The 115343-nt window shown below is 62.0% G+C and carries 99 protein-coding genes, 1 tRNA gene and 3 pseudogenes (2 of these 103 running past the window's edge); 53 read left to right on the top strand and 50 right to left on the bottom strand.

Features of this window, described 5'->3' with window-relative positions:
• From M1E05_RS19570 to M1E05_RS19600, 7 genes are all read right to left on the bottom strand, one after another.
• On the bottom strand, nt 1-1056 hold the 5' portion of the coding sequence (locus tag M1E05_RS19570) for an alpha-galactosidase (protein ID WP_461163949.1). It extends 210 nt beyond the left edge of the window; only the first 1056 of its 1266 coding nucleotides appear in the window; the start codon lies at nt 1054-1056; its stop codon lies beyond the left edge, outside the window.
• 107 nt (nt 1057-1163) lie between these two features.
• Nucleotides 1164-1733 (bottom strand): cysteine hydrolase family protein, encoded by a 570-nt coding sequence (locus M1E05_RS19575; protein WP_458112939.1) that lies wholly within the window; start codon nt 1731-1733, stop codon nt 1164-1166.
• Nucleotides 1734-1745: 12 nt separating this feature from the next.
• The gene (locus M1E05_RS19580; RefSeq protein WP_458112938.1) at nt 1746-2183 is read right to left on the bottom strand and encodes an SRPBCC family protein; all 438 of its coding nucleotides are present in this window, start codon (nt 2181-2183) and stop codon (nt 1746-1748) included.
• A gap of 23 nt (nt 2184-2206) precedes the next feature.
• Nucleotides 2207-3211, bottom strand: coding sequence for a LacI family DNA-binding transcriptional regulator (locus M1E05_RS19585; protein WP_458112937.1), 1005 nt, complete (start codon nt 3209-3211; stop codon nt 2207-2209).
• A gap of 121 nt (nt 3212-3332) precedes the next feature.
• A complete protein-coding gene (locus tag M1E05_RS19590) occupies nt 3333-3659 on the bottom strand; it encodes a hypothetical protein (protein WP_461163950.1) in 327 nt (108 codons plus the stop codon).
• Between the two features lie 331 nt (nt 3660-3990).
• Nucleotides 3991-4701 carry an NUDIX domain-containing protein gene (locus tag M1E05_RS19595; RefSeq protein WP_461163951.1) on the bottom strand — a complete coding sequence of 237 codons (711 nt, stop codon included), beginning with the start codon at nt 4699-4701 and terminating at the stop codon, nt 3991-3993.
• Nucleotides 4698-5090 (bottom strand): DUF4406 domain-containing protein, encoded by a 393-nt coding sequence (locus M1E05_RS19600; protein WP_461163952.1) that lies wholly within the window; start codon nt 5088-5090, stop codon nt 4698-4700. The genes M1E05_RS19595 and M1E05_RS19600 overlap by 4 nt, the downstream gene beginning before the upstream one ends.
• 47 nt (nt 5091-5137) lie before the next feature.
• Here M1E05_RS19600 and M1E05_RS19605 point away from each other — a divergent pair, with 47 nt between their 5' ends.
• Entirely contained in the window at nt 5138-5899 is a 762-nt protein-coding gene (locus M1E05_RS19605; RefSeq protein WP_461163953.1) for a DeoR/GlpR family DNA-binding transcription regulator, read from the top strand.
• Between the two features lie 268 nt (nt 5900-6167).
• Here M1E05_RS19605 and M1E05_RS19610 read toward each other — a convergent pair whose 3' ends face one another.
• Together M1E05_RS19610 and M1E05_RS19615 are read right to left on the bottom strand one after the other, a co-directional pair.
• Nucleotides 6168-6374: a hypothetical protein gene (locus M1E05_RS19610; RefSeq protein ID WP_461163954.1), complete on the bottom strand. Its 207-nt coding sequence runs from the start codon at nt 6372-6374 to the stop codon at nt 6168-6170.
• 296 nt (nt 6375-6670) lie between these two features.
• Nucleotides 6671-6838, bottom strand: coding sequence for a hypothetical protein (locus M1E05_RS19615; RefSeq protein ID WP_461163955.1), 168 nt, complete (start codon nt 6836-6838; stop codon nt 6671-6673).
• A gap of 114 nt (nt 6839-6952) precedes the next feature.
• Between M1E05_RS19615 and M1E05_RS19620 the strand changes: the two genes are divergently transcribed.
• Nucleotides 6953-7936 carry a family 43 glycosylhydrolase gene (locus M1E05_RS19620; RefSeq protein ID WP_461163956.1) on the top strand — a complete coding sequence of 328 codons (984 nt, stop codon included), beginning with the start codon at nt 6953-6955 and terminating at the stop codon, nt 7934-7936.
• Between the two features lie 25 nt (nt 7937-7961).
• Here the strand turns inward: M1E05_RS19620 and arfA are convergent, their stop codons facing one another.
• The 7 genes from arfA to M1E05_RS19655 all read right to left on the bottom strand — a co-directional run bounded on the left by arfA (nt 7962) and on the right by M1E05_RS19655 (nt 18953).
• Nucleotides 7962-9497, bottom strand: a complete 1536-nt coding sequence (gene arfA / locus M1E05_RS19625) for an arabinosylfuranosidase ArfA (RefSeq protein WP_461163957.1) — start codon at nt 9495-9497, stop codon at nt 7962-7964.
• 483 nt (nt 9498-9980) lie between these two features.
• Nucleotides 9981-10922: a hypothetical protein gene (locus M1E05_RS19630; protein WP_461163958.1), complete on the bottom strand. Its 942-nt coding sequence runs from the start codon at nt 10920-10922 to the stop codon at nt 9981-9983.
• Between the two features lie 137 nt (nt 10923-11059).
• Nucleotides 11060-12151: an alpha/beta hydrolase gene (locus tag M1E05_RS19635; RefSeq protein WP_461163959.1), complete on the bottom strand. Its 1092-nt coding sequence runs from the start codon at nt 12149-12151 to the stop codon at nt 11060-11062.
• A gap of 131 nt (nt 12152-12282) precedes the next feature.
• Entirely contained in the window at nt 12283-13803 is a 1521-nt protein-coding gene (gene araA / locus M1E05_RS19640; RefSeq protein ID WP_461163960.1) for an L-arabinose isomerase, read from the bottom strand.
• 24 nt (nt 13804-13827) lie between these two features.
• Nucleotides 13828-14523: an L-ribulose-5-phosphate 4-epimerase gene (locus tag M1E05_RS19645; RefSeq protein WP_458112926.1), complete on the bottom strand. Its 696-nt coding sequence runs from the start codon at nt 14521-14523 to the stop codon at nt 13828-13830.
• On the bottom strand, nt 14520-16295 hold the full coding sequence (araB, locus tag M1E05_RS19650; protein ID WP_461163961.1) for a ribulokinase: 1776 nt from the start codon (nt 16293-16295) through the stop codon (nt 14520-14522). Before araB ends, M1E05_RS19645 begins: the two co-directional genes overlap by 4 nt.
• A 159-nt stretch (nt 16296-16454) precedes the next feature.
• The gene (locus tag M1E05_RS19655) at nt 16455-18953 is read right to left on the bottom strand and encodes an alpha-L-arabinofuranosidase C-terminal domain-containing protein (RefSeq protein WP_461163962.1); all 2499 of its coding nucleotides are present in this window, start codon (nt 18951-18953) and stop codon (nt 16455-16457) included.
• Between the two features lie 338 nt (nt 18954-19291).
• On the opposite strand from M1E05_RS19655, the gene M1E05_RS19660 reads away from it, so the two are divergent.
• The 13 genes from M1E05_RS19660 (at nt 19292) to M1E05_RS19720 (ending at nt 33227) form a co-directional block, all read left to right on the top strand.
• Entirely contained in the window at nt 19292-20272 is a 981-nt protein-coding gene (locus M1E05_RS19660; RefSeq protein ID WP_458112923.1) for an ABC transporter substrate-binding protein, read from the top strand.
• Between the two features lie 101 nt (nt 20273-20373).
• Nucleotides 20374-21900 carry a sugar ABC transporter ATP-binding protein gene (locus M1E05_RS19665; RefSeq protein ID WP_461163963.1) on the top strand — a complete coding sequence of 509 codons (1527 nt, stop codon included), beginning with the start codon at nt 20374-20376 and terminating at the stop codon, nt 21898-21900.
• The gene (locus M1E05_RS19670) at nt 21897-22928 is read left to right on the top strand and encodes an ABC transporter permease (RefSeq protein WP_461163964.1); all 1032 of its coding nucleotides are present in this window, start codon (nt 21897-21899) and stop codon (nt 22926-22928) included. Before M1E05_RS19665 ends, M1E05_RS19670 begins: the two co-directional genes overlap by 4 nt.
• Nucleotides 22928-23944 carry a galactofuranose ABC transporter, permease protein YjfF gene (yjfF, locus tag M1E05_RS19675; protein WP_458112920.1) on the top strand — a complete coding sequence of 339 codons (1017 nt, stop codon included), beginning with the start codon at nt 22928-22930 and terminating at the stop codon, nt 23942-23944. The genes M1E05_RS19670 and yjfF overlap by 1 nt, the downstream gene beginning before the upstream one ends.
• Nucleotides 23945-24050: 106 nt before the next feature.
• Nucleotides 24051-24203, top strand: a complete 153-nt coding sequence (locus M1E05_RS19680) for a hypothetical protein (RefSeq protein WP_461163965.1) — start codon at nt 24051-24053, stop codon at nt 24201-24203.
• A gap of 38 nt (nt 24204-24241) precedes the next feature.
• Nucleotides 24242-25507, top strand: a complete 1266-nt coding sequence (locus tag M1E05_RS19685; protein ID WP_461163966.1) for a family 43 glycosylhydrolase — start codon at nt 24242-24244, stop codon at nt 25505-25507.
• A gap of 309 nt (nt 25508-25816) precedes the next feature.
• The gene (locus tag M1E05_RS19690; RefSeq protein WP_461163967.1) at nt 25817-26836 is read left to right on the top strand and encodes an SIS domain-containing protein; all 1020 of its coding nucleotides are present in this window, start codon (nt 25817-25819) and stop codon (nt 26834-26836) included.
• A gap of 87 nt (nt 26837-26923) precedes the next feature.
• Nucleotides 26924-27802, top strand: coding sequence for a PfkB family carbohydrate kinase (locus tag M1E05_RS19695; RefSeq protein WP_461163968.1), 879 nt, complete (start codon nt 26924-26926; stop codon nt 27800-27802).
• Nucleotides 27803-27863: 61 nt separating this feature from the next.
• The gene (locus tag M1E05_RS19700; RefSeq protein ID WP_458112916.1) at nt 27864-28961 is read left to right on the top strand and encodes a LacI family DNA-binding transcriptional regulator; all 1098 of its coding nucleotides are present in this window, start codon (nt 27864-27866) and stop codon (nt 28959-28961) included.
• Nucleotides 28962-29203: 242 nt separating this feature from the next.
• Complete coding sequence (locus tag M1E05_RS19705) at nt 29204-30520, top strand: ABC transporter substrate-binding protein (RefSeq protein WP_458112915.1); 1317 nt, start codon at nt 29204-29206, stop codon at nt 30518-30520.
• Nucleotides 30521-30531: 11 nt separating this feature from the next.
• Nucleotides 30532-31503, top strand: coding sequence for a carbohydrate ABC transporter permease (locus tag M1E05_RS19710; RefSeq protein WP_458112914.1), 972 nt, complete (start codon nt 30532-30534; stop codon nt 31501-31503).
• The gene (locus M1E05_RS19715; protein ID WP_461163969.1) at nt 31497-32333 is read left to right on the top strand and encodes a carbohydrate ABC transporter permease; all 837 of its coding nucleotides are present in this window, start codon (nt 31497-31499) and stop codon (nt 32331-32333) included. Before M1E05_RS19710 ends, M1E05_RS19715 begins: the two co-directional genes overlap by 7 nt.
• 111 nt (nt 32334-32444) lie before the next feature.
• Nucleotides 32445-33227 (top strand): sugar phosphate isomerase/epimerase family protein, encoded by a 783-nt coding sequence (locus M1E05_RS19720; protein WP_461163970.1) that lies wholly within the window; start codon nt 32445-32447, stop codon nt 33225-33227.
• 116 nt (nt 33228-33343) lie between these two features.
• On the opposite strand, the gene M1E05_RS19725 is transcribed toward M1E05_RS19720, so the two are convergent.
• The 3 genes from M1E05_RS19725 to M1E05_RS19735 all read right to left on the bottom strand — a co-directional run bounded on the left by M1E05_RS19725 (nt 33344) and on the right by M1E05_RS19735 (nt 34889).
• Nucleotides 33344-34372 (bottom strand): LacI family DNA-binding transcriptional regulator, encoded by a 1029-nt coding sequence (locus M1E05_RS19725; protein ID WP_458112911.1) that lies wholly within the window; start codon nt 34370-34372, stop codon nt 33344-33346.
• A 91-nt stretch (nt 34373-34463) separates the two neighbouring features.
• A complete protein-coding gene (locus tag M1E05_RS19730) occupies nt 34464-34697 on the bottom strand; it encodes a hypothetical protein (RefSeq protein WP_461165298.1) in 234 nt (77 codons plus the stop codon).
• A gap of 119 nt (nt 34698-34816) precedes the next feature.
• Nucleotides 34817-34889, bottom strand: a tRNA-Lys gene (locus tag M1E05_RS19735).
• A 277-nt stretch (nt 34890-35166) separates the two neighbouring features.
• On the opposite strand from M1E05_RS19735, the gene M1E05_RS19740 reads away from it, so the two are divergent.
• From M1E05_RS19740 to M1E05_RS19760, 5 genes are all read left to right on the top strand, one after another.
• A complete protein-coding gene (locus M1E05_RS19740) occupies nt 35167-35826 on the top strand; it encodes a hypothetical protein (protein WP_461163971.1) in 660 nt (219 codons plus the stop codon).
• Nucleotides 35827-36108: 282 nt separating this feature from the next.
• Nucleotides 36109-36726 carry a DUF47 domain-containing protein gene (locus tag M1E05_RS19745; RefSeq protein ID WP_458112908.1) on the top strand — a complete coding sequence of 206 codons (618 nt, stop codon included), beginning with the start codon at nt 36109-36111 and terminating at the stop codon, nt 36724-36726.
• A gap of 1 nt (nt 36727) precedes the next feature.
• On the top strand, nt 36728-37744 hold the full coding sequence (locus M1E05_RS19750) for an inorganic phosphate transporter (RefSeq protein WP_458112907.1): 1017 nt from the start codon (nt 36728-36730) through the stop codon (nt 37742-37744).
• 453 nt (nt 37745-38197) lie between these two features.
• Entirely contained in the window at nt 38198-40798 is a 2601-nt protein-coding gene (locus M1E05_RS19755) for a LamG-like jellyroll fold domain-containing protein (RefSeq protein ID WP_461163972.1), read from the top strand.
• Nucleotides 40799-40820: 22 nt separating this feature from the next.
• Nucleotides 40821-42287, top strand: coding sequence for a family 43 glycosylhydrolase (locus M1E05_RS19760; protein ID WP_461163973.1), 1467 nt, complete (start codon nt 40821-40823; stop codon nt 42285-42287).
• Nucleotides 42288-42403: 116 nt separating this feature from the next.
• Here the strand turns inward: M1E05_RS19760 and pstB (M1E05_RS19765) are convergent.
• Nucleotides 42404-42598: pseudogene (gene pstB / locus M1E05_RS19765) on the bottom strand (phosphate ABC transporter ATP-binding protein); the annotation flags it as partial.
• Nucleotides 42599-42645: 47 nt separating this feature from the next.
• Between pstB (M1E05_RS19765) and M1E05_RS19770 the strand changes: the two are divergent.
• The 7 genes from M1E05_RS19770 (at nt 42646) to M1E05_RS19800 (ending at nt 51156) form a co-directional block, all read left to right on the top strand.
• The gene (locus M1E05_RS19770; protein ID WP_461163974.1) at nt 42646-44034 is read left to right on the top strand and encodes a LacI family DNA-binding transcriptional regulator; all 1389 of its coding nucleotides are present in this window, start codon (nt 42646-42648) and stop codon (nt 44032-44034) included.
• A gap of 134 nt (nt 44035-44168) precedes the next feature.
• A complete protein-coding gene (locus M1E05_RS19775) occupies nt 44169-45164 on the top strand; it encodes a LacI family DNA-binding transcriptional regulator (RefSeq protein ID WP_458112903.1) in 996 nt (331 codons plus the stop codon).
• 86 nt (nt 45165-45250) lie between these two features.
• Nucleotides 45251-46555: an ABC transporter substrate-binding protein gene (locus M1E05_RS19780; protein ID WP_461163975.1), complete on the top strand. Its 1305-nt coding sequence runs from the start codon at nt 45251-45253 to the stop codon at nt 46553-46555.
• Complete coding sequence (locus tag M1E05_RS19785) at nt 46552-47508, top strand: carbohydrate ABC transporter permease (protein ID WP_309108486.1); 957 nt, start codon at nt 46552-46554, stop codon at nt 47506-47508. Before M1E05_RS19780 ends, M1E05_RS19785 begins: the two co-directional genes overlap by 4 nt.
• Nucleotides 47501-48382 (top strand): carbohydrate ABC transporter permease, encoded by an 882-nt coding sequence (locus M1E05_RS19790; protein ID WP_461163976.1) that lies wholly within the window; start codon nt 47501-47503, stop codon nt 48380-48382. Before M1E05_RS19785 ends, M1E05_RS19790 begins: the two co-directional genes overlap by 8 nt.
• Before the next feature lie 32 nt (nt 48383-48414).
• On the top strand, nt 48415-49779 hold the full coding sequence (locus M1E05_RS19795) for a glycoside hydrolase family 172 protein (RefSeq protein ID WP_461163977.1): 1365 nt from the start codon (nt 48415-48417) through the stop codon (nt 49777-49779).
• A 24-nt stretch (nt 49780-49803) separates the two neighbouring features.
• On the top strand, nt 49804-51156 hold the full coding sequence (locus M1E05_RS19800; protein ID WP_461163978.1) for a glycoside hydrolase family 32 protein: 1353 nt from the start codon (nt 49804-49806) through the stop codon (nt 51154-51156).
• Nucleotides 51157-51171: 15 nt separating this feature from the next.
• Here the strand turns inward: M1E05_RS19800 and pstB (M1E05_RS19805) are convergent, their stop codons facing one another.
• The 5 genes from pstB (M1E05_RS19805) to M1E05_RS19825 form a co-directional block, all read right to left on the bottom strand.
• Nucleotides 51172-51951 carry a phosphate ABC transporter ATP-binding protein PstB gene (pstB, locus tag M1E05_RS19805; RefSeq protein ID WP_309108482.1) on the bottom strand — a complete coding sequence of 260 codons (780 nt, stop codon included), beginning with the start codon at nt 51949-51951 and terminating at the stop codon, nt 51172-51174.
• Between the two features lie 58 nt (nt 51952-52009).
• Nucleotides 52010-53125: a phosphate ABC transporter permease PstA gene (gene pstA / locus M1E05_RS19810; protein ID WP_458112897.1), complete on the bottom strand. Its 1116-nt coding sequence runs from the start codon at nt 53123-53125 to the stop codon at nt 52010-52012.
• Nucleotides 53126-54058, bottom strand: coding sequence for a phosphate ABC transporter permease subunit PstC (gene pstC, locus M1E05_RS19815; RefSeq protein WP_458112896.1), 933 nt, complete (start codon nt 54056-54058; stop codon nt 53126-53128).
• A gap of 204 nt (nt 54059-54262) precedes the next feature.
• Entirely contained in the window at nt 54263-55381 is a 1119-nt protein-coding gene (gene pstS, locus M1E05_RS19820) for a phosphate ABC transporter substrate-binding protein PstS (RefSeq protein ID WP_458112895.1), read from the bottom strand.
• A gap of 257 nt (nt 55382-55638) precedes the next feature.
• Nucleotides 55639-57660 carry a S8 family serine peptidase gene (locus M1E05_RS19825; protein ID WP_461163979.1) on the bottom strand — a complete coding sequence of 674 codons (2022 nt, stop codon included), beginning with the start codon at nt 57658-57660 and terminating at the stop codon, nt 55639-55641.
• Between the two features lie 271 nt (nt 57661-57931).
• Between M1E05_RS19825 and M1E05_RS19830 the strand changes: the two genes are divergently transcribed.
• From M1E05_RS19830 to M1E05_RS19845, 4 genes are all read left to right on the top strand, one after another.
• On the top strand, nt 57932-59845 hold the full coding sequence (locus tag M1E05_RS19830; protein WP_461163980.1) for an amylosucrase: 1914 nt from the start codon (nt 57932-57934) through the stop codon (nt 59843-59845).
• Nucleotides 59846-59920: 75 nt separating this feature from the next.
• A complete protein-coding gene (gene ppk2 / locus M1E05_RS19835) occupies nt 59921-60814 on the top strand; it encodes a polyphosphate kinase 2 (protein ID WP_461163981.1) in 894 nt (297 codons plus the stop codon).
• A 4-nt stretch (nt 60815-60818) separates the two neighbouring features.
• On the top strand, nt 60819-64769 hold the full coding sequence (locus M1E05_RS19840; protein ID WP_461163982.1) for a Pls/PosA family non-ribosomal peptide synthetase: 3951 nt from the start codon (nt 60819-60821) through the stop codon (nt 64767-64769).
• On the top strand, nt 64766-66163 hold the full coding sequence (locus M1E05_RS19845; RefSeq protein ID WP_461163983.1) for a M1 family metallopeptidase: 1398 nt from the start codon (nt 64766-64768) through the stop codon (nt 66161-66163). The genes M1E05_RS19840 and M1E05_RS19845 overlap by 4 nt, the downstream gene beginning before the upstream one ends.
• Before the next feature lie 19 nt (nt 66164-66182).
• Here the strand turns inward: M1E05_RS19845 and M1E05_RS19850 are convergent, their stop codons facing one another.
• From M1E05_RS19850 to M1E05_RS19860, 3 genes are all read right to left on the bottom strand, one after another.
• Nucleotides 66183-66863 (bottom strand): 4'-phosphopantetheinyl transferase family protein, encoded by a 681-nt coding sequence (locus M1E05_RS19850; RefSeq protein ID WP_461163984.1) that lies wholly within the window; start codon nt 66861-66863, stop codon nt 66183-66185.
• Nucleotides 66864-67037: 174 nt separating this feature from the next.
• Nucleotides 67038-68939, bottom strand: a complete 1902-nt coding sequence (locus M1E05_RS19855; protein WP_461163985.1) for an RICIN domain-containing protein — start codon at nt 68937-68939, stop codon at nt 67038-67040.
• 362 nt (nt 68940-69301) lie between these two features.
• Nucleotides 69302-70159, bottom strand: coding sequence for an SDR family oxidoreductase (locus M1E05_RS19860; protein ID WP_458112887.1), 858 nt, complete (start codon nt 70157-70159; stop codon nt 69302-69304).
• 125 nt (nt 70160-70284) lie between these two features.
• Between M1E05_RS19860 and M1E05_RS19865 the strand changes: the two genes are divergently transcribed.
• The 3 genes from M1E05_RS19865 to M1E05_RS19875 all read left to right on the top strand — a co-directional run bounded on the left by M1E05_RS19865 (nt 70285) and on the right by M1E05_RS19875 (nt 72747).
• Nucleotides 70285-70689, top strand: a complete 405-nt coding sequence (locus M1E05_RS19865) for a winged helix-turn-helix transcriptional regulator (protein WP_458112886.1) — start codon at nt 70285-70287, stop codon at nt 70687-70689.
• Nucleotides 70690-70805: 116 nt separating this feature from the next.
• Nucleotides 70806-71423, top strand: a complete 618-nt coding sequence (locus M1E05_RS19870; protein WP_461163986.1) for a DUF6919 domain-containing protein — start codon at nt 70806-70808, stop codon at nt 71421-71423.
• Nucleotides 71424-71589: 166 nt separating this feature from the next.
• The gene (locus M1E05_RS19875) at nt 71590-72747 is read left to right on the top strand and encodes an ABC transporter substrate-binding protein (RefSeq protein WP_461163987.1); all 1158 of its coding nucleotides are present in this window, start codon (nt 71590-71592) and stop codon (nt 72745-72747) included.
• A gap of 142 nt (nt 72748-72889) precedes the next feature.
• Here M1E05_RS19875 and M1E05_RS19880 read toward each other — a convergent pair whose 3' ends face one another.
• Nucleotides 72890-73375, bottom strand: coding sequence for a hypothetical protein (locus M1E05_RS19880; RefSeq protein WP_461163988.1), 486 nt, complete (start codon nt 73373-73375; stop codon nt 72890-72892).
• Nucleotides 73376-73550: 175 nt separating this feature from the next.
• On the opposite strand from M1E05_RS19880, the gene M1E05_RS19885 reads away from it, so the two are divergent.
• The 4 genes from M1E05_RS19885 (at nt 73551) to M1E05_RS19900 (ending at nt 76519) form a co-directional block, all read left to right on the top strand.
• A complete protein-coding gene (locus M1E05_RS19885) occupies nt 73551-74981 on the top strand; it encodes a TrkH family potassium uptake protein (RefSeq protein WP_461163989.1) in 1431 nt (476 codons plus the stop codon).
• Nucleotides 74974-75666 (top strand): potassium channel family protein, encoded by a 693-nt coding sequence (locus tag M1E05_RS19890; protein ID WP_461163990.1) that lies wholly within the window; start codon nt 74974-74976, stop codon nt 75664-75666. Before M1E05_RS19885 ends, M1E05_RS19890 begins: the two co-directional genes overlap by 8 nt.
• Before the next feature lie 109 nt (nt 75667-75775).
• On the top strand, nt 75776-75931 hold the full coding sequence (locus tag M1E05_RS19895; RefSeq protein WP_461163991.1) for a hypothetical protein: 156 nt from the start codon (nt 75776-75778) through the stop codon (nt 75929-75931).
• Nucleotides 75932-76315: 384 nt separating this feature from the next.
• Complete coding sequence (locus M1E05_RS19900; protein ID WP_247043898.1) at nt 76316-76519, top strand: cold-shock protein; 204 nt, start codon at nt 76316-76318, stop codon at nt 76517-76519.
• A gap of 58 nt (nt 76520-76577) precedes the next feature.
• Here M1E05_RS19900 and M1E05_RS19905 read toward each other — a convergent pair whose 3' ends face one another.
• Nucleotides 76578-78647: a hypothetical protein gene (locus M1E05_RS19905; protein ID WP_461163992.1), complete on the bottom strand. Its 2070-nt coding sequence runs from the start codon at nt 78645-78647 to the stop codon at nt 76578-76580.
• A gap of 446 nt (nt 78648-79093) precedes the next feature.
• On the opposite strand from M1E05_RS19905, the gene M1E05_RS19910 reads away from it, so the two are divergent.
• The gene (locus tag M1E05_RS19910) at nt 79094-79798 is read left to right on the top strand and encodes a GntR family transcriptional regulator (RefSeq protein WP_461163993.1); all 705 of its coding nucleotides are present in this window, start codon (nt 79094-79096) and stop codon (nt 79796-79798) included.
• Nucleotides 79799-79848: 50 nt separating this feature from the next.
• Nucleotides 79849-81336 carry an NAD-dependent succinate-semialdehyde dehydrogenase gene (locus tag M1E05_RS19915; protein ID WP_461163994.1) on the top strand — a complete coding sequence of 496 codons (1488 nt, stop codon included), beginning with the start codon at nt 79849-79851 and terminating at the stop codon, nt 81334-81336.
• Nucleotides 81337-81491: 155 nt separating this feature from the next.
• On the opposite strand, the gene M1E05_RS19920 is transcribed toward M1E05_RS19915, so the two are convergent.
• The 4 genes from M1E05_RS19920 to M1E05_RS19935 all read right to left on the bottom strand — a co-directional run bounded on the left by M1E05_RS19920 (nt 81492) and on the right by M1E05_RS19935 (nt 83376).
• On the bottom strand, nt 81492-82043 hold the full coding sequence (locus M1E05_RS19920) for a YdeI/OmpD-associated family protein (protein WP_461163995.1): 552 nt from the start codon (nt 82041-82043) through the stop codon (nt 81492-81494).
• Nucleotide 82044: 1 nt separating this feature from the next.
• A complete protein-coding gene (locus tag M1E05_RS19925; RefSeq protein ID WP_458112875.1) occupies nt 82045-82185 on the bottom strand; it encodes a VOC family protein in 141 nt (46 codons plus the stop codon).
• A 115-nt stretch (nt 82186-82300) separates the two neighbouring features.
• Entirely contained in the window at nt 82301-83164 is an 864-nt protein-coding gene (locus M1E05_RS19930) for an AEC family transporter (protein ID WP_461163996.1), read from the bottom strand.
• Nucleotides 83165-83223: 59 nt separating this feature from the next.
• Entirely contained in the window at nt 83224-83376 is a 153-nt protein-coding gene (locus tag M1E05_RS19935; RefSeq protein WP_458112873.1) for a hypothetical protein, read from the bottom strand.
• Nucleotides 83377-83428: 52 nt separating this feature from the next.
• Here M1E05_RS19935 and M1E05_RS19940 point away from each other — a divergent pair, with 52 nt between their 5' ends.
• Entirely contained in the window at nt 83429-83983 is a 555-nt protein-coding gene (locus M1E05_RS19940) for a CGNR zinc finger domain-containing protein (protein ID WP_461163997.1), read from the top strand.
• A gap of 58 nt (nt 83984-84041) precedes the next feature.
• Here the strand turns inward: M1E05_RS19940 and M1E05_RS19945 are convergent, their stop codons facing one another.
• The 3 genes and pseudogenes from M1E05_RS19945 to M1E05_RS19955 form a co-directional block, all read right to left on the bottom strand.
• On the bottom strand, nt 84042-84314 hold the full coding sequence (locus M1E05_RS19945; RefSeq protein WP_461165299.1) for a RidA family protein: 273 nt from the start codon (nt 84312-84314) through the stop codon (nt 84042-84044).
• Nucleotides 84306-84497: pseudogene (locus M1E05_RS19950) on the bottom strand (alanine racemase); the annotation flags it as partial. The gene M1E05_RS19945 and the pseudogene M1E05_RS19950, both read right to left, overlap by 9 nt.
• Nucleotides 84498-84645: 148 nt before the next feature.
• Entirely contained in the window at nt 84646-85362 is a 717-nt protein-coding gene (locus M1E05_RS19955; RefSeq protein ID WP_461163998.1) for an SDR family oxidoreductase, read from the bottom strand.
• A 657-nt stretch (nt 85363-86019) separates the two neighbouring features.
• Between M1E05_RS19955 and M1E05_RS19960 the strand changes: the two genes are divergently transcribed.
• From M1E05_RS19960 to M1E05_RS19985, 6 genes are read left to right on the top strand one after another with little or no spacing between them, the layout of a single operon-like run.
• Nucleotides 86020-87492, top strand: coding sequence for a fumarylacetoacetate hydrolase family protein (locus M1E05_RS19960; RefSeq protein WP_461163999.1), 1473 nt, complete (start codon nt 86020-86022; stop codon nt 87490-87492).
• The gene (locus tag M1E05_RS19965; protein ID WP_461164000.1) at nt 87492-88196 is read left to right on the top strand and encodes a GntR family transcriptional regulator; all 705 of its coding nucleotides are present in this window, start codon (nt 87492-87494) and stop codon (nt 88194-88196) included. The genes M1E05_RS19960 and M1E05_RS19965 overlap by 1 nt, the downstream gene beginning before the upstream one ends.
• A 49-nt stretch (nt 88197-88245) precedes the next feature.
• A complete protein-coding gene (hpaE, locus tag M1E05_RS19970; protein WP_461164001.1) occupies nt 88246-89787 on the top strand; it encodes a 5-carboxymethyl-2-hydroxymuconate semialdehyde dehydrogenase in 1542 nt (513 codons plus the stop codon).
• Nucleotides 89788-89833: 46 nt separating this feature from the next.
• Nucleotides 89834-90931, top strand: coding sequence for a 3,4-dihydroxyphenylacetate 2,3-dioxygenase (gene hpaD, locus M1E05_RS19975; RefSeq protein WP_461164002.1), 1098 nt, complete (start codon nt 89834-89836; stop codon nt 90929-90931).
• A 1-nt stretch (nt 90932) separates the two neighbouring features.
• Nucleotides 90933-91718 (top strand): 2-oxo-hept-4-ene-1,7-dioate hydratase, encoded by a 786-nt coding sequence (hpaH, locus tag M1E05_RS19980; protein WP_461164003.1) that lies wholly within the window; start codon nt 90933-90935, stop codon nt 91716-91718.
• Complete coding sequence (locus M1E05_RS19985) at nt 91703-92524, top strand: aldolase/citrate lyase family protein (protein WP_461164004.1); 822 nt, start codon at nt 91703-91705, stop codon at nt 92522-92524. Before hpaH ends, M1E05_RS19985 begins: the two co-directional genes overlap by 16 nt.
• 37 nt (nt 92525-92561) lie before the next feature.
• On the opposite strand, the gene M1E05_RS19990 is transcribed toward M1E05_RS19985, so the two are convergent.
• Entirely contained in the window at nt 92562-93503 is a 942-nt protein-coding gene (locus M1E05_RS19990; protein WP_461164005.1) for a proline dehydrogenase family protein, read from the bottom strand.
• 108 nt (nt 93504-93611) lie between these two features.
• Between M1E05_RS19990 and M1E05_RS19995 the strand changes: the two are divergent.
• Nucleotides 93612-93770 (top strand): annotated as a pseudogene (locus M1E05_RS19995) (FAD-binding protein); the annotation flags it as partial.
• Nucleotides 93771-93944: 174 nt separating this feature from the next.
• A complete protein-coding gene (locus M1E05_RS20000) occupies nt 93945-95081 on the top strand; it encodes an FUSC family protein (RefSeq protein ID WP_458112863.1) in 1137 nt (378 codons plus the stop codon).
• 13 nt (nt 95082-95094) lie between these two features.
• On the opposite strand, the gene M1E05_RS20005 is transcribed toward M1E05_RS20000, so the two are convergent.
• A complete protein-coding gene (locus M1E05_RS20005; protein WP_461165300.1) occupies nt 95095-96333 on the bottom strand; it encodes an MFS transporter in 1239 nt (412 codons plus the stop codon).
• A 245-nt stretch (nt 96334-96578) separates the two neighbouring features.
• Here M1E05_RS20005 and radA point away from each other — a divergent pair, with 245 nt between their 5' ends.
• Nucleotides 96579-97952, top strand: coding sequence for a DNA repair protein RadA (gene radA, locus M1E05_RS20010; RefSeq protein WP_461164006.1), 1374 nt, complete (start codon nt 96579-96581; stop codon nt 97950-97952).
• Here the strand turns inward: radA and M1E05_RS20015 are convergent.
• The 3 genes from M1E05_RS20015 to M1E05_RS20025 form a co-directional block, all read right to left on the bottom strand.
• Nucleotides 97945-99366: a GH1 family beta-glucosidase gene (locus M1E05_RS20015; RefSeq protein WP_461164007.1), complete on the bottom strand. Its 1422-nt coding sequence runs from the start codon at nt 99364-99366 to the stop codon at nt 97945-97947. The two genes, radA and M1E05_RS20015, sit on opposite strands and share 8 nt — an antisense overlap.
• Before the next feature lie 130 nt (nt 99367-99496).
• Nucleotides 99497-100681: a fatty acid desaturase family protein gene (locus M1E05_RS20020; RefSeq protein WP_461164008.1), complete on the bottom strand. Its 1185-nt coding sequence runs from the start codon at nt 100679-100681 to the stop codon at nt 99497-99499.
• A 13-nt stretch (nt 100682-100694) separates the two neighbouring features.
• Nucleotides 100695-101801 carry a ferredoxin reductase gene (locus M1E05_RS20025; RefSeq protein WP_458112858.1) on the bottom strand — a complete coding sequence of 369 codons (1107 nt, stop codon included), beginning with the start codon at nt 101799-101801 and terminating at the stop codon, nt 100695-100697.
• Between the two features lie 99 nt (nt 101802-101900).
• Here M1E05_RS20025 and M1E05_RS20030 point away from each other — a divergent pair, with 99 nt between their 5' ends.
• Nucleotides 101901-103103, top strand: a complete 1203-nt coding sequence (locus M1E05_RS20030; RefSeq protein WP_461164009.1) for a PucR family transcriptional regulator — start codon at nt 101901-101903, stop codon at nt 103101-103103.
• A gap of 34 nt (nt 103104-103137) precedes the next feature.
• On the opposite strand, the gene M1E05_RS20035 is transcribed toward M1E05_RS20030, so the two are convergent.
• Entirely contained in the window at nt 103138-103536 is a 399-nt protein-coding gene (locus tag M1E05_RS20035) for an Hpt domain-containing protein (RefSeq protein WP_458112856.1), read from the bottom strand.
• 147 nt (nt 103537-103683) lie between these two features.
• Between M1E05_RS20035 and M1E05_RS20040 the strand changes: the two genes are divergently transcribed.
• Entirely contained in the window at nt 103684-104145 is a 462-nt protein-coding gene (locus M1E05_RS20040) for a hypothetical protein (protein ID WP_461164010.1), read from the top strand.
• A 9-nt stretch (nt 104146-104154) separates the two neighbouring features.
• Here M1E05_RS20040 and M1E05_RS20045 read toward each other — a convergent pair whose 3' ends face one another.
• From M1E05_RS20045 to M1E05_RS20075, 7 genes are all read right to left on the bottom strand, one after another.
• Complete coding sequence (locus M1E05_RS20045; RefSeq protein WP_461164011.1) at nt 104155-105753, bottom strand: glycoside hydrolase family 32 protein; 1599 nt, start codon at nt 105751-105753, stop codon at nt 104155-104157.
• Nucleotides 105750-106820 carry an ATP-binding cassette domain-containing protein gene (locus M1E05_RS20050; protein WP_461164012.1) on the bottom strand — a complete coding sequence of 357 codons (1071 nt, stop codon included), beginning with the start codon at nt 106818-106820 and terminating at the stop codon, nt 105750-105752. Before M1E05_RS20050 ends, M1E05_RS20045 begins: the two co-directional genes overlap by 4 nt.
• Nucleotides 106817-107779: an ABC transporter ATP-binding protein gene (locus tag M1E05_RS20055; RefSeq protein WP_461164013.1), complete on the bottom strand. Its 963-nt coding sequence runs from the start codon at nt 107777-107779 to the stop codon at nt 106817-106819. The genes M1E05_RS20050 and M1E05_RS20055 overlap by 4 nt, the downstream gene beginning before the upstream one ends.
• A complete protein-coding gene (locus M1E05_RS20060; RefSeq protein WP_458112851.1) occupies nt 107776-108702 on the bottom strand; it encodes an ABC transporter permease in 927 nt (308 codons plus the stop codon). Before M1E05_RS20060 ends, M1E05_RS20055 begins: the two co-directional genes overlap by 4 nt.
• A 10-nt stretch (nt 108703-108712) precedes the next feature.
• Nucleotides 108713-109690: an ABC transporter permease gene (locus M1E05_RS20065; RefSeq protein WP_461164014.1), complete on the bottom strand. Its 978-nt coding sequence runs from the start codon at nt 109688-109690 to the stop codon at nt 108713-108715.
• Nucleotides 109691-109942: 252 nt separating this feature from the next.
• Nucleotides 109943-111619, bottom strand: a complete 1677-nt coding sequence (locus tag M1E05_RS20070; protein ID WP_458112849.1) for an ABC transporter substrate-binding protein — start codon at nt 111617-111619, stop codon at nt 109943-109945.
• Between the two features lie 78 nt (nt 111620-111697).
• The gene (locus M1E05_RS20075; protein WP_461164015.1) at nt 111698-112768 is read right to left on the bottom strand and encodes a LacI family DNA-binding transcriptional regulator; all 1071 of its coding nucleotides are present in this window, start codon (nt 112766-112768) and stop codon (nt 111698-111700) included.
• A gap of 299 nt (nt 112769-113067) precedes the next feature.
• On the opposite strand from M1E05_RS20075, the gene M1E05_RS20080 reads away from it, so the two are divergent.
• Nucleotides 113068-115343: the 5' portion of a GH32 C-terminal domain-containing protein gene (locus M1E05_RS20080; protein WP_461164016.1), read on the top strand. Its footprint extends 319 nt past the window's final position; only the first 2276 of its 2595 coding nucleotides appear in the window; its start codon is at nt 113068-113070; the stop codon falls past the right edge of the window.

The following is a 115343-nucleotide window of genomic DNA, read 5'->3' on the forward strand; positions in this document are numbered from 1 at the left end:
AAACCGGTCCTCCGACGTCGTGCTTTCCGCTGCCCAGATCACCAGGTTCCCCTCGCGGAGGAGCTCACGGTTTCCGGTGCTGGCCTTCAGGATTTCAAGCGCATCCCGGTTGGTCAGCAGACCGAGCGTTTCCGGCGGGGAGCTTGGAAGGTCGCAACCCAGCATCAGGGGCGAGCGGGACATGCACCAGAGCGTCATCATGGTGCGCTGTTCGTCCAGGGTGAGCCTGGTGACCCTTTCGGGGCCGCGTTCGGCACGCAAGGCGATCCGGCCTACCGGCAGCATGTCGGCGTCGGCCCACGCTCCTGCTCTCTGATGGGGCGCCCAACGTGCCATGCGCCCAAACTGCGCCTCGACGTCGTCCCAGTTGTCCCAGAGATCGTCGGAAACACGCCACATCTGCGAGTTTTCACGGAGGTGCTCAAGGTGCGCCAGGGACAGGGCGCGGCCCGGCGAAAGGCTGAGGATCATCTCCCGGCCCGAATTCCGGATGGCCTGCTGGTAGGACCGGATCTCTGCCGCCAGGTAGGGACCCACCATGTCATCGGCTTTGATGAAGTCCACACCCCAGGCTGCGAAAAGCGCCAACTGGGAATCGTAATAGGCCTGGGCGCCGGGATGGTTGTGGTTCAGGCCGTAGTTGTCGGTGTTCCAGTCGCAGACAGAATCGAGGTCTGCCACCTGGTCTGCGGTGAAGCCCGTGCCGGCTACAGGCAGTTTGTCCCGGACCGCTTGCCGGGGGATGCCCCGCATGATGTGGAGGCCGAACTTGAGGCCAAGGGCATGGATTTTCGCGGCCAGCGGAGCGAATCCCCTTCCCTCCGCCGCTGAGGGGAAGCGGTTGACGGCAGGCATTTGCCGGCCCGCGTGGTCCAGGACCAGGGCCGCGCCATCGTTGTAACCACCCGCTTTTGCCGCCGGCTCATACCACTGGATATCGACGACGACTGTGTCCCAGCCGTAGGGGGCCAGATGGGCGGCCATGTACTCCGCGTTGGCCAGGACTTCATCCTCAGTGACCGTGGTCCCGTAGCAATCCCAGCTATTCCAGCCCATGGGAGGCGTATGCGCTAACAACATTCCTACAACGTTATAGAGCGTCTCCTGGAAACGGAAGAGCCCGTAAGATTTTGTTACTCGGTCTCTGGTTGCGGTGAGCTGATCTAGCCGTGGTTAGTCAGCCTCTTCCTCAGCAGTTCCTTGATTTGGGGCGGAGTCAGAACCGCCTGACGGTAGCCCTTGGACAGGATGGATAAAACCGCTTCTGCTGCCTCCTGATCCTCAGAACCGATGGCTTCACGGGCATAAGCCACACGGATATTGTTGGCGAAGGCGTCAGCTGCCGTCTGGGCGATGCAGTTGTGGGTGGAGACACCGCCGAGAATGATCTGGTCAACGCCCCAGTTCCGCAGGCGAAGTAACACATCGGTGCCCATAAAGGCGCTGTCCCTGGTCTTTGCCAGGCAGGGCAGGTCTTCAGTCCTCAGTCCCGGCACGAAATCGGCCTGCCCGGTGCCTCGGAAAATGAAGCCCTGGTCGTCGTCGAGCATGCTGAGGGTCCATGTTGACTTGTCCCGCTCATGCTCAGTCTTCACCAACAGCACCTTGCCGCCTGCTTCTTCAACGACGTCGATGAGGTCATTGCAGGCAGCCACCAACTCATCCTGCTGGGCTGCCAGGTCCGGATTCTCGAAAAAGGCGTTCTGCATATCGATGATGAGGGCCGCGATCATGGTCCACTCCTTTCAGTTGGACTCGAGCACTTCCTTTAGTTTCCGGAGGTCCTTCCGCATTGCCCGGCGCATCATCGGAGCCATAACGGCACCAGCGAGCTTGGAAAATCCGGCGGGGCTGCCGGTATTTCGCAGGACCATTCTGGTGGACGTTGTCCCCTCGGGAGTCCAGGCGTAGGTGGTCTGCATCGGGAACGGGCCTTGGGCGGTGCGCATCACAAGGCGTTGCCCGGGGAGGAGCTCAATGATTTCGTAGACGTAGTCCAACGTCCGGCCAAGGAAGCGGGCACTAAAGGCAAGCTTCGAGCCGACAGCCATGGGTGGTTGTGTCTGCCACTTGACGCTTTTGATGTTGGAATACCACTGCGGGGCGTTATCGGGGTTTCCCGCATACTCGGCAACATGGTCTTGCGGCCTGTTGATGACGGTCTCCACCTGGACATCCACCATTGCCCTTGTCCTTCCTCGCAGCCTTAAGGAGCTGAGTCCCGGATCCTGAGCTCGAAACCCGCTTCCAGCTGGAGTCCTTCGGCTTCCGGCGCCGTTCCTTCAATCCGGTCTATCAGCAACCCTACGGAGCGCTCTGCGATTTCGTCCATGCCCGGGGCCACCGTGGTGAGGGAGGGAGAGGCAAAACGGGCCTCGTCAATGTCGTCAAAGCCAGCAATGGCTACTTCTTCCGGCACTTTCACCCCCTGCATCAGTAACTCATGCAAGGCCCCCAGTGCCACGGTGTCGTTGAGCCCGAACACGGCATCAAACTGGACTCCGCTGTCCAGTAGCTGGCGGACGGCGGAAGCCCCGGCGTCCCGCCGCCACTGGCACAACACAGCCAGGTCGGGATCGAACTCCAGCCCGGCAGCCATGAGGGCCTGGCGGTAGCCCACCATGCGCAAACCCGAACTGCCGGTGGTGTCTTCCGGAGCAGCACCGAGAACAGCCACCCGACGCCGCCCGGACGCCAGGAGGTGGGAGGTGAGAGCCTGCGCGGCTTCAGTGTTCTTCATGGTGACAAGATCAAAGCGGGGGTCTGCAATATGCTCCCCCAGCAGCACCAAAGGCTTGTCGCCTTGGGCAGCCGCGACGTCGTCGGGCCCCAGCGCCAGGGGTGTGAACAGGAGGCCGTCGGTCAGCTGGCGAAACTGGCCCTGCAGCGCGGCAAGTTCATTCTCCCTAGTCGCCGCCGACTGTTCCACGAGCACCCGGTATCCCCTTGCTGAAGCTACTTTCATGAGGTGGGAGGCCAACTCGGCGTAGTACGGGGAGGAGAGATCGGAGAGCACCAGCCCCAGCATGCGCGTCTTACCGGAGCGGAGGCTGCGTGCCGTGAGGTTGGCTTCGTAGCCCAGCGCGGCGATTGCGTCCAGCACCTTCTGCTTGGTGGCGGGCCGGATGAACTCGTAGTCATTGAGCACATTGGACACCGTTTTGAGGGAGACGCCGGCTGCTCGCGCGACGTCGTTCATAGTGACAGCCATAGCTGGGTCCTTCGTCCGGCAACTCTTCCAGTTACATCGTTGCAGAAATATCCATTACTCGTGGTCTCCAGGGAAGGAAGATGTTCACTCACTCACCAATGCACTGGAACACGGAGTGACGTCAAAGCGATGACAGGACTACGTAGGTGACGATAACTGCGCCAAAAATGACAGGCAGGCCGGCTACAAAGAGCCCGCCGAGGGCCCACCCCTCGTCGCCTCGTTTAATCACCCAGATAGCAAGGATGCACGTGAACACCAGAAGCAAGAAGGACAATACGGTTAGCATAAAGGCGCTGTCGACTGCGGGGGACCGTGGGGCAGTGCAGGAAAACAGGCAGACGGAATCAAAAAAGAGCTTGATCCCCCATGCAAAGCCCACCACGCCTACGACTGCAGTGGTGAAAACCGCCGGACCTGAATATTTGCTCCCCATACCCGTGATCATGCGTGAGTTTGAGAAAAAGTCCAAACAATGGATTAATACCGACGCCAATTGCCTGCGTATGCCCGACTGGGCCCCTCTTCAACTCTGGAATCCGCAGCGGACGCGTAGTGAGCTTTCAGCTCATCCATATGCTTCGGGGTCCTGAGGAGACCTCCACTAATGCTGGTTGCCCGGAAACGCGATGTTTGCTGCCGGAACAGGAGCTCAAGTGCAGCCTTGAAGTTACGCACCACCAATGACATCACAACGATGGCAGGACTATTTTGGCGGTCCACCGGTGGCCGCGACTCCCCAAACCATGACGCCAGAACAGACAGGAACAGGGTCATGGTCAAAGCACTGTTACGGCGGGTGAATTCATCTCAAAGAGGTGGGTCATGGCTGCCCACTGGAGAAGAATGACGGTCTTGCCGTCGACGATCCTGCCATCGGATGTCATAGCAAGTGCTTCATCGAAGGGAATCTCGAGTACTTCGATGTCTTCACCTTCTTCCTGCAGACCGCCTCCGGGCGTTGTCCGGTCGGAGGGGCTGTAGGCTGCGGCGTAGAAATGGACGGATTCCGTGACGGAACCGGGGCTCATATAGAGGTCGAAAACATGTTGCAATTCCCCCAGCGTGACTCCGAGCTCTTCGCTGGCTTCCCGTCGGATCGCAACTTCGGGGGCATCGTCATCAAGAAGGCCCGCGGCCGTTTCGATGAGCATGCCGTCACGGTGCCCGTTGACGTAGGCCGGGAACCGAAACTGCCGGGTCAACAGAACCGTTCTCTGAAAAGGATCGTAGACCAGAATTGTGGCACCGTTGCCCCGGTCGTAGGTTTCCCGCTCTTCCATGACCTGTCGCCCGTCGCGCCGGCGGTAAGCGAAGGTAGTCCGGCGCAGAACGTGCCACCCGTCTGACGTTACTTCGACCCCAGTGATCCTGACGTCCGGGTTGCGATCCAAGCCGACACCCGCACGGTCCAAGCCTGTACGGCCACGGCTGTCCGGGACGTCCACTCCGGGCTGTCCAAGAGCAGGATACCCGCGATGCGGTCTCACTGAATGGTGTCCGTCTGCGTCAGGGCGGCGCCGGGGATCTCGTCCAGGCTGTAGTAAACAGGTATGCCTCGGTCTCGGGCAATCGCAACGTCCTGGTCGGCTCCTCGCGACTCGCCGGCCAGCCTGAGGACCGCATCACATCGCTGGAGAAGGCGTTCAGCTGTCGGATACATCACCTGACCAGCAATCGGATCCGAGAGATCCTCCACGCCCGCACTCCCCAGAACGGGGAGCGCCACCCACTCTCCGATCATGGGTAAATGTCCAGCTTTGAAGATCGGCCACGCAACCTGTTCAAGGCGGGAAAGGTTGCGGCGCAGCAGGTCGGGGTCATCCCGCGTCCCGGAACGGTAGGGGCCAGCAATCAATATCATCAGGGATTTGGTCATGCACACTAGAATAGTGCAAAAACATGCATGAATCGGAAGGAACGTGAATGCTCGCCGCTGAACGTCAGTCAATCCTCCTCAGTCGCCTTGCCGAACAGGGGAAGCTGATAGCCAAGGACATCGCTGCTGAGTTAGGTCTGTCCGATGACACTGTCCGCCGTGATCTCAGAGAACTTGCCGCCGCAGGGATGTGCCAACGGGTATACGGAGGAGCCCTGCCCGTTTCGCCGGCGGCTGCGGACTACACCGCTCGCATCGGTGTTCAGCCGGACAGCAAAGATCGGGTCGCCCGCTGTGCTGCCCGCCTCATCGATCAGGGCAGTACTGTCATCCTCGACGGCGGCACAACCACGCTCGCCGTCGTCCGGGCACTAACGCCTTCCCTTAACTGCACGATCATCACGCACAGCCCCACTATCGCCGCAGCACTTCTGCCATTCACGGGAATCGAGATCTTCCTCCTCGGAGGTCGTCTGTTCAAACATTCGGCGGTGACCTGCGGTGCCGCCGCAATGGAAGCAGCACAGGCGATCTCCGCTGACCTGTTCCTTCTCGGGGTGACAGGCGTGCACTCCTCAGAAGGGTTGACCACGGGGGACGTTGAGGAAGCGGCCATGAAGCGGGCCCTGGCTGGGCGGGCAGCCGATACCTACGTTCTTGCCAGCGCAGAAAAGATCGGCGTCGCCTCCCGCTACCAAGTCCTGCCCCTGACCGACATTGCAGGCATCATCACCGACCGACCAGAAAACGATCCGACTCTCAGCGCGCTCCGAAGGAGCGGTACCACCCTTATCGATGCCAACACCTGATCTCTGCAGCGGCATATCCGATACACAAAACGACGGAGGGCCCGTTCGGGACGTACTCAATCCCGCAAGACGCCGGTACTGACCCGCCCGATCATCCTTGCGAGGGGGTTTGGACAGACTGAGAAGACAGCGGATTTTTGGTCCGCCGCTTCAGCCCTGAAGCGACCGATGGCGACCCCCACATAACTGCAGGCTGCCTAAAGCGTATGGCGCCCCCGCATGTCAACAGTCGCGAGCCGCTTCGGGAGACGAATTTCAGGCCTAGAAACTAGTTCTCTCCTGCCAGCACGGCACAGACGTCTGCCAAAACCTTGCCGTCGAGGGAATAGGCGATGAACGTGTTGGTGTCGGCGTCGAAGGTAAAGGTCTGGTGTCCGGCGACACTGTAAGCCTCATCAGGGAGTAACCCGATCAGGTATCGGCCATTGATGGTGATGTGGAAGTCGTTGGCCGCTTGATCGTACGTCTCAATCAAAGCGTACCGGGACCGTTGCGTGAATGTTTGGCCAGACTCTGCATTTATCCAGACGCCGGTGCCGACTGTGTGTTCCGAGAATCGGTCACCGGGAAGGAATTTTTCGAAGCCCTTTACCGTGATATCCCGTGGGGACCATGACTCTGCTCATCCCTCTCCGGCTTGGCCTGCGGGCCAATGAAGCCGCCGCGATATGTCGCCCTAGAACGCCATTCGCAACGAGGCGGCAACAGGCCTACCGACAGCGGGCAAAGACCACTCATTTGCCGTCGAAACCGCCCCTCTGCTCCCCCGCTTCAGTCTGATTCGGGACCAAGGTCCAGTTCTTCTTCGTCGCCGTCCCGGACGGCTTGGTTTGCGATCAGGTCCATGCGGTCAGCGGCCGTCAGAGTGTCATCTCCTTGGATCTCTGCAACGTCTTTGCTGTCGATCGCCTCGGCCGATTCAGGCTTGGATTCGGACATCCTCGTCTCCCTCGTGGTCCATCAACGCTACCTGGATGGCCAGAATAGCCCTGTCAACCCAGCCAGTCCAGTGGTCCCTTCCCTCGGTTTCTCCAACGTTGTAAACTCGTCGTCATGATCCCTGAATCCCCACTGTTCCGCTGCCCCGTATTCGACGGCGCCGCCGACCCCACAGTCATCCATAAGCGCGGCACTCAGGAGTGGTGGATGTTTTACACCGCACGCCGGGCAACACTTGCGGCCGGAGGATGCGAATGGATTACGGGCACCCGTATCGGCATCGCAGTCTCCTTGGATGGTGGATCCTCTTGGGAGTACCGCGGCGTGGTGGAAGGTCTGGATCCGGAGGGTTCTCCCGGCCTCAACACGCATTGGGCGCCGGAGGTTGTCTGGCACGAGGACAGGTACCACATGTTCCTCACGTGGGGTGCAGGAGCACCCGGAACCTGGGCTGAACAGACAGAACGCCGCGTGGTTCACTTCACCAGCGATGACCTTGAGCAGTGGGACTTCACCGAAACGATCGACGTCGGTTCAGAGAACGTGATCGATGCCGCCTTCGCCGTGGTGGGGGACGGCCAACCACGCCTGTGGTTCAAGGATGAAGTGGACGGCGCCACCACCTGGTCAGCCGTCTGTAACGATGCAACACGCCTCACCGGCTGGCGGTCTGAAGGTCAGGTAATTGGCCGTCCCGCCCACGAAGGGCCCAACGTATTCCGGCTGGGAGGGTGGTACTGGATGGTGGTAGACGAATGGCGCGGCCAGGCGGTGCACCGCTCTGCGGACGGTCTGGCGTGGGAGCGGCAGGAGGCCAACAACGGACTCATCCTCGACGCTCCGGCGAGCGGCGCCGATGACGCCACGTACGGCCGGCATGCCGATGTTGTCACCCAGGGCGACCACGCCTACATTTTCTACTTCACCCACCCAGAGTGGCAGGACACCGAGATGGCCAACGGGCTGCTGGACCCTGCCGAGGCCCTGCGGGAGCAGCGCACCAGCATCCACGCTGCACGTCTTTACGTAGAGGAGGGAGTCCTGGTCTGTACACGAGACCTGGACTCCCCCATCAACTTGGACCCTGCCCTTATCTAGGCGATGGCCTGACTCCTAGTCGCCCCTAGGCGTTCACGGCAAGGCGGATCATGGTCCAGGACACCGCCGGAAGCTCGGCGGTGAGCCGCCCGCCGTCGAGCTTTGCCGAGGTGTTTTCGGTGGGCAGGACCGACGTCGAGTCGTCAGCAGTGGCCTGCCAGTACGGGTCCTTGTTCGAGTAGGTCACAGCCTCGACCACCCGCACGTTGCCGAGTCCAGCCACAGCAGCGTCCAACGTGAGCGCGTCCGTCACCGATCGGTTGACGGCGAACACCACTGCCTCGCCCGTCTCGGAGTCGAAGGTGGCCACCGCGGAGAGTGCGTCGAAGTTCTCGGTTTTTCCGGCATTAAGCGACGGCGATTCCAGGGCAAGCTTCAGCACGGTACCGGCGGCATGGCGGGATGTGAGCGCGAAGGGGTGGAACGTGGTCTGCTTCCAGGCACGACCACCCGGTTCCGTCATGATCGGGGCAATAACGTTCACCAACTGGGCCAGGCTGGCCGAGTGCACGCGGTCAGTGTTCCGGAGCAGGGTGATCAGGAGATCACCGACGACGACGGCGTCCGCCACAGTGTAGCGGTCCTCCAGCAGCACGGGTGCAACGGGCCAGTCCTTGCCGCTCGGGGCCTTGGATTCAGCCCGGCTCCCGTGCCAGACATTCCACTCATCAAAGGAGATGTTCACCTGCTTGGAGGACTTCTTCACTGACTTCACGTGGTCAATGTGGGACACGGTGTCGCGGATGAAGTATTCCATCTTGTGGCCCGCGGCAAGGTGCTCCTGCAGGTCGCCGAAATCTTCGAAGTATTGGTGGGCGGAGACGAGGTCCACCAGGTCATAGGTCTCCGTCAGGACAATACGCTCCCATTCGCCGAAGCTGTCCATCCCCGGTGAAGAACTGCCGCAGGCCACGAGCTCCAGGTCAGGTTCGATCATCCGCATACCGCGGGCAGTGTCAGCAGCGAGGCGTCCGTACTCCAAGGCGTTCTTGTGACCGATCTGCCAGGGGCCGTCCATTTCGTTGCCAAGGCACCACATCTTGATGCCGTAGCCGGTCTCCGCACCGTTGGCCCTGCGCTGGTCCGAGAACGCTGTGCCGCCGTCGATATTGCAGTATTCGAGAAGGTCCAGGGCCTCCTGGGTGCCACGGGTTCCCAAATTCACGGCCATCATGGGTTCGACGCCTGCCTTCGCCGTCCATTTGGCGAACTCGTCCACGCCCACGTGGTTCGGATCCGTGGAGTGCCAAGCGAGGTCAAGACGGACCGGCCGCTTTTCCACCGGCCCCACGCCGTCTTCCCAGCGGTACCCGGAGACGAAGTTTCCGCCCGGGTAGCGGATGGTGGAAACTCCGAGCTCGCGCGTGAGCTCAAGGACGTCGGTGCGGAAGCCGTCCTCGTCCGCGGAGGGATGGCCGGGCTCAAAGATGCCCGTATATACACAGCGGCCCAGGTGCTCCACAAAGGAGCCGAAAGTCCTCCTGCGGACCGGCCCGACGGTGAAGGCGGGGTCGATGGTGACCTGTGCCGTGGCTGTTTCAGTATTGCCCGTATTGCTCAAGGGAAGGATCCTCGCTCTAGTTTCTACAACGTTATAGAACATTGTTGAAGGTTGAGCGTGATTCGTCAAGGGTCAGGGGTATCAGCCCTGGGAATTCCTCATCAGGATTGAAGCCGCCGCCGCGCCCCCCAGCAGCGCGGCGACAGCAGGCACCGGATAGAGAGAGGCCAAGCTTCTCCAGGCCTTGTACCGGGTGTCTGACCGGACTAACCCGCCCGGCCAGACACCCCGTGTCTAAGCCGACTAACTACTGGAAGCTAGTCGGTCGGGACCAAAGGGTCCGGCCAGTTGCCGACGGCGCCCCGCACCGCATGCGGCCACCAACCGATCCGCCCTCTGACGGAGGATCGCTCCCGGGCTTTGGCCCGGGCACAGTCCAGTTGGGTGCAAACAGACATGAGATTCTCCTGACTGAAGTTTCATTCCGGACGCTGACAGCGTCCGGAGTCTTCGTCTGCCTGGAAATGGGCAGAGTTAACCCGTTCAGTCGGGGGTGGACCCGGGATCAAAGGGTGGAGCGACGGGCGGAAGCTCCTGGAGGCTGGGCATTCCGGCAAAGTGAGATGCCAAGGGAACTGCCCAGAACGCTGCCACGTCCGCCCAGGCTTGGACTCCGCCTCCGGCAGATCCGGTAGATGCGGAGCCTGGACCGGCAGCAAGGGCAGCCTGGAGGTGACGTTCTCCGGGGACAGGTGCCTCCGGTACCGGCACTGATCCACCGGAGTCTCCCATAACGGCCAGCGTGTGTAAGGCAGGCTGGATCAAAAGCGCTTGCCCGGTTCTGGTTCCATCCGGGATTTGGGTAGCGGAGGTGCCACTCTGGGATGACGGCGTCAGCACGTTTGCGGCAACCGCTTCGACAGCGGGCTGAGCCGCCGGCACCTCACTGCTTTGGCTGTCATTTGGAGCCTCTTGACCCGGTAAAAGAACGCCCGGAACCCAGGGAAGAGGTTCAGGCAAAACGGGAGGCACCATGTCAGGCCCAGGCAAGGGAGCGGCCGGGATAACGTCCGCTAAGCCGCCCACGATTTCCCCAACTTCCGTGACCACCGGCTGGACGGGATCTACCGCCGAGCCAACGACGTCCACCACGTCAGCCAGTCCGGCGTCGACGGTTGGGATGGTGTTGGCGACGGCATCGCTCACGGGAGCCGTCACCGGGGACGCTGTGCCGATGACGGCGTCTGCCACCGGAAGCAGCGTGCTGGTAGGAGGTTGGATTGGGGCAGGAAGTGGTGCTGCGCCCGTGGAGGCATCCTCGAGAGTGGTGGTGCCGGCCTGCGTCAGCTGAGGCACGAGGTCAGGGTCCGGCAGGGCGGCGTTCGCGGTTCCAGCGCCCCAGATCAGCCAGGCGAGGGCAGCGAAGGCGGCAAATAAAAGAGGGCGCAGGACACTTCGGCGACGTTGATTTAGCGCGAGGTCCATACTTCACCCCCACCTGCACAATGGAAGATCAGAATACGCCCGCCCGAAGAACCGCGTCTAGACCAACGCGCTGCCTTTCAGAACATGGCTTACCCCGCCGCGCGGCGCGTGCGGGCACGGTGAGGCGACGGGTGACCCTAAGGTCGGGTGTGCTTGGCCAGGAAATCGAACGTCTGGTCCCGCGCATCCTGGGCGGCTTTGTAGTCCAGGTGGAACTGGTACTCATGCGGAAGCGCCGGTTCGTGGTCGGCAGGAAAGAACAGCTCTGTCACTGGCACCCCTGCAGATTTCAGCCGGTTGCTGTAGGGGATGGATTGAAGCCATGTCAGGCCATCCCCGTTCCCGCCGCTGATGAACGTGGGTGGGAAATCGCCGGTGACGAACTCCACCGTTGACATGGTGCTGCCCGCATAGGTGTCAGACCAGTCCTTGGTACCCGTGTACCCCCAGAGCGATATTTTGAAGCCCCAGGCCGCAATTCCGTTGAGATCCGCCATGGCCTGAAGATCATAAACACCGCAGTGCAGGATGGTGGCGGCCAGCTGCTTCTTGTCCAGTGCGGGTTCGATCCCAAGCAGGTTGGCATAGGCGGGATTGACGGTAAGCGTGGTGAGCTGGCTGGCCAGTTGCGCACCGGCGGAATCCCCCGCGAGCACAATCTTGTTCGGATCCACCTTGAGTTCGGCAGCGTGCTCCGTGATGTACCCGAGTGCCCTGTTGAGGTCCTCCACCGCAGCAGGGTAGGTGGTTTCCGGGGCTATCGGATAGTCGAGGCTGATGGTGGTGTATCCCTTGGCGGCAAGGATCCGAAGATAGGGCTCCACATCGGTTTTGTTTCCTGAGATCCACGCTCCGCCATGGATCCAGACGACGGCGGGCAACGGTCCGGCGGCGCTCTCGGGAGTAAACGCGTCCAGGGTGCCGCCGTCCATATAGGCAACATCCCTGCTTTCTGCCATCGGAGTGTCAGGAACGTAGGGAAGCATCTCTTCGATGGTGGACTTCGCTCCGCCCTCGAACACGCTGCGGATAAGGAGTGCGGACGGCCAAGGAGTGATGGACAGCGCAATCAGTGCCACGAGGACCACCACTATGACGACGTCAAGAATTTGGAACTTTCTCCGCCTGACCTTTGGGTCCTTGGCGCTCTTCTGCTCGAAATCAGCCAACGGAGCGTCCACCACATTTCGGCGCTCAGTGGTGACGGCAGTCGGTTCTAAAGGTCCCATTGCACGCTCTCCCCCAGTCAGGCGTTCAGGATCAGTTCAGAGCTTCAGGATAGGGCAGGCGACCCGACTTAAGCAGGAGCGAGGCGTGGCAGATATCCGCCACGCCCCGCTCCAGGGAGGTAAGAGTGCTGCTAGAGCCCACCGGCCAGCTTGTAGTAGGCGGCGTTCCAGTTCAGTTCTTTCTTAAACTGTTTGATGGTGGTGTTTTCATCGATGGTCAGCAGTTCCGTCTGGGCAATCTCGGCGAAGTCCTCGAACACATCCATCCCGACGGCGGTGGAAAGCACCGTATGGTGCGCCGCTCCGGCAGTGAGCCAGGCCGCGGCAGACGTGGCGAAGTCCGGCTTGGGCGACCACAGCGCCCGGGCAACCGGGAGGTTGGGCAGGGGCTGGTCGAGGTCCACGACGTCCACGGCGTTGGCAACCAGCCGGAAACGATCGCGCATGTCGGACAGGGCCACCACAACTCCGGGGCCGGCGTCGGTGTCAAAGACCATCCGAACGGGGTCTTCCTTGCCGCCGATACCCAACGGGTGGATCTCGACGCGCGGCTTGGTGGCGGTCAGCGACGGGCAGACCTCGAGCATGTGTGCCCCGAGGATCTTTTCCTGTCCCGGCGTGAGGTGGTATGTGTAGTCCTCCATGAGCGAGGCACCGCCGGGCAGCCCCGCACCCATGACCTTGGCCGCGCGGACCAGGATGGCTGTCTTCCAGTCACCCTCGGCACCAAAACCGTAACCGTCGGCCATAAGCCGCTGCACAGCCATGCCCGGGAGCTGCCGAAGCTCGCCGAGGTCCTCGAAGGAGGTGGTGAACGCGGCCGAACCATTGGCTTCCAGAAAGCTGCGCAGGCCGAGCTCGATCCGTGCGCTGTAGCGCAGCGACTCGTGCCGGGCGCCACCGGCCTTCAGCTCCTCAGCCACCTCATAGAGGTCCTCATACTCGGCGACGAGCTTGTCGACGTCGGAGTCCGCGGCACCGTGCACTGCGTGGGCGAGTTCGTTCACGGACCAGGTGTTGACCGAAACACCGAACCGGAGTTCGGCTTCGGTCTTGTCGCCCTCGGTGACCGCGACGTTGCGCATATTGTCACCAAAGCGGGTCAGTTTCAGGGCGCGGACGGCGGCCCACCCGGCGGAGGCCCGCTGCCAGACGCCGACCTGGCGCGTGACCTCGGGGTTGGACACGTGGCCCACAACAGTCTTGCGCGGGATGCCGAGACGGGACTGGATGTAGCCGAATTCGCGGTCGCCGTGGGCGGCCTGATTCAGGTTCATGAAGTCAAAGTCGATGTCCGCCCAGGGCAGCTCGACGTTGGCCTGGGTGTGCAGGTGCAGAAGCGGTTTGCGGAGCAGGTCCAGGCCCTGGATCCACATCTTGGCTGGCGAGAACGTGTGCATCCAGGCGGTGACGCCGATGACCTGATCGGCGGAGTTGGCTTCCAGCGCGGTGCGCCGGATGGCGTCCGAGTCGGTCAGGACGGGCTTCCAGACCACCTTGACCGGAACGGAGGATGAGGCGTTGAGCTGGTTGGCGATCTCCTGCGACTGCGCTGCGACCTGCTTCAGAACGTCCTCGCCGTAAAGGTGCTGGCTGCCGGTCAGGAACCAGACTTCATACTGCTCGAGCGAGGTGTTGTTGGCGTTGTTCATGATGTCTCCTGAAAAAGTGGGGGCCTACTGGCCGTAAACGTTCTGGTAGCGGGCGTAGAGGGATTCGATGGCTGCTTCATCGATGGGCAGCGGTTCGCCCAGCTGCCGGGAAATATGGACGGTGCGTGCCACTTCTTCGCACATGACAGCCGCTTTGACGGCGGATTTGGCGTCCTTGCCGATGGTGAAAGGCCCGTGGTTCTGCATGAGGACCGCCGGGGAATGGGAGTCCTTGAGGGTGTCCACAATGCCTTGGCCGATGGAATCGTCACCGATGAGAGCGAACGGTCCCACGGGGATGGAACCACCGAACTCGTCACTCATCATCGTCAGGACGCAGGGGATTGCCTCACCCCGCGCGGCCCAGGCCGTGGCGTAGGTGGAGTGGGTGTGCACCACGCCCCCTACTTCGGGCATGTGCCGGTAGACGTATGCATGCGCGGCAGTGTCCGACGACGGCGCGAGGGCCGGGTTGCCCCACTCGCCTTCCGCCGGGTCACCGTTCACGGGGGCCCCAAACAGATCCGTGACCACCATGGATTCGGGGGTCAGATCATCGTAGGAGACACCGGAGGGTTTGATGACCATCAGGTCATGGCCCGGGACTCGCGCCGAAACGTTGCCTGCGGTCCACACCACCAGTTCATACCGGGTCAGCTCCGCATGCAGGGCACAGACCTCGGCGCGGAGCCGGCCGATAGTTTCCAGGAGGGTACTCATGCGTTCACCTTCTCATCCCGCTCGGCTGCGTCGGATTCGCTTGCTTCAGTGGAGGGACCGCCCAGGCCGGGTTTGGCTGCCCGCTGGATTGCCTTGAGCCGGTGCATCACGTCGTTTGCGCCGCGGCCGAAGTAGTCGTGCAGGGTGCGGTATTCCTGGAACAGGGCTTCGTAGGCCGCCACGTTCTCGGGGATGGGCACATAGACTTCTCCGGGCTCGGACCCCATGGCGGCCGCTGCCTCCCGGATGTCCGGATAAGCGCCGGCTGCCACAGCGGCGTGGATGGCCGATCCAAGGGCAGGTCCCTGGGTGGAACCGATGGTGGAGAGCTGCAGCCCGGTGGCATCCGCATAGATCTGCATCAGGAGCTTGTTCTTCAGCAGCCCGCCGGCCACGATGAATTCCTTGACCGGAACTCCTGAATCGCGGAACGCATCCACGATGGTGCGGGTGCCAAAGGCCGTAGCCTCCAACAGGGCACGGTACGTGTCCTCCGGCTTGGTGGCAAGGGTCTGGCCAACCACCACGCCCGAGAGTTCGTGGTCCACCAGCACCGAGCGGTTACCGCTGTGCCAGTCCAGGGCAATAAGGCCGTGCTCGCCGATGGCCTGGCGGGAGGCCAGTTCGGTCAGGTACTCATGGATGCCCAGACCCGCGGCGGCTGCTGCCTCATGGTACGCCGGGGGAACACCGTTCTTGGTGAACCAGCCGAAGATATCGCCCACGCCGGACTGGCCCGCCTCATAGCCCCAAAGGCCGTCGACGATCCCGCCGTCCACCACGCCGCACATGCCCGGAACCTCATGCAGCTCCGTTCCGTTCATGACATGGCAGGTGGAGGTTCCCATGATGGCCACCAGCTGGCCGGACTCAACGGCCTTCGCGGCCGGTGCCGTCACGTGCGCGTCAACGTTTCCGACGGCGACGGCGATGCCCTCCGGCAATCCGGTCCACGCCGCAACCTCGGCAGTGAGGTAGCCGGCGGCGTCGCCGAGGCGGCCGATGGTGTGCTCGAGTTTGTCGCTGACGAAGGTCTCGAAAGCAGGGTTCAACGCGGTAAGGAAGTCCGCGGAGGGGTAGCGGCCGTCCTGGTAGATGCCCTTGTAGCCGGCGGTGCAGGCGTTGCGGACATAGTTCCCGCTCAGCTGCCACACAATCCAGTCGGCTGCTTCTACCCAGTGATCCATTGCTTCATATGCCTGCGGATCCTCTTCCAGAAGCTGCAGGCCCTTTGCGAATTCCCACTCTGAGGAAATGAGGCCGCCGTAACGGGGCAGCCAGCTTTCACCCAGTTCAGCGGCGAGGGTGTTGATGCGGTCGGCCTGGGGTTGGGCGGCGTGGTGGCGCCAGAGTTTTACGTAGGCGTGCGGGCGGTTGGCGAACTCGGGCAGTTCGTTCAGCGGGGTGCCGTCAGCCTTGACGGGGACCATGGTGCAAGCCGTGAAGTCGGTGGCGATACCGATGACTGCGGCGGGATCGATTCCGGCGTCGGCAATAGCGGCGGGAACTGCGTTGCGGAGCACATCGCGGTAGTCATTCGGGACCTGAAGGGCCCAGTCAGCGGGAAGCCGCACGCCGCCGTCGCCCGCCACATCGGCAGGCAGCGCCTCCGTGACCACAGCATGCGGGTAATCAAATACACCACTGCCCAGTTCCTTGCCATCGGCAACGCGGACGACCACGGCGCGGCCGGAGAGCGTGCCGTAGTCAACGCCGATGACGTATTGCTCAGCCACGGAACCGTGGGGAGCGGGAGAGTTTTCGTTCTGCATATCTGCCTCCAGGGAAGAGGCAACGACCTCTTTTGCCTTCGTTGGAAATTGATGGTTAGTACCAATTGTGAACGCTAACACGGGCAACGTCAAGACGCTGATACCGCTTACGCAAAGGTGATACCCAGCCGTCGGAACCGGCTGGGTATCACCTGGGCCTTACTTGGCTTTTTGTCCGTCAGCTGGCGCAAGCCGGATGAATGTCACGGATTTCGGTTGGAAGTTGTATGTGAAATCAGTGCCTGATCCTGTGAACACACTGGTTGCCGGAACCAGGTTTTGGCCATCACTCGTAGTGGTCAAGGTGGTCACCGCTGCGCTGGAGCTGATATTTGCCGTTCCGGCGACTTTGATGTCGACGGCGGCAGCCTCACCCGAGGTGTTGACCACCTTGACGATTGTGTCCCCCGTTTCGGCATCCTTGGTGGCGACGGAGTAGATGGGATCCACGGGAGTCTCATCGATCGTTCCCCAGAGGACATCGTCGAGGTACAGCTTGGCCGTCGGTCCGGTGACTTCAATCCGGATGTCGTACTGGCGGCCGGTCTCAATGGTGGTGCCCGTCTCGATCAGGGTGCTCTTTGCCCCGTTGACAGCCTTCTCCACCACGGATTTGCTGTTGTTCCAGCCGCCGAGGTTCCACCAGTAGTAGTTTCCGGTGTCCTTCACTCCGAAAGCGATGAGGAATCCTTCGGCGCCGGCCGTCTTGGTGGCCTTGGTGTTGAGCGTGTAATTGCTCCACGCCGGGTTTCCAGCGGTGACCATGGTGTTCAGTGCTGTGGTGCTCGACTGGACGTAAGCGCCGTCCTGGACTGACCAGCTTCCCACACCGTTGCCTGTCCACGCCGAGGCGGTGCCGGAGAAGTCGTCAGCAAACAGCTGGCTGCCGTCCGCGCCGGTGACCGTAACGTCGTCGTACTTTGCCGCGGTGGCCCATGTAGAAAGCCCGATCTGCCCGGTGATGGGTGCCGCCAGGCTTGGCGGGTTGTTCTGGGAACTGGGCACAACGTTGCTTCCGACGTTGTTCATAAAGAGCTTTTGCACTTCGAAGTTGGGCGTGGTCCTGATGGAGGTGCCGTTGAAGAATATGAGGTCCGGACTCCATTGGACGTTGGCCTCATTGGCAATCAACGGGGCGTAGGACGCCATCCTGACAACGTCGGCGTTCCGTTCGAGGCCGGTCATGAAGGACGCCTCGGCCAACGCGTTCTCAGGCTTGTTGGCCAGTGACGCGAACTCGCCCAGGAAGACCTTGTAGCTGTCACGGTCGTAGGAGTCGTAGCGGTGGTTGTTGGTCAGGAACCAGTCGGGCGAGTTGTAGTAGTGCTCGTCGACGAAGTCGACCTTACGGTCGGCGTTGAACTTGGAGAGGTCATCGAAGTTGGCGCCTTGATCGTCCGGGCCCGTGTTGCCAATGACCTTGATATCGGGATACGCGGCCTCAACGGCATCCTGGAACTGGGTGAAGTACGCCTTGAACTCAGGCTTGTACTCCTCATTGCCCAGGCTGATGCGGTCCAGGTTGTAGGGGGCCGGGTGGCCGTAGGCAATGCGCTTGGCACCCCATTCGGTACTGGCGTCTCCATTCGCGAATTCGATCAGGTCCAGGGTGTCCTGGATGTACTTGTCCAGGGTTGCCTGGTCAGGTACGGCACGGTTGTCGCCGCAACCCGTGACACCCACAGGCACCACCGGAACGGGGACGGCCTTGAGGTCCTCAGCCCACTGGAAATACTCCATGTAGCCGAGCCCGTAGGTCTGGTTGTAGCCCCAAAAGTTCCTGTTGGCGGGACGCTGCTCAACAGGACCAATGGTTTCCTTCCACTGGTAAGTGCGGGACCGGGTGTAGTTGGGCGCAGAGCAGGAGTCGTAACTGCCGGTGTTGACGATGCAGCCACCGGGAAACCGCAGGAACCCCGGGTTGAGCTCAGCAATCTTTTCGGCCAGATCCTTACGCAGCCCATGGCCGTTCCAGGTCTCCTGGGGCATCAGCGAAATCATGTCCAGCCGTACCGTGCCGGTTCCTTGGACAACGGTGGAAAGCCGTCCCGACGCCGTCGTGGACTTAGGCGAAAGGGTCACGTTGTATTTTTTCCAGGCATCGCCCCTGACCTTGATGCTGGTGAGGTCGAGCCGGGCGCCTTCCGGAGTTTCCAGTGCGACGGCGAGGGTGGAACCGGCCGGATTGGAGGTTCTGGCCCACACGGAGTACTCGTACTTCTGGCGGGCCTCCAGCCGGTGCCCGCCATTCCAACCGCTGTTACGGACCCCGACGCCGGCACCTGCGCCCGCGGCTGCGGTAGCCGCCTCGACCAACAGGTAGTTCCGGTTGTTCTCATTGAGGCGATAGTCATCGTTCTGGACAGTGGCCGTACCGGCGCTTCCCCGCTGGAGGACCTCCCAGGCACTGAGTGGGGTATAGGCGCGATTGTCCGTTGAATTGAATTCGAAGGACCTGTTCTGCACGAGTTCGGCGTAAATGCCCCCGTCCGCACCCTGGTTGATGTCCTCATAGAAGGCCCCGTACATTGTTGGAGCTATGTCAGGACCCGCTTGGTCTGCATGGACTGTAATGGTGCGATTAGTGGTTTCAGCGTGGGCGCCAGGCGCCGGTGCGAGAGTGAGGGTGGCTGCCGCGAGCGATCCCGCAAGGGCCATGGTGCAAGCCCTCTTTACGGGACTCGGACGAACTGTGCTTTGCATCGGAGGTGAGAGCCCTTTCTCCATTGAATGGTTTGCCGTCCGGCATCCATGTGAACGCTAACAAGGCGGAGGCTGTTGAAAGTATTGTTCAGGCTCCGGTCAAAAGTAAAGGGGGCCTCCGGCTACCTGGCCGCCCGCCTGCGTCATAAACCGGCAGTGTCCCAATTGTGATCTTCACTACTTGACGCACCTTGTTGTTAGCGTTCACACTGGCTGGCAGAGCAAGCAGCTCACAGCAATGGCGGTGTTGGGGTCTCCCGCCTGCATGTAACTAACGCTTCCGGGAGGATGTTGTGTTTAAGAAATCTCTAGTAGCCGTTTTGGCCGCGTCAGCTATTGCCCTTACTGCCTGCGGAGGTGGCGGCCAGGCCGCTTCGAGCACCGGAGGCGCTGAGAAGAAGATCGTGATGGGCTTCGCCCAGGTCGGCGCGGAAAGCGGCTGGCGCAGCGCCAACACCAAGTCCGTTCAGGAATCCGCCAAGGAAGCCGGCATCGACCTGAAGTTCTCCGACGCCCAGCAGAAGCAGGAAAACCAGATCAAGGCGATCCGCTCCTACATCCAGCAGAAGGTCGACGTCATCGCCTTCTCCCCCGTGGTTGAATCCGGCTGGGACACCGTCCTGAAGGAAGCCAAGGACGCGAAGATCCCCGTGATCCTCACGGACCGCGCCGTGGACTCGGCCGACAAGTCCCTGTACAAGACCTTCCTGGGCTCGGACTTCGTCCTCGAAGGCAAGAAGGCCGGCGAGTGGCTCGTTGCTGAGTCCAAGGCTGCCACAGACACCGTGAACATCGTCGAAATCCAGGGCACCACCGGTTCCGCCCCGGCAAACGACCGCAAGGAAGGCTTCGAAGAGGCCATCAAGGCGGACCCGAAGCTGAAGATCATCGCCTCCCAGAGCGGTGACTTCACCCGCAGCGGCGGCAAGCAGGTCATGGAGGCGTTCCTGAAGAACAACCCCGACATCGACGTCGTCTTCGCCCACAACGACGACGAAGGCCTCGGCGCGATCGAAGCCATCGAAGCCGCCGGCAAGGTCCCGGGCAAGGACATCAAGATCATCACCATCGACGCCGTCAAGGACGGCATGACCGCCCTGAGCCAGGGCAAGATCAACTACATCGTCGAGTGCAGCCCCCTGCTGGGCACCCAGCTCATGGACCTCGCCAAGAAGGTCCTCGCCGGCGAAACAGTCCCCGAGCGCGTCGTCACCGAAGAAACCACCTTCACCCAGGAACAGGCCATCAAGGCCCTGCCTACCCGTCAGTACTGAGCCCCCGCTCACCTGATCGTCCGTGCGGCGGCAGTACATGACACTGCCGCCGCACGGATCAATCCGCCACCGCACGGATCAACACAGAAAAGATACATAGGATGAACGAACTCGTTCCGGTCGTCGAGATGACCGACATTGCCATCGGATTCCCGGGGGTCAAGGCCCTTGACGACGTAAGCTTCCGTCTCTTCCAAGGCGAAGTACACGCCCTCATGGGCGAAAACGGGGCGGGCAAATCCACCCTTATTAAGGCGCTGACAGGCGTCTACACCATCGATTCTGGCCGCATCACTGTCCTCGGCCAGCAAGAACACTTCTCCACTCCCGCGGAATCCCAGGCGGCCGGCGTCAGCACCGTCTATCAGGAAGTTAATCTCTGCACCAACCTCACCGTCGAAGAGAACGTGATGCTGGGCCGCGAGCCCCGGCGTCGCGGATCGATCGACTGGCGGGCAGTGCGGGCGCGGACCCGGGAGGTCCTTGCCCAGTTGCACCTGGAGCACGTGGAACCCGGTTCCCTGCTTTCAGAACATTCCATCGCCGTCCAGCAACTGATAGCGATCGCCCGCTCCGTGGAAGTCAACGCGAAGGTCCTGATCCTGGACGAGCCGACGTCGAGCCTTGACGCGGACGAAGTGAACCAGCTCTTCCGCGTGATCCGTGACCTGCGCGACCGCGGGGTTGCCATCCTGTTCGTATCGCACTTCCTGGAGCAGGTGTACGAGCTCTCGGACCGCATGACCGTCCTGCGCAACGGCAAGCTCGTGGGTGAGTACATGACCCGCGACCTTTCCCGTATGAACCTCATTTCGAAGATGATCGGCAAGGACCTTGAGGTCCTCGAGGAACTCGACCAGGCTTCCACCCGATCCCAGGCCAGGCTGGCAGCTACTGCCCAGCCCTTCATGGAAACCGCCGGGCTCGGAAGAAAAGGCTCGGTCTCCAACGTAAACCTCTCCATCTACCCGGGCGAGGTTGTGGGACTGGCCGGGCTGCTCGGAGCAGGGCGCACGGAAACTGCCCGGCTGCTCTTCGGCGCTGACAAGGCCGACGAAGGCTCCCTCAAGATCAAGGGGCAGCCGCTGAAAATGCGCAGCCCCCGCACCGCTATCGACCACGGCATTGGTTTCTGCTCGGAAGACCGAAAAGAGGAAGGCCTGATCGGCGACCTCACAGTCCGGGACAACCTTGTGCTCGCGATGCAGGCCACCAAAGGCTGGGCCCGCCGGATCCCCCGCCGCGTACAGGACGAACTTGTTGCCGAATTCATCCAGGCCCTCGACATCCGTCCGGCAAACCCCGAGGCCCTGATCCGCAATCTCAGTGGTGGCAACCAGCAGAAAGTCCTGCTTGCGCGCTGGATGGTGACGTCCCCGGATCTGCTGATCCTGGACGAACCGACCCGCGGCATCGACATCGGCGCAAAGACCCAGATCCAGAAGCTGGTCAACCGGTTGGCGTCCGAGGGGATGTCCATCCTGTTTATCTCCTCTGAACTTGAGGAAGTGCTCCGGCTCAGCGACCGCATCGCCATCATCAAGGACCGTGCCATGGTCGCGGACATTAGTAACGACGACGTTTCCGTCGAGGACGTCCTGACAGTCATCGCCGGAGGCGCACAATGAAATCAATTCTGAAAAATCGGCTGGCCTGGCCAGTCATAGCCCTGGTCGCCCTGCTGGCAGTAAACCAGATCTTCCGTGCAGACTTCCTCAGCCTCCGTATGCAGGACGGCCACCTCTACGGGAGCCTCATCGACATCATGCGCAACGGCGCTCCCACCATCCTCATCGCGCTCGGCATGACGTTGGTCATTGCTTCACGTGGCATCGACCTTTCCGTCGGCGCAGTGGTGGCGATCGCCGGCGCCGCTTCATGTGCCTACATTGCGGCTTCTCCTGAACCCGCTTCACCGGTAACTGCAGCCATGGCTGTGCTCATTGCTGTTGTGGCCGGCCTCGTCCTTGGAGTTTGGAACGGCTTCCTGGTCTCGACTATCGGAATCCAGCCCATCATTGCCACGCTGGTGCTCATGACCGCCGGGCGCGGCATCGCCCAGCTCATCACGGACGGACAGATCGTTTCCGTGACCAACGACAGCTACAAGGCTATCGGCGCAGGCTACCTCTTCACCCTCCCCATCTCGATCCTCATCACCGCCGTCGTGTTCGTCCTGGCCGCTGTCCTGACCCGCAGGACCGCTCTGGGCACGCTGATCGAGGCAGTGGGAATCAACCCGGTTGCCAGCCGGCTGGCAGGCCTCCGCGCCCGCAACATCATCTGGATCGTCTACATTTTCAGCGCATTCTGTGCAGCCATCGCCGGACTCATGATCAGTTCCAATGTCACTGCAGCGGATGCCAACAACGCCGGCCTCTACATCGAGATGGACGCGATTCTCGCCGTCGTCATCGGCGGCACCTCCCTTGCCGGCGGCCGCTACAGCCTCGTGGGAACAGTGGTGGGAGCATTCATCATCCAGACCCTCACCACCACCGTTTACACCCTTGGCATTCCGCCGGAGGTCACTCTGGTGTTCAAAGCCCTGGTGGTCCTCACCGTCTGCCTGTTGCAGGCGCCCAAGGCCCGGAACCTCCTGAGGAACCTCAAGCCCGCAAGCCCGCTCCGCACTAAGGAAAAGGTCGCAGTCTAATGTCTCCCCTCTCCACAGTGGCCCCGCCCACCGTCAAAAAAACCTCGTCCGTCGGGAGCCGCCTCCGTGGCGGCGCCCGCTACGCCCCCACCCTCGCTACCCTTGTCCTCTTCATCCTGATGTTTGTTGTCGGCGCCGGAATGTACCCGAGCTTCCTGTCCGGCCAGGTCCTGCTGAACCTCTTCATCGACAACACGTTCCTGATCGTGCTTGCCGTCGGCATGACCTTCGTTATCCTCACCGGCGGAATTGACCTCTCCGTGGGCGCCGTCGTCGCGCTTTCCATGATGGTTACAGCCACCATGCTTCAGAACGGCTGGAACCCCGCGATAGTGATCCTCGCCGTGCTGGTGATCGGAGGAGGACTGGGCCTGCTCATGGGCATGGTCATCCAGTATTTCGACATCCAGCCCTTCATCGTGACCCTGGCAGGCATGTTCCTGGCGCGCGGGCTTTGCTACGTGATCAGCCTGGAATCAATTCCCGTCACGGATCCCTTCTTCACCGAAATGGCCCAAGCCAGAATCCCGCTCTCGGAGGAACTGTTCATCTCTCCCGGCGTATTGATCGCTCTCGTCGTCGTCGGGCTCGCGTTCTTCATCCTGCACCACACGCGCTTCGGCCGGACCGTCTATGCCATTGGCGGCAACGAGAACTCCGCCATGCTCATGGGCCTCGCAGTCAAGAGCACCAAGATCCTCGTTTACTGCGTCAGCGGCCTTTGCTCTGCCGTAGCCGGAATTCTGTTCTCCTTCTACAGCCTTTCCGGGTACAGCCTGGCGGCACAAGGCATGGAGCTGGATGCCATCGCTGCCGTCGTCATCGGCGGAACCCTGCTGACCGGCGGTGTGGGCTACGTGCTGGGTTCGGTGGTGGGTGTCCTCGTTCTGGGCATCGTCCAGACCTTCATTGCCTACGACGGAACGCTCAGCTCCTGGTGGACCAAGATCGTCATTGGCGGATTGCTCCTGGTCTTCATCCTGCTGCAGAGGCTCTTCACAAGACGAACAGCCTAGATAGGACAGCTTTACAGCCTCACCTCCTGAACTCACGTGTGACTTGGGCCCTGCTTTCTGCGGGGCCCAAGCCATGCCAAGGCACAAACGAAAGGACACCTCTGCAATGACTGCTTTGCCTCCATCCTCCTTTTCCCGCCGTTCCTTCCTGGGTACCGGATCAGCCGCAGCTGCCAGCCTGCTCCTCGCCGGAGGCACAACGGCCGATGGCCTGTTCCACGGCCCTCCGCCCATGCCGCCACCGGACCACAACCGGTGATCAACCCCATCGTCAATCAGCGTGCTGACCCATGGCTCATGAAACATACGGACAACAGGTACTACTTCACCGGATCAGTTCCCGAGTATGACCGCATCATCATCCGGTCCTCCTCCACCATCTCCGGACTTGGCAGCGCCTCCGAGGCAGTGGTCTGGAAGAGGCCGCCCTCGGGAACCATGGGCGGCCATATCTGGGCTCCTGAACTGCATCACTTCGACGGCAAATGGCATATCTACTTCGCGGCCGGTGACAGCACCGACGTGTTCCGCGTACGGATTTACGTGATCTCGACGGACTCGGCAGATCCGGCCACCGCAGTCTGGGAACCGCCTGTCCGCGTCTTCACCCATGCCGACACCTTCTCCCTGGATGCCACCACCTTCGAACACGCCGGTACACGATACCTGGTGTGGGCCCAGGCGGATGCCGGGGTGAACTCCAGCCTCTTCATCTCCAGCATGGGCTCGCCTTCTACGCTTTCAAGCACGCCCGTCCGCATCGCCGTGCCCACGTTGGACTGGGAGACCCGGGGCTTCCGTGTTAACGAAGGCGCAGCCGTCATCAAACGGAACGGCAGGATCTTCCTGACCTTCTCCGCCAGCGCCACCGATGCCAACTATTGCATCGGCCTTCTGACCGCGGACGAGGACGCAGATCTGCTTGATGCGGCGTCGTGGATCAAAACGCCGACGCCGGTATTCACCACCTCCGATGCGACCAAGCAGTACGGGCCCGGCCACAATTCGTTCACTGTGGACGAGTCAGGCAATGATGTAATCGTCTACCACGCCAGGTCCTACCGGGCCATTACGGGTGACCCCTTGTATGATCCCAACCGGCATGCCCGGGTGCAGCGGCTGCACTGGAACGCCGACGGCTCGCCCCAGTTCGGCGTACCTGTCGGCGATGGCCCGCTGCCGTCCCGGTGGCAATCAGCCGAAGCTCCTGAGCTGTACCTTGCCCATGACGGAACCACCGTCACAGCCTCCGCAACACCATCCCTGGCTGCCTCCCAGTTCCGGATTCTCCCGGGTTATGCGAAGAAGAACTCCGTCCTGATTGAACCCGTCCTGACCAAGGGACGCTGCCTGAGGATCGAGGGTGGGAGCCTTGTCATTGCATCCGCCCCCGGCGCCTCCTCCGCCTTTATTCAGCAGAAGGGCTTGTCGGATAGCGCGGGTTTCTCTTTCGAATCAGTGGACATCCCGGGTTCCTACCTGTGCCTTAACCAAGGTGTCCTGACGGTGTCGAAGGTCGGCAGCAGCCAAAGGGCAGCCGCCACCTTCAAGCTGACGTCCTGACCCGCTGACCCCGCCGCGGTCCCAGGTTACCAAGCGGCGCAGGTGATCCGGGAGGTTCCCACTTCCCGGATCACCGCTGTGGCTATCCATCCGTGTGACGCACCCATACCCTCTGCGGCCTAGTTGACCATCAAACGCTCCGGCAAGCAGAGCGTTGCTACGACCATCCGACTTTGCCCCAAATCTGAGGGCATCGGCTTGCCACTTCGTGGCCCCTCATCTTCAACCCATTGACGCACGTCGCATCCCGTGAAACGATGTGGGCAGTTGTGATACCGGTACCAACCAGTATCGGTGCCGACTCCCAAGATGACGAAAGGACCACCTGTGCTTGGTTTCAAAGAAGAGGAATTCCTCACGCAAACTCGTAGCGCCCTGGCTTTGCAAGGCCAGATCGAGCAACTTGCAGACGCCCTCCAGGAACGCGGGTTTGAGAACCTGTTCCTCATCGGCGCCGGGGGGACCTACGCTGCAATGCTGCCCTACGAGCACCTGATTCGCTCCAGGTCCACCCTGCCGGTGCGTGCGGCCATCGGAAAGGAGCTCATGCTAACGCAGGACCCGGCCTTCGGTCCTGGCTCAGTTGCGGTGTTCGCCTCGGTTTCGGGCACCACAGAGGACGTTATTGAAGCCATTGATTATGCCAGGGCTCGCGGTGCTTACACGATCGGATTCACTGGATTCGGTGACAGCCCATTCGCCAAGGCCCTCGACGTGGCCCTGATAACGGAACCGAAGACCTGGCCGTTCGACATTCCAATGTTGCTGCTCTCCACCCGGCTCCTCTCGGCACGCGGAGAGTTTGAGGGCTATGAGGAGTTCGCCAGCGAGCTCCAGAGCATCCCCGAGCTCCTGGTTGAAGTTGCACGACAGGCTGAACCCTCCGCTGAGAGTTTTGCCGAGAGGAACAAGGACGCCGACTACCACTTCCTGGTGGGAGCGGGAAACCTTTGGGGCTTCACCTACCTCTACTCCATGTGCATCCTGGAAGAGATGCAATGGCTGCGCACCACACGGGTGCATGGGGCCGAGTTCTTCCACGGCTCGCTTGAACTCATCGAAGAAGACACCAGCCTGCTCCTGTTCCTTGGGGAAGATGAGAGCCGGCCACTCATGGAGCGCGTGGTCAAATTCGCGGAGAATTACAGCAAGAACACCACACTGCTGGACACCAAAGACTATGCGCTTCCGGGAATCAGCCCGCGCTTCCGCGGCTTGCTCGCCCCGCTGGTTCTGGACACAGTCACGGAACGCATCAGTAAACACCTCGAGCGAGTCCGTAACCATTCCCTTGAACTCCGCCGGTATTACCGCGTCGTCGAGTACTGAGTAATCACCCGCCGCCGCCAACAGCCTGCGGGCATCCCTGCCGCGGGCCCTCTCCTTCCGGGCCCGCGGCGTCGAGACAGGAACACCATGAAAGTAGTGGGCTTCGGTGACAACATCGTCGACCGTTTCGTTGACCGGCAGGTCATGTACCCGGGCGGAAACTGCGCAAACTTCGCCGTCTTTGCCCGCAGGCTCGGAGTGCCATCCGCATATATGGGTGTCTTCGGATCCGATGCGCTGGGGGACTTTGTGCGTGCCGCCCTGGTTGACTGCGGGGTCGAGCTGGATCGCTGCATTGTGCGCGAGGGCCTGAACGGCGTCACGGACATCAGGGCGGTGAATGGTGACCGTGTTTTCCTGGGGTGGAACGACGGCGGGGTCACCCTTAGTCATCCATTCGTTCTGTCGCCGGACGACCTGCGCTATTTGGCTACCGTCGACCTCGTGCACTCCAGCGTCTATTCGGCCTCAGAATCACAACTACCGCAGCTGAGCAGGGCGGGGACCCTGATCTCCTTTGACTACTCGTCCGAACCCGAGCACCGCACCGACGCCTACTTCGCTCAGACCGCTCCCTTTATCGACCTTGCCCTGTTGTCACTCGGCGATTTGCCGGATCAGGACGCCACAGACGAACTCCTTCGCGTTTCCGCCGCCGGAGCTTGCCTGGCACTAGGAACCCGCGGCAATAAGGGGGCCCTTTTCTATGACGGTGCCAAGTTCTACCTTCAAAAGGCCGCCCCCACTGAACCGGACCGGTTTGTCGACACCATGGGCTGCGGGGATGCTTTCCTCACCGGACTTACCGTCAGTCTGCTCCGTGAGGGGTGGAACCGCCGCAACCAACCTCGGGAACCAGCACTGCGCCGGGCGCTGGCACTGGCAGCTGAAGTAGCGGCCGAGCAGTGTTATGCCGAGGGCGCCTTCGGATACGGGCGTGCGGTCGGCGCACCAACTAGGATCTGATACAGGCAGTTCAGCAAATGGGAACGTACGCAACGTTCCAACCGCAGAAGGGGTACATCGGATGTCGTCGGAACGTCAGCACCATACGGCTGCTCCGACCATCTCCGAAGTGGCGGCCGCGGCCGGGGTGGGTAGGGCAACCGTCGCCCGCACCCTTGGCAACTACGGCTCCGTTAGCGACGCCACCCGCGCGCGGGTGATGCTTGCAGCAGAGCGGCTGGGTTATCGGCCCAACACCTTGGCTCGCAGCATGACCACGGGTATTACCAAGACCCTCGGCATCGTCCTGGCCGACGTCGGCAACCCTTTCTTTTCCGGCGTGCTTCGGGGCATTTCAGAAACCGCCAAGCGCAGCGGGTACGACGCCATCATTCTCAGCACGGATGAAAAACTTGCCCTTGAGCGTGATGCCATTGACGTACTTATCGCAAAACAGGTAGACGGACTTGTCGTCGCCTCCGCGGCAGGACGAGGCGACGACGTTACTCACCTTTCGGCCGCGATCCAGCGAGGGATTCCCATGGTTTTGATCGACCGCCTCGTTGACAAACTGGATGCCGACTCCGTGGTGATCGATAACCGTGAGGCGGCCCGTTCCGCCGTAGAGTCACTAATCAGAAACGGTCACCGGCGTATTGCTTTTGCTTGGGGTCCGGCAACCTTGAGCCCGGCGACGGATCTGGAGCACATGCACCGGATCCTCGACGGATCCTTGTGGAGCGACGGCGAACGCCTCCGGGGATATCTCGACGCCCTCCAGGATGCGGGGATTCCATTCGACACCGCCTTGGTGACCCACGTCCTGAAGAATCAAGAGCAGGCCGCCCGCGCAATGACGGGAATGCTGGCCCTCGCCGATCCGCCCACCGCGGTCTTTACGACTGAGACTGAAGCAACTCTAGGCACGCTTCAAGCCATACGGGCGCGTAATCTGCGGATGCCCAAAGACATCTCCCTGATCGGATTCGACGACAGCGCCTGGGCTGCTGTCATGGAACCGCCTTTGACCACTATCGAACAACCGATGCGCCGCTTGGGGGCACTGGCTGCGGAACAGCTGCTTCTGCGCATCGACGGCGAGTCGTCTTCCCTCGAACGGCATGTGCTGCCCTCACGGCTCATCTCGCGGGCCTCTGATGGGCCTGCCCCCGCACGCTAACCGCGGCTTGCCTGTCTGTAACACCTCCCGGCTCGCAGGACCGGTCCATCAAGCAGACCGACTTTTTAGGACTGGCCTCTTCCCCCAATTCATCATGTGTGATTCACTGTGGTACCGGTATCACGGTGCACCACAAACGAAGTAGTGGTCCGCTGTCACCACAGATCCAATGAGGGGTCCACTCGTTCCCTCAATCTCTTGGGGCGGCTTCCGCTTCAGGACCCTAGCGAAAGTAGGAACGAATGCGTAAGAGCACCCACGTTAGGACAGCCCTTTTCGCGGGCGCGGCTCTGGTCCTGTCCGGTTGCGGAGATTCGCCGGCTTCAGCGCCGCTGGACCTAAGCAAGGAACCGGAATATTCGGGCACCCTGAGCATCCTCACCAAATTTGGCGGAGACCCCCTCGAGCCTTACTTCGAGGAGGTGTCCGCGGAGTACAGGAAGCTGCACCCGGACGTGTCTTTCGAACTGATCCAAGAGACCGATCAGAGCATCAAGGACAAGACCAAGACCCTGACCGCATCCCAGGCCTTACCAGACATCTACTTCACCTGGGCCGGAAACTGGGCAAACAATTTCATCGACGGAGGCTTGGCCGCCGACCTGACCGAAGTAATCGCACCAGGCACGGAATGGGGAGACACCTTCGGTGAGTCGGCGCTGAAAGCGTTTGAAAAGGACAACAAGTACTTTGCCGTTCCTCTCTACAACAACGGCAAATTCATGGGCTATAACGAAAAGATTTTCAGCAAATTGAGCCTGACACCGCCGTCGACCTTCGAGGAACTCATTTCATCCTGTTCCGTCCTCAAGGACGCAGGCTACGAGCCCATCTCGTTCGGAAACAAGGATGGCTGGCCGGGACTGCACTACCTGCAGCAGTTGTTCGCCTACGAGGTTCCCGCGGACGTGCTGGAAGCCGACTTCCATCCACAGACAGCCAAGCTTGAGGACAAGGGTTACATAACGGCCATGGAACAGTTCACCACCCTGGTAAATGAGTGCACTGGAAGCGGCAAGGACTCCAACGGCGTGCTGTACACCACAGCTCAGCAGGCGCTGGCCGAGGGCAAGGCGGGCATGTATTACCAGGAAATCCTGGAGTTCGACACCACGGCCTCTGAAGAATCGCAGTTGAAGAAGGACGGTCTGGGGATTTTCAAGCTTCCCGCGGCAAAAGGCGCCAAGGGAGATACCAAGGCCATTGAAGGTTCCCCTGAGGGCTACATCATCAATGCAAAGTCCAAGAACGCTGCCCTCGCTGCGGACTTCATGAAATTCGCCACGAGCACCGAAAATGCCATGAAGTTGTCCTCTCCCCCCTACGGTCAGCCGAGTGCAGTGAAGGGAGCCGTTTCGGAACAGAACTCCAGCCGCCCGGTCATCGCCGGCATCAAGCAGGTCAATGACGCCTCGGATGCCATCATCTGGCTTGACTCAGTCACGGTTCCCGACGTCGCCGACGCTTGGCTCGCGGGAGGAGAAGCGCTGGTCACCGGGGCTCAAACCCCCGAGCAGGTCCTCGCTTCCGTCCAATCTGCCTCCACCGCAGCCAAGTAGCGGGCGGTGCGATGACAGTCTCCAATACTGCCCGGAGGCCGGTATCGCCGGCCTCCCGGCCGGGACCGAACAGGCTTCCTGCCCGGCAACCGGTAAGGAAAGTACTTCCACGGCGGTGGCGCGGCGTCATGTGGGTGCTTCCCGCCGTCGTGCTCCTGTGCGTCTTCGCGTACCTGCCGCTTGTGCAGAACCTGGCTTTCAGTACGCTGAAGTGGGACATCTACAGCGGCCGCCAAACCTTTGTCGGGGCAGACAACTACGTGAAGATGCTCAACGATCCGATCTTCTGGAAGTCACTCCTCAACAACACTATCTATGCCGCGATCTCGATCGTCTTCCAGGTGTTTGGAGCCCTCATTCTTGCGGCGATGATTGAAGGACTGCGCAGCCCACGTATGCGGGGCATCCTCAGGGCGGTTTATTTTGTACCCTCGGCTGTATCCCTCACCGTCGCAGGACTGCTTTTCTACTTCATCTACGAGCCACAAATGGGCATCCTGAACGCCGCGCTCACAAACCTGGGCCTGGGAAACTTCACTCAGGCCTGGCTCGGCCAGGAAAACACTGCGATCTACGGGATCATCGCCATGAGCCAGTGGCAAGGGTTTGGATACTGCACCTTGCTGTTCGCCGTGGCACTGCAGCGGATCCCGACTCAGCTGTATGAGGCAGCTTCGATCGATGGCGTCGGCCCGATCCAGCGCTTCTTCTCCATTTCGCTGCCCCTCGTCCGCGAAATGAGCAGCCTGATGATGATCGTTACCGTCTCAGGGTCTTTCCAGGTATTCAACGAAGTCATGGTGATGACCACCGGCGGCCCGAACAATTCAAGCCAAGTCCTGGGCACCTGGTTGTACCGGAGTGGCTTTGTCCGCAACGACTTTGGCTATGCAGCAGCGATAGCCACGGCTCTATTTGTTATCACGCTTGTGCTCGCTGTACTTCAGCTCCATTTGTCCAAACGCAGGAGGGTGGAATGGTAACCCGCACGTCTCTACTTCTGATTCTCGGCCGGGTGTTTGTCCGGGCTTTTCTCCTGGCCTTGGCAGTAGTCGTCATCTACCCCTTGCTGTGGATGCTGCTGAACGGGGTGAAGTCCAATGCGGAGCTGTTCGGAAACCCGTTCGCCCTACCCGTGGCCTGGCGGTGGGAAAACTATGTGACGGCCTGGAACCGGGGAGTGGGTGACTATCTCACCACCAGCGTGCTGGTAACCGTGGCCTCCACTATCGCAACTGTATTCATTAGCGCGTGGGCGGCCTACGGACTGACGAAGGTAAACATTCCATTCAGCCGTACGGTGCTCATCCTTATTCTCGCCGGGCTGATGCTCGCTCCAACCGTGGCGCTCATTCCACTGGTGAAGATGTTCCAGGCTATGGGGCTCTACAACAGCTTTTGGGCGCTTCTCATCCTCTACACGGCCTTCCGCGTTCCGTTCACCACCTTCCTGATCCGGGCCTACATGATGGACCTGCCGGCGGAGGTTGACGAGGCAGCGGCCGTGGATGGAGCGTCCAAGTGTCGGGCTTTCTGGCAGATTATCCTCCCCATGTGCCGGCCCATCATTGTTTCCACCGTGCTGCTGAACATCCTTTTCACTTGGAACGAGTACCTCTTCGCGATGATCTTCACCAGCGGCGGGGCACTGCAAACCCTTCCGGTGGGGCTTACCAACCTCATGTCCAAGCATGGAACGGATTACCCGGTGGTATTTGCAGGGATGGTCATTGCCGCCGCTCCCGTGATCCTGCTCTTCTTCGTGGGACAGCGCTATTTCATCCGCGGGCTGGCCGACGGAGTGGGCAAATAGGACCGTTCGCGAGAAGAAGAAAGGCAAGGCATGCAAGGCATCAGTCGAGCACAGATTTCGGGCTCAAACTTTTCCTATCAGCACCATACTCTTGAACGTTGCCTGGATGACATGGTCCAGCTGGACCTGCAGAAAATAGAGCTATGGTGCGTAGCCCCGCACCTTCATGTTCCAGACGCAGGTCCGTCCCAGGTTGGCGCCCTGCGACGGAAACTTCGTGAGCGCGGGCTCTCCCTCGTCTGTTTAACGCCGGAGCAAGTGGCTTATCCGGTGAATATCGCTTCCGGTGGCTCACGGCTGCGGAAGAACAGTGTGCAACTATTCCTGCGCGCCGCTGAAATCTGCAGCGAGCTTGAGTCGCCGCTGCTTTTCCTGACCAGCGGCCGCGGCTATGAAGACGAAGACCGGATGGTTGCATGGGGGCGGTCCGTCGAAAGCCTGCAACGAATCACCGCACGAGCATCCTCCTTGGGAGTGGACTGTGTGCTGGAGCCCCTGCAACGCACCGAATCAAACCTGGTTACTACAGTGGCGGAGCTGCATCAGATGATCAGCGACGTTGGGTCCCCTCGATTGGGGGGAGTGCTCGATACTGTCGCAATGGCAGTTGCCGGAGATGAGGTGAACGACTACACAGCGCTGCTCGACGGCCGGTTACGTCATGTGCATCTGGTGGACGGTAAGCCTGCCGGCCATCTGGCGTGGGGAGATGGCAGTTTGGATCTACCAGGCGTCCTGCGCCATCTGGGGCTCCACGGCTATGCAGACTCGATGACATTCGAGCTTTTCGGTGACGGCAGCTATGGCCTGGACCCACTCGCGGCTTTGACTCGCTGCCTGGATGCTTTCGACGAGGCGGCAGCTGTCGGATTCCCCGCGCGAACTGGCAGGTGACTCCCTCAGATTCGAGGAGATTGAGGGCGTCTGCTCCCGGTTGGCCTGGATTCGCGCGGGTGGTTCGGGCGGGTTGGACGGCCTCGGGCAGGTGTGCGCGCGGGAAAGGTAGCTGACTAGCTCTGCAGCACTGCTGCGACAGCGGCCGTGCTTTTGCGGATCACCAGTTCGGGAGTAACGACGACGCCGCTGACCTCGGCCCCTTGCTCGATTTCGCCCACCATGGCATCAACGCAGCGGCGGCCGAGTTCTTCGAAGTCCTGGCGCACGGTGGTCAGCGGCGGGACAAAATACGCTGCCTCCGGCTGGTCATCAAAGCCCACCACGGATACGTCTCCGGGCACGCTGACTCCTGCCTCACTGAAGGCACGCAAGAGCCCGAGGGCCATCTGGTCATTTCCCACGAAGATGGCAGTGGCTGAGCGTTTCTCAGCCAGTTTTCGGCCGATTTCGTAGCCGCTGCCTGCGCTCCAGTCGCCTTCCGCGATGAGGTCGTCCTCCAAGCCGGCCGCACGCAGTGTTTGGCTCCAGCCCTCGGCCCTCGCGGCGCCGTCGATCCAGTCCTGCGGGCCGGAAATGTGGCCGATGCGGCTGTGGCCCTGGTCGATGAGATGCCTGACGGCGAGCTCTGCGCCGCGCTTCTGGTCCACCATGACGCCGCTCACGCTGTCGTTTCCGAGGGAGCCCACAGCCACGACAGGAACGCGAAGATCCATCTCGTCCAAAGCGTGCAGTGTTTCCGAGTGCGGCACCACCACCACGATTCCATCGACGGACTGGTCCTGGAAATGCCTGAGGGCGTCGGAGATGGTTTCCCGGTTGACCGTTTTAAGGGCGGCAATGCTGACGAAATATCCGGCGTCGCGGGCCGCCTGCTCAACGCCCAGGATGGTATTGGCGGGACCGTACTGGGACAGTTCGCTCCCCAATACTCCAATGGTCTGGGAACGGCGGGTCACCAGGCTCCGCGCGGCGGAGTTCCGGCGGTAGCCGAGCTCCGAAATGGCTACCTCCACGCGGGCCCGGGTTGCCTTGCTGACATTGGGATGGTTATTGACCACCCTGGAAACTGTCTGGTGCGAAACACCAGCCAGTTCCGCTACGTCCTCAAGGCGCGGCAGCCGCCGGCCGTTGGTGTTCGCCACGTAGGGGCCTTTCCACTGGGAGAGTATTGATCCATATCATATGGCCCACGGCTGCTTACACAGTATCTATTTCCGCCGCGCCAGAAGTGCGTCAGCAAAAACTGGGGATATCTTGGGGCGCCCGGGCCAGGTAGCTTGTTCCACCCGTTGCTGCAGAGATTTTCTGCAGTCTTTTGGCGTCAGCATCCTCGGTAATGCCGATGGTGACGATCACCACCGGCTTCGCCGGATCCCGTTCACGCTGCAAAGTCTCCAGCAGCTGATCAAGTTCGAGTGACTCAGCGTCGTCGTTGGCTCCATCGGTGAAGAGGATGACGCCGTTGATGGCGGGGGGTCTCCGCGATCCGCGAGCACTTCAGATGACCTCTCAGGACAGAAGCGACAAAAAACCCCCGGCCTCCTGCTGACAGGATGCCGGGGGTTTTCCACTCTTCGCTAAAAGAGTGGGCCCTGTGGGGCTCGAACCCACGACCCACGGATTAAAAGTCCGATGCTCTACCAACTGAGCTAAAGGCCCCAACCAACGACCGCAAAACGGTCATCAGCCCATTCCATTTCTGGACGTTAACACTGTACCCCAGACTTGTGGCTGCTTTGACGCGACCGGGCGCACGCCGTCGTACTTGCCTCTTGCGCCATTTCGACGGTTCCCTGCCCAAACGACGACGCCGGCCGAACGTCGAGCCAGCAGGGAACCATCGAAACGGGCAGCACTCCCGTTCCCTTGCCTGCCAAGGGAAACCTGTTTAGGCCATGCTCGATTTCCCATACGCCACAGGAGTAGCGTGGGGGGCATGAACGAGCAAGCGGGATCCAGCCACTACGGCGGAGCGAACAGGCACCATAAGCCGAAGCCCTTCGCTCCCATCGATTTCGAGCCGTTCGCTGGCGGCGCGGATCCGGCGCGCGTCTCCGAAGCGGCCCATCTCGCTGCCCAGGCGCTGGTGCAGCATGGCCGGGACAGCGACGACCCCCAGATCACCCGGAGGCTGGTCAAGCTGGCCGATGAACAGGGCCTGGAAGCCATAGCCGAGATGTGGGCGGAAAGCCCGGCACGCTCCCTGCCGGGAGCATTGTGGCGGCTTTATGCCCTGCGCGCGGCCACCATTCAGGATCCGGAGAGGATCTCCCTTTACTTCCGGGCGGGCAAGGACACTGCACAAGTATCAAACGTAGTGGCCGGCCCCGCTGAACCTCCGGGAGCCCAGGAACTGAAGGAAATGGCTGACGCCATCCTCTCGGGAGCGTTCGACGGCGAGTTCGACGTCGCGCTGGAACGTTCTGCTGCCTTCTGCCGCGTGGTAGCCCTTGGTCAGGCCACCCTGGCGGACAATGCCGAGCACAGCAACGAGGGGCATGCATCGAAACTGACCAGGAATTCACACCTGCTGGTAAAGACTGCAGAAGACCTGGAACACGCCGCGAATGCCTGGCGCCTCGGCGAACTGGACTGAAGGCAAAGGCCGCTGCAGGTTAGCTGAAGGACCTCGATATCGGGGCTGTGAACCTGCCACGGTATGCCCTTACTGTCAATGTTGACTTGGTTGGGGCAACGTAGAACACTGAGACTGGTGCCGAACCGCGAAACCCCCGGGCTTCAACATTCAGCCGCCTAGAGCGGCCTACCGCCGAGAGGCGTATCCGGTTCGGCGCCACTTTTGTGTCCGCATCCGCCACTCTGTTCCACCACCAGATAAACAGCCCTGTCAGTTCCTCCCCAAGACCGGAAAACCCACGTGAAACTGCGCCTTTTCCCCCAGGAGCCCGCCGGGCTGAACCTCCTCGCACAGATGGCCCGCCAGATCGTCCTGGCGACCGGAACCATGGCGGAAATCCTCGGAACGCCAGCGGCGGAGCATGGCCGGCTTGTGGAAGACATGCATAATCACGAGGCAAAGTCAGCGGAACTGCACTTCGCACTCCTGACCCACATGCGCACCAGCTTCGTGAACCCGCTTCCCCGTGAGGACATGTACGCCCTCTCCCGGTATCTCAATGAAGCCATCGAAAAGCTCGACGCCGCCGCGGAGCTGGTGGCCCTGTACAAGCTTGACCGCCTGCCGAAGCGGGCTGCGGATCAGCTGGAGATCATCAGCCGGCAGGCCGAGCTCACCGTGGAGGCCATGCGGGGACTAAATAATCTCGACGATCTTGAGGATTACTGGATCGAGATCCTCCGCCTGGCAAAGCGGGCTGAACGAACCCACCGCGTCTGGGTGGCCGACATGCTCAAGGACATGAAGGCCGCGCAGTACGCCCGCAATCGCGACGTCGCCACCCAGCTTGTGGATGTCACCAAGGACATGCGCCGTGTCGCCACCCAGGTAGGCAGCATCATCGTCAAGGAATCTTGAGGTGACGGGGGTCTTTTTCACGCTGGTGGTCCTGTTCGCCGGGACCTTCGCCTTCCTCAACGGTTTCCGCGATGCCTCGGCCTCCGTGGCGCTGGCCGTCCGTACCCGGGCACTGACTCCCACTGTAGGGGTTCTGCTCGCTGCTTTCTTCAACTTTATTGGCGCCGCCTTGAGTGCCGCCTTCGCCCTGACCGTAAGCCACGCCTGGGTGACGGTCCCCAGCGGGGACGGCGGACTAACCATCCTGCTCTCAGGACTCATCAGCGCCGTCCTATGGGGCCTCTACACGTGGCGGCGAGGCATACCGTCCTCATCCACCCACGCACTGGTGGGAGGGCTGGCCGGAGCAGGGCTGGCGAGCCTCGTTCTGGGAGGCCCCGGCGTCGGCGGGGTGGACAACTCCATGCTGTTCCAGGTGGTGCTGCCACTGCTGATTTCACCCATCATCGCGTTTGCCGGCGCCTACCTTTTGGTGTGGCCGGCAACCTGGGCCGCCCGCTATACCCCGCCAAATGTGGTCAACAGCCGCTCCCGCCGGATCCAGTCCGTTGCTGCCGGAGCAGTTGCCTTCGCGCACGGCCTTCAAGACGGGCAGCGCACCAGCGCCGTGCTGCTCCTCGCGTTGCTGGCTTCCGGGATGTCCGACGGCACCACCCTGCCGGGTTGGGTGGCTCTGCTGACTGCCGCAATGCTGACCGCCGGGACACTCGCGGGAGGTTGGCGCATCTCCCACACCATCGGTTACCGCATGGCGAGAATTGACCCTCTCCGTGGGTTTGTGGCCCAGATCTGCAGCTCACTGATCCTGCTGCTGGGCGCCATCGGGCTCCACTGGCCCATTTCCACCACCCACACGGTGACCACCGCGACCCTGGGTGCAGGGAGCAACCAGCCGTTCCCGGACACCAACCGCCGTGTGGTTCTGAGAATCCTGTCCTTTTGGGTGCTCACGCCGATCGTTACCGCAGCCACTGCCGTGGTTCTGGCGCTGGCGCTATCCCCGCTTCGAGGCAGCTAGCGGCCTTCAGGATGCCCCCGAAAGCGTGTTCTCAATGACCGCTATTGACGGATCCAAAGTCTTCATAAATACTCTAATCCAGCCGATGTTAGCCCTAACAATTTTTGTCAGGCATCTTGATTGTCCAGTAAATGATAGTGAACTTGTCTCGTAATCCGAGACAGGATGCTCTGAAATAACGCCTTCTCGACGACGACGGGCGTTGGTAAGGCGGCAGGGCGCCGTCGGCCCTTTCGTTCAGTCACGGAGTCCGTTCGGTCAGGCTCCCCAGTCAAGGACACCCTTCAGTCAACGACTGAAACCCACTCGGCACCAGCCATCCATACTTGGCTGCCGCATGCTCAAAAGTTTTTCCCAGCCGCCCGGACCACCGTCCGGTGGGCGCCACCCCTGCGATCTGGACCTTCCCCTTCACGGCCAAGGCCAGTCCGCAAGCACGGAAAGTAGCAATGAATGCGACAAAGACGACGTTTACGCTCCAGCCTCGCAGGAGGCATCCTGCTGGGGCTCCTGGTCCCCGGAACTTCCCTGCCAAGCACGGCCACCGCGGCGGACAGCCGCCTGGTCCTCGAATACCAACTGAACGAAACAGCGGGCACCCGGGTGATTGACTCGTCCGGCAAAGGAAATGACGGCACGCTGGTCAATGGTGCCGCCCCCTCAGGCCCTGCGGGAGTGACGCTCGACGGCGTAAATGACTACGTCCAGCTTCCAAACAACATTCTCTTGGGCCTGACTGCCGTAACGGTCAGCAGCGAAGTTCTGATTGATGCTGGCCAGCAAAATCCCTACTTTATCTATGGCCTCGGGAACTCCACCAACGGGGCAGGAAACGGCTACCTCTTCACCACCGGGAACAACTACCGCACCAGCATCGCCACTGGGAACTGGTCAACGGAACAGACCGTGACAAGCTCGCAGGCTCTTCCTCGTGGTGCCTGGAAAACCCTCACCTACACGCTGTCCGCCGGCACAGCTGTCCTTTACCTCGACGGAGTGGAAGTCAATCGAAAGACCGGGGTCACTATCACGCCGGGTTCAATCGGCGGCGGCACCACCACGGCGAACTGGATCGGACGGTCCTTGTATTCCGCCGACAAGTACCTAAAAGGCAGCGTCCGGAACTTCAGGATCTACAACGCCGCCCTCACCCAGCAGGAGGTGACCGCGCTTTCCCCCACCGACCAAAGCCGGGCAACGGATGCGGCGAATTCAATCACTGTAGTCAACGCCAGTGATGTGCGTGGGAATCTCACGCTACCTTCATCTGCCCAGGGCTTGCCCGTGACCTGGACTTCCTCGAATCCCTCGGTGATATCCACCACTGGAGTGGTCACCCGTCCTGCCATCGGCACCGACGTTACCCTGACGGCCAAAGTAACTTCCGGCTCTGCCCAGGCCACCAAGACGATTGTGGCCCGCGTGCGGGCAGCGGCAGTCCTCGCACCCTTCGCCGGATACGCTTTCAGCTACTTCACCGGGAATTCCATCGCAGGCGAAAACATCTACTTCGCAGCCAGCAACGGAAACAATGCCCTGGACTGGACCGAAGCCAACGCCGGCGAACCCGTCCTTACCTCCATCGAGGGAACCAAGGGCCTTCGCGACCCGTTCATGGTCCGGTCCCCGGAAGGCGACAAGTTCTACCTGATCGCGACCGACCTTTCCATCGGCAGCGGGACCACCTGGGATGCTTCCCAACGCACCGGAAGCAAGTTCCTGGAAGTCTGGGAATCCACAGACCTTGTCACCTGGTCCGCCCAAAGGCATGTGAAACTGGCGCCGGACACAGCCGGCAACCTCTGGGCTCCCGAAGCCGTTTACGATCCTTCCCTTGGTGCCTACGTGGTCTTCTGGGCCTCAAAGCTGTACGCCGAATCGGACGTGAACCATACGGGCAGCACCTACAACAAGATGATGTATGCCACCACACGCGACTTCGTGACCTTCTCCACACCCCAGATCTGGGTTGACCCGGGGAGTTCCGTCATCGACTCCACTGTGCTTAAAGAAGGCAACTTCTACTACCGCTTTACCAAGGACGAAGGAAGCGCCTCGGGCTGTACTGACATCATGCAAGAGCGGTCAAGCAACCTCACCGCAGCTGACCTTCCGACCACTTCCCCCAAGAATTGGACGCTGATGGACTCCTGCATTGGCAGGGACGCCGGCACCAAAGCGGTTGAAGGCCCCACGGCCTTCAAATCCAACATCGAAAACAAGTGGTACCTGTTCGTCGACGAATTCGGTGGCCGCGGCTACATTCCGCTGGAGAGCACCAGCTTGGAAAACCCGAACTGGAAGATGCCCGCGTCCTACAAGCTTCCGGCCAGCCCGCGGCACGGAACGGTCATCCCGGTCACGCAAGCCGAACTGACGGCGCTCAAGAAGGAGCCGGCCCCGAAACCGGCCAACGCCAACGGTGAAATCCTGCGGTACTCCTTCAACCAGACCACCGGGACCACCGTCACGGACTCCTCGGGCAACGGCCTCAACGCCATGGCTGTCGGTGGAACCAGCTGGCAGACCGGAGGGTCCCTGAAGCTGAACGGCACCGACGGCCACGTTGACCTGCCGGATAACCTGCTGGCCGGCATGGTGGACGTGACCGTCGAAGCGGACGTCTTTGTGGACGCTGCCCAAGGCGGAAGCTACTTCCTGTACGGGATGGGCAACACCAACTCTTCGGGCGTCGGCAATGGCTACCTCTTCGCGACTGGCAACTCGACGTACAAAAGCGCGATCGCCACCGGGAACTGGGCCACCGAACAGAGCGTCAGCGGCACGGCCGCGCTCCCCCGCGGGACATGGCAGCACTTGGTCTACACCCTCAAAGGCGACGTGGCCACCATCTACAGCAACGGCGTACAGGTTTCACAGGCGAGCGGAGTAACCATAGATCCCCGTGACATCGGGGGTGGCCTCACCAAGGCGAACTACATCGGCCGTTCCGTGTATTCGGCCGACAAGTACTTCTCCGGCCAGATCAGGGAATTTGCCATCTACAACCGGGCACTTACCAGCGCTGAAGCAATCGCACTCTCAAGCAAGTAGCTACCTCCAAGAAAGAAGTCCCATGTCTACTCCTCAGGCAACACCCCGGATCAGCCGCCGGGGAATCCTCACCGGCCTTGGCGCAGCAGCTGCTGCCGCCGCATTTCCGCCACTCGCCCTGGCAGGCGCCACAACTGCCTTCGCCGCTGCTGTCAGCCAGACGAACCCGTTGATCCTGAAGCGGGCAGACCCGCACATCATGCGCCACACAGACGGGCGGTACTACTTCACGGCTTCCGTGCCGGAATACGACCGCCTGGTGATTCGCTCTGCATCCACGCTCGCCGGGCTCGGTACTGCCACGGAAAAGGTACTCTGGACCCGCTCTGCAGGTTCCATGGGCGGACATATCTGGGCACCCGAGCTGCACTTTTTCAATGATCGCTGGTACATGTATTTTGCGGCCGGGACATCCGCTGAGCCTTTCCGAGTCCGCCCCTATGTGCTGCAGTCCAGTGGTCCGGACGCCATGACCTCCACATGGTCTGTACTGGGACGAATTTTCACCGCCTGGGATACGTTCTCCCTGGATGCAACAACGTTCGTGCACAACGGCCAGCGCTACATGGTGTGGGCCCAGCAGGAAGCAGCAGTCGGCCAGGGCACCAACCTCTACATCTCGCGTATGAGCGGCCCCGCCACCCTGACCGGACCGCAAGCCCGTATCTCCGTTCCGACGCTTGCTTGGGAACGTGTGGGTCATGTTGTGAACGAGGGGCCAGCGGTGATCATCCGCAACAACCGCGTTTTCTGCACCTACTCTGCGAGTGCCACCGATGCCAACTACTGCATGGGCCTGCTTACGGCATCCGCGACAGCGGACCTGCTGGACCCTGCGTCGTGGACCAAATCTCCCAACCCGGTCTTCAAATCCTCGGAGGCAACGAGCCAATACGGGCCGGGACACAATTCGTTTACAGTCGCAGAAGACGGAGTGTCTGACATCCTCGTGTACCACTCCCGTGACTACCGGGACATCAGCGGGGAGCCGCTTTACGACCAAAACCGGCACACGAGGGTGCAGAAGGTTTACTGGAATACAGACGGTACGCCCAACTTGGGAATTCCGCTGAAGAACGGGCCCTTGCCCGTTCGGCTGATGTCCTTTAACTTCCCGAACCGGTGCGTCCGCCATTACCTCAACGAAGCTCGCCTCGACACGGACGTGACGCTTCTTGCAGATTCGCAGTTCAACCTCATCACGGGTCTTGCGGGAGGAACCTCAGTTTCGCTGGAATCCGCAAACTTCCCGGGCAAGTACCTAGTGGACAGGGGAACCTCTGTCCGATTGGAGGCATCCGACGGCAGCGCGTCCTTCGCAGCAGCGGCATCCTTCAACAGGCGGGCGGGCCTGGCCTCCAGCTCGGGCGTTTCCTTTGAATCTGTGGCCAACCCCGGGAGGTACTTGCGCCATTACAACTACAAGATGCTGGTTCAGAGCGTCAGTGCAGGTCTCGGCTACCAGGACGCGACCTTCACGCTGGACTAATGTGCTCCTGCACTCACCGCACTGACTGTCCGTTTGCTGCCGGTTTCCTTTTCGGGGACCGGCAGCAGACGACGGCGGCCGGGCCGCTCAGGGGCAGGGCCCCGCTCGGCTGGGGTCTATCCGAACCGGCCGGAGACGTAGTCTTCCGTTGCCTTCTGAGTCGGGTTGCTGAAGATGGTGTGGGTGTCGCCGACCTCGATCAGCTTGCCCGGCTTGCCTGTTCCGGCGATGTTGAAGAAGGCGGTCCTGTCCGAGACGCGGGCTGCCTGCTGCATATTGTGGGTAACGATGACCACGGTGTACTGGTCCTTGGCTCTGTTCCTGCAAACCCCGCAACGCTGAAACCACCGTGAACCTGGTGGTCAATGGCCAAACCGTGCTGACGGCCACTGGAGCGGATAGCGAACACCTGGACTGGGCCGCATGGGACGTCAAGGAATTCCGGGGCAGCCAGGCCACTATCAGAGTGGTGGATTACAACCGCAGTGGGTGGGGACATCCCCTGGCGGATGAGTTCGTACTCTCGGACACGGAAGCGCTTCCATGCATGGAGGAGCATGACTGGCTGGACTGGGGCAAGGACTTCTACGCCACCGTGTCCTTCAACAACACTCCTGACGGCAAGCGTGTCCAGCCGTGCGACAGGAAGAACGGGGCCTTCGCCTTCGGCCGCGCTCCTCTCTGTAGACTGACCGGGAGCACGCGAAACGTTCGCGCAAACGATTCACCGAGGGCGGCGACGATGACGACGATGGTAAAAGTGGCGAAGCTTGCCGGTGTGTCGATCTCCACTGTCTCCCACGTCCTGAACGGCACCAGATATGTGGGCGATGAAACGCGGGAACGCGTGCTGAAGGCCATCGAGGAGACCTCCTACCGGCAGGACGCACTGGCCCGTGCCATGCGTCGCTCCAGGACTGACAGCATCGGCCTCATTGTTTCCGACGGCGGGGAACCGGCCTTCGCCGAAATGATCCGAGGCGTGGAAGAGACGGCTGCAACCCAGGGCATCACATTGCTCCTGGCCAATTCCGCTGAAGACCCGGAACGTGAGGCGCGGGCCGTCGAGGCCCTGCTGGAGCGCCGGGTGGACGGCCTTATCCTGGCCCGCGCGGCGGGCTCCGGCCCCGAGGCCCTCTCCGAATTCGCCAACCACGACACACCTTTGGTGCTGATGGACAGGCTCTCCGATGACCCCTACGACCAGGTGGGAGTCGAAAACCGCGAGCCCATCAAGGAGTTGGTTGAGCACCTGGTATTGCAGGGCCACGAAAGAATTCTGCTGGTCGCCGGAGACACCAGGGTTGCCACGCTGCAAGAACGGCACGAGGCCTTTACGGAAGCGATGGCCGCAGCCGGGATCACACCATCCGGCCACCTGATAGTCACAGCTCCCGACGCCGGGAAGACCAGCGCCGACATCGAGGCAGCGCTGTCAGCAGCCGAGCCTCCTACGGCTGTGATCGCCTGCAGCACCGTCCTCGCTGCAGCCGCACTCCAGCAAATCCAACAACGTGGGATTCGAATGCCGGAGGATATCGCCTTCGCTACCTTCGACGGCTTTGCCTACGCGGACCTTTTCGAGCCCCAGCTCACCACCGTCCGCCAACCGGCGTTCCAGGTCGGGGCCACAGCAGCAGAGCTGTTGACCAAGAGAATCGCCGACAAATCGGGCGACCCCACGACAGTGCGGCTGGCACCCACGATCGAATACCGGGCGTCCACGGGCTCGGGGCCTTCCGCCTAAACCCTCAGCAAACTCCCTCAGTGTGACTGCTGAATGAAGCGGAGAAAACTCTTTTTCTGTGAGCTATTGCACATCGAAACGTTTGTCTCTACCATCGAAACGTTCGCGCAAACGTTTCGCTGGAAGGAGTCGATGTGGCAACCATCGTCGATGTCGCATCCCTTGCTGGTGTTTCGACGTCGACTGTCTCGCACGTCCTCAACGACACCAGGCACGTTGAACCGGAAACCAGAGCCCGAGTCATGACGGCAGTCCGGGCAACGGGTTACCGGCGGGATGCACTGGCCCGTTCGATGCGGCGCACGAGGACCGACTCCATCGGCCTTGTTATCTCCGATGCCGGAGAGCCGGCATTCGCAGACATGGTGCACGGGGTCGAAGAAGCCGCCGCGCAGCAGGGCCTGTCCCTGTTGCTGGCCAACTCGGCGGAAGATCCCGCCAGAGAGCTCTCGGCGGTAGAGGCCCTGCTTGACCGCCGCGTGGATGGGCTGATTATTGCACGGGCAGCTGGCTCGGCTGCCGGGCTGCTCGAAAGAATCCGCGAAGAGAAGAAACCCCTCGTCCTCCTGGACCGGCTCGCAAACCTGGACGTGGATCAGGTAGGGGTTAACAACCAATCCGCCATGGCAGCCCTCGTTGACCACCTCACCACAGGAGGACACCAGCGGATTCTGCTCGTCTCAGGGGACCTGCGCGTTTCGTCCCTCCGTGAGCGTTATGACGGCTTCCACACCGCCATGCGCGAACGGGGATTCGAGGTCCCGGAGGGCTTGCTCTGCGAAGGCACCATCACGGCGGCATCGACATTTGAGCGTGTCGGAAAGCTGCTGAGCTCTTCCGCGGAGCAGCCCAGCGCGATCCTGGCCTGCAGTACGCTTCTGGCCGCAGGGGCCTTGCGTGCCGTCCAGCACAAAGGCCTTCAGGTGCCCGGAAACCTGGCCTTCGCCGCCTTCGACGGTTTCACCTACTCAGACCTGTTCGAGCCCCAGATCACCACCGTCCGCCAACCGGCTTTCCGGCTCGGCGAGAGCGCCGTCAATCTGCTCATGCGGCGCCTGGGCAACCCCTCGGCGCCGACGAAGATCCTCAGACTCGACTCCGAAATCGAATTCCGCCGCTCAACGCAATAGTCACTCCATCAGAAACCTGCCTTTAAAACCCCCATCCCATCCAACGGCGCACCTTCCTCCGGTCGCAGAATGCAAAGGAGCATCACATGAGAAAAGCACTACGCACCACCATCGCCGCAGGGGCAGCCGCTGCCCTGCTGGCCCTCACCGCATGCGGGAGCGCCACGGAGTCTGCGGCCCCGGCAGCGGATGGGCCCTACTCCGCACCGGCAAAGGACATCACGGCCACAATCTCGGTCTCGAACTGGGGCGACCCGGGCGACAAGGCCGTGTACGACGGCGTCGCCGAGCGCTTCAAGGAGAAGTACCCGAACGTAACCGTGAACAACAACTTCACCCCCATCACGACGTGGACAGAGTACGTCAACAAGCTTGTCACCCAGGCTGCCGCAGGGCAGGCCCCGGACGTCATCAACATCGCCACTGAGGGCGTGGAGCTGGGCCTGGCCAATGAGCTGTTCACGCCGATGGACGGTTTCCTCAAAAACGACCCCGAGGCGAAGTCCCTGCGTGAGGACATCGATCCGAAACTGCTCGCAGGCTTCAGCAAGGACGGATCCACCTACCTGATGCCCAATACGTTCAACACGATGGTCATTTACTACAACACGAAGATGTTCGAAGCAGCCGGAATCGAGCGGCCGAGCGATGACTGGACCTGGGATGACTTCCTTGAGATCTCCAAGAAACTGACCACAGGAACCGGTGGGGACAAAGTGTACGGGTTCGCCATGCCGTACTACTCCTTCGGCATCACCCCCTGGCTGTATTCCAACGGCACCTCGATGATGAGTGAGGATCTGACGACAGCCCAGCTGACTGACCCGAAGGTCAAGGAGACCTTAGGTTGGGTACGGGACCTTGTCACCGAGCACGGGGTGGCACCGCAGCCTAAGGGATCAGACCCCTACCAGCTGTTCCCAGCAGGCAAGGCAGCCATGACCGGAGCGGGCCACTTCGTGACCGGCGGCTTCGAAAAGGCCGGCTTCGCCGACTACGACATCCTGCCTTGGCCGAAGGGAACCACCAAGTCCACCGTCTTCGGTGCCGGAGCGTTTGCCATCTCCAAGACCTCCAAGAACCAGGAGCTGTCCTGGGAGTTCATCAAGATGCTGACGGACCAGCAGACGCAGAAGAAATGGGCCGACGCCGGTGCCGCCGTACCGTCCACCAAGACGGCTGCTTCATCACCCGAGTTCCTGGCCTCCCCCGACCACGCTGAAGAGTTCTACAACTCACTGTCGTATGCGAAGCCCGTGGCCGCCCCGAGGGCTTACAACGTGCTGGATCCAGCGTTCATGCGGGCCATGGATGAAATCATGTCCGGCCAGGACATCGGTTCCTCGCTGGAGAAAGCCCAAAAGGATGTCGAGGAGGCGTTGAAGCAGTGACCCTGACAGCCCCCACAACCGAACTGCCACCCGCGCCCCCTCAGGGGCGCGGGGGGCGCCCAGGGCAGCTCACCGCCACCCGCCGTCGTGAAGCACTGACGGGCTACCTCTTCACCGCACCGACCATCATCGGCTTCCTTGTTTTCGTCCTTGGCCCACTGGTCGCCGCCATCTATCTGAGCCTCACAAAGTACAACATCCTGACGGCCCCGAAGTTCGTGGGGATCGAGAACTACGTCCGAATGTTCAGGGACGAACGGCTCGCCACAACCTACGGCAACACCGTCCTGTATGTCGGGGCAGCCGTCGTACTTATCAACGGCTTCGCGCTCCTGTTCGCCGTCCTGATAAATCAGCGGCTTCCCCGGGCTCTGACGTATGTCTTCCGCTCCGCGTACTTTTTCCCGTACCTCGTGGCTCTGGTGTACGTATCCATCATCTGGCAGGCACTCTTCCAGAAGGACACGGGCATTCTGAACTACTACATCACCGCCTTGGGAGGAGAACGCATCGACTGGCTCAACAGTTCAGAGTTCTCCAAGGTATCGGTGATCATTGTGGACACCTGGCGGAACGTCGGGTTTGCCATGTTGATCTTCGTCGCTGCCCTGCAGGAAGTCCCCAAGGACATGGTTGAGGCCGCTCGCATGGACGGGGCCAACGAATGGCAGATCTTCCGCCGCATCACGGTCCCGATGATCAGCCAGGCCACATTCTTCAACATCACCATCACCATCATCGGCGCATTCCAAATCTATGAATCCATCATCGTGCTCACCAGAGGCGGCCCGGGCGACGCCAGCCGCAGCGTGGTGATGTATATCGCCGAAGTTGCCTTCAACAAATTTGACATGGGCTACGCCTCAGCCATCGCAGTGACACTGTTCCTCATCATCATGCTGGTGACGCTGGTCCAGTTCCGCCTCAGGAAGTCATGGGTGAACAATGAGTGACACCAACGCCCTCAGCGCCGGCGGGGGTACCGCCAGGCGCAGCAGGCCCCGTCCCGGAATCGGGAAGAGTATTTCCGTGGCGCTGCTGGTCCTCGGAGCCATCGGCATGGTTGCTCCCTTCCTGTGGATGTTCACCACCTCACTCCGCGACGCCAGCCAGGCCTACGACCTGCCCCCGCAATGGCTGCCCACCGAGTGGGACTGGACCAACTACGCCGATGCGGTCAGCGGGCCGGTCCCCATCCTCCGAAACATGCTCAACAGCGCCGTCATCGCCATCGCGGTCAGCATCAGCATGATCATCACGGCACCCATGGCTGGATATGCCTTCGCGAAGCTCGACTTCCCTGGACGCAACTCAATCTTTGTCGCCTTGCTGTCCTCGCTGATGGTACCGGCGCAAGTGACCATCATTCCGCTGTTCCTGCTGATGCGGACCTTCGGCCTGCTGGACAACCCTTTGAGTCTCATCTTGCCCGGTGTCACCGGGGCCCTGGGCGTCTTCCTGCTGCGGCAGTTCTTCCTGGGGCTGCCGCAGGAAATCATCGACGCCGCCCGCATGGACGGTGCCACCGCCTGGCAGACCTACCGCCTGATCGCACTGCCGCTGGCAAAGAATGCCGTCAGCACCCTCGGTGTGATCACGTTCCTGGGCAGCTGGAATGCCTACTTCGCACCTTCCATCTTCCTTAACAGTACGGACACTGCCACCCTGCCGCTGGGCCTGGTCCTGATGCTCGGGCCGTACGGTGCCGGAAATGTGGCCCAGGTCATGGCGGCAACCACCATCGCCATCGCTCCCGCACTCATCGTCTTCCTTGTGGCGCAGCGGTGGATCATCGCCAGCCTCACCCAGTCAGCCGTCAAGGGCTAAACAACAAGCACTCTTTGAAAGGACACATACCCATGGCAACATCGCCGCGCTCAGGCTTGCTCTCAAGCCTGACAAAACTCTCCACCGCCCGCACAGCCCGGGCGTCCAGCTGGGACCAGACCGGCCGCAACAGGGACAACTGGATCATCATGCCCGGCGAGGAACGCGTCCTGGCTGATATCGAAGGACCGGGCTTGATCACGCACATCTGGATGACCCAGTCCTGCCGGATCCAACCGGGCCCCGGGCAGATCTCCCCGGAACTGGTGGGCGTGCCAATGCTTGAAATCCACAACGCCCTCGGTGTCAGCTGGGAAGTGGTTGACCCGGACTACTACCGGAAAATCGTCCTCAAAATGTACTGGGACGACCAGGAAACCCCCAGCGTTATCGCCCCGCTGGGTGACTTCTTCGGCCTGATGAACTCCCTCTCAGGGTCCTACGACTCACTGCCACTGTCGGTCTCCGCAAAGGAGGGCGAACTGAACACCTTCGGCGGCAGCGCGGCGTTCAACAGCTACTTCGAAATGCCCTTCAACTCCCGCGCCCGGATCGTCGTTGAAAACCAGAACGACATCCCCTACCTGCAGTACTTCTACATCGATTACGAGCTCTACACCGAGCCTCTGCCCGAGGACACCGCCTACTTCCACGCCCACTGGCGCCGGCAGAAGCCCAACGCCGGCTGGGGCCCTGACCTGCAGACCAACAGCATTGAAGTGGCCATCCCCAACCTCACAGGCGATGACAACTACGTGGTGCTCGAAACCGAAGGCCAGGGGCACTACGTGGGCTGCAACCTCGCCGTCCGCCACTTCCAAGGCTCATGGTGGGGAGAAGGCGACGACATGATTTTCATCGACGACGACACCTGGCCGCCCAGTCTTCATGGCACAGGGATGGAGGACTACTTCGGCCACGCCTGGGGCATGCAGCACAACGCTTTCCTCATGAACGGCACCATGGTCCACGAAGAGAACGTACCGGGCTTCCACCACAGCTACCGCTTCCACATGACCGATCCCATTAGGTTCCAGAAACGCATCAAGGTCACCTTCGAACACGGCCACGCCAACCACCTCTCCGACGACTGGTCCTCCACCGCTTACTGGTACCAGAGCCTCCCCTCGCCCATCCTGGACATCGGTGCTGTCGAAGATCGCCTGCCGCTGCGCCCACGTGACCAGGTGGAAGAGATTCCCCTGCCTGAACTTAGTCCGGCCCAGACGGCCGCCCGAAACGCCTCCGCTGAACGCATGCAACGGTTTACCGAAGCGCGGGACGCTGTCCGGAACGAACGCCGGTCGGAGATCGACGAGTGGGAGAAGGCCAACGCCGAGCAGGCCAGGGATGTCCGGCAACGGTTCCTGGCCGCAAACAGCGTCCCGGCCCGGTAATTCATCCAGCAGACAAGGATCAGCATGAACACGCAGGAACCCCGCCCCGCCTTCCACTTCACAGCTAATGAAGGATGGATCAACGATCCCCTCGGCGTGACGTGGAAGGACGGCCAGTACCACCTCTTTTACCAGTACGTCCCTGCCCGCACCACGTGGGCTTCCAACTGCCACTGGGGCCACGCCACCTCCCCGGACATGATCGCCTGGAAAGAACAGGGCATTGCCATCGCACCCGGAGAAGGGGACGACGGCGTCTGGTCCGGTTCCATCGTGAACGGTCCGGACGGTGACGCTACCATGTTCTACACTTCGGTCACCGAACCGGATATCGGCATTGGGACAGTCCGGACCGCCACCCCGGATGATGGCTCCTGGAACACCTGGACAAAGGGAACCAGGCTGATGACAGCTCCCGATGCCGGAGTCGTTGCCTACCGGGACCCGTTCGTTTTCCGCGACGGCGGACAGTGGCGCATGTTCGTTGGGGCAGGGCTGGAAGGCGGAACCGCGGCCGCAGTCTCTTACAGCTCAGCGGACCTATCGAATTGGATCTTGGACGGTATCGCCGCCCAGCGCCCCGGCACAGCGACGGATCCGGTGTGGACAGGCACAATGTGGGAATGCCCGCAGCTCTTTGAGATTGACGGCTCCCACGTCCTGGTCACCTCCATCTGGGAAGACGACGTCCTGCACTACGTGGCCTACGGCGTAGGAAGCTACTCCAACGGTCAGTTCACTGCCCGCTCCTGGGGCCAGCTCACCTACGGCAAGAGTTACTACGCCCCTACCTTCTTCCGGGACAGGGACGGCACCCCCTCCCTGATTTTCTGGGTGCGCGGCGTCATTAGCCCGGAAGGGCAATGGGCCAGCGCGCTGAGCATCCCGCACACGCTGAGGCTCGACGGCGATACACTGGTGGCCGCCCCGCACGCCGACCTCGAGAAGTACTTGCAACCGGGATCCCTGGAGCAGGTTAGCGATGGGGTTTTCGAGACGGTGCTCGAGGACGGCGTGGACCTCCGGTGGGCCATTACCGCTGGGACGGTTATCAGCCTCGCCACGCTGGACGGGCCACTCGCCACGCTCCGGTACGAGGGGAACGGCCTCCGGGTCACTGTGGCAGGGAATAGGGACTTCGACAACGCGTTCTTCCCGGCCGCCGAAGGCTCCGAGTTGCGGGCCATCATCGACGCCGGTGTACTGGAGATCTCCGGCCGCCAAGGCATCATGGCTGTCCCCCTCCCCATCGTGGCCTCACCGGTCACGCTGACGATAGCCGATGCCGCTTTGACTCCCCGACTCCGCACGGTATCGAAGTCGAGAGCCCACAACGCGGGAACGGCCCATCAGGCCGCACTTTCCGGACAGCCGTAGCAGGCGGGCTGGGGTCTATCCGAACCGGCCGGAGACGTAGTCTTCCGTTGCCTTCTGAGTCGGGTTGCTGAAGATGGTGTGGGTGTCGCCGACCTCGATCAGCTTGCCCGGCTTGCCTGTTCCGGCGATGTTGAAGAAGGCGGTCCTGTCCGAGACGCGGGCTGCCTGCTGCATATTGTGGGTAACGATGACCACGGTGTACTGGTCCTTGAGGTCGTTAATGAGGTCCTCAATAGCCAGGGTGGAGATGGGGTCCAATGCCGAGCAGGGCTCGTCCATCAGGATCACCTGGGGCTCAACAGCAATGGCGCGGGCGATGCACAGGCGCTGCTGCTGCCCACCGGAGAGGCCCGATCCCGGCTTCTGGAGCCTGTCTTTGACCTCATTCCACAGGTTCGCACCACGCAGGGAACGCTCCACCAGGGCATCCGCCTCGCCCTTGGAAATCTTCTGGTTATTCAGCTTGACGCCGGCCAGGACGTTATCGCGGATGGACATAGTGGGGAACGGGTTGGGACGCTGGAACACCATGCCAATCTGGGAACGCACGGTCACCGGATCAACGCCGGCGCCGTAAAGGTTGTCGCCGTCGAGCAGTACTTCACCTTCAACGCGGGCACCGGGAATGACTTCGTGCATCCGGTTCAGAGTGCGCAGGAAAGTCGACTTCCCACAGCCGGACGGGCCGATGAAGGCCGTGACGGATTTGGCTTCGATGTTGATGCTGACGTCTTCGACGGCAAGGAACTTGCTGTAGTAGACGTTCAGGTCCTTGACGTCGATGCGCTTTGACATTTTGTTCCTTCACTAACTGAGGTACGGATTGAAGTTTAGTTCCAGCGGGGCTGCGGTACTAGCGGCCGGCCTTGGGCGCGAAGACCTTGGCGATCAGGCGGGCGCCGAGGTTGAGCAGCATTACCAGGATGATGAGCACCAGGGCCGCTCCCCAGGCACGCTGGGATGACGGATCCGGGTTGGAGGGCGACGTCGGGTTCAGGATCTGCGTGTAGATGAACGTGGGCAGTGACGCCATCCAGCCGCTGAAGACATTGGCGTTGATCGCCGTCGCGAATCCGGCGGTGACCAGGATGGGGGCCGTTTCCCCGATAACACGGGCGATAGCCAGGGTGACGCCTGAAGCGATGCCGGAAATCGCCGTCGGGATCACCACTTTGAGGATGGTGCGCCACTTACGAACGCCCAAGGCGTAGGCCGCCTCGCGGAGCTCGTTGGGCACAATCTTCAGCATTTCCTCACTTGAGCGGACCACCACGGGAATCATCAGGACGGAAAGAGCGACGGCGGCCACCGCGCCCGTTTTGGTTCCCGGCCCCACGATGGCGAAGAAGAACGCGGCAGAGAAGAGTCCGGCGACGATGGACGGGATGCCGGTCATGACGTCCACAAAGAACGTGATGGCACGGGCAAGCGGCCGGTCAGCCCCGTATTCAACAAGGTATATGGCTGTGAGCAGACCGACAGGAACTGAGATGAGCGTAGCCAGGAGGGTGATCTCCAGGGTTCCGAGCAGGGCATGGTAGATGCCGCCGATAATTGGCGCGCCCTCTTCGACAGCCCTGTTGTCATAGGCCCCGGTCACGCCGTTCATCGAGTAAGTGAGGAAACCGGGCGTCAGCAGTCCGGGGATGCCGTTCACCAGCACAGTCCAGATCACGGATACGAGCGGCAGCAGAGCCACGATGAATGCGCCACTGACAAGGCAGGTGGCCAACTTGTCCTGGGCCTTGCGGCGGCCTTCGACCACGGCGCTCCAGCCCACCAGACCGGTAGCGAAGAGGACGCCGGAGACGATTCCCCAGCCGAACGCATTGAAGCCGACGAGAGCCAGGATGGCCGCGCCAATGACCATGGCGAGGACGAGGACAATAAATGGTGCCGCTTTAGGTAGCTGGCCCTTCGTGAGGGCAGACCGTTTGCGGACCGGGTTCGGGGTCATGGTGGCGGTCATTTAGTTGGCTCCAGAGAATTCTTTGTGCCTGCTGATGATCCAGCGGGCCACGATGTTCACGGCGAGGGTGATGAGGAACAGCACCAGACCTGCGGCGATCAGGGTGCTGACCTTAAGACCGCTCGCTTCGGGGAAGTTCAGGGCGATCTCCGCGGCGATGGTCTGGTTTCCGGACTGGATCAGGCTCGCGGTAAGGGCTCCTGAGGAAAGGACCAATGCAACAGCCATCGTCTCGCCAAGCGCCCTTCCGAGGCCCAGCATCACCGCGCTGATGATTCCTGGCCGACCAAACGGCAGCACAGTCATCTTGATCATTTCCCAGCGCGTCGCGCCCAGTGCCAACGCGGCTTCCTCGTGCAGTTTAGGGGTCTGCAGGAAGATTTCACGCGTGAGGGAAGTGATGATGGGCAGGACCATCACAGCGAGCACTATGCCGGCGGTGAGGATCGTTTTGCCTGTTGCGGAGGCAGGGCCCTGGAAGATGGGCAGCCATCCCATGTTGTCCGCGAGCCAGTTGTACGCCGGTGATATTTCCTTGGCCAGGAAGGCTGCACCCCAGGCGCCGTAAACCACTGACGGAATGGCGGCGAGGAGATCGATCACGTACCCGAGCCCGGAGGCGAGTTGGCGCGGCGCGAAGTGGGAAATAAAGAGTGCCACTCCGATAGCTATGGGGGTGGCGATCACCAGCGCGATCAGCGCTGCGATCAAGGTACCGATAACGATCGGCCAGATGTAGGCAAAAAACCCTTCGCCGCCTTGGATCTTGTCAGCGGGTGCCATGAACGCGGGGAGGGCCTGGATAACAAGAAAAAGGGCAACGCCAAAGAGCACCGCAAGGATCAGGCAGCCTGCTGCCAAGGCGGCTCCGGAGAAGACTTTATCCCCGGCGCGGCCTGCGCCCCGGGAACGTGTCAGGGAGGTGATGGTCACAAACGATCCTCTGGGATCAGAACCGCTTGCGGGGAGGCCTGCTCTCCTTCCCGATAAGCGGTGAATCTGGTGGTGCTTCGGACAACAGCCAGAATCCCTGCCCCCGGCGGACGGTCCGTGACCGCCCAGCCGGAGCAGGGAACCTGGTTCAGTTTGGTTTTTCCACTATGCCTTGCAGCAGTCGGGAATCCCTAGGATTTGACCCTAGGACTTGACCTTGATGGATTCTATGGCCTTGACGGCCTTCTCACGGAGTTCTGCCGAAAGCGGTGCCGACTTGGCGGCATCGGCTGCGGCTTCCTGGCCTCCCTCGGAAACAACGTAGGTTTCGAAGGCCTTGACGAGGTCAACCGTCTCCTTGCTGTCATAGGTGGAGCAGACAACGTGGAAGGAGACCAGCACTACGGGGTAAGCACCCTCGACTGCAGTCTTACGGTCCAGCTTGATGGACAGATCGTTCGCAGACCGGCCCTCGACGGGCTTGCCGGCATCGACTGCTTTGGCGGCGGCCTCGGCGGAGATCTTGGTGAAGGTCTCCCCAACCTTGATCCTGGCGATACCCAGCTTGCCGCTCACTGCGGAGTCGTCAGCGTAGGTAACCGCACCCGGGGTGTCGGTGACGGTCTTGACGACGCCGGAGGTTCCCTTGGCGTTTTCACCCTTCAGGGAGGCCGGCCAGACGCCGGAAGCCTTGTCGGTCCAGGCTTCCGGAGCCGCTGCAGCAAGGTAGTCCGTGAAGTTGGTGGTGGTGCCCGAGTCATCGGAGCGGTTCACGGGAGTGACCTTGAGGTCAGGCAGGCTCGTGTCAGGGTTCAGTTCCGAGATTGCGGGATCGTTCCAGTTTTTGATCTCGCCACGGAAGATTTTGGCAACTGTCACGGCGTCGAGGTTCAGTTCCTTGACGTCCGGAATGTTGAAGGCGATAGCGATCGGGGAGATGTATACCGGAATGTTGATGGCGCCGTCGGGACCGCAGATCTCCTTGGACGATTCGTACTCGTCGTCCTTCAGGTAAGCGTCCGAGCCGCCGAACTGGGCCGAACCATCCAGAAGTGCCTTGCGGCCAGCGCCTGAGCCGTCCGGGGAGTACTGGACGGTGGCGCCCTGGTTTGCCGAAGCGAACTCTGACTTCCAAACATCCATTGCTGCGCCCTGCGCGGAGGAACCGATACCGGTCAATGTGCCGGTGGCGTTGGAACCGGACTTGGCCCCGCCGTTTGCGGCGGCTTCAGTGGGGTTGTCGGAACCACAAGCTGTCAACGCGAGTGCCCCTGCTGCGATGACTGCAATGGCCGCATGGCGGCCGAAACGGAATGCCTTCACTCGATGTGCCCCTTCCAGGGAATCATTCGCGGGCCGGGCCGGAGTCGCCCTGGCTCGCTGATGCGTAGTTCTCTACCTTCATTGAAGGTATGGGCATCAGGTAAAGGGAATAGCCGTGAAAGGTGAACGCAGGGTTAACGACGGCGGCATATTGGCTGACAGATGGCCGGTCACCGTTGCGTCAATGATTCGGGAGGCGTAAAGGTAGCGGTGCCGCTGGTTGCACCGCTACCTTTAGACACCCGACTAAGGAACTATCACGTCTTGGGATGGCGGTAGCGGTACATGAATGCTGCCATCTGGTCCCGGAGGACGGCCGAGCCCGGGCGGAACGTCTTTGAACCATCGGCTTCCCCCCAACCGCCGCTGATTTCCATCTTGGCAAGCCACGCAATTTCTTTGTAAAAACCGTGGTTTGTAGGAATGTCGGCGAACGGAGAAACTGCCGGCGGCACATACTCCGGCTTTCCTGCATGGCGGTAAATAAAAGCGGCCATCTGGTCACGATTCACGGGTGTGCCCGGGCGGAAGGTCTTTGAACCGTCGGCTTCACCCCAACCGCCGCTGATTTCCATCTTGGCAAGCCACGAAATCTCCTTGTAGAAGTTGTGGCTGGTTGGCACGTCGGCGAAGGGCGACTGCGCCGGGGGAACAAACTGCGGACTTCCGGCGAGCCGGTACAGGAACGCAGCCATCTGATCCCTATATACAGGCTGGGCAGAACGGAAAGTCCGGGAGCCGTCGGCCTCTGCCCACCCTTGAGTGATCCGTTCCAGTGCCAGCCAGGTGATCTCCTTGGAAAAGGACGAGTTCGTATTGATGTCCCTGAAGATGTTGACTGCTGCCGTTGCGTCCAGTGCCCCGCTGCCGCATGTCTTGGGTGGCTGGCAGGCCCAGGCGTACTTCCGGGAGGTGGTTTCCATCCTCGTCTCGACATTTGCCGGTGTGGCCAGGTCTCCAAGCCGCGACATGAGGAGTGCCGCAAGTCCCGACGCATGCGGGGCCGCCATGGAGGTGCCTTCGGAGAAGGCATAGTCTTCACTGCCGGGGACCTCGCTGCCGGCATTGAATGTGACGACGATCCCGTCCGGGAGATCATGCGTCATCGCTGTCATGTCCCCACCTGGCGCCGCAACGTCAACGGCAGAGCCATAGTTGGAGTAGGGTGCCAACTGTCCAGTGCGGGCAAGAGCGGCGACAGAGACGACGTTCTCGCAATTGGACGGGCTTGTTTCCGCAGCCGGTATCTTCTCGTTGCCTGCCGCCGCCACCACCACCGCCCCGGAGTTGTAGGCAACGTTGACCGCGTTCTGGAACGTCATAGAGCAGGGAAACACGCCGCCGAGGCTGAGGTTGATGACGCGGGCCGGGTTGGGATTGACCGGAATACCGTCGACCATCTCACCGGCAGCCCAAATGATTCCGTCCGCGATGTCCGACGTATAGCCGCCGCACGGTCCCAAGGCGCGGACCGGCAGGATCTTCGCCTCGGGCGCTACTCCTATCATGCCCTGAGCGTTATTGCCGACAGCGGCGATGATGCCGGCAACCTGAGTGCCGTGCCAGGAGGAGTCGCTGGCCGGAAGGCCGTCCTGGCACTCATTTGCGGCCGTCCAATCGCCTTCATCGCGCGGGTTGGCGTCGCGACCATCGGAGTCTCGGGAGTAGTCGGGATCAGACATCATGTCGTAGCCGGGGAGCACGTTCCCGTTCAGGTCCGAGTGGCTGGTGATACCGGTGTCCACCACGGCCACCACTGCCCCGCCGCCTTTGCTGACTGTCCAGGCACCTTCCATCCTCATCCCGCTGTTCTCCTCGCCGAGGCCCCACTGTTCCGGTCCCCACACCCCCGAATAGTAAGGATCGTTTGGCGCTGCCGCCCGATGCATCCGGTGGTCCGGCTCGGCGTACTCGACGGCGGGATCTGCCCTCAGCGTGGCCAGCGCCTTTTCGGTTTCATCGGGAGTCAGGGTGCGCTCGCTCCGCACGACGCGGGCACCGGCGGAGGTCCCGCGGACGTCGTTCACTGGTGTTCCCGATATCTGGGCTACCTTGCCGAACGCCTGCGCCCGCATGGCAGAACCCGGGGCGGCTTTAGCTTTGAACTTCACAATGATCTGGTCGGTACCGGCTGCGGCGCCGACGGCCGGGGCGGCGGGTGCAACAGGAAGTTCCGACGCGGCCTGGGCCGGGAGGGAAACAACAGAGCCGCAGACGAGTGCCAGCACACCTGGAATCAGGAGACGTGAGGACAGGCGTGTGCGCAGAGCATCAAACATTGCGAAATCCTAGGGTCCAGGCGTCCACCCCCCAGGAGTCGGACCGCGCAAGAATAGAGACCGCGGAACCCGCGTCACGCATGATTGTAACAACGTTTTGCCTAATAACTCTCGCGAAGTTTTGCCGGACCCTCAAGGCCTCCTCCGGGCAGCACCACTACAATCACCAGCGGGGGCAAGCGCTCTCAAACGACCGGCAGCAGCCAGCCGCCGGTGAATGGCACTTACAGCCAGTAAACCGAACCGCAACCTCCTCCAAGGAGCAGTTTCCATGCCTGAGCTCACAGAAGCAGACCAGATCCTAAGCCGGAAGGTGCTTGACGCCGTCGCCCGAAAGGCAGGCATCGGACGTGGAGATCAGGACTGGACCGACTTCGAGCGGCGCTTCGGCAGGCATTTTTCTGACTTATCCCGGTTGTTCCATTCGCTCTATGGCTCGCGGCGGGACTTTCAGGACCAGCTGACTTCGCTCCTCCTCGAAATCGCCCGCTCGTGGAAGGAAAGGCCCGCAGATCTCAAGACCATCGACGTCGAGCGGGAGGGCAACAGCGACTGGTTCCAGTCCAACCGGATGCTCGGCGGAGTCTGCTACGTGGACCGGTATGCTGCCGACCTTGAGCGTGTCCGAGCGCGGATCCCGTACTTCAAGGAACTGGGCCTCACCTACCTGCACCTGATGCCGCTGTTCCTGGCGCCCGAGCCGCACTCCGACGGCGGTTACGCCGTCTCCAGCTACCGCGAGGTCAACCCCAAGCTCGGCACAATGGAACAGCTGCGCGAACTTGCAGCTGAACTGCGCGCCAACGGCATCAGCCTGGTGGTCGACTTCATTTTCAATCACACTTCAGACGAACATGAATGGGCCCGCAAGGCTGCTGAGGGCGACCCGGAATACAGCGGCTACTACTGGATCTTCCCGGACCGTACCCTGCCCGACGAGTTTGAGAAGAACGTCCGCGAGATTTTCCCCGATGACCACCCGGGCTCCTTCATTCAAATGCCTGACGGGCGGTGGGTGTGGGCTACTTTCCATTCATTCCAATGGGACTTGAACTACTCCAACCCTGAAGTGTTTCGTGCCATGGCCAGGGAGATGCTCTTCCTGGCGAATCAGGGAGTGGACATTCTCCGGATGGACGCTGTGGCCTTTATCTGGAAGCAACTCGGAACGACGTGCGAGAACCTGCCAGAAGCCCACACCCTGCTGCAGGCGTTCAACGCCGTTTGCCGCATCGGCGCCCCCTCCCTCCTCTTCAAGTCCGAAGCCATCGTCCACCCCGATGAAGTGGCCTTGTACATCGATCCGGCAGAGTGCCAGCTTTCCTATAACCCACTGCAGATGGCCCTGATCTGGGAAGCGATGGCCACCAGGAACGTCTCTCTGCTCTCTCAAGGATTGGAACGGCGCCACAACATTCCGCGGGGTACGTCCTGGATCAACTATGTCCGCAGCCACGACGACATCGGCTGGACCTTCTCAGACGAAGACGCCGCCGAGCTGGGCATCAACGGCTTCGAGCACCGGCGGTTCCTGAACTCCTTCTACGTCAACCGGTTTCCGGGGAGCTTCGCCCATGGTGTCCCCTTCCAGGACAACCCCCGCACCGGGGACTGCCGGATTTCCGGAACGACGGCGTCCCTCTGCGGCCTTGAGGACGGTTCCAAGCAGGCGCTGGAGAGGATCCTGCTGGCACACTCGGTGGCGTTCAGCACCGGTGGCATCCCGCTGCTCTATCTGGGCGACGAGGTGGGCCAGCTGAATGACTACCAATATGCAATGGAAGAAGGTCACGCAGCCGACAGCCGCTGGGTGCACCGGCCGCACTACCCAGCGGAGCAATATAAAAGACGGCACGACCCCGCGACGCCGGAAGGCACAATCTTCGCCGGGCTGCGGAAGATGATTTCAGTGCGCGCTGCCACCCCGGAAATCGCAGGCACGCGCCTCGTGGACTTCAACACCCATAATCAAAGCGTTCTCGGCTATCAGCGGCCGGGGAACGGCTCCGCAATCCTCGCCCTGGCCAACTTCAGCGACGAACCCCAGGACGTTCCGGCCATGACGTTGTCTGGATTTGCACTGGAGGCAGTGGATATTCTGTCCGACAGTCCGCTGAGCCTCGGCCAAGGAATCACCCTCAGCCCGCGCGAGTACGTTTGGCTCAGGGTCCGGCCACAAGCCTAGGATCGTGCGGTTCACATCTCACTCTGTTGTTTCCCTGTTCATCGGCAGTTCACCGCTTGGGCGTACGGTCTGCCGGTGAACGTATTCGATCTGTCCAGCCATGGCTTCTCTGTGCTCGACGATGATGATGATGACCCGGTTCTCGTCAGTCCCGACGGCGCCCCCGTCGACACCTGGCGGGAAGGCGACCCGTACGCTGCCCGGATGACGCGGGAGCAGTACGAGATGGAGAAGCGGTTACTTCAGATCGAACTACTGAAGCTGCAGAAGTGGATCAAATCCACGGGCCGTCGCCTGGTGGTGGTTTTTGAAGGACGGGATGCAGCCGGTAAAGGCGGGACCATCAAGCGCTTCACGGAGCACCTGAACCCCCGTGGTGCTCATGTTGTGGCGTTGGAGAAGCCCAGTGAACGTGAGCAGTCGCAATGGTACTTCCAGCGATATGTGGCCCATCTGCCGGCTGCAGGCGAAATCATCATGTTTGACCGCTCCTGGTACAACCGGGCGGGGGTTGAGCGGGTCATGGGATTTTGTACCGACGTCCAATACCAGGGGTTCCTTCGCCAGGCTCCGGCCTTCGAGCAGGTTCTGACGAACGACGGTATCGACGTCGTGAAGTTCTGGTTTTCTGTATCCCGCACCGAGCAACTGACACGGTTCACCATCCGTCAGGTGGACCCGGTCCGGCAATGGAAGCTCTCTCCCATGGATCTGGCCTCTCTGGACAAATGGGATTCCTACACCGCAGCCAAGGAGACCATGTTTCGGGCAACGGACACCGCTTGGGCCCCCTGGACCGTGGTCAAGAGCAACGACAAGAAACGCGCCCGGCTGGAAGCCATGCGCCATGTCCTGCACATGTTTGATTACGAGGACAAAGACACCGAACTTGTCGGCGCGCCGGACAGCCTGATTGTCGGCCCGGCTTCAAGGATCTTCGAGGACGGTGAAAGTCCAGGTGGAAGCTAGGCCTGTGGTTGCCACAGCTGTCGCAGGCCTAAACGGGTTCGTGCAAACCCACAGCCCGCAGCTGAAAGGTGCGCTGAAGGCCTCCGCCCCACGCACCCTTGTAGAAATATTTGAAGATTCTGTTGCCGCGTATCCTGACTCATCCGCCCTTGACGATGGCCGTGCCTGCCTCAGTTACACCGAACTGCAGGCCGAGGTCAGGACCTATGCCCGGAAGTTGCAGCGCTCCGGCATTGGTGCGGGGCACAGAGTGGGCGTGCGGATTCCGTCAGGGACCAACGAACTGTATGTGGCGATTCTTGCTGTCCTTTTTGTCGGAGCGGCCTACGTCCCGGTCGACGCCGACGACCCGGATGAGCGCGCCAGGCTGGTGTTCGCCGAAGCGGGCGTATCCGCCGTTCTGGGCGCCGACGGTATCCAGGACAACCCCGTCCCCGGCGGTTCCTTGCCGGAGCCGCGTCCGGCAGCACCTGATGATGACGCGTGGATCATTTTCACGTCCGGATCCACGGGGACACCCAAAGGCGTGGCGGTGACACATCGCTCTGCGGCGGCATTCGTCGACGCCGAGGCACGCCTCTTCCTGCAGGAGGAGCCCCTCGGTCCTGCTGACCGGGTACTGGCAGGCCTCTCCGTTGCCTTTGACGCATCGTGCGAAGAGATGTGGCTGGCATGGCGGCACGGGGCATGCCTGGTTCCGGCTCCTCGTGCCCTGGTAAGGACAGGAATGGACCTGGGTCCGTGGCTGGTCACCAAGGGCATTACTGCCGTCTCCACCGTGCCAACGCTGGCCGCCCTCTGGCCGGTTGAGACACTTGACGCCGTCCGGCTGCTGATCTTCGGCGGCGAAGCATGCCCGCCGGAACTGGCCGCCCGCCTTGCAGTGCAGGACCGCCAGGTTTGGAACACGTACGGACCGACCGAGGCTACGGTGGTAGCCTGCGCAGCCCTAATGGATGGATCCGGGCCCGTCAGAATAGGCCTTCCGCTGGATGGCTGGGATCTCGCCGTCGTGGATGCCGAAGGCATTCCGGTGGCTGAGGGCGATATTGGAGAACTAATCATCGGCGGAGTAGGACTGGCGCGGTATCTGGATCCGCTCAAGGACGCCGAGAAGTTTGCCGCCATGGAAAGCCTGGGATGGGACCGCGCCTACCGCAGCGGCGATCTCGTACGCTATGAACGCGAGGGTCTTCTGTTCATGGGCCGGGCCGATGAACAGGTCAAGCTCGGTGGCCGACGCATCGAGCTGGGGGAGGTAGATTCCGCCTTGCAGGCCTTGCCCGGAATCCACGGGGCAGCTGCCGCAGTGAAAAACACCGATGCGGGACACCAGGTTCTGGTTGGCTACCTTGCCCCGGGGCCAGGCATCGAACCCGACCTTGCCGCCCTTCGTGAGGTGCTGGCCCTGAAACTTCCGGCCGCGCTGGTTCCCATGCTCGCCGTCGTCGACTCCCTGCCTGTGAAGACCAGCGGCAAGGTGGACCGGGCCGCACTGCCGTGGCCCCTTAAATCCGTGGCTGAGGATACATCTACCGGGACAGTGACCTTGGATCCTGTTGCCGCGTGGATCGCCGAGCACTGGACCGCGGTACTGGGTGGGACTCCCGAAGGCCTGGAGGCCGACTTTTTCGCACATGGCGGAGGCAGTCTGGCAGCGGCCCAGCTGGTGTCCGCGCTGCGCACCAGATATCCCACCATCACGGTCGCTGACATCTACTCCCGGCCGCGGCTGGGAGCACTGGTGGAGCTGGCCCTGACATTGGGCGGCGGAGGGGCCGCAGTCCCGGCACCCGAACGTACCGTCAGACCAACCGCCCGGAAATCCCAGGTCTTCCAGGTGCTCATCAGTGCGCCCCTTCATGTCCTGGTGGGGATGCGCTGGCTGACCTATCTGATGGCCGGAAACAACGTGTTGTCCATGCTTGGTCTTCTTACGGCTGCACCCACCGTTTCCTGGTGGTGGGTGCTGGCGTCCTGGGCAGTTTTCGTCAGTCCTTTGGGACGCATGTCAATCGCTGCGGCGGCCGCCCGAATACTTCTTCGCGGCGTTGTCCCAGGCGCCTATCCCCGATCGGGGAAAGTGCACTTGAGGCTCTGGCTGGCAGAGCAGATCGCTGATCTTGCCGGGGCTGTCAGTCTCGCCGGGGCCCCCTGGATTCCGTACTATGCCAGGGCACTGGGCGCGAAGATCGGCCCGAATGTTGACCTCCATTCGGTGCCTCCGGTCACCGGGATGCTGTACCTAGGCCCGGAATCCTCGATTGAACCTGAGGTGGATCTCTCCGGCTGGTGGATCGACGGCGACCTGGTCCATATCGGACGCATTCATGTAGGCCGGGGTGCCACGGTTGGCTCCCGCAGCACTCTGATGCCCGGTGCCCGCGTGGGGGCCGGAGCAGAGGTCTCCCCCGGTTCCGCGGTTCTAGGGAAGGTCCGTGCTAACCAGCACTATTCCGGGTCTCCGGCCGTCAGGATTGGCAAGGCCCGCCGCGACGTCCCCGCGTACCCTGCGCTTAAAAAAGGATCCAGCTTCTGGTTTCCCGCCTACGTGGCCGGGTCGACCCTGCTCGCCGGGATTCCCTTTTGCTCGGTGTTGGCGGGCGCCTCGGTGGTGGCTTGGGCGGTTCGCGGCCAAGGTTCCCTCGCTCAAGCCTGGCCGACTGTGCTTGGAGCTGTGCCCGTGGCGGCTGCCGTCTGGTTCATCGCCAACCTCCTGCTCATTGCCGGCGTGGTCCGTATCCTGGGGATCGGCTTGAAGGAAGGCCACTACCGGGTGCGCAGTCTTACGGGGTGGCGGATCTGGGCCACAGAGCGGGTGCTGGACGCAGCCCGGGATCTGCTGTTTCCGATTTATGCCAGCCTGTTCACCCCTCTGTGGTTGAGAATGCTCGGTGCAAAGGTAGGACGCAATGTCGAAGCCTCCACCGTTCTGCTCCTGCCTTCGATGACCACGGTCGGCGACGGCGCTTTTCTGGCCGATGACACGATGATCGCCTCCTACGAACTCAGCGGGGGCTGGATGAAAGTAGCTCCCGCAAAGATTGGCAAACGAGCTTTTCTGGGGAATTCCGGCATGACCGGCCCCGGCCGCAGCGTCCCCAAAAATTCCCTCGTCGCTGTACTCTCCGCTACGCCGGCCAAGGCCAAGTCAGGCACGTCCTGGCTCGGCAGCCCTCCTGTAAGACTCAGGAGGTCAAAGCTCGACGCCGACCAAACCCTGACGTTTGATCCGCCGCTGCGGCTGAAAGTATTTCGTGCATGCTGGGAACTCTGCCGGGCGATTCCCGTGGTCCTGACCGTAGGCATCGCCGCCGGGGTTCTGCTGGCCTTGGATCTTCTGGCAGTCAGCGCCGGAGGGTACGTCGCCGCGGCCCTCTTGGGTGGAGTCATCGTCTTGGCCGCCGGAGCCGTGGCGGCGGCGGCCTCCGTCTTCGCGAAATGGACCCTCGTGGGCCGCATCGAAGCCAGCGAACATCCACTGTGGAGTTCTTTCATCTGGCGCAACGAGGTAGTGGACACCTTTGTGGAGATGGTGACAGCACCTTGGTTCGCGCGATCCGCAACAGGCAGTCCTGCCCTCGTTTGGTGGCTTCGCGCCCTGGGTGCGCGCATTGGCTCCGGTAGCTGGTGCGAGAGCTATTGGCTGCCCGAAGCCGATCTGGTTACCCTGGGGGAAAACTCCACAGTCAATCGCGGGTGCGTGATCCAGACGCATCTGTTCCACGACCGCGTCATGAGCATGGCAGCAGTGACTCTGGAGGACGGGGCCACCATAGGTCCCCACGGCGTGATCCTGCCCGCAGCGCGTATCGCAGCCGGAGGCACCGTCGGCCCGGCGTCCCTCGTAATGCGCGGGGAGACCGTCCCCGCAGGCAGCTATTGGATCGGGAATCCCGTCAGCCCCTGGTCGGTGGGGCCCGGGGGGCCGGGTCAAGTTAGGATGATCGGGTGAACCGACCTTTCGCTTCCCCTGAACTGGGCCGGGCACTCCTTCCGGATCCGCTGCCGGACCCCTACACCCCGGGCCACGGTTCCTCGGGCTTTAGCGTGTCACGGTATGAACTGCACCTCGACTACCGTGTGGCCACGAACCGCCTCGAGGCGCATGTAACTGTTTCCGCGACCGCAAGCACGCAGCTGACGTCCATCATGCTGAACCTTTCAGGACTGCGCGTGGTGAAGGTCAGGGTGGACGGCCAACGTCCCGCACGCTTCATCCAGCGCGAGGGCCGCGTCGTCATCACCCCCGCTGGCCCCCTCCCGGAGGGATCCGACTTCAGCCTGGACATCCGCTACGAAGGACGGCCCGGCCCCCTGCGGGGAAACTGGGGCGACGTCGGGTGGGAAGAACTGAACGACGGCGTCCTGGTCGCCGGACAGCCCACAGGAGCACCGTCCTGGTTCCCTTGCAATGACCACCCCAGTCGCAAAGCCAGCTTCGGGTTCACTGTCACCACTGATGCGAACTATCAGGTGGTGTGCAACGGGACCCTGGTTTCCAGGCACGCGAAGGCCAGCCGCGAAACCTGGGTATATGAACAATCAGAGCCGATGGCAACTTACCTGGCTACGGTACAGATCGGCCGTTACGAGATCGCCCCACTGGCAGACTCTCAAGAGCCTGGTGCCGGCGGCCGGAACGAACCAGCCGCCGGAAGCAGGGTCCGGCAGCTCGTCGCGGCGCCGCCAGTCCTGATGAGCCGAGCACAGGCAACACTTGCCCGGCAGGACCAGATGATGGCCACGTTCGAATCCTGCTTCGGACCGTACCCGTTTCACTCCTATACCGTCGTCGTCCCGGACGACGAACTGGAAATTCCGCTTGAGGCGCAGTCCCTGTCAATCATCGGGCGCAACCATCTGGACCAGCGGTGGGAATCACAGCGCCTCATCGCCCATGAACTGGCGCACCAGTGGTTCGGGAATTCTGTTACAGCCTCCTCCTGGAAGGACATCTGGCTCCACGAGGGCTTCGCCTGCTATTCAGAATGGTTGTGGTCAGAAGCCTCCGGCCACGGAACGGCTTCATCCCGGGCAGAAACTGCCCGGGATGGTCTCGCTGCCAAACCGCAGGACCTGGAGATCGGAGACCCCGGCCCGGAACTGATGTTCGATGACCGCGTTTACAAGCGAGGTGCTTTGGCCCTGCATTCACTGAGGGGGGCCATGGGCGATTCGCTCTTCTTTGGGTTCCTCAGGGCCTGGACGGAACGGAACCGCTTCGGATCAGTGACTACCGCTGACCTTATTGGGCTGGCACAGGAGTTGTCCGCGGGTCTGCCAGGCTTTGACGCCGAGAGCATCCTTCACCCTTGGCTCTACCAGTCACGGCTGCCTCAACGCTGAAGCCCCCTGGCGAAATCGATCAGGGCCGGCCAGCAAGAGTTGCCAAAGCTGCGACGGTTCCGGAGGGAAGCCCCAGCCGCTCGGGATCCAGATCAGCCAGTGAAACCCCCTCAAGCCGGTCCCCGGTTACGTCACATGATGCAGGGTCCCGTTCCAGCCCTTCGCCGATGGCCTTGACGAAGGCTTCCTTCCGCGCCCAGAGCCGTGCCCGCTGGCGATGCCCCTCGGCTGTCGTTCCCGATGTGAGGCCGCTGAGTTCGTGTGAAGTCAGGACAAGTGCGTCAAAGCCAGGGAATGCTGTCCTGCCGATCTTTTCCGCATCCACCCCAACCCCGCCCAGGGATCCGCCGCCAACGGCGCCGGTCAGAAGCACCCACCCGCTTGTGCGGCTCAAACTCAAAAGAGGGCCTGGATCCCCGCCCCTGAGGAGGTACCCCGGCCTGCCGTGATCCGCTGTTTCGCCGCCGCAACGCGGGCATTGGAAGTCTGCCACCAATGTCTCGGGAGAAACGCCTGCCAGTTCAGCAGCGAAGAATCTCAAGGCCAGCCTCCCGGCCAGGAAGGCAGAAGCATCCGAAGGGTTAACAAAACGCCTGGCGCGCCGATGTTCTAAGTCGTCGAGCAGCGTCAATTCTGAAGCACTGGGCGCCTGCAGAGCTACCGCCCTGACTGCAACCCCTCCTAGCTCCGTATCGCGCACACTAGCCATTGTAAGGATCGACAATCGTCCCCAGGGTCAGCCGCGCACCGGTTGTAACAGGATAAGTAGCCTCTGCTGACAGGGTCCGCCTGCAAGGCGAAAGGTCGGGGAGCACTTACGCTGCGCCCCGACCTCTCGGTGTTCTGCTGCTACCTCAGTTCCGTGGAGCGTCGCTTACGGGGTCACCCGAAATTGCTGGCAGGTGTTGTTCAAGTTGGACCACTGGTTTATGCGGGTTCCGTTGGCCAGGCCGCAGCCAGCCAGGTCAAGCAGCTTCCCACTGTGGGCAGCGACGAAGTTGATAGTGCCGTCCTGCCGGTGATCGATGCGCCATCTGGTTCCGTTTTCTGTGCAGGCAGTCTGGGCCACACCTGCTTCATCGGCCGTGCTGGACGCTGAAACGCCCAGGCAGAGGCTCGGCGCGGACTGGGGATGGATCTGGACGTACCCGCCTGCTGCCTGCGAGAAGCTCCACCGCTGGCAAGGGCTGCCAGACCACTCCCATTGCTGCAGCAACGCTCCGCTTGCCGTGGAGCAACCGGGAATATCAAAGGACTTACCGCTCGCCGCGGACACGATCCCTACGTTGCCGACAGGCCTTAGTGCCCACTGCTGGCAGGCGTTGCCCAGCGAGGCCCACAGCTGGACCTTGGATCCGGAGGCGACGGAACAGCCCGCGGCGTCAAGGACCTTCCCGCTGTTGCGGTTTGTCAGCGACGAGTAGCCGTCGACGGCGAAAGCGGGTCGCCACTCCTGGCAGGCGTTGGCCAGCCAAGACCATTGCCGCACCTGGGTTCCGTCGAGGGTGCCGCAGTTGGCAGCATCCAGAGATTTATTGCTGGATGCGCCCACCAGCCGGTAGTAACCATCCGCCGTGGAATCCAGCTTCCAGCTGCTTGCAGGATTGCCGGTACAGGTTGTCTGCACCAGGCCGGCACCGTCCCCGCCGGAACCGCCGCTGGCAGTGGCGCACAGGCCACTGTTGCGGTTGACGAGCTCATACGCGGCGCCGTTCACCGGCGTCGTGATGGGTCCTCTTTCTCCGCTGGGAACGCTGAGTTCGGTTGAGGTGGAAACCGGCTGCCCCAGCAGGGGACTTCCGTCAGCACCCCAGGAAACGGGCTGTGCCCGCGTAGAGCGGGTCGTGCCGCAGCCGTCTCCTGATGAATCGTTGCCGTGGTAGGCGTTCCACACCTGCGTACCGTCAGGGGATGTAAAGAAGTCGTTGTGGCCTGGTCCGAAAACGCCGTTGGCTTTGCTGAAAATCGGATCGGCTCCCTTTGTCCAGGAGGCTGCGAGGACGGGGTCGCCGCCGTTATAGGTGAGCATGCCGAGTTTGTAGTCGGGGGTCCAGCAGCCGCTGGCTGAGTAGACGATGAAGGTCTTTCCGTCGCGCTGCAACGGGATGGGGCCCTCGTTGACTGCGCCTCCCACGGTCTCCCAGCTCAAGGTGGGTTGGGACAGGATTTGCGCAGCCCCGGACACCGTCCAGGGGTTGGACATGCGTGCAATGTAATTGCTTTGGCGGCCGTCCGGAGCGGGGGCAAATTGCGACCAGACTGCGAACAGCTCGCCGTTCAGCTGCAGGTACGCCCCGTCGATGTTCCATGCGGTGGTAGGGACGGGCTGACCTTTATAGGAGTAGGGCCCCAGCGGGTCGTCGCCTGAGCTTTCGAGCACGTGCAGGTGCTGATTGTCGAAGTTCCCCGGCGTGCCCATGGTGTACATCAGGTACCAGCGCCAGCCGTTGGGCCCCTGCAGCCTCTGCAGCTCCGGCGCCCACATGTTCGATGACCGGCCGGAGTCCGTATCGGAATAGACGACGACGGGGGTGGCCGTTTTGAGATTCGCCAAAGTAGGCGCCTTCCGCATGGTCACGACGCCGGACCAGGTGGTGGCTGCGGCGTAGTAGTTCCCGTTGTAATACTCAACGGTGGGATCGGCCTCGGTGAAGAGCGCGTTGGTAAAGGTGGGCTCACCCACACTTTGCGCTGGCGGGGTGAAGGGAAGGGCCGCAAGGCCAAAAACGAGGGCAGTGGCCGCGGAGGCAGCCGCGAGCCGGAGCAGTCGCTTCATGGCCATCAGGATGTGACACTGACACAGATACGGGCTGATGCCGGCTGAACCAGCTGTGTACCGGGCGGAAAGTACGTTGAATAAAGCGCTGAACCGGACATCCTTGTCCTGCTTTCTCTTAGACCGTGAAATTGAATTGTGAGCGTTAACAACGCCGCGCTCAATCATCTACGGTGCCGCAGTTCCCGTCAAGGGGTGTGCCTGCGTTCTCGAGGCTCGCCCGCGCACCAGCTACGCAAACGGTCTGGGACGCGCAAACGGTCCAGGGTCACCCATATTTACGTGTCCTCGGACCGTATGCGCGTCATGCCAGCTCGGGCTTTGCTCTGCCTGGGGCACAGGGAGGACCCCGAGCCGAGGGATCAGGCCAGGCGGCCGAGTGCCTCCGTCAGCGGAACGGTCGGACGTCCCGTCAGCCGGGACAAGTCGCCTGTGACGGATGCCAGCTCGCCGTCGCGGATGTTTCCGTCGAGTGCCACGAGGAAGCCGGCCGTCTGTTCGTCCAGCCCTGCAGCCGTGAGGATTGCCAGGTGCTGGGCGGGATCCACAGCCTCGTAAGTCACCTCACGGCCCAGGACGGTGCCGATGGCTTCGGCAAGCTCTTCGAAATCCCAGGCGACATCACCCGTCAACTCGTAAACAGCGTTGTGGTGCCCGTCGGTCGTGAGGACGGCAGCCGCGGCGGCAGCGAAATCCGAGCGGGCCGCACTGGCCACTTTCCCGTCGCCGGCACTCGCCACAACCTTTCCGGTATGGCGGGCCTGCTCCAAGGCAGCTGCATAGTTCTCGGAGTACCAGCCGTTGCGAAGGATCGTGTAGGGAAGACCAGACGCAATGAGCGCTTCTTCCGTGGCCTTGTGCTCGGGCGCCAGGATGAGCGTTGTTGTGTCGGCCTTCGGTGCGCTCGTGTAGACGAGCTGGTCGACGCCGGCCTTCCGGGCGGCATTGATAACGTTGATGTGCTGCTCTACTCGCTTTCCCACCTCGCTACTGGAGACCAGGAGAACCCTGTCGCCAGTCTGCAAAGCTGCACCCAAAGATTCCGGCTCATTGAAATCGATCCGGGCTGTTCTGACGCCCTTCGCTTCGTAGTAGGCGGCCAGTTTTTCCTGGTCCCGGCCGGCGGCTACAAGCTCCTCCGGAGCTATGCCCAGGTCCAGCAGGCTGTCGATAACGAGTTTTCCGAGTTGTCCGGTAGCGCCGGTGATAACGATTGCCATGGGTACGTCTTCCTTTAGATAGGGGTCTCTTTCAAGCGATCCAACCGCTCGATCACACCTAACAACCTCGGGCATTTCCGGTACATTCCAAAACGCCTGTACGCACTTTTTGGTAAGCTCCTTTTATGCCCCTCAACCAGTTACGGAACATCCTGGCCGCCCCAGGCACCGAAAGTGTTATTGAAGGCTTTGCGGACAATGTGTTTGCGGAGCAGTGCCCGTCGAGGACTCTGCTTACCCACGTCACCAACAAGTGGGGAACCCTGGTCATTCTGGCACTGTCAGAAGGGACCCTCCGGTGGAGTGAGCTGTCGCGGATGGTGGGCGGAATCAGCGAAAAAATGCTGGCACAGACCCTCCGCACCCTCGAAGCCGACGGTGTGATCCGCCGCGACGCCCGGCCTGTTGTCCCGCCCTTCGTGGAGTACAGCCTGACCGACAGCGGCACCGAACTCAGCCGCCTGTTGATTCCGCTGGTCCAATGGGTAGCTGTACACGCGTCCGAGAATGCCCAGCTGCAAAATCCTTAGCGAGGACGCCGAAACGGCGTGTCGGCATGTGGCCAAATGCTGCACTAAATGGAGCAGGATAACGCGGTTCGTCAAGCCAAGTGCAACTTAAAGCCCATTCGCTCTAGGGTCGAATAATGAATGATTCCCGATTCACCACTGAACTGGACAGTCACGGAAGGCTCCTGCGGGACCGCGAAGTATGGCGCCAAGCCACAACTCTCGCCGCCGCCGGGGAGCTCACCGCCCGATGGCTTGAAGGCAACAGCCGCTACCAGGCCGGAACGTTTTCTCCGCAGATGGATGAGGAAACCCGGTCCATAGCTGCCGGGTTGGCGGAGCTCAACCGCAGCGGATTCTTCACCAAGGAATCCCAGCCGGGCCTCCTGCTGGATACCGGTCAGGCGCAACGTCAGTACGTAACAGGCTTCTGTTCTCCGGAAGCTGCGCGGCGCTTGCTTCAGCTTTCGACGCATACGGAACTCATCGCCGTCGTCCATTCCCCCGGCGAGATGAGCCGCTCCGCTATACCCGTCACCGTCATCGACGGCGAGGTGGTCACCGTCCTGGGCACCAGTGAAAGCCCGATCGAGGCCGGACAAATCCGGGACTGGGCGGAGGAAAGCAACGACGCCCTGGCACTTCTGCTGGCTGAATCCTGGTACGTCGAGTTGCTCGACCCCATCTGGGGCCGGAACGATCGCCTGCTCCCTGCAGTGCTGGAAATGGTGAAAGAGACAGCCAACAGTTTTTAACGGGAATGAGTCCTTTGATGAACCTTCGAGACCTGCAGTGAACGTCCACGACTCCGGGTGAACGTCCAAGACTTCGGGTGAACGTCCAAGACCTGCACCTTTGTCAGCGGCCTGCGGCCCTACGTAATCTCGTTCCAACATCCAGCCGCATGATCGAAGGAACACCATGTCTACCCCTGAGAATGACCCAGGATCCACTCGGATCTCCGCTGACGAGCCTCGCACCCCCAAGCGTTCGCTTCGGTTCAAAGTCGCTGTCACTGTCGGATTGCTTGCCCTGGCCGGTGCCGGAGCCGCCGTCGCCACGACGGCGGCCGGCACCCCCCAGCCGGCCGCGAGCTCAGTGGGTTCAGGTCACGCTGACGAGCTAAGGCTCGGCTACTTTGGCAACATCACCCACGCTCCGGCGCTTTTGGGGGTCAACCAGGGCTTCATCCAGGAGAACCTTGGCTCCACCAAGCTCAGCACCCAGGTATTCAATGCCGGCCCTGCTGCCGTGGAGGCGCTCAATGCCGGCGCCATCGATGCGACGTACATCGGCCCCAATCCCGCCATCAACTCCTTCGTGAAGAGCGATGGAGAATCGATCAGCATCATTGCAGGTGCCGCTTCCGGTGGTGCGCAGTTGGTGGTCAAGCCGGATATCAAGTCGCCTGCCGATCTGAAGGGCAAGACGCTCGCGTCACCGCAACTGGGTGGGACGCAGGATGTTGCGTTGCGCTCGTGGCTTGCCCAACAGGGCTTCAAGACCAATCCCGACGGCGGCGGCGACGTGGCCATCAACCCCACCGAAAATGCCCAGACGCTGAAGCTCTTCCTCGACGGAAAGCTCGACGGCGCGTGGTTGCCGGAACCCTGGGCGTCACGATTGGTGCTCGACGCCGGGGCAAAAGTTTTGGTTGATGAAAAGGACCTTTGGGACGGCTCACTGTCCGCTAAGCCAGGCGAATTTCCCACAACGATCCTGATCGTGAACAAGAAATTTGCTGCCGAGCATCCTGAAACGGTCGAGGCCCTCCTCAAGGGCCATGTGCAGTCGGTGAAGTGGCTCAACGACACCCCCGTCCCCGAAAAAGCTGCCAAGTTGAATGCAGCGCTGGAAAAGGTGGCGGGGAAGGCGCTGCCCCAGAATGTTATTGACCGCTCCCTGCAGAACATCGACTTCACAGTGGACCCCCTGGCCGGGACTTACAAGAAGCTGCTCCAGGACGGTGTGGAAGCAGGCACCACGAAGCAGGCCGACATCAACGGAATCTTTGACCTCACCACCCTGAACGGCGTCACAGGAGAAAAGACTTCGTCTGCAGGACTCGGCAAGGAATGACCTGAACGCGTTCGCGCGTCGAAGCATTTCCAGACAGCAATAAGGCAGATCCGGTGGTAACCATCCGCCGGATCTGCCTTATTGCTGCCGTCTTCCCGTCCTCTGCCCTCGCTCAGGGCGATTCAGGGGAAGTCAGTGTGCCTCAGTGAGACTCAGGGGGCGTCCACGAATAATAGGGAATCTGGTCCTCGATCAAGGAATAGTGGAACACCACGCCTTCCGGTGTTTCCACGGACTCGACGAACTCGGCTGCCATCCATGAGCCGCCTGCAACGGCCTCGGCCCAGGCGTGGGCTTCCTCCCAGTGATGCTGCGAGATGCTGCCATCGCGGTGGAAGCGCAGGGCAACGGAAACGCCCAACCCGCTCGTTCCATTGCCGGACGTGCGAGCGACGAATCCGACTACGTCAACGGATACATCAGGGCTGGTGAGGGACCGCCGTCGCCACATCGCTGTTGCGGCACAGTCCAGGCCACCGGTCCCGATCTCCTGCCTGGAAAGCGCGTGGACTTGGTCGAGGAAGAGATCGAGCTCTTCCCCGCACTGACTCCAGATCCTGTGGGCCAAGCGTGTCATCATGGAACCTGTCCAATCGGGATCGGTGGCAATATGCCCCCAATCAATCATTCGGTTTGCTGCTTCTCAATGCCGTGCGACACCCATGGACTCGCGACGCAACATTGCTCAATTCATCGCAGTATGGGGTAACAAAGTGTGTTGCCTCAGCATCGTTCTTTCCCTCGGCGGAGCAGGACTCTGCTGCGATGCGAAGTTGCGTTCAGCGGGTGGTAGCGTGTCCGCTATGCGCCTTCTTTCCGCCACAAAGCGAAGCCTTGGCGCTCTAGGCGGAGGGTCCTTCCGTGCAGCTTTGAGGGCCAGAAGCCGTTTCAGGGACTTCTCAAGGGTGTTTGCACCCAGGCATCCGACCCAGGTGGTGGTGCTGGGATTTGCCGGCGCGATTGCGGTCGGCACAGGTTTACTGATGCTTCCCGCAGCCAAGGAAGGACCCGGCGGGGCCACCTTTCTGGAAGCCCTGTTCACCTCCACTTCCTCCGTTTGCGTAACAGGCCTCATCACGGTGGACACGCCGGTTTTTTGGTCGGTCTTCGGGCAGACGGTCATTCTCGTGCTGATTCAGCTCGGCGGGTTCGGCGTGATGTCGTTCGGTGCCCTGCTGGGGGTGCTCATGGCCCGCAGGCTGGGACTGCGGTCCAGGCTGCTTGCTGCAACCGAAACCAAGTCCGGAGACCCCGGTGACGTGCGCCGCGTTATCCTCGGGGTCCTTGCCATCAGCCTCATCACTGAGGCGGCCCTGACCCTCATCCTGATGCTTCGGTTCATGAACGGATATGGCTACTCGGCGGGCGAGGCACTGTGGCATGGCGCTTTTCATTCCATATCCTCGTTCAACAACGCCGGGTTCGCCCTCTATTCGGACAATCTGATCAGCTTCGCCACCGACCCCTGGATCTGTCTGCCGATCGCTGCGGCCGTCATCATCGGAGGCCTCGGATTCCCCGTACTTTTTGAGCTGCGCCGCCAGTACCACAGGCCCATTCACTGGAGCATGAACACAAAGCTCGTCCTGTCCGGAACAGCGGTCCTCCTGGTTGCAGGTACAGCCTTCCTGACCGCCGTCGAATGGGACAATCCCGCAACGCTGGGTCCCATGCAGCCCGGGGAAAGGGTCCTTGCCGGTTTCTTCCAGTCCGTCATCACACGCACGGCGGGGTTCAACAGCGTCGATATCGCCCAGATGCATCCTGTGTCGTGGATGGGTATGGACATCCTGATGTTCATCGGCGGCGGCCCTGCGGGTACTGCGGGCGGCCTGAAGATCACCACCTTCGCCGTCCTGTTCTTTATCCTCACCACCGAGCTGCGCGGCAACACTGCGGTCAACATCTTTGGAAAACGGCTTTCGCGGGCGGTTCATCGGCAGGCAATCTCCGTGGTTCTGCTGGCTATCGCGCTGGTGGTTGGCTCCACAATGCTCCTCATGCTCATCACTGATTTCGGCATGGAGCGGATCCTGTTTGAGGTTGTCTCTGCCTTCGGCACGGTGGGGCTGTCCACCGGCATCACTGCATCGATGCCTCCCGTGGCCCAGATCGTACTAATCCTGCTTATGTTTGTCGGACGCCTCGGACCCGTAACTCTCGGAGTAGCGCTGGCCGTTCGAGAGCGGCCGGTACTCTACGAATACCCGAAGGAAAGGCCCCTCATTGGCTAAGAACATCTTCACCCGTCCCCCCGAGCGGCTGGCTCAGGCGGATTCAGTAGTCGTTATTGGGCTGGGCCGTTTCGGCGGCGCGCTGGCGCTTGAACTCGAAGCACAGGGAACCGAGGTCCTGGGCATCGATGCCAACGAGGAAATCGTCCAATCCTTCAACGGACGGCTAACCCATGTGGTCCGGGCCGACTCCACCAAAGAAGAAGTGCTCCGCCAACTCTCCGTGCACGAGTTTGACCGTGCCGTAGTGGGCATCGGCACGGACATCGAGGCCAGCATCCTGACCACATCACGCCTGCTCACCTTCAAGGGCCCCCAGATCTGGGCCAAGGCCATCAGCGAACCCCATGCCGAAATCCTGGGCCAGCTGGGCGTGGAGCACGTCATCCGGCCCGAGCATGACATGGGCAAGCGGGTGGCCCACCTGGTCCGCGGCTCCATACTCGATTACGTCGAGTTCGAGGATGACTTCGTTATGATCCGCACAAGCCCGCCCTCCGTGGCACGCAACAGGCCACTTGGAGTTCTTGGCCTCAGGGACCAATACGGCATCACCATTGTTGCGGTGAAACGGCCAGGCGGAACCTGGGGGCACACAACAGCCCAGACGGTTCTTTACGACGACGATCAAATCATCGTGCAGGGCAGCAAGTCCCCGGCCGAGAAGTTCAGCACCCTCGCCTAACGAATGATCTGCACCTGGCTGGTAAACACCTAACACACTGCAGGGGGAGGGTCCATGGCTTCAAGAGGGACGTGCCCGATATCAACGGACTCGACGTCGCGGCCAAGAAATGAGTGATCAGTCCGCAGGAATGGCAACAGGCGCCGCGGGATACCTGATCAAACCGTTCCGGCCCGCCCGACTCACATCGCTCGTGAACCAGCTCTGCCCCCAGGACAAAGTGGCCACTGCCGCTGTCCCCTCAGAAGTTTCCGCACCCGAATAGCCATCGGTTCAGAAGGCCCTCGCTGCCTGGGCCTAAGGTCCCAGCACGGTTGCTCGGACTCTTGGGCGAACAACGTGCCGTTCGGATCCCTGAACTGATATGTGGGGTAGGAGCGCCGCCTCGGACCAATCTTCAAAACGGTCCCCCGGTTTCAGTCATCAAAAAGTATGTCAGCTCGGATCCCTCTTTCCGCGAAAGAACTGCGCCGCGGCTTCTACAGCCTGGGGCTCCGCATGTGATGCCCTTCTCAAAAAACAGGGCAAACCACACGCCCCTGACCTTGTACTCCCTGCCCTTCCCGGTATGTTTAGGGAAGGGCAGGGTATCCGCAGCCGTTGCCCCGCTGGTGTCGGCAGAGACAGATGTGAAGTTAAGGAAACAGTCATGGCTACAGGAACAGTTAAGTGGTTCAACTCCGAAAAGGGTTTTGGCTTCATTGCCCCCGACGACGGGTCCCCGGACGTATTCGCCCACTACTCAGCTATTGCCAGCAGCGGCTACCGGTCACTTGAGGAGAACCAGAAAGTCGAATTCGACGTAACCCAGGGGCCGAAGGGCCCCCAGGCAGAGAACATCCGCCCCCTCTGACAACGCTGCTGTTTTAGGGCAATCTCTTAGGGGCAAGTTCCTTAGGCGCATATCCGCGTCAGTTTTGCACGCGGACGGTCACTTGGCAGTCCGCCGGAGTGTTGCCTTGGGTGCCAAGCGTCAGCACATGGCTCCAAGGCGCACCGCCAGCTTCAGGAGCCGGGATTGGGAGGGTCTCCACAGCACCCGGCTGCAACATGCCTTCGCCAACGTCCGATGCCGCGACCGGAGAGCCCGCAGTGTCTGGCCCGAGGGCAGTCCACTCGTACTTCAGGCCATCGCAGCCCGCACTTTCCGTGCCGAGACTGATCGAGTGCGCCGCGGTGGCGTCAATCAGCAATCGTGTCGGAGCGGGCTGCGTTCCCGCCCGGGTGGACCATGCCGCCAGTGTCTTCGCACTTGGCCCTTCGGTCCGGCGGTCCTGGTCAGTGAGTAGTGCAACCGCACCGGGCAGCCCCTGGACCTCATTTGCCGGCAGGTAGGGCCTGATTGCCGCGGCGAAGGCGAGGGCATCGGATTCCGGGATTACAAGGTGGACGACGTGGAGGTCTGCCAATTGCCCGGGAACTCCGGCGTCGAGGGGTTGCGACGATTTGATCCACTGCTGAGCCGCAGGCGAGTCCAGGAACTCGTTCACTGCTTGCAGGTTTCGGTGTCCCTCAGGCAGGTCGGGAAGCCATTGCTTGGAGACGAGCACGGTACGTCCTTCATCGCCAATAAGCCCGGACCATGGCTGCGCATCCCGCAGGTCCACCTGAGGGAGCTGGTAGATGTCGGGGATCGGAAATCCGGCCTGTTGAACGTACGTCTGGAACAGCAGGCTTGAATTGAATGCAGTGGATGCGATCGGCACGAGGACCGGCCCATCCGTTTCAGACAGGGCCCGGACGGTATGGGCCACCTCGATGAGGTTGTCGAGATTCGTCTGAACGAATGGCGCAGTGGCGTTCGGGTACAAACCTGCCGGCAGCTGCGCCGCCGTATGGCGCAGCCCCGTCAGAGCCGGGGCCGGTGCATACATAAACGCGAAGAGCGCCACCGCGATGGCCAGCGCGACCCCCTTCCGGACAGCCAGTCGTATTCGGGGCACAATCCGCACTAGCCCTGCGAAGCCAAGCGCCATTAGCAGCGGCCACACATGCACTTGGTGGATGATTCCGGCCTGCTTCTGGACGAGCGCCCACAGCACCTCGGACACGGCCAGGAATGCGGCCACAAACACAGCGTTGCGTGTGACCGAAAGCGATGTCCTGCGGGCAATGACCACCGTAAGCGCCACTACGGCAGCGAGGGCAAGGACGAGCGCCACAAAGCCCCCGGCATAGGACAGGTTACTGGTCAGCGCATCCGTCAAGGTGGTCTGATAGCTGATGTAGAAGAGCGAGTTGTCGCGCGCGAAGATGGACGAAAGGGTCCCCGGGGTGAGCACTGCTGTGCCGGCAATTACTGCGCCCACAGCAAACAGCACCCGCAGGCTCAGCGTCTCCTTGAGCAGGATCCGCCATCGTTCCGGCGGGCGCCGGTATCGGACGGCAGAGATCGCATAGGCAATGAGATAACACGCCACGACGGCCGCAAGATCGAAAAGGAAGTTCTTTTTCACCAGCAATGCCCCTGCCCCGACCACCAGCGCCCAGAAAAGAGTGGACCGGTGCATCGGACGGGACATGAGTATCCAGATCGCGGCAAGAATCAAAGACATCCCGATCAGGTCGGGCACACCCTGCACACATACGAGGAACGCCAGGGGATTCAGGCCGGCCACCAACACCATCCAGGGCGTAACCCGCAGTCCCAGAGTTCGGCAGGCGATCTTGGCCGTAAAAACAGTCAATGGCAGCAAGCCGAGCAGGCCCATGCCGATCTCGTAAGGCACGCGGAGGTTGAGAACTCCGGGCGGCAACACAGCCAGCGGCAATGACCAGTACGGCGGATACTCGGTGAGCGATTGCACCCTCAGCCAGGTGTATAGGTCGTGCGGCCCACGGCGAAGGGCTTCGGAAGCGCCTATTGCCACTTCCTGGTAGCCGCGGGGGTCGTAGAAGTAGATGCGTTGCTCGCCCGCTACATACAGTGCCAGGATCGCCAGTACCGCTCCTAGAGGCAGCACCCAGGTAAGCACAAACACTCTGGGCGGGACAAGCCGACCGGTCGCGCTTGCCGTTCGGCGGAGCAGGCTGGGGACGCCCTCTCTCAGGTCTTGAAGCTGTTTCAGGGAAGAGACTATTGCCCTATTCCGCACCATATTTACTTCGGGATCCATTTCTTCCGGGAATCCCAACGCTATCAGCAGCTATGCAGCTGCCTTTAGAAGGCTACGTCCGCACCGGCACGATCACCGCCGAGGGGTGGCTGGGCCGTGATACACGTGGTCTGCCGATCGAAGCGTGGTGGCGGTAGCGCGTGATTCAGCTGTGCCGGGATTCCGGCGCAAAGCGGGGGGATGCCCCGCTGGAGACCTGAATCCACTGTGACTTGGCGGGTTGCAAATTGTTGACTGTTTACAGTTTTGTCCTTACTGTTATCAAAAAGACGTCGACGGCGACCGAAGGCATGAGAGGACGGGCACTGCACGTGGCACCTCAAATAGTGGAGTTCCAGTCAAAAGTCACCGCGGACCTCATCGCTGAGTATCTGCGTGAGCGGATCCTCGACGGGACATTCGCGCCCTCCTCAAACATCAATGAAGTACAACTCGCCGCCCATCTGAACATCAGCCGGGGACCGCTCCGCGAAGCCGTCCAGCGGCTTGTGCAGGAAGGACTCCTCCTCTGCACACGCAACTACGGCACCTCCGTTGTGGACCTTGGGCCCGCGGACATCGAGGACATCTACAAGGCGCGCATGGCCATCGAACTGGAGGCCGGCCGCCTCGTCCTCCAGGAAGATACTGCTGAGCTGGCCGCCAAACTGAACACGGTCCTTGAAAGCATGCACAATGCTTTGGAGGAGGACAGGTGGCAGGACGTGGCCGCCGAGGACGTCAAGTTCCACCAAACCATCGTGCAGGCTACCGGCAGCCCCCGGCTGGAAAGAATGTTCTCAACCCTGGCGGCCGAAACCCTGCTGTGCATCCGCCAGTTCCGACACATTCACGGACGCAGGGAAACCGTTCTCGAACAGCACCGCCGTCTACAGGACTTTATCCGGACGCGTGATGAAGCCAGCTACCTCACCGAGATCGAATGGCACCTGAAGAACTCCGTCCCCATGTTGGAAGCAGCGCGAAAGCACGCAATTCCTGATCTCGTGCCAATACCTGCTGCCAACGCCAACTAACAAGCCACAGAGCCATCCAACGAGCAATCCATTACCGAAAGAGAGAACCAATGAGCCTCGTATCTGACGTCACTACGCCCCTGATTGCGGCAGACCCCGACAGCCTCCGGCAGGCAGACGCCGTCATCCGCTCCATCAACCTTCCGAGCTCCGGGATCGCCGTCCAGGACCCCGCCACGGCCGAGACCATAGCCCATGTCCCCGACCATGATGTTGAGGCTGCACTGGAGGCTGTGGGGAAGGCCGACGCGGCAGGAGCTGCCTGGGCAACGAGCAGCCTTCGCCAGCGCGCCGACGTGCTGCACGCCTGGTACGACAAGCTCGTTGCACACACTGAAGATCTGGCACACCTGATTTCGCGCGAAATGGGCAAGCCGCTCGCGGAGGCCCGCGGCGAGGTCAAGTACGGTACCGACTTCGTCCGCTGGTACGCCGAGGAAGCAGTCCGCCCCGCAGGAAACTTCCGGGAAACCCCCGACGGCGGTGCGAGCCTCCTGACCCGCCGCTCCCCCGTTGGCCTGGCCGTGCTGATCACGCCGTGGAACTTCCCCCTGGCCATGGCAACCCGGAAGATCGCACCGGCCCTGGCAGCAGGCTGCCCCGTGGTCATCAAACCCGCCACCCTCACACCCCTGACCACCTACTTCGCGGTCCAGCTCGCCATTGAAGCAGGAGTGCCCGAAGACCTGATCCAGGTCATCACCACCTCAAAGTCAGGCGCTTTCAGCGAAGCCGTCCTGACTGACCCGCGCGTCCGGAAGGTCTCCTTCACCGGCTCAACCCCGGTGGGCCGCCAGCTCCTGAAGCTTGCCTCCCAGAATGTTCTCCGCAGCTCCATGGAACTCGGCGGCAACGCACCGCTTATCGTCTTCAACGACGCCGACCTTCAGCGGGCAGTGGACGGAACCTTCGCAGCAAAGCTCCGCAACGGCGGGCAGTCCTGCATCGGCGCCAACCGCATCTACGTCCAGGACGGGATAGCGGATGACTTCGTGGGCGCACTCACCGAACGCTTCGCCCAGATCACGGTCGGAAGCGGCCTCGGAAAGCAGACCGGGCTCGGTGCACTCATCGATGACCGTGCCGTAGCCCAAATGCAGGCCTACACCGACAACGCCGTCGCCCTCGGAGCAACACTGCTCACCGGCGGCCACGGCTACGACTCGCCCGGCAACTTCTTTGCCCCGACCGTGCTGGACCGAGTCACTGAAGATTCCGACGTCGCCCGGTCCGAGATCTTCGGCCCCATTGCCGCGATCCAGCGGTTCAGCTCAGAAGCCGAGGCAGTCAGCCGGGCCAACGCAACCGAATTCGGCCTCGCAGGCTATGTCTTCACCGAGAACCTCGACCGCGCCCTCAACGTCGCCGATCGTCTCGAGACAGGCATCGTAGGCATCAACCAAGGCGTACCGTCCAACGCTGGCGCCCCGTTCGGAGGCGTCAAGCAGTCAGGCCTTGGACGTGAAGGAAGCGCCGAGGGCCTCGAAGAGTACGAAAACATCCGCTTCTACAACGTGGCGCGACGCGAGACTGCCTAGCAAAAGTTGCCAGGACGCGCATACGGTCCGGGGACACCTGAATATGCGTGTCCCTGGACCGTTTGCGCATCCCCGGACCGTTTGCACGTCCCCGGGCCTAGACTTCGCCTGTTCGCAGCTTTGCCGATCGTGTGCCCCGGCTGTGCACCCGGAGGCTAGTCCCGCCGGGCCAGTCTCGCCATCTCGCGGGCCATAATTTTGGCTCGGGACTCCGGAGTGCGTGCCTTAAGCAGCGGCAGGATCACGGCGTACCGCTCGGATCGTCCCAGCTTCTCAAAAGCAGCGTTCGCTGCCGCATCGGCGGCCAGGGCCTCCGCGAAACCGGGAGGGACGACGGCGGTGCGTTGAGACTCATAGGCAGCCTCCCACCGCCCATCAGCAATAGCAGCCTCGATCTCCGCGAATCCGGACTGTTGCATCCGCCCGGCCGCTATCAGTTCCTCGGCCTTAGCCACGTTGACCCTCGACCAAGAGCTCCTCGCCCGGCGTCGCGAGTAGCGCTGGAGGAATGACACTGCGTCGTGGGACTTGCGCTGGCCATCAATCCATCCGTGGCAAAGAGCGACATCGAGCGCTTCCTCGATGGTGATCAGAGCCGTCCCCGAACGGCGCTTACCGATCAGCAGCCAGGCTTCAATCTGTTCATGCCGGTTGGCCCCGAGCCAGGACTCCCATTCTGCGGCGTCGCGGAACTCGAGGGCCTCCACGTCACTTCTCCCCGTGCGCAGTGATCGGCTGGTACTCCGTGGCGCCCATCGATTGCAACCGCTCCACAGTGGCCTCGAGGTCGTCCACATGCCAGTGCATTAGGGCCCCTCCGCGCATGATGGTGAATCCTCGCAGGCTCATTGGGTCGTTCCCTTCCCCGGAAACCAAGATGATGTGTATTTGCGTACCCTATGACGAGGAACCGGCAGAATGCACGCACTTACCGAAAAACCGCGTATGGACTCAGGACCTCCAGCTACGCGGTGAATGATGTGATGAGGAACAGAAGGCCGGGCAGGTAAAACACCCCTGTGATGGTTTGCAGCGTAATGGTTGATGCCATCAAGGAAGAGTCTCCCCCGAGTGCCTTGGCCATGACGTACGCCGAGGATGCCGTGGGCAGGGCCAGGAAGAGGACGACGATGCCCGCCGGCGGCCCGGCCAACCCCAACAGCAGGCATCCTGCGACGGCGATTGCCGGCAGTACCAGGAATTTGATGGCGGACGCGTAGGCGATGGGGAGAACATTGCGCCCGATGTTGTTGACTTGGAGTCCTGCACCGACGCAGAGAAGTCCAAGGGGCAGAGATGCGCTGCCGAGCGCGCGGACAAGTTCTGCAATCCCTACCGGGAGTCCGACGCCGGTGAGGTTGAGGACGATTCCGGCGGCGCACGCCAGGATCAGCGGATTCGTACAGATGCTGCGGAAGGTTCCCGTGGCGGACAGCGGATTGCGCGCGTGGCGGGCAAAGACGATAGTGCAGAGAACGTTCACCAACGGGACGAGAATTGCGTTGGTGATCGCCGCCAGGGCCACTCCTTGTTCACCATAGAGGATGACGGCAATGGAGAGCCCGAGATAGTTGTTGAAGCGGATGCTTCCCTGCACCACTGAGGTAAAGGCCGGCCCGTCAAAGCGGAATCTCCGCTGCACCAGGGCCAGGGCCAGGGCAGTCACGATGACCGATCCGGCCAGAACCGGAGCCATCGTGCCAATCGGCAAGTCGGCCAGTTCGGTGGTCGCCGTCCCGTTAATGAACAGGGCGGGCAGGAGTACGAAGTAGCAAAGCTTTTCAGCCTGGGGCCAAAACTCGGGGGTGAGGAAAGTCCTCGTCTTCATTGCGAAGCCGCCACCGATTAATCCCAGCATTGGAAGCAATGCCAACAGGCTGTGGGCTATCACAGGACTTTGTAGTTCACGACGGCGGCCAGGAGGGTTTCGGTGGCCTCCCTTAACTGCATCGTGTGGGCGCCGCAGCGGCAGTGGGAATAGGTGACGGTTCCGGAAGACGTGGAGTGCTCGGATTGGATTTGCCAGTGATGTTCATGCATAAATCCAGCATCCTGTAATGGGTTGGTGCCGTTCAACCATTACACTAGAGGGATGGCCTACAGTCACGAAAATCAGGTGGGAGCCCAGCTGGCCGCCGCTCTGGTCAACGCCCCGGAAGGGCAGAACCTGGAAGCGCTGCTGCAGGACTTCAACATTCGCGAACCCATGCTGGACGCCAAGGCGGAGCAGGGTCTGCACACGTGGGCGGGCGAACTCAGACCAGCCTTTGCCGCCCAAAACGTGGATGAAAGATGCACCGCAATCAATTCCCTCCTTGATAGCGTCGCCGGCACCATCTCCTTGACCACCCATGACGGTTCCCGCCCCCACCTCCACCTTTTCCCTGAAGGCGATGACGTCCTGTCACGAGTCAAGGCTGTCACGGCGGGTGGCCTGGCCCTGTTCATGGCCTGGAGCGGCGGCGAACGGATCGGCAGCTGCGCACGGGCGACCTGCTTCAAAGCATTCGTGGACAATTCAAAGGCCGGACGGCAGCGGTACTGCAGCGCCCGGTGTGGAAACACCGATGCCGTAGCCAGGCACCGGCAGGCTGCTAATAAGGATGCTTCCCGCCCCATCCAACGAGCTGTCCAAACATCTCGTTAACCACAGCTGGCACTCGCAGGAACCACGGGTGCCAGCTGATGTATTTGAGGCCTAATGCCTACCGGGTTGCGGTGATTTCGGCTTCGAACTTGCAGTCCCGGGCGAGGCTTGCGACGCCTACGGTGGCCCTGACCGGAGGGTTTACGGAGAAGACCTCGCGGAAGATCTTCTCCATCTCGGCGAAGTCTGCCCAGTCGGTGAGGTAGCAGACGCACCGTACGACGTCCTGGAGGCCGAGTCCGACGTCGGTGAGCAGCTTTTCCACGCTGGCGATTCCCGCCGGGATGCCCTGCGCGGCGAAGGACGCGATGGCCTCTTCAACTGCACGCACCTCGTCAGCGGCCCATCCCCGGCGAGCGTCCCGGGATTTGCCGGCATGCCCGGGGTAGGTGAAGATCCCGGCAACATCCAGGCCCAGCCGAATCCATTCGGCAGCGAGCTCCCCGGCTTCCTGCGGGCGAACCTCGCCCCGGCGGGCTCCGTCGATCTCCACCAGCACGCGCAGGGGCCGCGGCGATCCCTCGGTGGCAAGCTGACACCGCTGTTTGCTACGAAGTCCTGCATCCGCTTGATGTTTGCGGCAATGACGTCACGGTCAATAAAGACCGCCGGAGTCTCTATCCCGCTTGGCGGCTGGAGCAGTGCCTGTTCCAGTTGGGTGTTCACCATGGCAGCGGCGAACGCTCGAAAAAGAAGCCGCCGGAAGGGCCCCCATCAGGCAAGGTGGCCAGCCAGACGGGAGTATCGGCACCACGCTCGACGGTTTGCGTCGCCTTGGGGCTCATGTCGGTCCGCGTGTAGCCGGGCGACGCTGCGTTGACCAGGACACCCTCGCCACGAACCTCAGCCGCGAGGACAACGGTCAACATGTTCAGCGCAGCTTTCGAGATCCGGTAGGCGGGAGATTCTGCATCGCCGGTCAGTCCCAGGGAGGCCATGTTGCTGGTCAGGTTAACGATCCGGCCATAGCCGGCAGCCCGCATGTGCGGCAATACAGCTCCGGCACACGCCCAGGCACCAATCAGGTTGGTATCCAAGGTTTCCCTGATCTTCTCGAAGCCGGGATCGGAAGGCACATGCTCCGGCCCGTCGATGGCAATCCCTGCATTGTTGACAAGTACGTCGATCCGGCCGAACTCCTCGATCACCTCCAGAACAGCCCGCTGGACCGAACCGGGGTCCGTGACGTCAAGTTCGACGGCGGAGCTGGAGTAGCCCTGCTCCTCCAGTTGCCCTGCCGCCTTTTCCCCGGCGCCCTTGTTCCTTGCACCCAGAACAACGTGGTGGCCGTGACCCGCGAGCTGCCGGGCTATCTCCAGCCCGATCCCGCGGTTGCCTCCCGTAATGAGGGCGACTTTGCCCTTCTGTTGAGAACTCATGCGTTTTCCTTTACAGCCCGAGGAGCTTATTGACTCGTCGAGGGAGTTGACGGTGGTGTAGTTGTAGGCGGGGCTGTGGGGATCGTAGCCGCCTGCTCTGCCGTGTATACAGCGTGGAAATCTGCGCCCAGCGGGGGAACGGATGATGAGCTTGTAGTTTTCACCCATGGTCTTCAGTGGCTCGATGACGCCATCGTGGGCTCCCCACGTCCTCAGAGCGGCGCCGAACTGCTTCCCCGGCGTCCTCATTGGGTTCGATATTTCATTTCCTGAGACGCGGTTCCATGCATCATGGACCACCTGCTCGTAAGGGTAGTAGTCGCGGCACACCTGGCGTAGCGGAACTATCGCCAATCGCGCATGAAGGATTTATTTGCTCTTCGGGTACACGGCCTGCAAGGAGGGGACGGGTCGCCGCCTCAGTCTGGTAGTTGATGAGGGTGCCGTAGCAGTCGAAGGAGACGTACTCGGGCCGAAAGCTGGGGGTTGTCATACCGCGACTCTAGGGAGGTGATTGTTAACAGTCAACAGCTTCAGCAATATAAACGTAATGAGAATCGTTATGGCGTAGCCATTTATCCTTTCCCTCTTGACGACAGGCGCCAAAGGGGAGATTATGTTTCGTATACGATTTCATACTCGATGAGGAGCGAACCTGTGCAGCAGGCCAATGGCGACACGATAGGCTCAGCCCGGAAAGTCATCGCTGTGCATTTGAACTACCCCAGCCGTGCCGCCGAGCGCGGACGTATCCCGGCCCAGCCTTCCTACTTCCTCAAGCCGCCGTCTTCCCTGGCCCTTGGCTCCCCCGATACTCCGGGAACTGTCGAGCGGCCTGCCGGTTGCGAGCTCCTCGGCTACGAAGGTGAAATCGCGCTGGTGATCGGCAAGCCCGCCCGCCGCATCAGCCTTGAGGACGCCTGGAGCCACGTCGAATGGGTGACTGCGAGCAATGACCTTGGTGTGTACGACCTCCGGTATGCGGATAAGGGCTCCAACGTCCGGTCCAAAGGCGGAGATGGCTTCACCCCCGTTGGCCCGGGCCTCATTCCCGCCGAGGCAGTGAAGCCCACACAACTTCGCATCCGAACCTGGCACAACGGGGAGCTCATCCAGGAGGACACCACAGCGGATCTGTTGTTCCCGTTTGCCCGCCTGGTCGCAGACCTTTCGCAGCTGCTCACCCTGGAGCCAGGGGACATCATCCTCACGGGGACGCCGGCGGGGGCCTCTGTTGCGGTGCCGGGCGACGTCGTCGAGGTTGAAGTGGATTCCCCTCAAACGGGGCACAGCAGCGGGCGCCTCACCACAACCGTTACGCAGGGAACGACGCCGTTCGCGGAATTCGGCGCCCTGCCCAGGACCGATGACGTTCAGCGTGAGGAAGCCTACGGCTCCAGGGCAGCCGCCGGCCTGCCGGAACTGAAATCCGTGCTGACTCCGGAGCTGAAGAAGAAGCTCGAAAGCGTTGCCACAGCCACGCTTTCCTCTCAACTGCGGAAGCGGGGCCTTAACAACGTCAGCATCGACGGGCTGCAGGCCACCCGTCCGGACCGGCGCGTGGTTGGCCTCGCCCGCACGCTTCGCTACGTGCCGAACAGGGAGGACCTCTTCGAGGCCCACGGCGGCGGTTTCAATGCGCAGAAAAGGGCCATCGATTCGGTGAATGACGGGGAAATCCTGGTCATGGAAGCGCGCGGAGAAAAGGGCACGGGAACGATCGGCGACATCCTCGCTCTCCGCGCCCAGATGCGCGGTGCGGCTGCCATCATTACCGACGGCGGCGTGCGGGACTTCTCGGCTGTGGCAGGACTGGAAATGCCCACGTACTTCGCCAATCCACACCCGGCAGTGCTGGGCCGGAAACACATCCCCTGGGACACGGACATCACCATCGCGTGCGGTGGCACCACCGTTCAGCCGGGTGACATCATCGTGGCCGATTCGGACGGCATCCTGGTGATCCCGCCGTCGCTCGCCGAAGATCTTGTTGAAGACTGCATCGCCCAGGAGAAAGAGGAGGCGTTCATTTTCGAGATGGTCAAGCAGGGGAACAGTGTGGATGGCCTGTACCCGCTCAACGCGGAATGGCGCCGTAAATATGAAGCATGGGAAGCAGGCAAGGTCTGATGACTGAAACCCCCACCGCCGCCACGGCTGTAATCACAGGCAGCAATACGGCCACCGCCACAGGCAGCAAGTCCCAGCAGGCCTACGACGCAGTCAAAGCGCGGATTGTTGATGGCACCTACTCCCCCGGCTATCGCCTGGTGCTCGCCAAGATCGCGGAAAACCTTGGTGTCAGCGTGGTCCCTGTCCGCGAGGCCATCCGCCGCCTCGAAGCCGAAGGACTGGTGACTTTCGAGCGGAACGTGGGCGCCACCGTTTCCGGAATCGATCCAACCGAATACCTCTACACCATGCAGACCCTGAGCATCGTCGAGGGTGCAGCCACTGCCCTGTCGGCTCCACTCATCGGCAGAACGGACATTGAGCGCGCCCGTGCTGTGAACGCTGAGATGCGTGAGTGCCTGAAACACTTCGATCCCGTCCGCTTCACGCTGTTGAACCAGGAGTTCCACAGTGTCCTGTTCGAGCACTGCCCCAACCCGCACATCCTCGATCTGGTCCACCGCGGCTGGAACCGCTTGGCTTCCCTCCGGTCCTCCACCTTCCGTTTCGTGCCCGGCCGCGCCCACGACTCCGTGGATGAGCACGAAGCCCTGCTCCAGCTCATCGAGTCCGGCGCCAGCGCTGACGAGATCGAAAAGGCTGCCCGCCTACACCGCTCCGCCACCCTGGACGCGTACCTGAGCCAGGCCAAAACCATCTGACAGCTCCACCACCGGAAGCAAAGATCCGATCAGCAGTAAGGAAACAACAATGACGTTCACTGCAGAAGAAACCAAGGCCCATTACGTGCCCCAGGACCTGCCCGCGCACATCCAGCACTACATCAACGGCGAGTTCGTGGATTCCGTCGGCGGCAAGACCTTCGACGTTCTGGACCCGGTGTCCAACCGGAACTACGCTACGGCCGCCGCCGGGCAGAAAGAGGACATCGACCTCGCCGTCGCTGCGGCCCGCGAAGCGTTCACCAACGGCCCGTGGCCGAAGATGAAGCCCCGCGAGCGCGCCCGTGTCCTGAACAAAATCGCCGACGCCGTCGAAGCCCAGGAGGGACGGCTTGCCGAACTGGAGACGTTCGACACGGGCCTGCCGATCACCCAGGCGAAGGGCCAGGCCCTCCGTGCGGCCGAGAACTTCCGTTTCTTCGCGGACCTGATCGTGGCGCAGTTCGACGACGCGATGAAGGTTCCCGGCTCGCAGATCAACTACGTGAACCGCAAGCCGATCGGCGTCGCCGGCCTCATTACGCCGTGGAACACGCCGTTCATGTTGGAGTCCTGGAAGCTCGCCCCGGCGCTGGCCACCGGGAATACGGTGGTTCTCAAGCCGGCTGAGTTCACTCCGCTCTCGGCATCGCTGTGGGCGCAGATCTTCAAGGATGCAGGCCTGCCGGACGGCGTCTTCAACTTGGTCAATGGCCTCGGCGAGGAAGCCGGCGATGCCTTGGTGAAGCACCCGGACGTGCCGTTGATTTCGTTCACTGGCGAGACCACTACCGGCCAGACGATCTTCCGCAACGCTGCGGCCAACCTCAAGGGCCTCTCCATGGAGCTCGGCGGAAAGTCGCCTTGTGTGGTGTTCGCCGACGCCGATCTGGATGCCGCCATCGACTCCGCCCTGTTCGGCGTCTTCTCCCTCAACGGCGAGCGCTGCACAGCAGGGTCCCGGATCCTGGTGGAGCGCCCCGTGTACGACGAGTTCTGCGAAAAGTACGCCGCCCGCGCGAAGAACATCGTCGTCGGCGATCCTCACGACCCCAAAACCGAGGTCGGCGCCCTGGTCCACCCGGAGCATTACAACAAAGTGGCGTCCTACGTGGAGATCGGCAAGTCCGAAGGTCGGCTTTTGGCCGGCGGCGGACGGCCGGAGCACCTGCCCGAAGGCAACTACATCGCCCCGACAGTCTTCGCTGATGTCTCCCCCGACGCGCGGATCTTCCAGGAGGAGATCTTCGGTCCCGTCGTAGCCATCACCCCGTTTGAGAACGACGACGAGGCGCTGGCTCTGGCGAACAACACCCGTTACGGCCTAGCTGCTTACATCTGGACGCAGAACCTGACCCGGGCACATAACTTCTCCCAGAACGTCGAGGCCGGAATGGTGTGGCTGAACAGCCACAACGTCCGCGACCTCCGCACCCCCTTCGGCGGAGTGAAGGCCTCAGGCCTGGGCCACGAGGGCGGCTACCGCTCCATCGATTTCTACACCGACCAGCAGGCCGTCCACATCACCCTCGGCTCTGTTCACACTCCTAAGTTCGGCAGCATCGAAGCCTCGGCCGCCAACGAGGGCTAGCCTGTACGGCTGCCGTCCCCTACCTCCTCAAAGAAGAGAGAATCACATGACCAACTCTGTTCCCACCCCCACCGTTCCCGCTCCGGACATCGTGCGCTGCGCCTACATGGAAATCGTGGTCACGGACCTCGCCAAGTCCCGCGCGTTCTATGTCGACGTCCTGGGCCTGCACGTCACCGAAGAAGACGAGAACACCATCTACCTGCGCTCCCTCGAGGAGTTCATCCACCACAACCTGGTGCTCCGCAAGGGCCCCATCGCCGCCGTCGCAGCGTTCGCCTACCGGGTGAAGTCTCCAGCAGAGGTTGATGCTGCTGAGGCGTACTACAAGGAACTGGGCTGCCGCACCGAACGCCGCAAGGAAGGCTTCACCAAGGGCATCGGCGATTCCGTGAGAGTCGAGGACCCGCTGGGGTTCCCCTACGAGTTCTTCTACGACGTGGTGCATGTGGAGCGCCTCACCCAGCGCTACGACCTCTACTCCGCCGGCGAGCTTGTGCGCCTGGACCACTTCAACCAGGTCACCCCTGACGTCCAGCGGGGCCGCAAATACCTGGAGGACCTCGGCTTCCGCGTCTCAGAAGACATCCAGGATTCCGACGGCGTTTCCTACGCCGTGTGGATGCATCGCAAGCAGACTGTGCACGACACAGCACTGACCGGCGGCAACGGCCCGCGCATGCACCACATCGCCTTCGCCACTCACGAGAAGCACAACATCATCCAGATCTGCGACAAAATGGGCGCGCTGCGCATCAGCGACCGGATCGAACGCGGCCCCGGCCGGCACGGCGTATCCAACGCGTTCTACCTCTATATCCTGGACCCGGATGGGCACCGGATCGAGATCTACACCCAGGACTACTACACCGGGGACCCGGACAACCCGGTGGTGACCTGGGACGTTCACGATAACCAGCGGCGCGATTGGTGGGGCAACCCGGTAGTGCCCAGCTGGTACACCGAGGCTTCCCTGGTGCTGGACCTGGACGGCAATCCGCAGCCTGTGATCGAACGCGAGGAAAAGAGCGAGATGGCAGTGACCGTGGGCGCGGACGGGTTCTCCTACACCCGGGAGCCGGGCCAGGAATCCGGCGGTTCCACAGAAAAGACCACCGGGTTCAAGCTCGGAGCGCAGGTCTAGCATGCTGGATGCCAAGACGATTGAGGCCATTGCGGACGAACTGCTGGAGGCCGGACGTTCACGGACTCCCGTGCCCCGGCTGACTTCCCGCTATCCGGAGATGACTGTGGAGGACTCCTACGCCGTCCAGCAGCTGTGGCGCCGCCGGAATGAGGATGCCGGCCGGACCCTGGTTGGGCGGAAGATCGGCCTCACGTCGAAGGCCATGCAGGCCGCCACCGGGATCACTGAGCCGGACTATGGCGCCATCTTCGATGACATGGTGCTGGAAACGGGCTGTTCGGTTGAATGGGACAGGTACACGCACCCGCGGGTGGAGGTGGAGCTGGCGTTTGTCCTGAAGGACGGGCTCAAAGGCCCGGGCTGCACCATTTTCGATGTCCTGAAGGCCACCGAGTACGTGGTTCCGGCCCTGGAGATCCTGGATTCCCGGATTGAGATGGAGGGCCGGACCATCGTGGACACCATCGCGGACAACGCCGCGATGGGGGCCATGGTGGTGGGAGGCCGGCCGGTCAAGCCCGACGCCGTCGACCTGCGCTGGGTGGCGGCCATTCTCTACAAAAACCAGACCGTGGAAGAAACCGGCGTCGCCGCAGGCGTCCTGGACCATCCCGCCAACGGCGTCCACTGGCTGGCCAACAAGATCGCCGCCCACGGAGACAGCATGAAGGCCGGCGACATCATCCTCGCCGGGTCCTTCACCCGGCCCTTGTGGGTATATAAAGGGGACACCGTCCATGCCGACTACGGACCGCTGGGGAGTGTCACATGCCGCTTCGACTAGAATCGGACAACACCTTTCGGGATGCGCTGCGCCATCAAAAGGGTAAAGCCGGCCGCCCGCTGGCGGGCATGTGGGTCTGCTCCGGCAGCCCGCTGGTGGCCGAACTCTGCGCGGGCTCCGGCCTCGACTGGCTGTTGGTGGATGCCGAGCACAGCCCGAACGGCCTGGAATCAATCCTCGCCCAACTCCAGGCCATCCACGGCTACCCGGTTCATACCCTGGTGCGGCCGCCAGTGAACGACACCGTGCTCATCAAGCAGTACCTGGACCTGGGCGTCCAGAACCTGCTGATCCCCATGGTGAATTCGGCTGCTGAAGCTGAGGCTGCAGTGGCCGCCACCCGTTACCCTCCCCACGGGGTCCGCGGGGTGGGCTCAGCCTTGGCCCGCGCCGCCCGCTGGAACCGCATTCCGGATTACCTCGCCAGGGCCGGTGAGACCATAAGCATCACTGTCCAGATTGAGTCCACAACGGCAGTGGATTCGGTGGCGGAGATCCTCGCCGTGGAGGGTGTGGACGCCATCTTCCTTGGCCCCTCGGACCTCGCGGCTTCCATGGGTGTGCTGGGACAACAGGAACACCATGAGGTCCGTACCGCCGTCGAACATTGCCTCGGAGCCGCGAAAGCGGCAGGTAAACCGGCCGGCGTGAACGCCTTCAACCCCGATACCGCACGCCACTACCTCGACAACGGCGCCAGCTTCATTCTGGTGGGGGCGGACGTCGCACTGCTGGCCCGCGGCTCCGAAGCCCTCGCCGCAGCTTTCATCAAGCCAACGGAAGAGCCAAAGTCTGAAAGCTACTGACGCTCGCCTTAGCTGGCAGGCGCCCTGGTGAGTCGTGTCAGCGGGCGGCTGCAATGATGGCGTCGAACACCCGCTCCGGATCCTCGGCGATGCGGTTCAAAACATAGAGCCACCACTCGCCGCCGAAAATGGAGTATTCACGGGTAGTGAAGCCTTCAGCATGCAGGCGGTCCAGGGTGGACGTGCCCAAGCCCAGGAGCATCTCGAACTCCACATCCTTCGCCTCACTGAGGTTGGGGTGCCTTTCGAGGATTTCAGCGATCAGCGCGGCGTCATGGGTCGCGATGGAAACGGGATGTCCGGCGTCGATGATCAGCCCGGCAAGGCGCAGATAATTCTCTTGGAGTTCAGCGCTGCCACGCGGGTAAGCGATCCCTTCTGGTTCGAGGAACGCACCCTTCGCCAGCCTGATGGTTCCCGGTTGCTTCAGCAGACGCTCAAGATCCCTTTCGCTGCGGTGCAAACGGGCCTGGAGGGTGACGCCGACGTCGACCCTTTCCTCGCTGAGTGCCTCGTAGAGGTCAAGCACCAGATCGGCCCGATCGGAACCTTCCGCGGAGATCATCAGTGACGTTCCGAGCGGCGCCAAGGCGTCTGCCATCCGTCGCGCGTTCTCCAAGGCGAGCGCCGGACTGACAAGGGAGCCGACGTGGGAGAGGTCAAAGGACACCGTGGCAGGTATCCCCGCCTGCTTCAGCTCGGAAATCAGCTCCAGGAATACTCCCGTCTCGGCCTCTGCAACCTCGGCGTCGCGCACGCTTTCACCTGCGTACTCCAGACTGACCAGGTGACCCCGCGCCATGCTTCGTTTGGCAGCTTCAATGGCATCCCGGACCGTCTCGCCCGCCGAGTAGTTCGCCGCAATCTTCTGGGCAACAGCAGCCAGCGGTGGCGACGACATCACCCGCTGTTTCAGTTCCTCATCCAAAGCCCACCCGCGCAGCACATCTGCGGCTTTCTCCCGCGTGGCATCTCCCACAGAACACCCATTCCCTGCCTTGTTTGCCGAGCAGCGTTTATCCGCTCAGCGTTTATCCGATCCTAAAGAAAAACCCGGCCTTGGTCCGCCAGCGACGGTCATGTGAAGGCGAGTCTCGGCGGGCAGGCGTTTTGGTCCCTGGGTGGCTTGTTCCTGGTTGATTCGCCCGAGCAGCGCAGGATGGGGATCAAGGATTCCCATGAGCTGGCCCTGCAGGACTGGCTGGGAACGGCTGGATTCGACAGGGCCGAGGACTACTGGCCACGAAATCGGGCTGGCAGCGGCCGGAATGCGTAACTTTTGGCGGAACAAGGTGGCGAAGAATGCTGGCATCCCGCGCAAACATTGCCTCGGGACCAGCACTAGCCAGCCAAAAGTCACGCAATTCGGTCGGCGGTCCAGTTCCATTAGGCGTCACACGGAACAAATAGACTGGGGTTCATGGCCGTCACTGGAATATCCGCAACCAGACGATTCCTCCGCGGCCGGGCCCGGACCGGTCTGGTCAGGAGTAAGAACTCGCTGGTCCCTGCCCTCCAGATGACGGTGTGTGCGGTGGGAGCCTACGCCTTTGCCCAGTATGTCCTGGGCCACTCGGGGCCTTTGTTCGCGGCGACGTCCTCGTTGATTTCCCTCGGTTTTTCCCGCGAGCCGCGCCTGCGCCGGGTTGTGGAGGTAGGGCTGGGCTGCACCATCGGCATCGCCGTGGGTGACCTGCTGCTCCACTGGCTGGGCGACGACATTTGGGTGGCCGCCGTCGTACTTTTCGTCTCCATCCTGCTGGCAAGATTCCTGGATGGCGGCAACATCTTCACCACCCAGCTGGGGCTGCAGTCCCTGCTGGTGGTGCTGCTGCCGGCGCCGGCGGGAGGGCCGTTCACCCGGAGCCTGGACGCCGTAGTGGGTGGGCTCTTTGCCTTGCTGGTGACCATCCTGGTGCCCAAGGATCCCCGCCGTGAACCCCGTAAGGACGTCCGGAAGCTGCTGCATGAACTGGCCGAGGTGCTGCGTGAGTGCGCCTCTGCCCTGACCTACAGCGACTCCACCCAGGCATGGCATGCTCTGGTCCGTGGCCGTAATTGCCAACCGCTGGTGGATGCCATGCGCCAGACCCTCCGGGCTTCCGGCGAAGTAGCAACCCTGGCTCCGGCCTACCGCAGGCATCGCGATGAGCTCGACCGGCTCGAACAATCGCTGGACTACATCGACCTTGCCCTCCGTAACAGCCGGGTGTTCGCCCGACGCCTCACGAGTGCCATCAATCATGCAGCCCTCTCCGATGAGGCAACGGAAAACCTCGCTGAGGTGCTGCGAGAAACAGCGGACGCCATCGATGAACTTTCGCTGGGTCTTGGCGAGGTTCACGACGGCGTTCGTCGCGCCCATTTGCGCGCCGCCCGTAAAGATCTCAGTTACGTCGCCGGAAGGCTGCACCCCCGGATGCTCGACGTTGACCGCTTGGAAGGCGAAACCGTGGTGATGCTCTTCCGGCCGCTTATGGTTGACCTGCTCGAGGCTACGGGGATCGATTCAAAGGAAGCCCGGGACCTGCTGCCGCCACTGCAGGACGAGAGCTAGCTGCAGGACAGGGCTAGCGCCGGCGGACGCCTACCGCGCTTCCCTCCGGTGCCGGGGATTGCTCTCCGGCGGGAGACTCGTCATTTTCCACCTGCTGCCCGGTTTCCTTCCCGCCCTCTTTCGGGCCCGGCGGGTAGCCTGCCTTGCGTCCGGCTATCACCGCAACAAGCGCGATGGCGGCGGGCAGCGCCGCTGCGACGGGAACCAAGAGCGGCCCGGCCAAGGACAACGCCAGCCCGCCATATGCCGCCCCTATGGCGATCCCCAACTGGGTGGCCAGTACCATCAGTGAATTGGCGGCGTCGCTATGTTCCTTCCCAGCCCGAAGAATTGCTGCCTGGTTGTAGATGCCGCAGGCGCCCAGGGCCGCTCCCCAGACGGCCATCAAACAATATGCGCCTGGCAGCGTGGTGCCCGCCCAGGGCAGGAGCAGGCAGGCAGCCACAACAGTTCCTGCGGCGGCGATCAGGGAACGCCGTGGCCGGGAGTCAACAGTCATGCCGGCGATCCAGAGCCCGGCGAAGCTTGCTGCCCCCACCACGGACAGGGAGATGCTGATGGCCTGGGACGGCAATCCCGCAGCGAGAATGAAGGGTGCAATGTAGGTGAAGATTGCAAAGCGGGCGAAGAGCATCAAGGGCCAGGCCATAGTCACCGATTTCACGCCGGGTTGGCGGATGGCCCGCAGCACTGACGGCGGTTGTCCCTTGCGGCTGCCCCGGACTGATGGAAGCAGCCAGAGGGCCAGCAGGGCCAGCACAGCTCCGGTGGCCGCCATGATCAGGAAGGACGTGCGCCAGCCTACCCAGGCCCCCAGCGCCGTTCCCGCCGGTGCGCCAAGGGCAAGGCCGAGACTGTTCCCGCTGAACACAACGGCCATGGCCCGTCCGAGCATGTGCTCGGGCACCAGCGCCGCGATGTATGGAGCCATGGTGGACCACAAGAGTCCGTGGGCCACGCCGCCAATAAGGCGGGCCACCACTGCTACGGAAAATTCGGGACTGAGGGCAAGGAGCACATTGCTCAGGGCGAAGGTCACCACCAGGCCCAGTAGCAGCGCCTGCCGCGGCAGGCGTGCACACAGCCGCGCCATGGGCAGTACGGTAACCACCACAATGCCGGCATAGGCCACGGTGAGCAGCCCGACCTGTGATTCGCCGACGTCGAAGTCCTCAGCCATCTGCGGCAACAGGCCCGACGGCAGGAGCTCGGTTGTGATGGCAGTAAAACCGATGGCGGCCAGAACGAGCATGGCGGCAAGCGGCAGCGATTCTGTTTTTGAGGCGGCTTTCGCGGTGGCTACAAAGGGCACGTTCAGATCAATTCCGGCTCGCAGGATCGCTTAATAAGTATGCTTACAATCCAAAGTATCCGGGTCTGAGAGGTGAGGTCAACGGGCAATGCCAGCATTACGGAACGCAGTGAACTGCCGCTGTGAGCCTGCCTTCCGATTCCGCCGGCGCGAAACTTGTCCGCCCCCGCGGCTACTGTGTACCCATGGCAACCAAGACTTCCCGGGCGTCCAAAGCCCCGGCCTATAAGTGCGCCGAATGCGGCTGGACCACCGTCAAGTGGGTGGGGCGTTGCGGCGAGTGCCAAGCCTGGGGAACAGTTGAGGAGACCGGTGCAGCTGTTGCGCGTACGACGGCGGCCGCCACAGTTGTCGAGCCCGCCCGCCGAATCGCTGAGGTGGATGCCACCACGGCCGCTTTCCTGCCGACCGGCGTTGACGAACTGGACCGCGTGCTGGGTGGAGGGCTGGTTCCTGGAGCGGTGATCCTGCTCGCGGGAGAACCAGGCGTGGGAAAGTCCACTCTTCTGCTTGATGTTGCCGCCAAGTTCGCGCGCAGCGGCCAGGACGTCCTGTACGTCACCGGCGAGGAATCCGCCGCCCAAGTAAAACTCCGGGCCGAGCGGATCGATGCTGTGGCGGACTCGCTTTATCTCTCCGCGGAAACTGACCTCGGCCAGGCCCTGGGCCAGGTGGAGAAGGTGGAACCCCGCCTGTTGGTGGTCGACTCGGTCCAGACCCTCAGCAGCGCCGACGTCGAGGGGAGCTCGGGCGGGGTTTCGCAGGTTCGCGAGGTGGCGGCGTCCATCATCGCTGCAGCCAAGCGGCGCAACATGACCACCCTGCTGGTAGGCCACGTCACCAAGGACGGCTCAATTGCGGGTCCTCGGCTCCTGGAGCATCTGGTGGACGTCGTCTGCCAGTTCGAAGGCGAGCGCCATTCCCGGCTCAGGCTGTTGCGGGCAGTCAAGAACCGGTATGGCCCAACGGACGACGTCGGCTGCTTCGACCTGACCGAGGACGGCATCGTGGGCCTTGCCGATCCCAGCGGGCTATTTGTCACTCGCACCAAGGACCCCGTGTCCGGTACATGCATCACCGTGACCATGGAGGGTCGCCGCCCCCTGCTGGCCGAGGTCCAGTCACTGCTGGCCGAGAGCGCCAACTCGCAGCCGCGCAGAGCCACCAGCGGGCTGGACAGTTCACGGGTGGCGATGCTGCTGGCTGTACTTCAGCAGAGGGCCGGATGCTTGCTGCACAAGGACGACTCCTACGTGGCCACGGTAGGCGGGGTGAAGCTGAGCGAACCTGCTACTGACCTGGCCATTGCTCTCGCGGTAGCCTCGGCCAAAGCCAAGAAGCCGCTCCCCCAGCGACTCATTGCATTCGGCGAAGTGGGCCTGGCCGGTGAGGTCCGCCCCGTCCCCGGCATCAACCAGCGAATCCACGAAGCCCACCGGCTCGGCTTCACCCACGCAGTAGTCCCACTGAGCCCTAGCGGGCCCGGCACGGTTCCGGCTGGTTTCTCGGTCAGGGAAGTGGGGCACCTGACTGAGGCACTGGGGTTGCTGATCAGCTGACTGGCTGGCCCTTGGCGGCGGCTATGTGGCGGGCGTAGGCCAGTCCGCTGTCCTTGATGGTGCGCTCCAGGGTGTCGTAGTCCACTCGCACGATGCCAAAGCGCTTTCCGTAGCCGTAGGACCATTCAAAGTTGTCCAGGAGCGACCACACAAAGTATCCGCGGACGTCAGCCCCCTGTTCCATGGCCTGCCTCATCGCTTCAATATGGTCCAGGATGAAGTTGGTCCGCTCCAGGTCATGGATTTTCCCGTCAGGGCTGAGAGTGTCCTCGTAGGCAGCACCGTTCTCGGTAACGTATAGCGGCGGCAGGGAAGGGTATTCCTTGCCCAGCCGGACGAGCAAGTGGCGGAGGCCGTCGGGGTTTACTTCCCAGTTCATCGCTGTCCGAGGCAGGCCCCTGCTGGGGAACGTGATGTCTTCCGAACCCACCCAGGGTGAGGCAGCCTTCCGCTCCGCACCTCCGGAATGGCCGTCAATGTTCGGCTGGTCCGGATGCCCGCTGACAAGGTCGTCGTGATAGTGGTTCACGCCCAGGAAATCGAGCGGCGCCCCGATGAGCTCCATGTCTCCCGGGTGGATCAGCTCCGGAAGCCCGAAGGGTGTCAGGTCCCGCAAAGTGTCCTCCGGATATGCCCCGCGGAGCAGGGGATCAAGGAAAATGCGGTTCTGCAGTGAATCGAAGCGCCGGGCGGCATCCAGATCCACCGGATCATTGGGATCCCGGGGAATGGCGTTGCTCAGATTGAGGGTGATGCCCAAGTGCTGGGCGCCCAGCCGGCGCAGCTCATCCAGGGCAAGTCCGTGAGCCAGGTGCTGATAGTGGACAGCTGCAACCACTGCTCGAGGCTCCTGCCGCCCTGGCGCATGCACTCCTGAGCCGTAGCCGAGCAAGGCTGAGCAGAACGGCTCATTAAAGGTGGTCCAGTGCTGCACCCTGTCACCGAGTGCGGCATAAACGTCGTTGGCATACTCCACGAAGCGGTAGGCGGTGTCCCTGCTGGTCCAGCCGCCCTCATCCTCCAGCGCCTGTGGCAGATCCCAGTGGTAAAGGGTCAGCCACGGCAGGATTCCGGCCTCCAGCAGTTCATCCACCAGCCTGGAGTAGAAGTCCAGGGCCTTGGTGTTGGTGAAGCGATCACCCGGCCGCACCCGGGCCCAGCTGGTGGAAAACCGGTAGGAATCAAGCCCCAGCTCCTTCATCAGCTGCACGTCCTGCGGCATCCGGTGGTAGTGGTCAACCGCCCGTTCCAGATTGTCTCCATGGGCTATTGCACCCGGTAGGCGGGCGAAGGTGTCCCAAATGGAGTCTTCTTTCCCGTCCTCATGCCCGGCGCCCTCGATTTGGGCGGCCGCAGTGGCCGATCCCCAGATGAAGTCCTTTGGCCATGACTGCGCGTTTGAGCTGGTTGCCATTTGCCCAGTGTTCCACGAACCTACCGGAGCGACCAGTGCCTACCGCGCGGGATTTCGGGCCTGGCCTGAGCGGGGCAGACAAAGGCCCCGGTTGCTTGTTTTGCGAGCAACCGGGGCCTCAACGAGTGAACTAAGCGGTCTTGGGCTTGCCAGGAACAGCCAGTTTGAAGACCTTCGCCCACGATGACCCGACCTGCTTGAGCAGCGGGCCGGTGGTGTACGGAAGGTTGTAGCGCTTGCAGATCTCCTGCACCTTCGGGGCCACCTCGGCATACCTGTTGGACGGAAGGTCAGGGAAGAGGTGGTGCTCGATCTGGTGGGACAAGTTGCCGGTCATGAGGTGCATGAACTTGGAACCTGAGATGTTGGCGGAACCGATCATCTGGCGCACGTACCAGTCGCCGCGGGTCTCGCCTTCCACCATTTCCTCGGTAAAGGTGTCCGCGCCGTCGGGGAAGTGGCCGCAGAAAATCACTGCGTGGGCCCAGACGTTGCGGACGGCGTTGGCTGTGAGGGTGCCGTAGAGCGCCTGCTTCCCTGAACCGGTGAGCATGGCTGCGGCAGGGGTAGCGGCGTAGTCCTTGGTGAACTGCTTGAGTGCCTTTTTCCCAAGGGCCTTGAGGTCCCGCATCAGGGCTTCCTTGGTCTTCTTTCCTTCCTGGTAATCAGCGAGTTCGAGGTCGTAGATGGCGATGCCCCACTCGAAGACGGGAGCCAGAAGCGCGTTGTACAGCGGGTTGCCCAGGTTAAAGGGCTTCCATGGCTGGTCGGCGTCCATGCGCAGCAGGTTGTATCCGACGTCGTTGTCCTTGCCCACAACGTTCGTCCAACGGTGGTGGAGGTCATTGTGGGTGTGCTGCCAGGAGCGTGCCGGGGTGACGAAGTCCCATTCCCAAGTGGTGGAGTGGATGTCCGGGTCACGCATCCAGTCCCACTGGCCGTGCAGGATGTTGTGGCCGAGCTCCATGTTTTCCAGGATCTTGGCGAAGCTGAGCAGCGTGGTACCCGCCACCCAGGCCTTCTTGTTCTTGCTGAAGAGAAGGGCTGCCCTGCCCGAAATCTCCAGAGCGCGCTGGATCTTGATCATCCGGCGGATGTAGTCGGCATCCGAGCTCCCGCGCTTGCCGAGAATATCATCCTTGATGGCATCAAGTTCACGGCCCAGCTCCGCCACCTGTTCGTCGGTGAGGTGGGCCGCAGCGGGTGGACGTACCAGCGGACTGCCGGTTGTTGCAAGCGCGCCGGGGCGCGTTTTGGCCCCTGCCGGAGCTCCGGCTGCCGTTGCCTCGTGGGTGCGATTTGAAACAGTTGTCATTCGATGTTGCTCCTCAGATGTCGAGGTTAACGGGTCCGGCGGCTGCCGAAACACACGTCTGGATCAGTTGGCCCGGTTCGCCATGGACTTCACCGGTGCGGAGGTCACGGACGTGACCTGCGCGCAGTGGAATGAGACAGCTGTGGCAGATACCCATGCGGCATCCGCTGGGCATCAGCAGGCCGGCGTCTTCACCGACGTCGAGAAGAGGAGTGGCGCCGTCAGCCTCAACTTCGCGGTCGGAGGCCTCAAAGGTGACCAGTCCGCCGTCGTGCGCGTCACCGCCGGCGAGGCTGGTGGTGAAGCGTTCGATGATGAGGTTCACCGGGTCAGCGGCAAAGGGCCCCGCGGGAGACTTGCCTCCGTTCCTGGCAGCGGTAGCAGCCTCGGCCGACCACAGCGACTCGGCGTCGTCCAGGAAACCCTCGGGCCCGCAGGCATACGCGGCACGGCCGCGCCAGTCGGGGCAAAGCGCATCCAGCTCTTTCGACGAGCTGAAGTCGAACCTGCCACGTTCGCTGGTGTACCAATCGGTGACCAGCAGGTTCGGGAACTGGTCCGCGAGTTCAGCCAGTTCCTCCCTGAAGATACTGTCAGCTGGAGTCCTCGCTGAGTGGATCAGCACGACGTCCGAATCAGGACGGTGCGGCACCAGCGTGCGGATCATGGACATCACGGGGGTGATCCCGGCGCCCGCGGTGAGCATCAGCAGCGGCCGCGGATGCTCGGGGAGCACGAAATCGCCCTGTGGCGGCGCGAGGAAGAGGACGTCACCGGGCCTGGTGTTGCGGACCAGGGCGCCTGATACTGCCCCGACGTCGGACACAGTAATGGCAGGATCCTGCCCGGCGGGAGCACTGAGTGAATACGAGCGCCAATGGAAGACACCATCAAGCTCGACGCCGATGCGGGCCCATTGGCCGGCCTTGTGGGCCTGCCAGCCGCGGCCGGGACGGAAGAAAATTGTGGCGGAATCGGCGGTCTCCGGAACCACCCTGGTAACCACGCCGCGAAGTTGTCGCGTGGAGAACACAGGGTTGAATAGCGCCAGGAAGTCTTCTGGAGCTAGCGGGGTTGTGAACAGAGATGCGGCGCGCGCCAGCTTACGGAGCCGGATCATAGTCCTAAGCTTATGTCGGAACGAGGCATATTACTTCTCCCAGGGAATACGATCGAACGTTCTAAACTGTTCCCCCGAAACAACTTATGGAAGTCTCTCATGAACCATCCCTCCAAGAAGAGTCAAGCCACCCCGGCCCATGAACCTCCCTGGCTGGAGCTTCCGGCAGAAGTCAGCGAAATACTGCGGCCTCTGATGCCAGGCATTGTTGAGGCAATAATCGAATCCGTACCCCAATTGGTGCCCGCTTATGCACGTCCCATTGAAGGACGTTTTGGCCGCGGGCTGCGCCGGGGAGTGGGAGCGGCCCTCGATCAGTTCCTCCAGCTCCCCGGCACCAGACTGCCCGCACTGTCCGAGGAAAGCAGGCAGCTGGTTGCCGGCCTGGGAAGCGGGGAATTCCGGCAGGGGAGGAGCATGGATGCCCTCCTCAGCGCGTATCGCATGAGCGCCAGAGTGACGTTCCGGGAGATGTCGAGGATCTCCATGGACCGGAACCTGGGGCTGAACGTGGTTGTGGCCCTCGGCGAATCCATCCTCGCCTACATTGACGAGCTGTCCGCCGTCAGCGCAGAGGCATTTGCATTTGAACAGTCCGAGCGTGCCGGAGCTGTGGAACGGCGGCGCACCGAACTCTTGGAACTCCTGTTGTCCGGCCAGGCCGATGAGGCTGCCCTCCGGCAGAAGGCCTCCATGGCGGACTGGGCCATTCCTGAGGAGCTGAGGGTGGTGACCATGCCGCTTGACCGTACCGTCGGGCTCCGGCTCCAGCTTGGCGCCGGAACGCTGGTGGTGGAGCGCGAAACCGACGTCGTGGCACTCGTTCCCTCCCGCAACTCCCCCGCAACCCGCGGACAGCTGGAAAAGGCACTCCGTGGACGCTCCGCCGCTGTTGGGCCTGCCGTCGGCTGGGAAAAAGTGCCTGATTCCCTGCGGCTGGCGGTTCTGGCCGCCTCGGTTTTGCCACCGCGCGAAGGACCGGAGGAAGGTCCGGTGTGGGCCGACGACCACCTCTCCAAGATCATCCTTGGTTCCGAACCGTCGGCGATCGCTGAACTCGCAAACCGGCGGCTGGCCCCCTTGGAGGCCTTGCGCCCGGCCCAACGCGAGCGGTTGGCGGAGACGCTCCTGTCCTGGCTGCGGCATTGGGGCCAGCGAGGCCCCGTTGCCGCCGAGCTGGGCATCCATCCACAGACAGTGGGCTACCGGGCCGCCCAGCTCCGCGAACTGTTCGGCGAGGATCTTGAGGATCCGAAAGCACGCTTCGAGCTGGAGTTGGCCCTGCATGCGGGGCGCAGGTGAGGCGTGTCAGGCGCATGGCTAACTTATGACTGAGCTATGAGCGGTATCCCGTGCGTTCCGGCCCTACGGACTGAGAGCCTCGGAGGAGGACGGACATCGTATCCTCGCCGCAGGACTTTAATCCGGGCAGCAGCATTCCGGCGGCATGAAGCTGCCTGCTGCGGATTGCCTGCTCCACGGCCAGGGCCAATCTGGCTAGGTTAACGGCGCCCAGCATTTCGCTGGAGGACCTGAGACTCAGTGCAGCGTCCATGGCCTGGTCCCAATCATTAACCCGGATGGAGTGAGCCAACCTTCCGTATCGCCCGGGCCACATCTCCGTGTAGGTGCGGATGAAACTTGTGTACCCGGCAGGATCTGCGACGTCGTCGCGCAACGTTGACTGGACGGTCCAGGATACGAGGGGTGGCTTTCCGATATGAGGCTTTCTCACGTAGCGTTTCTCCGTATTCATTGCGAGAGGTGCTCGCCAGGTTGAGTAGTTTGGCCGCCAGATCCCGCCATCCGACACCTTTACAACCCCGCGAGACGGAAATCATGACGGACTCCGCGCTTCCTGTTGAGGACTTTCACGTCACGAATGGCTTCCAGAATGGTCAGCGTCACGATCCGGACTTACGCGCGTCAGTCCCGTATGAGAGCTGCCCCTGTGAATCCCGTCCTGCAGCTGGTGCTTGCGGATAACCGGGGCGACTGCATGAGTCTTGGCCTGTTTGCCCCCCACGTCAGTTCACTTTCCGGCTGCCCGGATGGCCCTGAGCTGCGGGAAGAGGTCATCGGGCAACTCGTGACCGCCCTGAAAACCGGGCTCCTCAGCGTTGGAGACATGATCGGCACGGACCATTTTCCTTGGCCGGACACGCCCGCTCAAATCATCGCCTGGATAGGGGCGGTATGGCCCGATGACACTCTTCCCTCCTCCTTCGAAAGGCTGCAAAACATCTGCTGGCTGGCGAATACGCCGGCAGGAGATCAGGCTGCAGGTGTCTCGCCAAAACTTCCCCCACACGAGTTGGCATCAAAGGATGAAGTCCCGGCATAGGCACTGGGTTCAAGGAAAGAGCAGGCGCTTGCTGCCGAAGATTTCCCCCATTGTCCAGGCGTCGAAACGGACCACGCGGGCTGTGCCTTCCATGGCCTCGAGGCTGACGCCCCCTCCGCCAAGCCGCGGATACACGCGTGCCGTGAGGGGTTTGCCGTTCGCAAAAATCTCGACGGCGGAACGGTCCACGATGACACGCAGCGAAACCCGCCCACCAGGCATGGGGACCAGTCCCTCCTTGGGATCAGTGTCGACGCCTCCTTCCAGGCTGCTCCGGGTCCGGTCCAGGCGCAGCGTGCCCTGACTGGGTGCCTCACCGCAGCGTTGACTGGCGTCCTCGCGGGAAAGCTCGACGGCGGTCTGCTCGATTGAGGTCCCGTCTCCATCCCGGGTCTCCAGCAGACCAAGGCGGACGACGGCGCCCGGGTCCAGTTCCAGCTCCAGCTCAACGTCCAGTTGGAGGCCCGAAACGCCGGTGACGACACGGGGTCCCGAGGTGGATTCCGTGATCACGGCCGGGCTCACACTCATGTGCTCCCGGCGGAGGGCAGCGACCTCGGGCACCGGAGCGAAGAACAAGGAACCGTCAGAGTCACGCGAAACAACCCGCGGGAGGCTCATCACTCCCGACCATCCCGCTTCCACGGAGGTATCCTCGCAGCGACCCTCCTGCAGCCATCCGAACATGATCCGGCGGCCCGACTCGTCCTGGAACGACTGCGGTGCGTAGAAATAACGGCCGCCGTAGTCGAGCCGGTGCAAGGCGTGCGGCTGGAACGCGTCGCCCGAGTATCGCCCCGTCCAGTAGAGGGGATGGTGCGTCACGCCGTCGTCCCAGGCCGAGAAGACCAGCACATGCGAATCCCGACCCGAAGCGCCCGAGGTGTCCGGAACCTGACCTGGTGCATCGCCGTCGGCACGGAACAGGTCCACGCACTCCCACATGGTGCCCGTCCAGTCGGGGTCTGTGCTGGTGCCCTGTGACGAGTCGCCGATGAAGAGCGGGCCAATGTACTTCCAGCTCCGCAGATCCGCCGATTCGTAAAGGAACGCCGTTCCGCCGCGCCCGCGGATGCCTGAGCCGACCAGCTGCCGCCACCGGCCTCCCTCCTCCCAGACACAGTGGTCGCGGTAGGCGGTGATGTCGACGTCGGCAGGTGGGGTGGCTATCACAGGGTTCTCGGCCAACTTGGTCCAGCTGAGCAGGTCCGGGCTCCCAATCGCGACACAAGGCAGCTCATGCTCCCCGTGCCGGCCGGAATAGACGATGGTGGGCGTGCCGCCGTCGTTCACCAAAACCCCGGACCAGCAACCGTCAGCGTCGGCACTGTCCGGACCGCCCGCAGACAGCGCCACAGGCTGGTCCTTCCAGGTAACCAGGTCCGTGCTGGTGGCATGGCCCCACTGGATGCGGTGATGGAAGGCGCCCTCGGGGTTGTACTGGTAGAAGAGGTGGTAGGTGCCACCCCACTGCGAAACGCCGTTGGGGTCGTTGAGCCAACCCGCCGGGGATACAAAGTGGAAGCGGGGCCGGAGCGGGTCGGCTGCCGCCCGGGCGACGAGTTCGTCCCGGGGCACTGTAGCCAGCGGGTGCGTAAGTTCTGTCATGCGGAAGCTCTGTTGCCGGTAGGTTCAGTTGCCAGGGCATGACCGCCAGCTCCAGCTTGCGGGCGGTATAGGTGGCAGCGCACCCAGTGACTGTTTTCGGGGTCGCCCACGCGGTGGCGAACAGGTTCCTCGGCCGAGCAGACCTGGTTTGGGTCGCCGTCGAAAGTGCAGGTGGCCGAAGCCATCACAGCCTGCCGCAGCTCGGCACGGCGGACGGGATCGTAGGATCCAGCCCGGGCCGGATCCGGGACGGCTGAGACCAGCAGTTGCGTGTAGGGGTGGGCAGCGTTGGCCAGGAGGTCCAAAGACTCACCCTCTTCAATGAGCTCTCCGGCGAACATGACCGCCGTCCGGTCCGCGAGGTATCGGGCCGAGGCGAGGTCGTGCGTGATGTAAAGCATGGAGATTCCCTGTTCATCGCGCAGCTTCCGCATCAGGTTCAGCACGCCGATCCGGACCGAAACATCCAGCATGGAGGTGGGTTCGTCGGCGAGGATGACCTGTGGTTCCACGGCAAGGGCCCGGGCAATGGCGACGCGCTGGCGCTGACCGCCGGAGAGCTCGTGCGGGTAGGAGTTCAGCATGTCCGCCTGCAGGCCCACAGTGGTCATAAGCTCCTCGAGTCGCTGCTGCGTCTCTGCCTCGGAGCTGCCGCCCTTCCGGTGGATTGCTAGGGACCTTCGCAGGAAGTGCTCCACTCTGTGGGCAGGATTCAGCGAGCCGAAGGGATCCTGGAAGACCATCTGCAGTTGGGAGCGGAAGGCTCGGGATGCCTGGAAGCGGTCGCGCTTGAGGACGTCGACGCCGTCAACGAGGATCTGGCCGGAGCTCGGCTTTTCCAGCCGTGCAACGCACCGGGCCAGGGTGCTTTTACCGGACCCGGACTCTCCCACGAGGGCCACGATTTCGCCCCGGCCAATGGCCAGGTCCACGCGGTGCAGGGCCCGGACTGAATCCCGGGAGAATAAACCACCTATTGGGAAAGACTTTCCTAGTCCGCGGACCTCGAGGGCTGGAGCTTCGGTGTCGGCGGAGGGGTCCTGGGATGACAGCACAGCGTGACTCATCGTGCCGCTCCTTCCATGATGGCGGTGTCAGCCGCTGAAGCGTCGGCACTGACGGGTGCCACGAAATGGCCGGGTGCGGCTTCGGTAAGGTCCGGGATGTTCCGGAACTTCACGCCGTCGGGTAGCCCCGTCAGCGGAACCCGCGGACCGGTGAGCGGCGGGAATGCACTCATCAGCGCCTGAGTGTAGGGGTGGCGGGGGTTGGAGTAGACGTCCTGGGCCTTGGCGGTCTCCACGATGCGGCCGCCGTACATCACGGCCATGCGGTGCGAGAGCTCCACCATGAGGGACATGTCGTGGGTGATAAAGAGGACGGAGAAGCCCAGTTCGCGTTGGAGTTCCTTGATTTGGGCCATGATTTCCTGCTGCACCACCACGTCCAGAGCGGTGGTGGGTTCGTCCAGGATCAAAACGGACGGTTTGAGCGCCACGGCCATGGCGATCACCGCACGCTGGCGCATGCCGCCCGAAAGCTGGTGCGGGTAGGACTTGAGGCGTGCGGAGTCGATCCTCACCAATTCGAGCAACTCGCCGGCTCGCCGCAGCGATTCCTTGCGCGAATAGCCCGAGTGTGTGGTGAAAATGTCCACGATCTGCTCGCCGATGGTCAGCACCGGGTTCAGCGAGTTCATGGCCGACTGGAACACCATGGCCACGTCCTGCCAGCGGAAGCGCCGCAGCTCCTCCGGGCTCATGGCCAGGACGTCCTTGCCGCCGAAGGAGATGCTGCCGCCGGCGATCTTCGCGGGATCCTTCAGCAGCCGCATGATCGAGTTGGCGATAGTGGACTTCCCGCAGCCGGACTCGCCCGCCAGCCCGAACACCTCACCGGTGCCGATGCTGAAGGAAACACGGTCGACGGCGGTTGTGGAGCGGGTGTCACCGATGTACTTGACGGTGAGGTTCTTGACCTCAAGGACGGGCTCGTGGGAGCCGAAGGAAACTTGGGAAACTGTCACTTTGCGGTGCTCCTTTCGCTAATTTTTGGGGCTTTGATCTTCCGCAGCCGTGGGTTGGTGACCTCGTCCACGGCGTAGTTGACGAGCGCCAGTGCGAACGCGACCAGCGCGATGCAGACACCCGAGGGAACAAAGACCCACCAGCTGCCGGTCAGTAGGGCGCCCTCATTGCCGGCCCAGAAGAGGTTGTTGCCCCATGAGACGGTGCTGACGTCACCCAGGCCAAGGAACTCCAGTCCGGCCTGGGCGCCGATGCCGTAAATCACGCAGGCCAGCAGTGTACCCATGACGATTGAGGCCATGTTCGGCAGGATCTCCCGGAACATGATCCGGCCCGCCCGTTCGCCGGACACCACGGCCGCGGCCACAAAGTCCTTTGAGCGGATGGACAGCGCCTGAGAGCGCAAAACACGTGCCGACCCGGCCCAACCGGTGACCACGAGGACCAGGATCACGGTTCCCAGACCCGGCGGCAGGAACGCGGCCAGGATGACAAGAAGCGGCAGTCCGGGAAGGAGCAGGAAGACATTGGTCACCAGGGACAGTGCTTCGTCAATGAACTTGCCAAAGTACGCCGAGGCCAGGCCCACCAAAATGCCGATGAAGGTGGATGCGAAGCCCACAGTCAATCCAACGAACAAGGAACTGCGGGAGCCGTGGACAGTCAGGGCAAGCACGTCCTGACCTTTGGCCGTGGTGCCCAGCCAGTGCTCGGGAGACGGTTCAAGCGAGGCCATCGCGGTGATCCGCGACGGGTCTCCGGGGAACAGCACGGGGGCCAGCAAAGCAAGCGCGATGAACACGAGCATCACGATCATGCCCACTAGTGCCTTCTTGTTGGTGATAAGCCCGTGGACGAAACTGCGGTTGGGCTTACGGGCAGTTGTGGGCTGAGTGGGCTGCTTCAGAATTGCGGTTGTCATGATGGGTCCCTCAGTTGCTGCGCACGCGCGGGTCGAGGCGGACGTAGAGGATGTCCACCATGAAGTTCGCCAACAGCACGGCGGCGGTGATGGTCAGGAACAGGCCCTGCATCAGCGGGTAGTCGAGGCCTTGGACTGCATTGAGGAGCTGGTAGCCAACACCGGGGTACGCGAACACCACCTCGGTGAGGAGCGCACCACCCACCACAAAGCCCAGCCCCATGCCGAAGCTCGTGACCGACGGCAACATGGCGTTCCGCGCTGCATAGCGGAGCATGATCCGGCCCGGCCGGAGACCCTTGGCCTCGGCCATGGTGATGTAATCCTCCGAATTCGTGGCGATCATGGTGTTCCGCATGCCCAACATCCAGCCGCCTATGGATACCAGCACAATCGTCAAGGCCGGCAGTACAAGGTGAGCACCGACGTCGCCGATGAACTCCCAGGTAAACGCGGGCTCCAATCCGTCCGTGAACGCGTGGCGGATCGGGAACCAGCCCAGCACCACGCCGAACAGGTACAGCGCACCCATCGCGAGCCAGAAGTACGGGAATGAACCGATAAACACCAGCACTGGCGGCAGCGCCGAATCGATCACCCCGCCCCGTCGCCAGGCCGCGAGGATACCGAGCAGGTTGCCCACGACGGCGGCAATCACCAGCGCGGTGCCCCCTAGCAGGAGGGTCCAGCCGATCTGGGACGAGATAACCTCGGTGACCGGAGTGGGGAAACGGGAAATGGAGACGCCCATCTGGCCGGTGAACACGTTTTGCAGGTAGCCGATGTATTGCTCCCAGAGGGGCCGGCTATCCACTCCGAGCAGCTTGCGCAGAGCGTCGATCTGTTCAGGCTGCAACCTGTCCTGGGAGCGGGCAAACATGCGGGAGACGGGGTCGCCGGGCATGAAGCGCGGGAGCAGGAAGTTCAGGGTGATGGATGCCCAGAAGGCGATCAGGTAGAAACCAAGACGGCGAAGGATGAAGCGCACAGTTTCCCTCCATTTCGGGAATTATGGAACGTTTGGGGCCACGCCCGGCTGGCTTGTCCCTCGATACGGCGAGGCGCCGCCGGGCGTGCAGTTCAGGGCTGGTCGCCGGGGTCGCCGGCGACCAGCGGCGGGTGGGCCCACGCCGCCCGGGTTCCCTGGCCGAAGCGAAGCGAGGCTAGGGAGGCGGTGGGTGGGCCCACGCCGCCCGGGTTCCCTGGCCGAAGCGAAGCGAGGCTAGGGAGGCGGTGGGGACTACTTGCGCGGTTCCAGCGAGGTCAGCACCAGGACTGTGGTGGGCGCACGGACCGAGAGGGTTGCGTACGGGTTGTCCTGGGTGGGCCAGCCGGTGAAACGGGTGTCGTTAAAGGCCCCCCATTCCGGGCCGGAGAAGAGCGGGACCAGCGGAGCGGCGTCGTTGTACTCTTCCTGCAGCTTGTTGGCGATGTCCTTCTGCTTGGACTCGTCGGACTCTGCCGCGAACTCGGCCAACAGGGCATCAGCCTTGGTGTCGCCGAAGCGGTGGTAGTTGTCGAACGTCTTGGTGCCCACCGGCTTCACGGTCGCTGTGCCCATGGACGTGTTGAAGTACTTGTACGGGCTGGGGTCGTTGGCACTCCACACAATGCCGGAGTCAAAGTCCCCGGTCTCGTAGCCAGCCACCACGGCTGCCCAGTCGGGCGAGTCAACGCTGACCGTCACGCCAACCTCGGCGAGGTTCTGCGAGATCACGTTGGCAACGGACAACCAGTCAGATGACGTCGCACCCACGGAGATCTTGAACTCAAACGGCTTGCCGTCTTTGAGCGTGCGTTTGCCATCAGCACCCTTGGGGTAGCCGGCCTTGTCCAGGAGGTCGTTTGCCGCCTGCACATCAAGTTTGGTCCAGGTGCAGTTGTCCTTGACCTCACTGTTCTTCCAGGTTTCGTAGTTGCCGGAGAGCCCTGTGCAATCGGCGGGCTTGGCATAGCCGCTCATGCCGATCTTGGTCACCTGATCACGGTCAACAGCCATGCTCAGCGCCTTGCGGACGTCAACATCGTTGAACGGCGCCTTGGTGGTATTGAGCTGCCAGTTGATCATGGCACCCGTGGCCGGGAACCAGTACTGACGGTGTTCCTTGTCCTTGGAGACGAACGTCTTTTCAATGTTCGGAATGTACTGCGGAGCCCAGTCCACGTCGCCGTTAGCAGCGGCAAGGTTGGCCCCATCGTTGCCCGCAAAGGCGAGCATCTTGATACCGGCTATCTTCTGCTTTTCCGGCTGCCAGTAGTTGGGGTTCTTCTTCAGCACGAAGGACTGGGCCTGGAAGCTGTCCACTTCTGTATACGGGCCAGTACCGACAGGCTTTGCGTTGGCGTCCTTCTCCGGGTCGGTTAGCGCTGACCAAACATGCTTCGGCAGGATGCTGAGCTGTCCGACCTCGTAGAGGGCCGGCGACCATGGCTTGTTGAAGTTGAACGTGACCTTGTTGGTGCCTTCAGCGGTTACCTTGTCCAGGTACTCGAAGCCGCCTTTGATCTTCTTCTGGAGTTCGAACGTGTAGGCGACGTCGTCGGCCACCAGCGGCTGACCATCGGACCACTTCACGCCGTCGCGCAAGGTGAAGGTGATGGACTTGCCGTCTTCGGCGGCCTTCCACTCCGTGGCGAGCCACGGCGTCGTGTTTCCCTTAGCGGGGTTGAAGATCAGCAGGGATTCGTAGATCGATTGCTGAACCATCGGATTCACGGTGGGGGCGAACGGGTTGAAGTTCTGTACGAACGTCCCCATGTCCTCACGCGGGATGGTCAGGAAGGCGTTCGCGTTCGCTCCTGCATCGGTGCCGGCGGGCTTGTTGACGGTGGCAACGCAGCCAGTGAGCAGCATTGCGCCTACCGCCAATCCGGCCGCTGCCACGCGGGCAGACCTCAGGTATCGGGGTTGTGTCATGATGGGTATCTCTTTCCTATCTTCATCAGCAAGGTGAAGGGGTGGGTAAGGGTTAGCTCTTCGAAATTGATTTCACGGTCAGACCGAAGAGCGTTCTAGCAGCGGACAGTCGACCAGTTGCTGGTCGGCAGTGATCGGCTGTCCTGCTGTCAGAGCGGCGAGCGTCCGGACTCCCAGAGCGCCCATTTTTTCGAATGGCAACGCAACCGTGGTCAGCTTTGGCCTGAGGTAGGCCGCAATCAGTTCCTGGTTGTCGAAGCCGATCACAGCGATGTCCCCGGGGATGGTCAGTCCCCGTTCTTTGATGGCGTCATATGCGCCCATCGCCATGCGGTCATTGAGGCAGAACAGGGCGGTTGGCCGTTGATCTTTTGGATAGCGGTCCAGGATTTTGCAGGCCGCCTCGTAGCCCCCATCCGCCGTCGCATGTCCGGACACCACCAGCTCCGGATCCAGTTCCAGCCCGGCGCCCGCGAGTGCTTCGCGTGCACCCTCCAAACGTCCGACGGCCGCCGGGATGTGCGGGTCCAGATTGATGACTCCGATCCTGCTGTGGCCAGCCAGGAGCAAACGTTCGACGGCAACCCTGCCGCCGGCGCGCTCGTCCGGGACGATCGAGGGCAGCTTCCCGTCCGCATCGAAACAATTGATCAGGACAGTGGGAACCTCGTGGGCGCTTTCCGGAACATGCACGCCGCGGTGGTATGTTGCCGCGTACAAAAGCCCTTCCACTCGTTGTTCCAGGAGCTTTTCAACGGCAGCATCTTCCATGCCTTGGTTGGGTCCTACGGCATCGGCCTGGTCGGAAGGGGCAATGAGAAGGAACCGGCGGTCAAGCCAGGCTTGGTCCTGGGCGCCCTTGATGACGTTCACTGCAAACGGAGCCGTCACGATTTCGGTGACGAGCCCGTACCAGTCGCTTCGCTGGGAGGCCAAGGCGCGTGCGCCGGCGTTTGGGCGGTAGCCCAGTTCCTGCACCGCCTCAATAATGCGCTTGCGGGTTTCCTCCGAGATATTGGCAGTAGACCGGCTGTTCAGAACGAAGGATACGGTGGTGCGGCTGACGCCCGCATAGTTCGCGACGTCGTTCATGGTGACGCCCCGAGCCCGCACTGCGGCCGCCTTCGTGATGGGGCCGTTCTTCGCCATTGAAATTCTCCCGTGGTCTCCGTTGACGCCGGCACTGAGACTGGCGATGGTGCTTGGTCTGGTGTCTCTTGGATCCGCGTCCACCTCGTGAGTAAAGCGCGTTACCAAGACGTTGGATCGAGGTTACGCGCGTTACTAAAGCGTGTCAACAACTTTTTTATTCATTGACTTGTCCCGTGGACTTAGCCTAGCGTTCCGTTCACTGACAACGTTGTCTACTGGGAAAGGCACGCGCAATGAAGGGCGAATTCAAAAATATGGACACGAAACGAACAGCAAGGTTTCAGTCTTTTTCGGCCATGACGCTAGCTGGGCTGACGCTCGCCGGGTTGCTTACTGGGGCAGGTCCCGTCTCGGCGGGAGAGTCCGACGTCGGAAGTCCCCAAGGTGGCCTCGGGCAGGAACAGTACCGCCCGGCAGTCCATTTCTCGCCGGAGAAAAATTGGATGAACGATCCCAACGGAATGGTTTACCACAAGGGGGTTTACCACCTCTACTACCAGCACAACCCCTCCGGCAATACCTGGGGGAACATGTCCTGGGGGCATGCCACGTCTCCGGATCTGGTGCACTGGAAGGAGCAGCCGCTGGCCATCTCCACGGATGAGCAGGAGGACGTTTTCTCGGGAAGCGTTGTGGTGGATAAGGACAATTCCTCGGGCTTCGGAACCGCAGAAAACCCGCCTTTGGTGGCCATCTATACCAGCGCATACAAGGACGCCTCCCCGCACCGAGGATTGCAGGCGCAGTCGCTCGCGTACAGCCTGGACGACGGCCTGACCTGGACCAAATACAGCGGAAATCCAGTCCTGAACCGGAATTCGGCCAACTTCCGCGACCCCAAGGTCTTCTGGTACAGCTCCCCCGACGGCGGCGGCTACTGGGTGATGACAGCCGTAGAGGCAACCGACCACAAGGTGGTGCTTTACAAGTCCACTGACCTCAAGGACTGGACCGCGCTCAGTGAATTCGGGCCTGCCAACGCTACGGGCGGGCTGTGGGAGTGCCCGGATCTCTTCCCCCTGGCCGTGGATGGCGATCCGAACAACGTCAAATGGGTCATGGTGGTCAACATCAACCCAGGCGGCGTGGCGGGAGGTTCGGCCGGACAATACTTCGTCGGCAGCTTCGACGGCACCACCTTCACCTCCGAAAGCACCAAGCCAAGTGAGACCCTGCCGGCCGGAACTCCGATAGCCGGGTTCAACGACGGGACCTACAACGGCTGGACGGTGAACAACGAGCCCGGCAACTGGAAGAACGGACCCTTCGGAGACGCCCCGGCTGCCGGATCGCTCCCCGGCCAGAGCCCCGTCACCGGTTTTGCCGGCGCCGGCCTGATCAATTCCTTCAACGACGGCGATTGGCCGCTGGGCTCCATATCCTCCCCCGACTTTACCGTGGACAGCGACTACATCAACTTCCTGGTGGGCGGCGGGCAGCACCCGAGGGTGTCCGACAAACTGGACAACACTCCCCCGGTCGGCGATCTGCTTTTCAACGGTTTTGAGGTCCCGGACGGCAGTACCCTCGCCGACGCCGGCTGGACCGGCACCGGCGACCTCACGCCGTCGTTCCAGCCCGCTACCTCCGGCGGTGATTACTTCATCGGCGCCAAACGCATCAACACGTGGGAAACCGGCGTCACCCCCGGCGATGATCGTCAAGGAACCCTTACATCCCCGGAGTTCACTCTCACGCGCAACTTCATCAGCCTTCTGGTGGGCGGCGGCCAGCGCAACCCCGGGAGCGGCCAGGTGCTTGAGGCCCAGCTGCTGGTGGACGGCGGCGTCGTGCGGACCCTCTCAGGGGACGACTCTGGCCAGCTCAACTGGAAGGGCTGGGACGTTTCGGAGTTTGCGGGCAAGCAGGCGCAGCTGCGGATCGTCGATCAGGCCACCGGGGGCTGGGGGCACCTCACCCTGGACCACGTCATGCTGACCGACCAGGCAGCGGTGCCCCGCTCGGACGAAACCAGCGTGAACCTGGTGGTGGACGGCCAAGTGGTCCGGTCCACAACAGGAGCAAACAGTGAGGTTCTGGACTGGGCCAACTGGAACGTCTCCGAGTTCAAGGGCCGTCAGGCGCAGATCAGGATTGTGGACAACAACCGCTTCGGCTGGGGCCACATCCTCGCGGACGAATTTATCGCCTCGTCTGCACCGGCAAGGCCCCGGATCAACTCCTACGACTGGCTTGACTACGGCCGGGACTACTACGCCTCGGTCTCCTTCGCCAACATGCCCCAGGACAAACGAGTCATGCTGGGCTGGATGAACAACTGGGACTACGCCAACACCATCCCCACCTCTCCGTGGCGCAGCTCCATGTCCCTGCCGCGCGAAGTCTCGCTGACGCAAACCCCGGCCGGCACCAGGCTGGCCCAGAAGGCCGTGAAGCAGGTGGACAAACTAGGCACCAAGGCGAGCTACAGCGACAAGAAGGGCGCCAATATTGCCCCAGGCACGCACCCCCTGCCGGCGTCGGCGTCCGGTGACGTCCAGCGGATCGACGTAACGTTCGCGCCCGGAACAGCAGCAAAGTCGGGCATCACAGTCCTTGGCGACGGGACACA

This window comes from Arthrobacter sp. R4-81 (genome assembly GCF_054792365.1).

Excerpts from the sequence above, each read along its gene's own strand:
- M1E05_RS19575 (WP_458112939.1), bottom strand. The coding sequence starts at position 1,733 with ATGATCGCGGCCCTCATCATCGATATGCAGAACGCCTTTTTCGAGAAT.
- M1E05_RS19580 (WP_458112938.1), bottom strand. The coding sequence starts at position 2,183 with ATGGTGGATGTCCAGGTGGAGACCGTCATCAACAGGCCGCAAGACCAT.
- M1E05_RS19585 (WP_458112937.1), bottom strand. The coding sequence starts at position 3,211 with ATGGCTGTCACTATGAACGACGTCGCGCGAGCAGCCGGCGTCTCCCTC.
- M1E05_RS19590 (WP_461163950.1), bottom strand. The coding sequence starts at position 3,659 with ATGATCACGGGTATGGGGAGCAAATATTCAGGTCCGGCGGTTTTCACC.
- M1E05_RS19600 (WP_461163952.1), bottom strand. The coding sequence starts at position 5,090 with ATGACCAAATCCCTGATGATATTGATTGCTGGCCCCTACCGTTCCGGG.
- M1E05_RS19605 (WP_461163953.1), top strand. The coding sequence starts at position 5,138 with ATGCTCGCCGCTGAACGTCAGTCAATCCTCCTCAGTCGCCTTGCCGAA.
- M1E05_RS19615 (WP_461163955.1), bottom strand. The coding sequence starts at position 6,838 with ATGTCCGAATCCAAGCCTGAATCGGCCGAGGCGATCGACAGCAAAGAC.
- M1E05_RS19620 (WP_461163956.1), top strand. The coding sequence starts at position 6,953 with ATGATCCCTGAATCCCCACTGTTCCGCTGCCCCGTATTCGACGGCGCC.
- M1E05_RS19630 (WP_461163958.1), bottom strand. The coding sequence starts at position 10,922 with ATGGACCTCGCGCTAAATCAACGTCGCCGAAGTGTCCTGCGCCCTCTT.
- M1E05_RS19635 (WP_461163959.1), bottom strand. The coding sequence starts at position 12,151 with ATGGGACCTTTAGAACCGACTGCCGTCACCACTGAGCGCCGAAATGTG.
- araA (WP_461163960.1), bottom strand. The coding sequence starts at position 13,803 with ATGAACAACGCCAACAACACCTCGCTCGAGCAGTATGAAGTCTGGTTC.
- M1E05_RS19645 (WP_458112926.1), bottom strand. The coding sequence starts at position 14,523 with ATGAGTACCCTCCTGGAAACTATCGGCCGGCTCCGCGCCGAGGTCTGT.
- araB (WP_461163961.1), bottom strand. The coding sequence starts at position 16,295 with ATGCAGAACGAAAACTCTCCCGCTCCCCACGGTTCCGTGGCTGAGCAA.
- M1E05_RS19655 (WP_461163962.1), bottom strand. The coding sequence starts at position 18,953 with ATGGCCCTTGCGGGATCGCTCGCGGCAGCCACCCTCACTCTCGCACCG.
- M1E05_RS19665 (WP_461163963.1), top strand. The coding sequence starts at position 20,374 with ATGAACGAACTCGTTCCGGTCGTCGAGATGACCGACATTGCCATCGGA.
- M1E05_RS19670 (WP_461163964.1), top strand. The coding sequence starts at position 21,897 with ATGAAATCAATTCTGAAAAATCGGCTGGCCTGGCCAGTCATAGCCCTG.
- yjfF (WP_458112920.1), top strand. The coding sequence starts at position 22,928 with ATGTCTCCCCTCTCCACAGTGGCCCCGCCCACCGTCAAAAAAACCTCG.
- M1E05_RS19680 (WP_461163965.1), top strand. The coding sequence starts at position 24,051 with ATGACTGCTTTGCCTCCATCCTCCTTTTCCCGCCGTTCCTTCCTGGGT.
- M1E05_RS19685 (WP_461163966.1), top strand. The coding sequence starts at position 24,242 with ATGAAACATACGGACAACAGGTACTACTTCACCGGATCAGTTCCCGAG.
- M1E05_RS19690 (WP_461163967.1), top strand. The coding sequence starts at position 25,817 with ATGACGAAAGGACCACCTGTGCTTGGTTTCAAAGAAGAGGAATTCCTC.
- M1E05_RS19695 (WP_461163968.1), top strand. The coding sequence starts at position 26,924 with ATGAAAGTAGTGGGCTTCGGTGACAACATCGTCGACCGTTTCGTTGAC.
- M1E05_RS19700 (WP_458112916.1), top strand. The coding sequence starts at position 27,864 with ATGTCGTCGGAACGTCAGCACCATACGGCTGCTCCGACCATCTCCGAA.
- M1E05_RS19705 (WP_458112915.1), top strand. The coding sequence starts at position 29,204 with ATGCGTAAGAGCACCCACGTTAGGACAGCCCTTTTCGCGGGCGCGGCT.
- M1E05_RS19710 (WP_458112914.1), top strand. The coding sequence starts at position 30,532 with ATGACAGTCTCCAATACTGCCCGGAGGCCGGTATCGCCGGCCTCCCGG.
- M1E05_RS19715 (WP_461163969.1), top strand. The coding sequence starts at position 31,497 with ATGGTAACCCGCACGTCTCTACTTCTGATTCTCGGCCGGGTGTTTGTC.
- M1E05_RS19720 (WP_461163970.1), top strand. The coding sequence starts at position 32,445 with ATGGTCCAGCTGGACCTGCAGAAAATAGAGCTATGGTGCGTAGCCCCG.
- M1E05_RS19740 (WP_461163971.1), top strand. The coding sequence starts at position 35,167 with ATGAACGAGCAAGCGGGATCCAGCCACTACGGCGGAGCGAACAGGCAC.
- M1E05_RS19755 (WP_461163972.1), top strand. The coding sequence starts at position 38,198 with ATGCGACAAAGACGACGTTTACGCTCCAGCCTCGCAGGAGGCATCCTG.
- M1E05_RS19760 (WP_461163973.1), top strand. The coding sequence starts at position 40,821 with ATGTCTACTCCTCAGGCAACACCCCGGATCAGCCGCCGGGGAATCCTC.
- M1E05_RS19780 (WP_461163975.1), top strand. The coding sequence starts at position 45,251 with ATGAGAAAAGCACTACGCACCACCATCGCCGCAGGGGCAGCCGCTGCC.
- M1E05_RS19790 (WP_461163976.1), top strand. The coding sequence starts at position 47,501 with ATGAGTGACACCAACGCCCTCAGCGCCGGCGGGGGTACCGCCAGGCGC.
- M1E05_RS19795 (WP_461163977.1), top strand. The coding sequence starts at position 48,415 with ATGGCAACATCGCCGCGCTCAGGCTTGCTCTCAAGCCTGACAAAACTC.
- M1E05_RS19800 (WP_461163978.1), top strand. The coding sequence starts at position 49,804 with ATGAACACGCAGGAACCCCGCCCCGCCTTCCACTTCACAGCTAATGAA.
- pstB (WP_309108482.1), bottom strand. The coding sequence starts at position 51,951 with ATGTCAAAGCGCATCGACGTCAAGGACCTGAACGTCTACTACAGCAAG.
- pstA (WP_458112897.1), bottom strand. The coding sequence starts at position 53,125 with ATGACCGCCACCATGACCCCGAACCCGGTCCGCAAACGGTCTGCCCTC.
- M1E05_RS19825 (WP_461163979.1), bottom strand. The coding sequence starts at position 57,660 with ATGTTTGATGCTCTGCGCACACGCCTGTCCTCACGTCTCCTGATTCCA.
- M1E05_RS19830 (WP_461163980.1), top strand. The coding sequence starts at position 57,932 with ATGCCTGAGCTCACAGAAGCAGACCAGATCCTAAGCCGGAAGGTGCTT.
- M1E05_RS19855 (WP_461163985.1), bottom strand. The coding sequence starts at position 68,939 with ATGAAGCGACTGCTCCGGCTCGCGGCTGCCTCCGCGGCCACTGCCCTC.
- M1E05_RS19860 (WP_458112887.1), bottom strand. The coding sequence starts at position 70,159 with ATGGCAATCGTTATCACCGGCGCTACCGGACAACTCGGAAAACTCGTT.
- M1E05_RS19865 (WP_458112886.1), top strand. The coding sequence starts at position 70,285 with ATGCCCCTCAACCAGTTACGGAACATCCTGGCCGCCCCAGGCACCGAA.
- M1E05_RS19870 (WP_461163986.1), top strand. The coding sequence starts at position 70,806 with ATGAATGATTCCCGATTCACCACTGAACTGGACAGTCACGGAAGGCTC.
- M1E05_RS19875 (WP_461163987.1), top strand. The coding sequence starts at position 71,590 with ATGTCTACCCCTGAGAATGACCCAGGATCCACTCGGATCTCCGCTGAC.
- M1E05_RS19880 (WP_461163988.1), bottom strand. The coding sequence starts at position 73,375 with ATGATTGATTGGGGGCATATTGCCACCGATCCCGATTGGACAGGTTCC.
- M1E05_RS19885 (WP_461163989.1), top strand. The coding sequence starts at position 73,551 with ATGCGCCTTCTTTCCGCCACAAAGCGAAGCCTTGGCGCTCTAGGCGGA.
- M1E05_RS19895 (WP_461163991.1), top strand. The coding sequence starts at position 75,776 with ATGAGTGATCAGTCCGCAGGAATGGCAACAGGCGCCGCGGGATACCTG.
- M1E05_RS19900 (WP_247043898.1), top strand. The coding sequence starts at position 76,316 with ATGGCTACAGGAACAGTTAAGTGGTTCAACTCCGAAAAGGGTTTTGGC.
- M1E05_RS19915 (WP_461163994.1), top strand. The coding sequence starts at position 79,849 with ATGAGCCTCGTATCTGACGTCACTACGCCCCTGATTGCGGCAGACCCC.
- M1E05_RS19925 (WP_458112875.1), bottom strand. The coding sequence starts at position 82,185 with ATGAGCCTGCGAGGATTCACCATCATGCGCGGAGGGGCCCTAATGCAC.
- M1E05_RS19930 (WP_461163996.1), bottom strand. The coding sequence starts at position 83,164 with ATGAAGACGAGGACTTTCCTCACCCCCGAGTTTTGGCCCCAGGCTGAA.
- M1E05_RS19935 (WP_458112873.1), bottom strand. The coding sequence starts at position 83,376 with ATGCATGAACATCACTGGCAAATCCAATCCGAGCACTCCACGTCTTCC.
- M1E05_RS19940 (WP_461163997.1), top strand. The coding sequence starts at position 83,429 with ATGGCCTACAGTCACGAAAATCAGGTGGGAGCCCAGCTGGCCGCCGCT.
- M1E05_RS19955 (WP_461163998.1), bottom strand. The coding sequence starts at position 85,362 with ATGAGTTCTCAACAGAAGGGCAAAGTCGCCCTCATTACGGGAGGCAAC.
- M1E05_RS19965 (WP_461164000.1), top strand. The coding sequence starts at position 87,492 with ATGACTGAAACCCCCACCGCCGCCACGGCTGTAATCACAGGCAGCAAT.
- hpaE (WP_461164001.1), top strand. The coding sequence starts at position 88,246 with ATGACGTTCACTGCAGAAGAAACCAAGGCCCATTACGTGCCCCAGGAC.
- hpaD (WP_461164002.1), top strand. The coding sequence starts at position 89,834 with ATGACCAACTCTGTTCCCACCCCCACCGTTCCCGCTCCGGACATCGTG.
- hpaH (WP_461164003.1), top strand. The coding sequence starts at position 90,933 with ATGCTGGATGCCAAGACGATTGAGGCCATTGCGGACGAACTGCTGGAG.
- M1E05_RS19985 (WP_461164004.1), top strand. The coding sequence starts at position 91,703 with ATGCCGCTTCGACTAGAATCGGACAACACCTTTCGGGATGCGCTGCGC.
- M1E05_RS20000 (WP_458112863.1), top strand. The coding sequence starts at position 93,945 with ATGGCCGTCACTGGAATATCCGCAACCAGACGATTCCTCCGCGGCCGG.
- M1E05_RS20005 (WP_461165300.1), bottom strand. The coding sequence starts at position 96,333 with ATGCTCGTTCTGGCCGCCATCGGTTTTACTGCCATCACAACCGAGCTC.
- radA (WP_461164006.1), top strand. The coding sequence starts at position 96,579 with ATGGCAACCAAGACTTCCCGGGCGTCCAAAGCCCCGGCCTATAAGTGC.
- M1E05_RS20015 (WP_461164007.1), bottom strand. The coding sequence starts at position 99,366 with ATGGCAACCAGCTCAAACGCGCAGTCATGGCCAAAGGACTTCATCTGG.
- M1E05_RS20020 (WP_461164008.1), bottom strand. The coding sequence starts at position 100,681 with ATGACAACTGTTTCAAATCGCACCCACGAGGCAACGGCAGCCGGAGCT.
- M1E05_RS20025 (WP_458112858.1), bottom strand. The coding sequence starts at position 101,801 with ATGATCCGGCTCCGTAAGCTGGCGCGCGCCGCATCTCTGTTCACAACC.
- M1E05_RS20030 (WP_461164009.1), top strand. The coding sequence starts at position 101,901 with ATGAACCATCCCTCCAAGAAGAGTCAAGCCACCCCGGCCCATGAACCT.
- M1E05_RS20040 (WP_461164010.1), top strand. The coding sequence starts at position 103,684 with ATGGCTTCCAGAATGGTCAGCGTCACGATCCGGACTTACGCGCGTCAG.
- M1E05_RS20045 (WP_461164011.1), bottom strand. The coding sequence starts at position 105,753 with ATGACAGAACTTACGCACCCGCTGGCTACAGTGCCCCGGGACGAACTC.
- M1E05_RS20050 (WP_461164012.1), bottom strand. The coding sequence starts at position 106,820 with ATGAGTCACGCTGTGCTGTCATCCCAGGACCCCTCCGCCGACACCGAA.
- M1E05_RS20060 (WP_458112851.1), bottom strand. The coding sequence starts at position 108,702 with ATGACAACCGCAATTCTGAAGCAGCCCACTCAGCCCACAACTGCCCGT.
- M1E05_RS20070 (WP_458112849.1), bottom strand. The coding sequence starts at position 111,619 with ATGACACAACCCCGATACCTGAGGTCTGCCCGCGTGGCAGCGGCCGGA.
- M1E05_RS20075 (WP_461164015.1), bottom strand. The coding sequence starts at position 112,768 with ATGGCGAAGAACGGCCCCATCACGAAGGCGGCCGCAGTGCGGGCTCGG.